We start from the raw sequence: 98,679 nt of genomic DNA, 5'->3' as shown, positions 1-98,679 counted from the left end.
TCGTCGAGTCGAGTTGGTAGCTCTCTCGAAGAATCACGCGGTGACCGTCTTTCGTCCGGTTACGACACGCCGGTCATCGGATCCGATCCGGCTCGTACACCATCCTGATGGACGCAACCGCGTGTTCTGGCTCTGATCAAGGCGTTTGTCGAAGGCGGGCATCATGTCCGGCGACGGAACGGTCAGAGGTTCCGAGGCCGGCACGCCTCAGGGCGGCATATTCTCACCGTTGCTCGCCAACATCGCTCTGACGGTGTTGGACGCACATTTCGGTGCGAAATGGGACGCCCACGGCAGTTCCTACGGGCGCGAGGTGCACCGCAAACGCGGCGGCGCCACCTATCGGATCGTGCGGTATGCGGACGGTTTCTTCGATCATGGTGGTCGGAACCAAAGCGCATGCGGATGCACTCTGGGACGAAGTGGCGGACGTGATAGCCCCTTTGGGGCTGCGGCTGTCCGCCGAGAAGACCCGGGTATGCCACCTGGACGAGGGGGTCGACTTTCTGGGGTTCCGCATCCAGCGGCGTCGCAGGAAGGGCACGAACAAGATGAGTGTCTACACCTATCCGTCGAAGAAGGCGTTGCTTTCGATCATGCCCAAGGCGCGGGCGCTGACGAAGAAGCACGTCATCATGGTTTGGCTGATCTGCTCGGGCGTCTCAATCCGGTGCTTCGAGGATGGTGTGCGTATTTCCACCCGCGGTGTGTCGAAAGCAACCTTCGCCTATCTCGATGCCTTCGCCTGGCATCGGGTCACCCGATGGCTGCTCAAACGGCACAAACGGATCACGTGGGCGGATCTCTACCGACGGTTCCTGACCGGCAGGCCAGGTAATCGTCCGCAGGAGAACGGGATCGTCATGTTCGACACCACCACCGTTGCGGTTACTCGGTATCGGTGGCGAGCGAGCAACATCCCCACACCATGGTCCAACTCGGGAACGTCGGTTCCCGCCTGAGGGTGGCAGTCCGTGGAGCGCCGGATGCGATGAGAGTCGCACGTCCGGTGCGGAGGGCGGGCCGGGGAAACGGACCGGGGGTAATCCCGACACCGCGCCCCGGTCCCACCCCTACATCACCGGGGAGCAGAACAAGTCCGCGATCGTCACGCTCGTCGAACGCACGACCCGTTACGTGATGCTCGGGCACCTGCCCGACGGGGACCACCCTGCCGAGACGGTCCGTGATGTCCTTGTGACGCTGGTCGGCACGCTGCCGGTCCGTGTCGACGAGCGAATCGCCGGGTGGCCCTATCCGTTCTCGGGTAGGTCGCACGGCACCGCGTGGGCCGCAGCGTATCCGGGGTCGAGCGCCGACTTCACGAGGTGGAGCGATTCGGGTCGTACGAGGATCGTGGAGTGGTCGGCGGGCGAATCCGGGCAGCCGTCCTGAACCCACACGTTGTGGACCTCGGCGTCCGGTCCCGGGCGCAGGAACGAGCTCTCGGGCGGTGTGACGATCTGATCGTGGCGCGTCGCGATCGAGGTGTAGGTCACGCCGGGAAGCGTGTCGCCACCCTCGTTGAGATTGCTGAGCATGCGCGACCCGATCAGCTGCTGCTGCCCGGCCGCGCCGAGATTGCTCCCGCGGAACAGCAACTCGGCCAAGGCATCGTTGCCGTTCGTCACGCCGAGCACCGCGAGCACCGTGTACAGCTGCTGCAGGCCGTTGAAGGTGGTGCCGTGATTCGTCGCGCCCAACATGACGAGGTTCCGGACCCGGTTGCGGGAGGGATCCGTCGCGTCCGTCCCACCCTCGAACTTGAGGTACTGACGGGAGACGACACCGCCCTGCGAGTGGCCGACCAGATCCACCTGCTCGGAGCCGGTGTGCTCGCGAACGGCATCGACGAACGTTCCGAGTTCCACGGCGGACCGTTCGATGTCCGAGACACCCCAGACCGTGCGCTCGGGATCGAAGTATCCCTGCGCAGCGCCGTAGTTCAACGCGTACACGCAGTAGCCGAGCCGTGCGAGTTCGGGAGCGACGTAGACCCATGTGGGGTACATGCCCGTCCCGGTGCCGTGCACGAGGACGACCGGCCGGGGATGGTCCGGCGACGGGACGCAGCCGAGGTCGTTGGCTCCCTCGACCCCCTCACCCATCGTGCTCAGCAGGGTCGCGAGGGGGCTCCCCGGAGCGTCTGCCGAGGTGGGCAGGGGAGCCGGATCGGGCACGGTGATGGTAGGCGCCGGCGCGGCAGGGGCAGGATCGGCCGCCGATACCGCCGGGGTGGCGAACATCGACGACGCAAGGGCGAGGGCAGCAGTGGCTGTGGCTACGACGCTGCGACGCGCACGGATCATCGGTACTCCTCGACGAACATGGGGATCGTATGTTCGTGCTGGTTGGGGGATCGCCGAGTAGGATAGCAGCCCGTCGGGGGACGTTCCGGGCAGCGGAAGATCAATTCTGTTCGGCCGAGCGCCGGTAACCGACGACGGCGGGGACCACGAAGACCGCCACCATCCCCACCGACCACGCGACCGTCTTCAGGAAGGGCTCGGCGACAGGCCCTCCCATCGCCAGCGCGCGCATCGTGTCGATCGCGCAGGACATCGGCTGGTTCGCCACGACGGGTTGCAACCAGCTCGGATACGCCATGACCGGCACGAACCCCGAGTTGAAGAACATGAGCAGGGTGCACAAAATCGAGACGGTCTCGACCAGGGGCGTGCGCCCCGGCAGAGTCGCCAGAGCGGTCACCATCATCGCGAAGCCCAGACCGAAGATCAGTGGGACCACGAGGATGAGCAGGGTGGGACCGAGGCCCTGGGTGAACCGGAAGCCAAGCGCCATGCCGGCGGCGAAGATCACGAGAGAGGTGACGAACACGCGCACCATCTCGGCCATCAACCGGCCCACGAGCCCCGCCGAACGATGAACGGGCAGCGTGTGGAAGCGGCTCAGCAGGCCGGAATCACGTTCGGTGCGCAATCCCACCGCGCTGACCACCGAGCCGAACATTGCGCCGACGAGCACGATCATGGGGACGGTGCCGAAGATCGACGAATAGCCGGTCGCGGCGGTGATGCTGTCGCCGAGCACGATGCGGAACATCACCAGGGTGAGCGCCGGATAGATGAGCGCCTGGATCATCGTGGCGGGATCACGGGCCCATCTGAGCAGCAGTCGACCGCACTGCAGGCGGCTGTGCTCCCACAACGCACCGAGGGAACTCTCGCTGCGGATGCGATCCGGTTCGGGATAGGCGAAGGCGCGGCCCGGCGTCCCTGCCCGCTCTCGCGATCGGGCCCGCGCCCGCTGTGTCTCGACGGTCTCGCTCATCGATTCACTCCCGCCTCGTCGCGGCCCACACGGCGCCCGGGATGCAGATCACGGCCAGCCCGATCATCCAGAACAGGCTCGGCCGGAAGACTTCCCAGGTCACCCCGTCCTGGGCCATATCGCGCATCGCGAAGGAGAACTGCGAGATCGGCTGGTTGCGGACGAACGGTCTGATCCACTCGGGAAATCCCTCCTCGGGCACGAAACCGCACGAGAGCATCCCGAGGATCAGCTGCGGCAGGGTCAGCGCCTGCGCTGTCGCCTCGGGGCTCCGGGACAGACATCCGATCGCGTCGGCGCCCAGGCACAACAACAGGCTGATGATCAGTGCGGTCGCGCAGAACAACACTGCCTGCCCGGGGCCGGCGGAGAAACGGAAACCGATGAAATAACCGAATCCGATCGCGGCGGCCAAGGAGATGACCGACCGCACCATGCTCGCCGTCATCCGTGAGGCCAGGGGCGCCGCCGGGGCGACGGGCAGCGTCTGCAGACGCGAGGTCACGCCGGTCGTGCCCTCCTGCGCTGCCAGCTGCGCCGCCGAGATGGCGGTGAAGGCCATCGACTGCAGCACGATGATGGGCATCAGGAATTGCGCGTAGTCGATGCCCTGCAACTGCATGACGAATTTGAGCGGCAGATAGAAACCGAGACCGAAGACGAACGGTGCCAGGACCGCGAGGACCAGCTCGCCGTACCGCGCCATCGTGCGCAACGACCGGAGCGTCAGCACCCACCACTGCTCGACCCCCGACGGCGTGATCCGGCGGTGGACGCCTCCCCGGCGTGCGGGAAGGGTGGACGAGGAGTCGGTGAACGAGACCGTGGGGGTCTCCGTCCCGCGGACCGTCTCGTCGGTGCGGGCCGTCACGGCCGCTCACCTGCCGACGCAGGCTCCGCCCGCTCCGGGTCGGGAAGTGCTGCCGGGCCGCCGTCCGTGAGGCCACCGTCCGCCGGGTCGCTGCCGTCGGGAGCGGATGCGGAGTGCCTGGTGAGGCGGAGGAAGACGTCGTCGAGCGAAGGACGTCGCAGGCCGATGTCGGCGAGTTCGATGCCCAGGGGTTCGATGCGCCGCAGCACCTCGGTGAGGGTCGCGGCGCCGTCGGGCGCCGGGACGGACACCCGATCCGTGTCGGGGACCGTGCCCACGAGCACGTCCTGGGGGAGGAGACCGTCCAGGACGTGCAGGATCTCGGGGATCGCCCGCGGGTCCACCGGAACGATCTCGCAGTGGGTGCCACCGGCGGAGGACTTCAGCTGGTTCGCGCTGCCCTCCGCGATCACGGTGCCCTTGTCGATGACGATGATGTTGTCGCTCAGCACGTCGGCCTCTTCGAGGTACTGCGTGGTCAGCAGCACCGTGATGCCCTGCTCCTTGAGCGCTGCCACCAGCGACCACACACCCTGCCGGCTGCGCGGGTCGAGACCGGTGGTCGGCTCGTCGAGGAAGACCACCTTGGGCCGGACCACGAGGCCGCACGCGATGTCGACCCGTCGACGCATACCGCCGGAGTAGCCCTTCACTGGACGGCGACCGGCGTCGACGAGATCGAACTCCCGGAGCAGCTCGTCGGCGCGTCGGGTAGCGGACTTCTTGTCCAGGCCCATCAGGCGCCCGAACAGGATCAGGTTCTCCCGGCCGGTGAGAGTGTCGTCGAGTGCTGCGAACTGGCCGGTCATCATGATCGAACGCCGGACCGCCGCGGCGTCGGCGACCACGTCGTGCCCGGCGACCACGGCGCGACCCGAGGTGGGGCGCAACAGCGTCGACAGCACCTTGACCATCGTGGTCTTGCCGGCGCCGTTGGGGCCGAGGATGCCGAGGACACGGCCCGGCGGTGCAGAGAAGCTGATCCCGTCGAGTGCGTGGACGTCGCCGAACGACTTGTGGACGTCCTCCACGAGAACTGCCTGGTCGTGATCGCTCACATCACACCCCGCCGTAGATCTCGGTCCCCGTCGGGGACGGGTCGGTCCGTCACCGTCGGAATCGTACCGGGGCGAACGGTCCCGGGAGGGGCGGACGGACATGCGCGTCGGCGCCGACGCCCTGCCCCTTGGGGTGTCCACGCCGGCCGGTCAGGACCAGACGCCGAGATCGTCGAGGTGTTCGACGAGTCGATGGGCCCCGTCGGTGAAGTGTTCGCGCGTCTCGCGTCCGGCGGCCTCGACGTCACCGGTGCGCAACGCCTGCAGCAACCGTTCGTGCGAGGCGACCGCATCCGTCCCCCAGCTGCGCGCCTTCTCCTAGTACATGATCCGCCTTGTCACTTCACGGTCTCGGTAGCATCACAGCCGGAGGTGACATGTGGCACACCTACCGTGCCCTAACCTGGCTCGCAACGCACTGGATGGTTTGGTTGGCGGGTGAGCACCGGAGTATCACGCCGACGGTTACTGGGAGGGGCCGCCGGCGGATTGTTCGCGTGGGGTGCGACCGCGGGGAGCGGTCGTGCGGCTCCGCCACGCAGGCTTCCTCCACCCGACACCGTCACCGATCCCGCGAGGATGAGTGCGGTCGAGGCGGCAGCGCTGCTGCACGCCGGCGAACTGCACCCGCGCGAACTGCTCGATGCCTGTCTGGACCGCACGCGCTCGTACGACGGAGCGATCGGTGCGTGGATCCGGCTCTACCCCGAAGTGGCCTACGCGGCGGCCGAGGCGGCGGGGGAGCGGCTCGCCCGTGCGCGCCGCGATCGGACCCCGGCGCCGCTCGTGTGCGGGCTCCCGATCGCTCTCAAGGACATCTTCGCGGTGTCCGGACTTCCGCTCACCGCGTCGAGTCGCGTCCTCGAGGGCAACATCGCGGCCGGCCACTCGGGTGTGTGGCGTCGACTCGAGGACGCCGGTGCGGTGCTCATGGGGCACGCGCACACCGACGAGTTCGCGATCGGTGTCGCCACCCCTCAGGTGGGCAATCCGTGGAACACCGAGATGTCGCCCGGCGGATCGTCCGGCGGCAGCGCGGCCGTGCTCGCCGCGCGGTTCGCGCCCCTCGCGATCGGTAGCGACACCGGCGGTTCGGTCCGGTTCCCGGCGAGCGCCTGCGGTGTCTCGTCGATCAAGCCGACCTACGGGCGCATCACCTCGCACGGCATGATCCCGCTGACCTGGACCCGCGACCACGTGGGTCCGATGGGCCGCAGCGTCGCCGACGCGTCCCTGATGATGACCGTGCTCGCGGGCGCGGATCCGGCCGACCCGATCACGGCACTCGGCCCCGACGTTCCCGAGGGCGGTTATCCCGTGACGGCCGTCGGGGGAGCGAGTCCCCTCGCCGGCGTGCGGATCGGACTGCCCGTGAACACGAATCCCGCACCCCCCGAGGCGGTGCAGCGCGTCGTCGACGACGCGGCACGGGTGGCGGAATCGCTCGGTGCGGTCACGGTCCCGGTGACGATGCCGTCCCTGCCGGAATCCCTCGCGACCGGCGACCAGGTCGAGATGGGTGCCTACCACCAGCAGTTCACCGACCGGCTCGGCCTGTATCGCCCCGAGAACGCGGTGGCCGCAGGCACGGCAGTGGCCTCGCTGGCCGTGCCGGTAGGCGACTACCTCACCTTCGAACGCGACCGCCTGCGCTACCAGAGCGACTACAACCGGATGTTCGTCGACCAGGATCTCGACGCGATCATGCTGCCCGGCGCCTCCGTCGACGGCGCACGGCGCCAGGAGTTCCTCGGCATCAGCGTCACGGCCGGAGTGACGGGTCCCGTGCGCTGGGCGAACTACTCCGGTGCCCCCGTGGTGACGCTGCCCGCCGGGTACTCCACCGCGACAGGGATGCCGGTCGGTGTGCAGCTCGGCGCGCGGCCGTGGCAGGACGAACGTCTCATCGGCATCGGGCTCGAACTGCAGGAGGCGCTGCCGGTCTGGCGTGACGAGCCGCAACTCGTCGCCGCCGGCGCGCGGGTCCCCGAGGTGGCGCAGGTGCCGCCGGGTCCCGGCCCCGACCCGACGAATACGATCGGGGCGGCCGCTCCGGTTCGGACCCTGCCGATGAACCCCATCGGCTAGGCTCGACCACGCGGACCCCACCGCGCGGCGTATCGCCGAGGTGCAGATCACGCACCGTCGTGAGTTGAACTCTCGGCCGTGCTCCTGCATACTGGTCGGGTTGCCTTGACCGGGCCATGGATGTTTCGCGGCTCGGAACGGGAAAGACGTGACAGTCGCGGATCGAGCCTCACGGCCTGGTCGCGGCCACATGCAAGACGGAAGCAGTACCCCTGTGTGCTCCTGCGGAGCGCAGCCGGTTCCGTTCCTTGCGGTGTCGAAGCCTTCGAGTATCGACGCCGGGGAATGAGCGGCGGGCCGACACGCCCGACCGCGTGGACCGGAGAACAATGACAGATGAACAGCGGCAAGCGGATCGGATACGTCCGGCTCGCACTGTGTTTCGAGTGCTGTTCTCGGTCGCCGTTCCCTGGGGAACTGTGCAGACGAGGTGGTTTCCGGCTCCGCCGGGGATCACGAAACGCGGCAAGAAAAGGACACTAAGCGTGGCGGGACAGAAGATCCGCATCAGGCTCAAGGCCTATGACCACGAGGCGATCGACGCATCTGCGCGCAAGATCGTCGAGACGGTGACCCGTACGGGTGCCCGCGTGGTCGGCCCGGTGCCGTTGCCCACTGAAAAGAACGTGTACTGCGTCATCCGCTCGCCGCACAAGTACAAGGACTCGCGCGAGCACTTCGAGATGCGGACGCACAAGCGGCTCATCGACATCCTCGACCCGACGCCGAAGACCGTCGACGCGCTCATGCGCATCGATCTCCCGGCGAGTGTCGACGTCAACATTCAGTGACATTCGATTACAGCGAGCTTGTGAAAGACGCAGCGGAGACAACACATGACTAACCAGATCAAGGGAATCCTGGGCACCAAGCTCGGCATGACCCAGGTCTTCGACGAGAACAACCGGGTCGTCCCGGTCACCGTCGTCAAGGCCGGACCGAACGTGGTCACGCAGATCCGCACCGAGGAGCGCGACGGCTACAACGCCGTGCAGCTCGCCTACGGTGCCATCGCGCCGCGCAAGGTCAACAAGCCGGTTCGCGGCCAGTTCGAGAAGGCCGGCGTCACGCCGCGCCGTCACCTGGTCGAGCTCCGGATCGAGGACGCCTCCGAGTACGAGGTCGGCCAGGAACTCACCGCAGAGGTGTTCGAGGACGGCGCCTACGTCGACGTCACCGGCACCTCGAAGGGCAAGGGCTTCGCCGGCACCATGAAGCGTCACGGCTTCGCCGGCCAGGGTGCGTCGCACGGTACGCAGGCCGTGCACCGTCGTCCGGGCTCCATCGGTGGTTGCGCCACCCCGGGCCGCGTGTTCAAGGGCACGCGCATGTCCGGCCGTATGGGCTCCGACCGCATCACGACGCAGAACCTCTCGGTCCACAAGGTGGACGCCGAGAACGGTCTGCTGCTGATCAAGGGCGCGATCCCGGGTCGCAAGGGCGGCCTCGTGATCGTCAAGACCGCAGTGAAGGGTGGTGCACGGGCATGACCAGCACCGAGACCGCAACCAAGCTGACCCTGGACGTCAAGGCCCCCGGTGGCCAGACCTCCGGCTCCGTCGATCTCCCCGCCGAGATCTTCGACGCTCCCGCGAACATCGCGCTGCTGCACCAGGTCGTCACCGCGCAGCTCGCCGCGGCCCGCCAGGGAACGCACGCCACCAAGACCCGCGGCGACGTCCGCGGCGGTGGCAAGAAGCCGTACCGCCAGAAGGGCACCGGCCGCGCACGTCAGGGCTCGACCCGTGCGCCGCAGTTCGCCGGCGGTGGCACCGTCCACGGCCCGCAGCCGCGCGACTACAGCCAGCGCACCCCCAAGAAGATGAAGGCCGCCGCCCTGCGCGGAGCCCTCTCCGACCGGGCGCGCAACGAGCGCATCCACGTGATCACCGAACTCGTCGCGGGTCAGACCCCGTCGACGAAGAGTGCTCGCACGTTCCTGGGCGAGATCAGCGACCGCAAGAAGGTCCTGCTCGTCGTCGGCCGTGAAGACGTGGCGGCGTGGAAGTCGGTTCAGAACCTTCCCAACGTTCACGCGCTCGCCCCGGATCAGCTGAACACCTACGACGTGCTCTACAGCGATGACGTCGTGTTCAGCGTCGAGGCGCTCAACACGTTCATCCACGGGCCGGCCGAGTCCGGCCAGGAAGTGAAGGAGGAGAGCAAGTGAGCACGATCGCCGATCCTCGCGACATCCTGCTGGCTCCCGTCGTCTCCGAGAAGTCCTACGGGCTGATGGAAGAGGGCACCTACACCTTTCTGGTCCACCCGGACTCGAACAAGACGCAGATCAAGATTGCCGTCGAGAAGGTCTTCGGCGTCAAGGTGAGCAGCGTCAACACCGCCAACCGTCAGGGCAAGCGCAAGCGGACCCGGTTCGGTTACGGCAAGCGCAAGAACACCAAGCGCGCGCTCGTGACCCTCACGGCCGACAGCAAGCCCATCGAGATCTTCGGAGGCCCGGTCGCCTAGCGATCGGAACTCTCGAGAGATAGAGGACGAGAAGACTCATGGCAATCCGTAAGTACAAGCCGACTACGCCGGGCCGTCGTGGCGCCAGCGTGGCGGACTTCGCCGAGATCACTCGGTCGACGCCCGAGAAGTCGCTGGTGCGCCCGCTGCACGGTCGCGGTGGACGTAACGCGCACGGCCGCATCACCACCCGTCACAAGGGTGGCGGACACAAGCGCGCCTACCGCCTGATCGATTTCCGTCGCAACGACAAGGACGGCGTGCCGGCCAAGGTCGCTCACATCGAGTACGACCCCAACCGCACCGCGCGCATCGCGCTGCTCCACTACGTGGACGGCGAGAAGCGCTACATCATCGCCCCCAAGGGCCTCGTGCAGGGTGCTCCGGTCGAGTCGGGCCCCAACGCCGACATCAAGCCCGGCAACAACCTGCCGCTGCGCAACATCCCGACGGGTACGACCATCCACGCGGTCGAGCTGCGTCCGGGTGGCGGCGCCAAGATGGCCCGCTCCGCCGGTGCGAGCATTCAGCTCCTCGGTAAGGAAGGCACCTACGCCACGCTGCGTATGCCCTCCGGCGAGATCCGCCGCGTCGACGTGCGCTGCCGCGCCACCGTCGGCGAGGTCGGCAACGCCGAGCAGTCGAACATCAACTGGGGCAAGGCCGGCCGTATGCGCTGGAAGGGCAAGCGCCCGACCGTCCGTGGTGTCGTGATGAACCCGGTCGACCACCCGCACGGTGGTGGCGAGGGCAAGACCTCGGGTGGTCGCCACCCGGTCAGCCCGTGGGGCAAGCCCGAGGGCCGCACCCGCAAGAACAAGGCGTCCGACAAGCTCATCGTCCGTCGTCGCCGTACCGGCAAGAAGCGCTAGTCAAGGAGGGAGTTAGAGAATGCCACGCAGCCTCAAGAAGGGCCCGTTCGTCGACGACCACCTCCTGGCGAAGGTGGACACGCAGAACGAGAAGGGCACCAAGCAGGTCATCAAGACCTGGTCGCGCCGTTCCACGATTCTGCCCGACTTCATCGGTCATACGTTCGCTGTCCACGATGGACGCAAGCACGTGCCGGTGTTCGTCTCGGAGTCCATGGTCGGTCACAAGCTCGGTGAGTTCGCGCCGACCCGTACGTTCAAGGGCCACATCAAGGACGACCGGAAGAGCAAGCGTCGATGAGCACTGAAACCACCACCAACAGCGCTCGGGCTGTTGCGCGCCACGTGCGCGTGACCCCGATGAAGGCGCGCCGCGTCGTCGACATCGTTCGCGGTAAGTCCGTCGAGGAGGCCCTGGCCATCCTCAAGTTCGCGCCGCAGGCCGCGGCCGAGCCGGTCGCCAAGGTGATCGCGTCGGCCGCTGCGAACGCGCAGAACAACTACAACCTCGACCCCAGCACGCTCGTCGTCGCGACTGCGTACGTGGACGAGGGTGCGACCCTGAAGCGGTTCCAGCCGCGTGCCCAGGGCCGTGCGTTCCGCATCCGCAAGCGGTCGAGCCACATCACCGTGATCGTGGAAAGCGTCGGGTCGGCCTCGACTCGTAACCGCCGGAAGGGAGCTCAGTAGTGGGCCAGAAGATCAACCCGCACGGCTTCCGTCTGGGCGTCACCACCGACTGGAAGTCTCGTTGGTACGCGGACAAGCAGTACGCGGACTACGTCAAGGAAGATGTCGCGATCCGCAAGTTCCTGGCCTCCGGCCTCGAGCGCGCCGGCATCGCGAAGGTCGAGATCGAGCGCACCCGCGACCGTGTGCGTGTGGACATCCACACCGCTCGTCCGGGCATCGTCATCGGACGCCGCGGCGCCGAGGCCGATCGCATCCGCGCCGAGCTCGAGAAGCTGACCGGTAAGCAGGTCCAGCTGAACATCCTCGAGGTCAAGAACTCGGAGTCCGAGGCTCAGCTCGTGGCGCAGGGCGTCGCCGAGCAGCTCTCGAACCGTGTTGCCTTCCGTCGTGCGATGCGCAAGGCCATCCAGTCGGCCATGCGTCAGCCGAACGTCAAGGGCATCCGCGTGCAGTGCTCGGGCCGCCTCGGTGGCGCCGAGATGTCGCGTTCGGAGTTCTACCGCGAAGGTCGCGTCCCGCTGCACACGCTGCGCGCGGACATCGACTACGGCCTCTACGAGGCACGGACCACCTTCGGCCGCATCGGCGTGAAGGTCTGGATCTACAAGGGCGACATCGTCGGTGGCCGTCGTGAGCTCGCTGCTGCTGCAGCTGCTCCCGCCGACCGGCCGCGTCGTGAGCGTCCGAGCCGCCCGCGTCGTTCCGGCGCGTCGGGCACCACCGCGACGAGCACCGAGGCCGGCCGCGCCGCATCGAGCGACGCCCCTGCCTCGACCGAGAACAAGGAGGGCTGACGCAATGTTGATCCCCCGGCGGGTCAAACACCGCAAGCAGCACCATCCGAGCCGTACGGGTGCCGCCAAGGGCGGAACCCAGGTGGCCTTCGGTGACTACGGCATCCAGGCTCTCGAGCCGGCCTACATCACCAACCGGCAGATCGAGTCCGCTCGTATCGCCATGACCCGGCACATCAAGCGTGGCGGCAAGATCTGGATCAACATCTTCCCGGATCGCCCCCTCACCAAGAAGCCTGCCGAGACCCGCATGGGTTCCGGTAAGGGTTCGCCGGAGTGGTGGGTCGCGAACGTCAAGCCCGGTCGCGTGCTGTTCGAGATGAGCTACCCCAACGAGGAGATTGCGCGCGAGGCCCTGCGTCGCGCGATGCACAAGCTCCCCTGCAAGTGCCGCATCGTGACGAGGGAGGAGCAGTTCTGATGGCTACCGGTACCCCCGCCGCGGAACTCCGCGAGCTGAGCGACGAAGAGCTGACCGACAAGCTCCGCGAAGCCAAGGAAGAGCTGTTCAACCTCCGCTTCCAGATGGCCACCGGTCAGCTGGACAACAACCGTCGGCTCCGCGTCGTGCGCAACGAGATCGCCCGTATCTACACGGTGCTGCGCGAGCGCGAGCTCGGACTGGCCACCGGCCCGAATGCGGGTGACGTGGCATGAGTGAGGAAAAGGCAGTGAGCAACCAGGAACAGCGCGCGAGCCGCAAGGTCCGCATCGGTTACGTCGTCTCGGACAAGATGGAGAAGACCATCGTCGTCGAGCTCGAGGACCGTGTGAAGCACCCGCTGTACGGCAAGATCATCCGCCGTACGACCAAGGTGAAGGCGCACGACGAGAACGGTCTGGCCGGCATCGGCGACCGCGTGCAGCTGATGGAGACCCGTCCGCTGTCCGCGTCGAAGCGCTGGCGTCTGGTCGAGGTGCTCGAGAAGGCCAAGTAAGGCCTCCTCGTCCTCGACAGGACCGAGAACATGCAGCACCCCACCACCCGCACCGCGGGTGGTGGGGTGCTGTGCGTCCGGTAGTAGGTGCAGCCCTCGCGTGGGGGACGGTGGACGTCGCTGCGACACGCCCGGTGCCGGGGTGGGGAGTGACATCACAATTCGCGAATTTGCCCTGCGTACGGTATATGGCCTACTCTGGACGGGTTGCTTACAGGACCCGTGTGTGATTCGCACGTGCGCTGCAAGCAGCCGACGACCGCGTACGTCCAGGTCGGAAATCTGACGTACACACCAATCCAGGTCAAGGAGAAGTCAGTGATCCAGCAGGAGTCGCGACTGCGCGTCGCCGACAACACGGGTGCCAAGGAGATCCTCTGCATCCGCGTTCTCGGTGGCTCGTCCCGTCGCTACGCCGGAATCGGTGACGTCATCGTCGCCACCGTCAAGGACGCGATCCCCGGCGGCAACGTCAAGCGTGGCGATGTCGTCAAGGCCGTGATCGTGCGCACCGCCAAGGAGCGCCGCCGTCCGGACGGTTCCTACATCAAGTTCGACGAGAACGCTGCCGTCATCATCAAGGGCGACAACGATCCTCGCGGCACCCGCATCTTCGGACCCGTCGGTCGCGAGCTCCGCGACAAGCGGTTCATGAAGATCGTCTCGCTCGCTCCGGAGGTGCTGTGATGAAGGTGCACAAGGGTGACACCGTGCTCGTCATCTCGGGCAAGGACAAGGGCGCCAAGGGCAAGGTCATCGCGGCCTACCCGGCGACCGGCAAGGTCCTCGTCGAGGGCGTGAACCGTATCAAGAAGCACACCGCCGTCTCTGCGAACGAGCGTGGCGCCTCCTCCGGCGGCATCGTGACGCAGGAGGCCCCGATCCACGTTTCCAACGTTGCGGTCGTCGACTCGGACGGAAACCCCACCCGCGTGGGCTACCGCACCGATGAGGAAACCGGCAAGCGCGTTCGGATTTCCCGGAAGAACGGGAAGGACCTCTGACATGACTTCCACCGAGAACAAGACCCAGCCGCGCCTGAAGGCCCGCTACCGCGCCGAGATCAAGGACGCGCTGAACGCGGAGTTCGACTACGCGAACGTCATGCAGATCCCCGGCGTCGTGAAGGTCGTCGTCAACATGGGTGTCGGCGACGCCGCCCGCGACGCGAAGCTCATCAACGGAGCCGTCAACGACCTCGCGCTCATCACCGGTCAGAAGCCGGAGATCCGTAAGGCCCGCAAGTCCATCGCACAGTTCAAGCTGCGCGAGGGCATGCCGATCGGTGCGCGCGTCACGCTGCGCGGCGACCGCATGTGGGAGTTCCTGGACCGTCTCGTGTCCATCGCGCTTCCCCGTATCCGGGACTTCCGTGGCCTCAACGGCAACCAGTTCGACGGCAACGGCAACTACACGTTCGGCCTGAACGAGCAGTCGATGTTCCACGAGATCGACGTGGACCGCATCGACCGCCCGCGCGGCATGGACATCACTGTCGTGACCACCGCTACCAACAACGAAGAAGGCCGTGCCCTGCTCAAGCACCTCGGCTTCCCGTTCAAGGAGAACTGAGCCCATGGCTAAGAAGGCACTGGTCAACAAGGCCAACAAGAAGCCGAAGTTCGCGGTGCGCGCCTACACCCGCTGCCAGCGCTGCGGGCGCCCGCACTCGGTCTTCCGCAAGTTCGGACTCTGCCGCATCTGCCTTCGCGAGATGGCACACCGCGGAGAACTTCCGGGAGTTCACAAGAGCTCCTGGTGACGTGAGCGGTGGGCGGAGGACCGAGTAGTTCTCCGCCCACTGTCACGCTGTCATGGGTTCGTCGCCGATCCGGCCGACGAATCCGCTATCGAACCGAGTTTCGATGTAGGCCCACGGCCGGCACGTTCCGGCGTTGCATGGGAACCGCATCGAGAAAGGTGAACAGGTCAGCCATGACCATGACCGACCCCATCGCAGACTTCTTGACGCGTCTGCGTAACGCCAACACGGCGTACCACGACGAGGTCAAGCTCCCGTCCTCGAAGATCAAGGTGAACATCGCCGAGATCCTCAAGCGCGAGGGCTACATCTCCGACTACCGCACCGAGGACGCCGAGGTGGGCAAGACCCTCATCGTCGACCTCAAGTACGGACCTTCCCGTGAGCGCAGCCTTGCCGGCGTGCGCCGCGTGTCGAAGCCCGGCCTGCGCGTGTACGCGAAATCCACCAACCTGCCCAAGGTCCTGGGCGGCCTCGGCGTGGCGATCATCTCCACGTCCTCCGGCCTGCTCACCGATCGCCAGGCGGCCAAGCAGGGAGTGGGCGGGGAAGTCCTCGCCTACGTCTGGTAAAGGGAGGCCACCACAATGTCGCGAATCGGAAAACTCCCCGTTGCAGTTCCTTCGGGCGTCGAGATCACCATCGACGGCCAGGATGTTGCAGTCAAGGGCCCCAAGGGCAACCTGTCCCTGACGATCGCCGAGCCGATCGCCGTCGCCAAGGGTGAGGACGGGGCAATCAACGTCACGCGCCCGAACGACGAGCGTCGCAGCCGCGCGCTGCACGGCCTGTCGCGGACGCTCGTGCAGAACCTCATCGTCGGTGTCACCGAGGGTTACACCACCAAGATGGAGATCCACGGCGTCGGCTACCGCGTGGCCCTCAAGGGCAAGGACCTCGAGTTCTCGCTCGGCTACAGCCACCCCGTGCTGATCGAGGCGCCCGAGGGCATCACGTTCGCCGTCGAGAACCCCACGCGCTTCTCGATCTCGGGCATCGACAAGCAGAAGGTCGGCCAGATCGCGGCCAACATCCGCCGGCTGCGCAAGTCCGACCCCTACAAGGGCAAGGGCATCCGCTACGAGGGTGAACAGGTCCGTCGCAAGGTCGGAAAGACGGGTAAGTGATCATGAGCCAGACCGAGAACCAGAAGGCCAAGCGCATCCCGCGCGGCAAGGACGCCTCCACCACGCGTCGCCTTTCGAAGACGCGTCGTCACTTCCGCCTCCGCAAGAAGATCTCCGGCACCGCCGAGCGTCCCCGCCTCGTCGTCAACCGGTCCTCGCGCCACCTGCACGTGCAGCTGGTCGACGACCTGACGGGCACCACTCTCGCCGCAGCGTCGTCCATCGAACCCGATGTGCGCGCTCTCGAGGGCGACAAGAAGGCTCGCGGCGCGAAGGTCGGTCAGCTGATCGCCGAGCGCGCGAAGGCTGCCGGCGTGGAAGCCGTGGTCTTCGACCGCGGTGGCCACACCTACAGCGGACGCATCGCGGCCCTCGCGGACGCGGCTCGCGAAAGCGGGTTGAAGTTCTGATGACCATTTTCTCGAACGGAAGGAACGCCTGATGCCGGGACGTCAGCGGCGTGACGGCGGCAACGGCCCCGCCGGACAGAACCCCAACAGCGGTGACAACCGTGGCGGTCGCGACCGCCGCGACCGCGACTCGCGCGGCGGCAACGCTGCCGAGAAGTCGAACTACATCGAGCGTGTCGTCTCGATCAACCGTGTGTCGAAGGTCGTCAAGGGCGGTCGTCGCTTCAGCTTCACCGCTCTGGTGATCGTGGGCGACGGCAACGGCCTGGTCGGCGTCGGCTACGGCAAGGCCAAGGAAGTTCCCGCGGCCATCCAGAAGGGTGTCGAGGAAGCTCGCAAGAACTTCTTCCGCGTCCCGCTCATCGGCGGAACCATCACCCACCCCGTCCAGGGAGAGGCTGCAGCCGGTGTCGTCCTGCTGCGTCCGGCTTCCCCCGGTACCGGTGTCATCGCCGGTGGCGCTGTGCGCGCGGTGCTGGAGTGTGCGGGTGTCCACGACATCCTGTCGAAGTCGCTCGGCTCCGACAACGCCATCAATGTGGTGCACGCGACGGTTGCGGCCCTCAAGGGTCTGCAGCGTCCCGAGGAAGTCGCGGCTCGCCGTGGCCTCACCCTCGAGGAAGTTGCCCCCGCCGGCATGCTGCGCGCACGTGCACAGGCTGCTGGGAGCGTGAAGTAATGGCAGAGCTGAAGATCACCCAGATCAAGAGCACCATCGGGGCCAAGTCGAATCAGCGCGACAGCCTCCGGACCCTCGGTCTGCGGAAGATCCGCCAGTCCGTCGTCCGCGAGGACAATGCGCAGAATCGTGGCCTCATCAACGTGGTGCGTCACCTCGTCACCGTTGAGGAGGTCTGAGAATGACCATCAAGCTGCATCACCTGCGCCCGGCTCCGGGTGCGAAGACGGACAAGACCCGCGTCGGACGCGGTGAGGGTTCGAAGGGCAAGACCGCCGGCCGCGGTACGAAGGGCACGAAGGCACGCAAGAACGTGTCGCCGGCCTTCGAGGGTGGCCAGATGCCCATCCACATGCGTCTGCCGAAGCTCAAGGGCTTCAAGAACGCATTTCGTACCGAGTACCAGATCGTCAACGTCGGGGACATCGCTCGCGTGTTCCCCGAGGGTGGACAGATCGGTGTCGCGGACCTCGTGGCGAAGGGTCTGGTTCGCAAGAACCAGCTCGTCAAGGTCCTCGGCGAGGGCGAGCTGACGGTGGCCGTGCAGGTCACCGCCGACAAGTTCTCGGCCTCCGCTCAGGAGAAGATCGCTGCAGCCGGTGGCAGCGCGACCGTCCAGGCCTGACCTGTACTTTCGCGTGTGAGTCACGGCTGTCGAACGGCCGCGGTGCAGATACCTGCACCGCGGCCGTTCGCGCGTTCACGCCGGTGTCCCAAGCTGCGTTCGCAGCGGTGACATAGGCTACCGGGCTACGCCTCTCATCGGGGCCCACTGTTAGAGTTTCAGAGTTGTCTACCGTCCGACGGATCCCTCTCGATCCGTCGTCCCCGATCGGCCCGCCAGGAGGATCTTTGCTTTCCGCCTTCGTCTCGGCCCTCAGGACACCGGACCTGAGGCGGAAGATTCTCATCGCCCTCGGGCTCGTGGCGCTGTACCGCCTCGGTGCTACCGTGCCATCCCCGGGCGTCGACTACGGCAACGTCCAGGCCTGTGTCGATCAGCTCGCCGGCAGCGAGCAGGCCGGCATCTACTCGCTGATCAATCTGTTCTCCGGCGGCGCGCTACTGCAGTTGTCGGTCTTCGCGATCGGCATCATGCCGTTCATCACCGCGAGCATCATCGTCCAGCTGCTCACCGTGGTCATTCCACGCTTCGAGGAACTGCGCAAGGAAGGCCAGTCCGGCCAGGCCAAGATGACGCAGTACACGCGTTATCTCGCCGTCGCGCTCGCCGTCCTGCAGGCCACCGGCATCGTCGCGCTCGCCGCCCGAGGGCAGCTGCTGCAGGGCTGCTCGGAGCCGATCCTCGCCGACGACAGCATCTTCGGGATGGTCGTCATCGTGCTGGTGATGACCGCCGGTGCCGCCGTCGTCATGTGGTTCGGTGAGCTCATCACCGAACGCGGTGTCGGCAACGGCATGTCGCTGCTGATCTTCGCCGGTATCGCGGCCGCGCTGCCGAGCGAGGGTCGCATGATCCTCGAATCCCGCGGCGGCCTCGTCTTCGCGATCGTCTGCGTCGTGGCCCTGGCCCTCATCACGGGTGTCGTGTTCATCGAGCAGGGTCAGCGCCGGATCCCGGTGCAGTACGCCAAGCGCATGGTCGGCCGTCGTATGTACGGCGGTTCGTCGACCTACCTGCCGCTGAAGGTCAACCAGGCGGGCATCATCCCCGTCATCTTCGCGTCGTCGCTGCTGTACCTGCCCAATCTCGTCGCGCAGCTCACCGGTGCCACGACGAACCCGGATCCGAGTTGGTGGCAGCGGATCATCAACGAGTACCTGGTCAATCCGAACAACCCGGTCTACATCGCGATCTACTTCGCCCTGATCGTGTTCTTCGTCTTCTTCTACGTCGCCATCACCTTCAATCCGGAGGAGCGGGCCGACGAGATGAAGAAATACGGCGGCTTCATCCCGGGCATCCGCCCCGGTCGCCCGACCGCCGAATATCTCAGTTTCGTGCTCAACCGCATCACGGTTCCGGGCTCGATCTACCTCGGTCTCATCGCGACGCTGCCGAACTTCTTCCTGTCCGGCAGCCAGACGGCCTCGAGCATCTTCGGTGGCGCCGCGGTTCTCATTCTCGTCAGTGTCGCGCTGGACACTGTCAAGCAGATCGAAAGTCAACTGATGCAGCGCAACTACGAAGGGTTCCTCAAGTGAGACTTGTACTGCTCGGTCCTCCCGGTGCCGGCAAGGGCACACAGGCCGCGATTCTGTCCGAGAAGCTCGGCATCCCCGCCATCTCGACGGGCGATCTTTTCCGCGCGAACATCGGGCAGGGCACCCCGCTCGGCGTCGAGGCCAAGAAGTACATCGACGCGGGGGAGCTCGTTCCCGCCGAGATCACCAACAACATGGTGCGTGAGCGTCTGGCCGAGCCCGACGCCGCCAACGGCTTCCTCCTCGACGGCTTCCCGCGCAGCGTGGAGCAGGCCAAGGAACTCGAGAACATCCTGAAGGATCTCGGTGTCGAGCTCGACGGCGTGCTGTCCTTCGTCATCGACGAGGACGTCGTGGTCGAGCGCATGCTCGCCCGCGGTCGCGCCGACGACACCGAAGACGTGATCCGCAACCGTCTCCGGGTCTACCGTGAGGAGACGGCCCCGCTGCTCGACTACTACGCCGACTCGATCATCACGGTCGACGCGATCGGTGAGGTCGAGGAGATCAATTCGCGGGCTCTGTCCGCACTTGGAAAGTAGACGGGTAGTTCGACATGGGTTTCGGGCGCAAGCGCTCAGTGGTTCCGTTCCGCACCTCGGGTGAACTCGACGCGATGGCGGCGGCGGGAGCCGTGGTCGGTGCCGCACTCGTCGCAGTGCGCGAGGCCGCCAAGCCGGGCGTGAGCACCCTGGAACTCGACCAGGTGGCGGAATCGGTCATCCGCGATGCGGGGGCCGTTCCGTCCTTCCTGGGCTACCACGGCTTCACCGGTTCGATCTGTTCGTCGGTCAACGAGGTCGTCGTCCACGGCATCCCGTCGGTGTCGGTGGTGCTCGCCGAGGGCGACCTCGTGTCGATCGACTGCGGTGCGATCCTCGACGGCTGGCACGGCGACTCGGCATGGACCTTCGGGATCGGGGAGCTGTCGCAGGCCGACATCGACCTGAGCGAGGCCACCCGTCTGTCGCTCGAGGCCGGTATTGCGGCGATGCTCCCGGGCAACCGCCTGACCGACGTCTCGCATGCGATCGAGCAAGGCACGCATGCCGCCGAGAAGGTGCACGGCCGCTTGTACGGCATCGTCGACGGCTACGGCGGTCACGGTATCGGGCGCGAGATGCACATGGATCCGTTCCTCCCCAACGAAGGCAAGCCGGGCAAGGGCCCGAAGCTCGTCGTCGGATCGGTGCTCGCCGTCGAGCCGATGCTCACCCTCGGTACCTACGAGACCGAGGTCCTCGACGACGAGTGGACGGTGGTGACCGTCGACGGCAGCCGGGCCGCGCACTGGGAGCACACGGTAGCGGTCACCGAGGACGGCCCCCGTATCCTCACCGTCCGGCCGGAGTGACGCGAGCGGTCGTACTCCGCGGCGTCATACGTCGACGAGGAGCGTGACCGGTCCGTCGTTGACGAGGCTCACCTCCATGTAGGCCCCGAACTTCCCGGTCTCCACCGTCGCGCCGAGATCTCGTAGAGCGTTCGCGAACGCATCGACGAGAGGTTCGGCGATCGGGCGGGGAGCGGCGGCCGACCACGACGGACGCCTGCTCTTCCTCGTGTCGGCCATGAGCGTGAACTGGCTGACCACCAGGATCGGGGCGTCGACGTCGGAGGCGGATCGCTCGTCCTCGAGGATGCGCATCGTCCACACCTTCCGGGCGAGCGTCGCGGCCTTGGTCTCGTCGTCGTCGTGCGTGACGCCGACCAGCACGAGCAGACCGTGACCGTCTTCGGCCGGCGTGATGCGAGCCACCTCGGCTCCGTCGACCGCCACCGCCGCCGTGGTCACCCGCTGGATCAACGCCCGCACGTGCGGTCCTCCTCCTGGTCGTGGGCACGAGTGTGCCGGAGCTCATTTGTCCTGGACGGTCAACTTCCCGTACCATTGATCGGTGGTGCGCGCTGCGCTCCGATCGGTCCCGTGTCGAATTCCTTCGAATCTCGGTTCGTGTCCGGTCCCGGAGTTGCCGAGCGTCACGGTAACGGATGCCGATGCAACCACAACGCCGAACAACGGATCGCGGAGGATATGGCTAAGAAAGACGGGGCAATCGAGGTCGAGGGCCGGGTAATCGAACCGCTGCCCAATGCGATGTTCCGCATCGAGCTGGAGAACGGGCACAAGGTTCTCGCCCACATCAGCGGAAAGATGCGTCAGCACTACATTCGTATCCTTCCCGAGGACCGCGTTGTCGTGGAGCTTTCTCCCTACGACCTCACGCGTGGACGCATCGTCTACCGCTACAAGTAACGAAGCTTCCCCGGCCACACGGTCGGGGAGAATCATGTCGCCGGGCCGGCTCTGCCGTGTCCGGCGGCGCACATACAGGAGATCGGACTTACGTGAAGGTTCAGCCTAGCGTCAAGAAGATCTGCGAGAAGTGCAAGGTGATCCGCCGTAACGGTCGGGTCATGGTGATCTGCGAGAACCTGCGTCACAAGCAGCGTCAGGGCTAGATCCACCTTCGTCTCGAAGATCTGCTTGGCAACAAGCACGAAGACCTTCCAGCACCAGTCGCGTGGTTACGATCCTCGATCCGTCGAGGAGCTGCGCGATCAACCCCCGGTACGGAGGCCGGGGCCCCACTGTGTTTTTGAATCACACAGTTCTTCGACGCAGGGGACGGGCTGGGAGCAGACCTCCGCACACCGAATAGGAATGCCACATGGCACGTCTCGCAGGTGTCGATCTTCCCCGCGAAAAGCGGATGGAGATCGCACTCACGTACATCTACGGCATCGGCCGTACCCGCTCCCAGGAGATCCTCGAGGCCACGGGTGTCAACCCGGACCTGCGCAGCAAGGATCTGACGGACGAGGACCTCGCCAAGCTCCGCGAGTACATCGAGGAGAGCTACAAGGTCGAGGGTGACCTCCGTCGCGAGGTTCAGGCGGACATCCGCCGCAAGATCGAGATCGGCTGCTACCAGGGCCTGCGACACCGTCGTGGTCTGCCCGTGCGTGGACAGCGCACCAAGACCAACGCCCGCACCCGCAAGGGTCCGAAGCGCACCGTCGCAGGAAAGAAGAAGTAATGCCTCCCAAGTCACGCAGCACCGGTCCGAAGAAGACCCAGAAGGCACGGCGCAGGGACAAGAAGAACGTTCCGCACGGTGCCGCTCACATCAAGAGCACGTTCAACAACACCATCGTGTCCATCACGGACCCGCAGGGCAACGTGATCTCCTGGGCGTCCTCCGGCCACGTCGGCTTCAAGGGTTCGCGCAAGTCGACCCCGTTCGCCGCACAGCTCGCCGCCGAGAACGCCGCCCGCAAGGCGCAGGAACACGGTGTCAAGAAGGTCGACGTCTTCGTCAAGGGCCCGGGCTCGGGCCGCGAGACGGCGATCCGTTCCCTCCAGGCCGCAGGCCTCGAGGTCGGCACCATCTCCGATGTCACCCCGCAGCCCCACAACGGTTGCCGTCCGCCCAAGCGGCGTCGCGTCTAACGGGAAAGGAAGGTAAAGAAAAATGGCTCGTTATACCGGTCCCGTTACCCGTAAGTCGCGTCGTCTCCGTGTCGACCTGGTCGGAGGCGATCAGGCCTTCGAGCGTCGCCCCTACCCGCCCGGCCAGCACGGCCGCGCGCGGATCAAGGAGAGCGAGTACCTGCTCCAGCTGCAGGAGAAGCAGAAGGCCCGCTTCTCGTACGGCGTCATGGAGAAGCAGTTCCGTCGCTACTACGAAGAGGCCGCAAGCCGCCCCGGCAAGACCGGTGAGGTTCTGCTGGTCATCCTCGAGTCGCGCCTGGACAACGTCGTCTACCGTGCCGGCCTCGCCCGCACGCGTCGTCAGGCCCGCCAGCTGGTGAGCCACGGCCACTTCCTGGTCAACGGCAAGAAGGTCGACATCCCCAGCTACCGCGTCTCGCAGTACGACATCATCGATGTCCGCGAGAAGTCGCTGAGCACGCTGCCCTTCCAGGTCGCCCGCGAGACCCAGGGCGAGCGCCCGGTTCCGGGTTGGCTGCAGGTCGTCGGCCCGCGTCTGCGAGTGCTGGTCCACCAGCTCCCCGAGCGCGCGCAGATCGACATCCCGCTGCAGGAACAGCTGATCGTCGAGTACTACTCGAAGTAAGACACCTCGGTGTCGTGGTGTCCTCCGGTCCGTCCGGGCGGGAGGACACCGCTCCATTCCACTAGGGCGTCATATGGCGGACGCCCACAAGGAGGCAACAGATGCTCATCTCTCAGCGACCCGCACTGACCGAAGAGGTCATCGCTGAAAACCGCTCGAAGTTCGTCATCGAGCCGCTCGAGCCTGGCTTCGGGTACACCCTCGGCAACTCGCTTCGTCGCACCCTGCTCTCGTCGATCCCGGGCGCCGCTGTCACCAGCATCCGCATCGACGGCGTTCTCCACGAGTTCACCACCGTTCCCGGGGTGAAGGAGGATGTCACCGACATCATCCTGAACCTCAAGGGTCTCGTGGTGAGCTCCGAAGAGGACGAGCCGGTCACCATGTACGTCCGCAAGCAGGGGCCGGGCACCGTCACGGCCGGCGACATCGTGCCCCCGGCCGGTGTCACCATCCACAACCCGGATCTGCACATCGCCACCCTGAACGACAAGGGCAAGCTGGAGATCGAGCTCGTCGTCGAGCGCGGTCGCGGCTACGTTCCTGCCGTGCAGAACAAGGCGTCCGGCGCCGAGATCGGCCGTATCCCGGTCGACTCGATCTACTCGCCGGTGCTCAAGGTGACGTACAAGGTGGAAGCGACCCGCGTCGAGCAGCGCACCGACTTCGATCGGCTCATTCTCGACGTGGAGACCAAGAACTCGATCAGCGCGCGGGACGCGCTCGCCTCGGCGGGCAAGACCCTCGTGGAGCTCTTCGGTCTGGCTCGTGAGCTGAACGTCGAAGCAGAAGGCATCGAGATCGGTCCCTCGCCCGCCGAGGCCGACCACATCGCCTCCTTCGGACTTCCGATCGAGGACCTCGACCTCACGGTCCGGTCCTACAACTGCCTCAAGCGCGAAGGTGTCCACACCGTCGGCGAGCTCGTGGCACGGACGGAATCCGACCTGCTCGACATCCGCAACTTCGGCCAGAAGTCCATCGACGAGGTCAAGGTCAAGCTGCACTCGCTCGGCCTGTCCCTCAAGGACAGCCCGGCATCGTTCGACCCCAGCACTGTCGCCGGCTACGACGCCGCGACCGGTACCTGGAGCGATACCGAGGCCGGCTCCTTCGGTGACAACGACGGCAACGAGGACTACGCCGAGACCGAGCAGCTGTAGCAGCTCACGGTCCGTTACTAGGAGAAAATCATGCCCAAGCCCAAGAAGGGCGCCCGCTTCGGCGGATCGGCCTCGCATCAGAAGGCGCTCATGGCCAACCTGGCCACCGCGCTCTTCGAGCACGGCCGCATCACCACCACCGAGGCCAAGGCCAAGGCCCTGCGCCCGTACGCCGAGAAGCTCGTCACGCACGCCAAGGCCGGCACGCTGGCCTCGCGTCGTGAGGTGCTGAAGGTCATCCGCAACAAGGACGTCGTCCACTCGCTGTTCGCGGAGATCGGTCCCTCCTTCGAGGACCGCAACGGCGGTTACACCCGCATCATCAAGACGATGCCGCGCAAGGGCGACAACGCCCCCATGGCCATCATCGAGCTGGTGCGCGAGAAGACCGTCACCTCCGAGGCCGACCGCGCTCGCCGCGTCGCCGCCTCGCAGGCACCCGCCGAGGACAACGCGGTCCAGGCCGTCGAGGCCGAGGCCACCGACGCCGAGGTCGCGAACGCCGACGCCGTCGTCGAGGGTGTCGAGGACACCAACGCCACGGCTGCCGACGCACCCGAGGCGGACGAGGCCAAGAAGGACTAATCCACTTGGTTTCGGCATCTGCTGAAGCTCACGAGCCCGCCGACCCTTCCGAGGGCGGCGGGCTCGTGGCTTCTCACGAGACAACCCGTCTGCGACTCGACATCGCGTACGACGGCACCGACTTCTCCGGCTGGGCACGGCAGCCCGGACGTCGCACGGTGTGCGGGGAGATCGAGGAAAAGCTCTCCGCGATCGTCCGCACCCCCGTGCTGCTCACCGTCGCTGGTCGCACCGACGCCGGCGTGCACGCTTCCGGGCAGGTCGCCCACGTCGACGTCCCCTCCGCGGTGCTGCCCGACGATCCGTCGCGCTGGGTCCGCCGTCTCGCACGGTTCCTGCCCCGCGACGTGCGGGTCACCGGGATCTCCGTCGCCCCCGAACATTTCGACGCGCGTTTCTCGGCGATCCGGCGCCACTACGAATACCGCCTCACCACAGCGGTGTACGGCGCCGAGCCGCTGCGTGCCCGCGACACCGTCGCGTGGCCGAAGGCCGTCGATCTCGATGCGATGCAACGCGCGTCGCAGTCGCTGCTCGGCCTGCACGACTTCGCCGCCTTCTGCAAGCGGCGGGAGGGTGCGACGACCGTACGTGAACTGCAGCGATACGACTGGACCCGCGAAGGTGACATCCTCACCGCCTATGTCAGCGCCGACGCCTTCTGCTGGTCGATGGTGCGCAGCCTCGTCGGCGCGGCCCTGGCCGTGGGGGAGGGGCGTCGCAGCGTCGAGTGGATGACGGCCCTGCTCGACGAACGCGAACGTGCGGCGTCCGTCGCGGTGGCACCGGCCCACGGCCTGTCACTGGTTCGCGTCGACTACCCTGCTGACGAGGAACTCGCCGCGCGCAACGCTGCGACGCGGGAGATGCGCGGGCCCATCACGCCCGGCTGTTGCGGATGAAGGGAACGAATGTGCGCGCACGACGGTTTGCGTTGATGGGGACGATCGGGGCGCTCGCCGTCTCGTCGCTGGTCCTGTCCGGTGCCGCGGTCGCCCACGCCGAGGATCTCCCGGCCGCCGCGACCGGCGAGACTCGGTCGCAGAGCGCGACTGTCGAACGCATCGAGAAGCACACCGACCGCGATTGGTCGCTGTTCGTGTACTCGCCGTCGATGGAACGCACCATCGAGCTGCAGGTGCTGCGACCGGCCGACACGAGCGCGCCGCGACCGGTCTTCTACCTGCTCAACGGTGCCGGCGGGGGACTGGACCGGGCGACCTGGCGCGAGCAGACCGACATCGTGGAGTTCTTCGGCGACAAGAACGTCAACGTCGTCACTCCGGTCGGTGGCGCGTTCAGCTACTACACCGACTGGCTCGAGGACGATCCCGTTCTCGGACGCAACAAGTGGACGACCTTCCTCACCGAGGAGATCCCGTCGGTGGTCGACGAGACGCTCGGTGCGAGCGGCCGCAACGCGATCGCCGGTGTGTCGATGTCGGCGACGTCGGCGCTGGCGCTCGCCCAGCAGGCGCCCGATCTCTACCAGGCGGTGGGTTCGTACAGTGGATGCGCCGAGACCGCGTCGGAGATCGGTTCGCGCTATGCGGAGATCGTCGTCGCGTTCGGCGGGGGCGAGGTCGAGAACATGTGGGGACCGGTCGCCGGTGAGCACTGGACCGAACAGGACATCGTGCTCAACGCCGAGAAGCTGCGCGGCAAGGCCGTGTACGTCTCCACGAGCAGCGGTGTCCCGGGTCCGTACGAATTGAAGGCATGGGAGCAGGACGGTGTCGCCGTCCTTCCCGATGTGGCTCTGCTCGGGCTCATCGAGGCCGGCGTGAACGATTGCACGACGCGACTGCGCGGTGCGCTGGACGCAGCCGGGGTCGAGGCGACCTACTCGGTCCGGCCCGACGGTACCCACACCTGGGGCTACTGGCAGGAGGCCCTGCACGAGTCGTGGCCCGTGCTCGGCGAGGCCATCGGCGCCTGAGCCGAGAGCGCTGCGCTCGAAAAGACACCCGGGGGGTGAGGTCCGCGACCTCACCCCCTCGGGCGTTCTCACATGCTCGTCGGATCAGCCAGTCCAGGAACTCGAGGACGTTGCTGATGAGCGCACCGAGCGAACCGGGAAGCGGCCGAGCGCCTCGGCGATCATGCGGTGGCCCTCGGCCTCGTAGCAGTCGTCGCCCACATGGAAGGCCCACACCGCGACCGCGACCGCCGCGCGGACACGTCGGCGGAACCAGGCGTCCTCCTCACGGGGATCCTCGCCGTAGCCACGCAGGAAGGCCTGCTCGGCACCGGGGACCCGGAGGAACTCGCGTACCGCGAGCCGCTCGAAGTCCTCACCCGCCGGGCGCATCCCGGCACGCCCGAAGTCGATCACCTTCACCACACCGATGTCGTCGGCGAGCCAGTTGCGGCTCTGCCAGTCGCCGTGGGTGGGCACCAGGGTGGCCGTCGGTGTCGGCCATCCCTCGACCATCGAGCGCAATCGGCCGGCGACGTCGGGACCGATACGGTGCGGCGCCGCGAGCCACCGCAGCGTCTTCGTGTTCGCCGATCGCTCGTACCCCTCGTCCACCACATGCTCCTGGCGATGGAACTGGGCGAGCAGCGCGCCGGCCTGTTCGTAGACGTCGAGACGGGACGACGCGGCGGTGCCCAGGACGAGCCGCCCCGGAAGGTATTCCGTCACGACGAGTTTCGTCGCGCGGTCTGCGAACACCATGCGGGCGGCCCGACCGCACCGTACCCACGGAGCGGTCCACCGCTCGTGCGCGCTGATCTCGCGGCCGATGTGCCGATCCGGAGTTCCGCCCGCCTTCACGACCAGCAGCCCGTCGTCGGTGTCGACCTCGAGGACAGTGGTCGACACCAGTCCCCAACTCATGTCGGAGACCACGACGATGCGGCCGAACCGCTGCGTCAGCAGGTGGCGTTGCTGTGGAGTGAGCCGCTCCAGGGCGTCCGGCATGAAGGCACTCTAGCGATCTTTCGCCGCGAAAACCCCTGTCGCTTCCGGCTTGTGATCGTTCACCCCGCGAGGGACCGCGCGATCACGAGTCGCTGAATCTGATTGGTGCCCTCGAAGATCTGCGTGATCTTCGCGTCGCGCATGAAGCGCTCGACCGGGAAGTCGCGGGTGTAGCCGTATCCACCGAGGACCTGCACAGCGTCGGTCGTGACCTTCATGGCGGCATCCGTCGCGACGAGCTTGGCCACCGACGCCTGCCGCGAGTAGGGCAGGCCGGCGTCCTTGCGCCGGGCAGCGTCGAGATAGGTGGCGCGGGCCGAGTCGACGGCGGCGGCCATGTCGGCGAGAACGAAGCCGAGGCCCTGGTGGTCGATGATGCGCTTGCCGAAGGCCTGCCGTTCCTTGGCGTAGGCCGTCGCCTCGTCGAGGGCGGCCTGGGCCAGACCCGTCGCGACGGCGGCGATCCCCAGGCGTCCGGAATCCAGTGCGCTGAACGCGATCGGCAGTCCCTGTCCCTCGGCGCCGATCCGGCGCTCGGCCGGGACGAAGGCGTCGTCGTAGTGGGCGGAGGTGGTGGGGATGGCGTGCAGGCCCATCTTCTCCTCGGGCTTGCCGAAGGACAGGCCCTCGGTGCCGGCGGGCACGAGGAAGCACGAGATGCCCTTGCTGCCGGTGTCGGCTGTGCGGGCGAACAGGGTGTAGAAGTCGGCCTTGCCGCCGTTGGTGATCCACGCCTTCGAGCCGGTGATGCGGTAGCCGCCGTCGACGGGCTTCGCACGGCACGCGAGGGCCGCGGCGTCGGATCCGGCCTGCGGCTCGGAGAGGCTGTACGCGCCGATGGTGTTGCCGCCCAGCATCTCCGGGAGCCACTTGTTCTTCTGCTCGTCGGTGCCGTGGGTGGCGAGCGCGAAGCACGACAGTCCGTGCACGCTCACCGCGACCGCCACGGCAGCCCAGCGGGCGCCGAGTTCCTCGAGGACCTGCAGGTAGACCTCGTAGGGTTGGTCGCCGCCGCCGAACTCCTCGGGGTACGGCAGGCTCAGCAGCCCTGCGGCGCCGAGTGCGGGGAAGACGCCCTCGGGGAAGGTCTCCTTGCGCTCGTGCTCGTCGACGCGCGGGGCGAGCACCTTGTCGGCGACGTCGCGGGTGAGGTCGATCAGGTCGTAGGCCTCGCGGGTGGGAAGCAGACGCTCGACGGGCACGGTGGTTCCTCCTGGAAGACTGGGGACCAAGAATAGTACTGAGGACGATACTGCAGTACTGTTCTCGGTATGGCAAGAGTCGGTAGCCGGCGGCCCACCGCCCGGCAGGCGCAACTGTTCGACGATCTGGTCGCGTTGTTCCTGGCAGAAGGCTTCGCGCACCTGACCCTCGACGACATCGCCGCGCGTCTGCGCTGCTCGAAATCGACGCTCTACGCACTCGCGGAGAACAAGGACCGGCTCGTCTACGCGGCGACCGTCCACTTCTTCAAGGGTGCTGCCGACCGGGTGGAGGCCGACGTCGCGCGGGCCGCGGACGCCCAGGCTCGCATCGGCGCCTATCTCGAGGCCGTGGGGCGCGAACTCGAACCCGCCTCCACGCGGTTCATGGAGGACATCGCCCACACGCCGGTCGCGCGCGAGGTCTACGAACGCAACACCCGGTTCGCCGCCGACCGCGTCCGCCAGCTCATCTCCGAGGGAGTTGCGGCCGGCGAACTGCGCGACGTCCACGCGGCCTTCGTCGCCGACGTCGTCGCCTCGGTCATGGTCCGCATCCAGCAACGACAGGTGGCCGAGGCGACCGGTCTCGAGGACGCACGTGCCTACCGGGAACTCGCCGCACTGCTCGCGCACGGGCTCTCGACCGCACCGCACCTACGATCGACCCTATGACCACGGCTGCACCGAACGATCCGATCCGCCTCGAGGTCGTCGTCGCGAGTGTCCGCGCCGGTCGCATCGCGCCGGTCGTCGCAGACTGGTTCGCGGCCACCGCACGGCGTCGGCCCGAGTTCGACGTCGGCGTTCTCGATCTCGCCGAGACTCCGCTCCCGCACGACCTCTCGGGCGGTCCCGACGCCGACGCCTTCACCGGTCGCATCGGTGCTGCGGACGCCTTCGTGGTGGTGACCTCCGAGTACAACCACGGCTATCCCGCCGCGCTGAAGACGGCCATCGACACCGTCAAGCACGAATGGCGCACCAAGCCGGTCGGATTCGTCTCCTACGGTGGCCTGTCCGGCGGATTGCGCGCGGTCGAGCAGTTGCGGCAGGTCGTCGTCGAGGTCCACATGGTGCCGGTGCGGCAGTCGGTGAGCTTCCACCGCGTCAAGCACGCCTTCGCGGCCGACGGCACCACCACGGACGAGGCCGCGATCGACGGCGCAGAACGCATGCTCGACCAGATCGCCTGGTGGGTCCGCACCGTCCGCGCCGGAACCGCCCTCGACCGCTATCCCGGCTGAGGCGCCGGATCCGGCATGCGCGACCGGCCGAGATGGGTGCTCTCCGCCGCGATCGTCACGAGGGTGAGAGGCGTGCGTTCGCCGCCTACCGTGAGCACCACACGGTCCCCGGCCGCTCCGGGTTGGAGCAACGACACCGTGGGGCGCTCGCGCGGCCATCCGTCCGGGTGGATGTGCACGTGGATCGCGGTCGCGTGCGGCATGGACGAGGTGGGCGGGACGCCGTCGTAGACGACCGTGTCGAAATCGTGGTCGCCCGCGTACTCGCCCGCCAGACGCAGCCGGTCGGGTCCGGCCGCGGATCCGACCAGGCCGCGCCACGCACCGGACCGGTCGGTGTGGACGACGACCCTCGCCCCCACCGCGACGGCGCGGAAGACCACCTGCTGGGCGAGATACAACTCGCCCGCGATGTGGACCGAGCGGACTCCGGGACCGGTGAGACGCGCGGTGACGGCGCGACCGGCGTCGTCCGATCCGATGAGCTGCCCACACCCACCGGCCGGAAGAGCGAGGGCGTCGAGTTCCCCGCTACGCGATTCGCGCAAGGGAACCCGGTCTTCCAGTTGCGGAACCCCGAGGGGCAATGCCGCTGTGAGGAGTTCGGCGTGACGTCCGTACGCCGGGAACAGTCCGGCCACCGAGGGGACGTCCGCCTCGCGCGTGGTGAACCGTGCCAGCGCCCCGACCCGAACCGACCCGTCATCACCCGGTCGCAACCGGAGGACCAGTGTCGACGCCAAAGTTGGATGCGACCAGATCGCCGCCGTGTGGCGGCGGTCGATCCGACGTGGGTCGAAGGCGCCGCCCGAGTCGAAGGCGGAGGCCAGGGCGACGTGCCGGCGCGTCGGGGCCCACTCCGTCGCCGGGACCCCGTGGGAGATGCGCAGCGCGGCCTGTTCGATCTCGCTCGCGGTGAGCAGTCGCGCACCGTACCCGGCGTCGCCGAGCGCGCGGATCACGCGCCGCGCCGCCGCGACGACGGTCCGGGCGGCACCCTCGGAGCCTCCGCCCCGACGGGCGGCAGCGGCCGCGCAGGACGTGACGTCGAGTCGGAGCACCACCCGCACCGTGCGTTCGGCCGCTGCGGGAAGCGGGCCCAGCAACTGTGCGTAGGCCTGCCCCGCGGGGGTCGAGTCGCGAACCCGGCGCCCCTGCACCACGACATCGATCCCGTCCAGGACGACGTCGTGCCGGTACAGGCAGGCGGCGATCGCGTCGAGGGGGAGCGTTCGCCCCGTCTCCTCGCTGTCGCGCCCGAGTCGGGTGATCGCACCGGCCGGTGAGAACGGTTCGAGAACCACGGTCGCGTACGGGCCGTCCCATAGCACCCCCACCGGGACTGCCGACCCGACGTGGAAGTCGCGGAGGACACCCGAGACGGAGACGTCGTCCGGGCGTCGGCGCAGAACGGTCGCGATCCATTCGGCTGTGCCGCGTCCGCCGATCCGCACGAGGCACAGCGCGGCCGGTGGCACGGCGATCGCGCAGGCCACCCACACGGACGCCCCCGACACCACCGCCAGCGTCCATACGAGGGCGGCGACGCACTGGGCACCCACGAGCCGCACGGCGACACGGCTTCTCGCATCACCTGCTGCTGTGCTGATCCGTGCACCGGTGGGCGCTGTGCTGACCCGTGCACCGGTGGGCGCTGTGCTGACCCGTGAATCCCCCGACTCGAAGACGGTTCGTTGCATCGATCCCCCCCGAACGACGGCCGGCAATGATTCCGGCGCGGTGCCGACCTTCCCCCTGACCGCGCGGAGCGCCTGTGGTGGACGCCCGACTGGACTGTACTGTGTTGCGCCAGAGAGCGTGCCGTACGGGGGGAGATCGATGGCAGCGCAACCGACCACGCGATGGCAGGTCAGTGGATACCGTTTCCTGGCACGACGCATGGATCATGCGTTGGTGCGGGGCGACGTACGAATGATCCACGATCCCATGCGTTCCCAGTTCCGGGCGTTCGTCGTCGGAGTCGTCGTCGCGTGTGTCGTGCTGGGAGGCTGTGCCGCCCTTGCCCTGTTCCGCCCCCAGGACCGGATCGGTGATGCTTCCGTCGTCGTCGGACGCGACTCCGGTGCGCTCTACGTCGCGATCGGCACGACCTTCCATCCCGTCCTGAATCTCGCGTCGGCCCGGCTGATCCTCGGATCGCCCACCGAACCGGCGGTCGTAGCCGACGAGGAACTGACGACACGGCCACGCGGACCGCTGGTGGGGATCCCGGGTGCGCCGTCCTCCCTGGTCCATGATGCAGAGGAGGTGCCGTGGACGGTGTGCGACGTCGCCGACCCGAACGGTCTGCAGTCCTCGACCACCGCCGTGCTCGCCGGCACACCCGACCACCGGGCAGGCTCGGTGCTCGCCGACGACGAAGCGCTCCTCGTGGCCGCGGACGGCAGATACCACTTGCTCTACGAGGGCAGACGCGCCGAAATCGACCCGAACGACCGGTCGCTCGTGCGCCTGCTGGGCATCGACGTCTCCCGTGCGCGCCCCGCGAGTCCCGGACTGCTCGCCGCCGTGCCGGAATCGCCGAAGCTGGCGGCACCCCACATCACCGGCGCCGGAGGTGTCCCGGGCATGTCGATCCCGGGTGTGCGAGTCGGGTCGGTCGTCGCGGTGTCCGAACCGGACGGGCAGAGTTTCCACGTAGTGCTCGAGAACGGTGTGCAGGAGGTCTCGCGGGCCACCGCACATCTCATCCACTTCTCGGATTCGCAAGGAGCACCCGAGATTCCGGTGATTCCACCCGACGTCCTCGCAGCCGCGCCGGTCGTGCACGAACTGCCGGTCGACACCTTTCCCGAGGTCGTCCCGCGCATCGTCGATCCGGGGGAGAGGCCTGTGGCGTGCTCCACCTGGCAGCCCGGCACAGGCGAGAACGACCGGCACCGCTCGACTCTGCGGTTGTCCGCGGGGACGGCCCTGCCCACCGGCAAGGACGCCGTGCCGGTGGTCCCGGCCCAGGCGGACGATGCCGGACCGCAGGTCGACGCGATCCACATCCCGCCGGGCCGCGGCAGATACGTGCAGATTACCTCGCTGACCTCGGACACCGACCGTCTCGGTTCGTTGTTCTACGTCGCCGACACCGGCGTGCGGTACGGCATCACCGATGCGGACGCCGCTGCGGCACTCGGCTTCACGGATCCACCCGCCCGGGTCCCGTGGCCCATCCTGCAGTTGCTCGCTCCGGGACCCGCGCTCGGCCGGGAACAGGCGCTGCTCGCACACGACGGTGTCGCCGCCGACCCGGAGGCGGTCCCCGTCGGGGCGGGCAACTGATTCAGGTCCGTGATCGGGCGAGTCGTCGTGCCGGTGCAGTGAGGACGAGAACGAGGGCGGTCGCGGCGATCACGGCCGCAGCCGAGATCAGTGCGATGGTGCGCGGCCGGTGATCCGGTACCGGGGGAGGAGTCGGCTCGGCGACGGCAACCGCCGGCATCGGCTCCGCGCGCCCGGCCGGCAGCGGCGCGGTGACGGCGGCGAGCGGGTCGACGACCCCGTGGCCCACCTGAGGATTCCATCCTTCCGCGGGGGAGTGGGCGGTGCTCTCGATGCGCGTCATCACCTCTCGGGCGGACAACTGCGGGTACCGCGAGCGCACCAGCGCGACCGTCGCCGCGACGAGCGGCGCCGCGAAACTCGTCCCGGACACCGGTCTGCCGCCCTGGGGGCCGGGGATCAGGTCGGCCAGACCGTCGGTGCCGGGATTGAGTGAGACGAGCCCGCTCCCGGGAGCGGCGACGTCGACCCACGGCCCGGGCAGGCTGTACCCGGCCGGTGTGCCGTCGTCCTCGACCGCGCCGACGGTGAGGACGTACTCGTCGTACCAGGCCGGTGATGCCAGGGTGACGACCGAATCCCACGGATCCGCACCGGGATCGGCCGGATCCGCCGAGCGCGGATTGCCTTCGCGGCAGGTGTCGGTGTTGCCGGCCGCCGCGACGACGACCGCGTCGTGTACATCCGTCGCGTACTGCACTGCCGCTCCCAGCGGACCGTCGACGAGGCCTTCGGCGACCGTCCGGCAGGCGACCTCGGAGATGTTGACGACGGTGGCGCCGAGATCCACCGCCTGCCGGACGGCCGCCGCGAGGGTCCGTACGTCGCCGTATCCGGAGGCGTTGCGCGCGGCATCGTCGTCCGATCGGGAGCGGTCGGAGAAATGGCCGCTCGACTGGCGGATGGCGATGATCCCCACGTCGGGTGCGCCACCGGCGAAACCCGATCCGGGTGTCGGCCGCGCCGCGATCAGGCCGGCGACGAGGGTGCCGTGCGCGTCGCAGTCCTCGGTGCCGTCACCCGTGGACACGTAGTCGCCACCCGGCCTCGGGGCCGGCAACCGCGGATGCGGATGGACCCCGGTGTCGATGACGGCGACCACCTGCCCCGCTCCCCGGGTGATCGGCCACACGGACGCGAAGTCGAGGATGCGTTGTGCCCGAGGGATCTGCGGTCCGTCGGGAGCATCCGGCAGTTCTGCGCACAGCACCCGCATCTCGGTGGCCTCGGGAGGCGCAGGCGTCGCGCCGGCGGGCAGTTGCGCCGGATCGGGTACCGGGGGCGCGGCGGTCGCGAGACCCGGAGTAGTGGTCGCTATCAGGGCGGCGAGGGCCAGGACCGCGAACCGGTGTGACAGCCGCACCGTCACAGTCCGCGGATCGCTGCGTACACACCGGCGACCCAGCAGGCCAACGGCACGACGGTGGCGATGGTCGCGTACTCCGCGATCTCGGCGATCCGGCGTTGTACCGGGGTGAACGTCCGTCGCGGCGCGACCACACCGAAGAGGAAACCGGCACACGCGAGACCCGTAGCGGATGCGAACACCGCCCACGGCGGCAACGCTCCGCTCGCTGCCGCACCGACGAGCAGCCCGAGCAGCATTACCGCGCCACCGGCCACGAGGGGAGCCGCCTGCGCGGTCGCGGTGTAGGTGCGGCCTCGGAAGACCAGGACCACGGCCGACGCCACGGCCAGTGCTACCGCGGGCACGGACACGTCTCCGTCCAACGGGAACGCGGCGCACCACGCTCCGCCCGCCGTGAGTAGGACGACGGCGTGGACGATTCCGGTGAGCGCGCTCCGTGCTCGATTCGCACGGTGCTCGAGCTCCGCCTGTGACGGCAACCCGGACACGCTGCTCTCGGGGGTCTCCGGTTCGAGCGGAGCGCCCGGAGCAGGGACCGGGGGGATGGGGAGTTTCGCGAGCATCGCCGCGAGGCGTGGTGCCGTGCCGGCGAGCAGCAGCGCCACCACCACCGTTCCGGCTCCGAGGGCGCGCGCCTCGAGCTCGGTGGTCGACGCGAGGGTGGCCGTCACGACGACGCCCGCGGCGGTCGCGGCGACCGCCGTGCACGGTGCGAGGCCGATGCGGGTGGCACGCACGGCGAGCACTGCGACCGCACCGGTCAGTGCCGCGGCGAGGACGAGACGCGGCGCCGGCGATTCGCCGGGAACGAGCAGCGCCCCGGCCGTCGCTGCGAGCGGGAAGGCGCACCACAGCAGCGCGGTCGCGGTCCGTCGATCGTCGTGGAGCCGGGCGAGGATGCCTGCGGCGAGCAGCACCAGGAGAGGCAGCGCGGCGCACACGGCTCCGAGGGCGAGACGGCTCGCGCCGTCGGGCAGGAACAGCAACGGTACGCAGCCCGCGGCGAGGGCGACCGGACCCAGGACGGCCGCGATGAGACCCGACGGGCCCGCACCCCACGGCGTCGTGGTCCGGTCCGAGGCCGCGACGCTGTACATGACGTCGTCGAACAACGGTGGAGGAGCGGGGGATCCGGCGTCCTCCAGGACGAGGATCTCCCCGTCGCGGACGCCGTGCTCGTCGAGACTCAGCGCACCGGACAGCGGGGCCCGACCGATCCGGGCGAGCGCCCAGCCGTCGGGTTCCGTGCGTTCGGGTGTCGCGTCGAAGTCGTTGTCGGGCCGGTGGCCGGCGACGAGATTCACGATCCCCGGGAGCAGCAGCGCCACCGGAACGTCGAGGGGCAGTGCGAGATCGACCTCGGTGTGGCGGGCGAGCACGGTGATCCGGCACAGATCCGGGGCGCCCACCTGCCCCGGGGTCTCGGATCGCGCACGCACAGATGTCATCGGCCTCGGTTCCCCCCGTCACTGCAGTCCGAACGACGCAGACCATACGACATCGTCCCGACCGGTGTCGTGCCCGAGTTGTCCGTCGAGGGGCCGAGGGGCGAACAGGAGCACGGAAGGTCGCAGCCATGGGTTAGTCTTCCACGACCGTGGGGCCGTAGGGGGCGGCCGACGGCGTTCCGGGGGGTGACGAACGTGAGTACCGTGCGTTTCGTACGCAGAGCACGGCGGGAGGCACCGCGCGCTCCCAGCGGCGAGGTGAGTGTCCAACCGCCACCGGACATTCCCCGGGCCACGCCCGGCAATCTGGTGACCAGACTGCTCCCGCTCGTGATGGTCGCGGCGATGATCGGGATGGTCGCGCTGATGTTCACCACCGGCGCCGCACGCAGCCCCATGGCGATGATCTTCCCGCTCATGATGGTCGTGTCCCTGGTGGGCATGCTCGCCAACGGTGGTCGCAGCGGGGGAGCGAAGACCGCCGAGGCGAACGAGGACCGCAAGGACTATCTGCGCTATCTCGACCAGCTCCGGCGCGAGGTCACCGAGACGGCGCACGAACAACGTCGGGCGCTCGAATGGTCGCATCCCGACCCGGCCCTGCTGTGGACCCTCGCCGGCACCGTCCGGATGTGGGAGCGGCGCAGCACCGATCCCGACTTCGGTCACCTCAGGGTGGGGCGCGGCGGGCAGCGACTCGCGACCCGACTCGTGCCTCCGGACACCGGGCCGGTCGAGGATCTCGAACCCGTCGCCGCCCTGTCGCTGCGCAGGTTCGTGCGCGCGCACTCGGTGGTGCAGGCGCTGCCCACGGCTGTGTCGCTGCGGGGTTTCGCGGCGATCGGCCTCGAGGGCGATCGCCGCGCGGCGCGCTCGCTCGCTCGGGGGATGCTCGCGCAGGCGTGCACCTTCCACGGTCCCGACACACTGCAGGTCGCCGTCGTGTGCGGGCCCGACACCGCTGCGGAATGGGAATGGATCAAGTGGCTGCCGCATGCGCAGAACCCGGTCCTGCGCGACGGTGCGGGCAGTGCACGCACGGTGTTCGGTTCGCTGTTCGAACTCGAGACCGATCTCGCGGCGGTCCTCGCCGGTCGCAGCAGATTCGTCCGGAACGCCCCGGCCACCGAGGGTGCCGTGCACCTCGTCGTGGTCGTCGACGGCGGGGTCACGGGATCGGGTTCGGGGGTGCTCGACGACGGTCTCGACGCAGTGACCGTGCTCGACCTCTCCGGTTACGCCACGCGGCTCAGCGCGACGCGCGGCCTGCGCCTGGTGGTCGAGGAAGGACGGGTCGGGGTCGCCACCGGCACCGACGTCGACATCTTCGCCGATGCCGACGGCATCGGGACTCCGCAGGCACAGACGTTGGCCAGACTGCTCGCGCCGTACCGGGTGACGAGCGGAGCGGTGGACGAGAGCGCCGGCGACGACCGGCCGTCGAGCTGGCAGGAGCTGCTGGGCCTCGGGGACGTGGCCCGCTTCGACCCCGCGCAGGTATGGGTGCCACGCCGCGGGCGCGACCGCCTGCGGGTACCGATCGGTGTCGGCATCGACGGTGCGCCTGTCGAACTCGACCTCAAGGAGGCCGCCGAGAACGGGATGGGACCGCACGGACTGTGCATCGGCGCAACCGGATCGGGAAAGAGCGAGTTCCTGCGGACGCTGGTCCTCGGTCTCGTGGCGACGCACCCGCCGGAGGCACTCAACCTGGTCCTCGTGGACTTCAAGGGCGGCGCGACCTTCCTCGGTCTGGACCGGATCTCGCACGTCGCGGCGGTGATCACCAACCTCGCCGACGAGATCGCGATGGTCGACCGCATGAAGGACGCCCTCGAAGGCGAGATGAACCGCCGCCAGGAACTGCTCCGGACCGCAGGCAACTTCGCCAACGTCGGCGACTACGAGAAGGCCAGGGCGGCAGGTGCACCGCTCGACCCGCTGCCCGCGCTGTTCATCGTGGTCGACGAGTTCTCCGAACTGCTCTCTCAACAGCCCGAATTCGCCGACCTCTTCGCGGCGATCGGACGCCTGGGCCGGTCGCTGCACATGCACCTGCTGCTCGCCAGCCAACGACTCGACGAGGGTCGCCTCCGCGGTCTCGACAGCCACTTGTCGTACCGCATCGGCCTGAAGACCTTCTCCGCAAACGAATCGCGGAGCGTTCTCGGCGTTCCCGACGCCTACCACCTGCCGTCGACACCCGGCGCCGGATATCTGCGGACCGATTCCGCCGACATCCAGCGGTTCTCCGCGGCGTACGTCTCGGGGCCGTACGAGCCCGGCCGCCCCACCCGGCGCACCCGATCGGCGGTGCCGGCCGGCACGTCCCGGCCCCGGCTCTTCACCGCGCGGGCGGTGCCGGTCGACGCCGGTCCGCCCGCCCCGGTCACGGAGCCGCTCCCGGTTCTTCCCGCGGGCGACGGCCGGAGCGTGCTCGAGGTGGTCGTCGACCGGATGCGGGGGCACGGAACACCGGCGCACGAGGTGTGGCTTCCTCCGCTCGACGACTCCCCGTCGCTCGACATGCTGCTGCCCAGGTCGGTGCTCACCGGCGACGTGCCGCGTCACGCAACCTTGCGCACCGTCGTCGGTGTCGTCGACCGGCCGTTCGAGCAACGCCGCGACCCGCTGGTGGTCGACCTGTCCGGGTCGGCCGGCAACGTCGTGGTGGTCGGCGGCCCGCAGTCCGGGAAGTCCACACTGCTGCGCAGCCTCGTCCTGTCGATGGCCCTCACGCACAACGCCGAGCAGGTGCAGTTCTACGGTCTCGATTTCGGTGGTGGCACGTTGTCCGGTCTGGCCGGCCTGCCGCACGTCGGTTCCGTCGCGGGGCGGCACGACACCGACCGGGTGCGCCGCACGGTCGCGGAGATGATGTCGCTGCTGCGTCGTCGCGAACGGTCCTTCGCCGAGAACGGCATCGAGTCCATAGCTCAGCTGCGGCGGATGCGCGCCGACGCGGTCGCACCGGCCACCGGCGATCCGTTCGGCGACGTCTTTCTCGTCGTCGACGGTTGGCCGAGCATCCGGCAGGACTTCGAGGCACTGGAACAGACGATCGGGATCCTCGCCGCCCAGGGTCTGTCCTACGGCATCCACGTGGTGCTCAGCGCCCCACGCTGGGGTGACGTGAGGCCCGCCATGCGCGACCTGCTGGGTACGCGGCTCGAACTCCGCCTCGGCGACCCGTCCGACTCCGAGTACGGCCGAAAGAGAGCGGCGATGGTGCCGGAAGGGCGGCCGGGACGCGGTATCGACCGCGATGGCCTGCACATCCTGGGGGCGCTGCCGCGGGTGGACGGAAGCTCCGATCCGGCCGATCTCGCGGTCGGCGTCGCAGCGGCGGTCGAGGCCGTCCGTGCTGCCACGCCGGGGCGTTCGGCGCCACCGGTGCGCATGCTGCCCGAACGCATCGACCGGCCCGACCTTCTCACAGCTCTGCCCTCAGGGTGGCCGCCACCGGCCGACGCGTCCCCGGCGGCCCGGCTCTCCGTCCCGATCGGCATCGACGAATCCGAACTCGCGCCCGTATCGGTGGATTTCACCGACCATCCGCACCTGCTGATCTTCGGCGACTCGGAGTGCGGCAAGACCAATCTGCTGCGAGGGCTGTGCCGCGGACTGGTCGAAGCCGGCAGCGGTGCGCAGACCAGGATCATCGTCGGCGACTACCGCCGCACGCTGCTCGGTGTCGTGGGCGGCGACCATCTCGGGGGATACGCTGCGTCGGCAACGGTCCTCGCAGCCATGGTCCGCGAACTCGCCGGCATCTTCGAGCGCCGGCTGCCGGGCCCCGGCACGACGCAACAACAGCTGCGCGATCGATCGTGGTGGACCGGACCCGAAGTGTTCGTGGTGATCGACGACTACGACATGGTCGCCACCTCTGGCCAGAATCCGCTGCTGCCGTTGCTCGACTATCTCCCGCAGGGACGTGACATCGGCCTGCACCTGGTGGTCGCACGTCGCTCGGGTGGTGCCGGACGCGCGATGTACGAACCGATTCTCGGGCGTCTGCGGGAGTTGTCGACTCCGGGTCTGATCATGAGCGGTAGCCGCGACGAGGGAGCGCTCGTCGGCGCGGTCCGTCCGTCGCCGGTGCCGCCGGGCCGCGGCACACTCGTACGACGCGACGGCACGGCGCTCGTCCAGACCGCGTGGGCGCCGGAGGTGTGATGGCGCTCCGGGACGAGACGGTCGTCGCGGTCGCGTTCACGCTGACACCCGGATCCGTCCACATCGGATGGCCCGGAACCACGCGCAGCGTGCCCGCTCTCGCCGCGGATCTCGGCGACCGACGGGTCTACGGAGCGGCAGCGGAGCAACCGTCGGAGCCGGCCGGCGTCGCAGGACTCATGGATGTCACGGAACTCGTGGATGCGGCCGCGGTCGAAGGGGAAACCGAACTCGGAGAACTGCTGAGCGGGCTCGTCTCCTACGCCGCAGCGACCGTGGGTGCACCGGACATCGGCGGGGTGGCGTGCGCGATACACCCGACCTGGTGGAACGAGCGGCGCCGCGATCTCTTCCGGACCGCCGTGCGGCAGGTCGCAGGCGATACGATCCTGCTTCCGGCCGCGGTGGCCGCCGCGCGCGCCGCCGATCCTGCGCCGCACGAGCGGTGTGCGGTGCTCGAATTCGCCGCCGGGGGAGTCACCGCCGTGAGCATCGCTCCGCCGGGGCCCGACGGGCCGACCGTCGAACGACTCGCACGCGATCCGGGTCTGTCGGTGCACTCCCCGGACGCCGCGATGCGACTCGAGAACCTGTTGACCTCGGTGTGCGGCGGGGCTGGGCCGGAGGTCGTGGTGGTGACCGGCGGCCCGGGCGAACCGTCCGGTGTCGAATCCTTTTCTCTCGCAGTTGATCTCGTGGATTCGGGTCGGCGGGTCCTGCCCGTCGCGGCCTCGGAGATGCTCAGCGCCGTGACCGGCCCTCCGGCGCCACCGGCCGGAACCGGAGGGACCGCGAGAGCCGCGGCCATCGCTCCGACGACCGACGGACCCGACAGGACACTGCCGTGGCTCAGCGAGGTGCGCGCACGCCCGGATCCCCCTCGTGGCGGGCGGGCCGGCACGGTGCCCGCGCTGGTCGTCGCCGGGGCGGTGATTCCGTTCCTGCTCGCCGCTGCGATCTTCCTGTGGCCGCTTCTCACCGGAGAAGGTGGAGACGCGGAGGTCCCGGCTCCGCCGGAAGTCGTTGCTGCAGAGGAGCCGCCGACCGACGCTCGTGAGCCCGAGTCGGCCGCCGACGCCGGTCCCTCCCCGTCGACGCGGATCGACGCCGGTCCGCTGCACCTCGACCTGCCGGAGGGCTGGCGCGTCCGCGACCCCGCGACCGTGCCCGAGGGGCGCGCGGAACTGATACCGGTCGGCGGAACCGATCGCCGGATCCTGGTCGTGTACCGCGATCTTCCCGACGGGATCGACGAGCGCTCGGTCGCCTCCGCGTTGGCGGAGCGGGCCGCCGAACGTGCACCTGTTATCCGCGACCTCGACACCGACACGACCTTCGCCGACCGCAAGGTCGTGGCGTACACCGAAGTTCCCGACGACTACTCGGTGGTGCGGTGGTCGGTCCTGGTCTTCCCCGGACTTCAGGTCTCCGTGGGATGCCAGTACCTCGAGGGGGAATGGACCCGTATCCGGAGTGAATGCGAGCAGGCCGTCCACACCCTCCGGGGCGGGTGAGAAAAGTAGGTCCACGAATTTCGGAAGGCGCGGAACCGATACCGGATCGGGTGCGTCCAACCAGATGTAGGAGCCAGGACCGGCTCGACACCGAGCCGGATGATCCACGCACGAGCGAAGGAGTACGCCGTTGACCCAACCGACCGGCAATTCGAATCACCTCACCACCGATGTAGCGACGATGGAGGTCGTCGCGGGACAACTCCAGGACTCCCGCGCCGAACTCGACGCGATCCTCGGTCGTCTGACGGGCGTGGTGCAGTCCGCGCCGTCGGTCTGGCGGAGCCGCTCGGCGGAACAGTTCGCTGGAATCATGGAGCGCTGGAACGTCAACCACACCAAGCTGTCGAACGCCCTGGACGAACTGGCAGAAGCCGTGCGCACCAGTGGACGGTCGTACGCCGCTGCCGAGGACCAGCAGGCCCAGTCCTTGTCGGCGATCGACCCCGATGGCGGTTCGGTGCTCAACGGGTCGTTCAACTGATCGCCGGTCGCTCCGGCACACAGCCCTCCGGCACACATTCGAGAACAAGGAGAACGATCCGTGTCCGAGATCTATCAGAACTTCGCCGGCGTCGCCGACCTGCACGCCCAGCTCGTGTCCGGTCAGAAGGCGATCGAGGCGACGCTCGACCGCATCGAGGGGCAGGTGGCGCCCCTCATCGCCACCTGGGACAGTGGGGCGCAGGAGCGCTACGCCGCCACGCAGGCGCGCTGGAACGAGGCCGAGGCCGGCCTCATCCAGGTGCTGCACGACATCGGTCGGGTGGTCTCGACCGGTAACGACAACATGCAGGAGGTCGAGCGACTGAACCAGCAGCGCTTCCCGGGCTGATCCGGGTCTGCCGGATCCGGACCGATCCGGCGCTGTCACGTCCCGGTGGTGGAGAGGCCGCCGGGACGTGCTGCTGCTTCCGGGGTGCTCCAGCGGAGGGTGCGCAAGGGTAGGGCTGCTGCGGCGCTTTGACCGGCCCGGCGTCCGCCCGGTAGAGTGTCCCCTCGGCGTGTCGCACGTCGTCGTGCCCTGTGGTGCGACGAACACCTCTCCCGGGTCCCAACTGGCCGCCGGGCGTGGCAACCGTCGGCATGCAGGCCAGCAGCGAAACGATAGACGAGGAAGATCTGTGTCTACGTACACACCGAAGGCCGGCGACGTGACCCATCAGTGGCACGTCATCGACGCCACCGACGTGGTGCTCGGCCGCCTCGCGGTGCAGGCGGCAAACCTGCTCCGCGGCAAGCACAAGCCCACATTCGCGCCGCACGTCGACGGTGGTGACTTCGTCGTCATCATCAACGCCGACAAGGTTGCCGTCTCCGGCAACAAGCGGACCGACAAGTTCCTCTACAGCCACTCCGGTCACCCGGGCGGTCTGCGGGCTCGTTCCGTCGGCGAGGTTCTCGAGAAGAACCCCGACCGCCTCGTGGAGAAGGCCGTCACCGGCATGCTCCCGAAGAACAAGCTCGGTCGCGCCATCGCGAAGAAGCTGAAGGTCTACGCGGGCCCGAACCACCCCCACGCCGCGCAGCAGCCGGTGCCGTTCGAGATCAAGCAGGTGGCACAGTGACGACGCCCGAGGAACAGAACGTGAACCCCGAAGAGTACGTCGAGAACGTCGAGGTCGCTGCAGACGAGTACGTCGAGGACGTCGTCGAGGCACCTGCTGCCCCGATCGTGTTCGACCGTCCGGTCCAGACCGTCGGTCGCCGTAAGGAGGCTGTCGTCCGCGTCCGCCTCGTGCCCGGCACCGGCAACTTCACCCTCAACGGCCGCACCATCGAGGACTACTTCCCGAACAAGGTGCACCAGCAGCTCGTGAAATCGCCCCTGGTGACGGTCGAGCGCACCGAGTCGTTCGACATCCACGCGCGCCTGCACGGCGGCGGTCCGTCCGGCCAGGCCGGCGCGCTGCGTCTCGCCATCGCGCGTGCACTCACCGAGGTCACCCCCGAGGATCGCCCCGCGCTCAAGCGTGCCGGCTTCCTCACGCGTGACCCGCGTGCCGTCGAGCGCAAGAAGTACGGCCTGAAGAAGGCCCGTAAGGCATCGCAGTACTCCAAGCGCTGATGTGCCGCCGACGCTGATTTCGTCAGAGTCGGCACCTGTTCCATCACGAGAGCAGGCGTCGGTAGACATCTCCTACCGGCGCCTGCTTTCGTGCATTCTGTCCTCTATCGACACCCGCGGCGGGGGCCGCACACGACTGGGAGGCTGTGTACATGGGTCGGTTGTTCGGCACCGACGGAGTCCGGGGCTTGGCCAACGCCGAGCTCACATTGGAGCTGGCAGTACGCCTGGCAGGCGCTGCGGCAGCGGTCCTGGCCCCGCAGGGTGCCGAGCGGCGACCGGTCGCGGTCGTGGGTCGAGATCCACGCGCGAGCGGGGAGATGCTCGAGGCGGCCGTCACGGCCGGACTCACCGCAGCCGGAGTCGACGTGGTGTCGGTGGGCGTACTGCCCACCCCAGCGGTCGCGTACCTCACGGGTGACTACGGCGCCGACCTCGGCGTGATGATCTCCGCGTCGCACAATCCGATGCCCGACAACGGCATCAAGATCTTCGCAGCCGGCGGGCACAAGCTCGACGACGGGGTCGAGGACCGGATCGAAGCGGTGCTGCACGGCGACGCCGAGAGCGCCGCACGCCCCACCGGCTCCGGTATCGGCCGGGTGCGCGTCGTGTCCGACGCCCTCGACCGCTATCTCGCGCATCTCGCGACGGCCGTGCACAAGCCGCTCACCGGTACGACCGTAGTGGTCGACTGCGCGCACGGCGCCGCCTCGCAGGCCGGCCCGGCCGCCTACGCGGCCGCAGGTGCCACGGTCATCGCGATCAACGCCGAACCCGACGGACTGAACATCAACGACGGCTGCGGATCCACGCACCTATCCGTGCTGCAGCAGGCCGTGCTCGAGCACGGCGCCGACCTCGGTCTCGCGCACGACGGCGACGCCGACCGCTGCCTCGCCGTCGATGCGACCGGCACGGTGGTCGACGGTGACGCGATCATGGCGATCCTCGCTCTCGGCATGCACGAAGCCGGTGAACTTCCCGACGACACCCTCGTCGCCACGGTGATGAGCAATCTCGGTCTGCATCTCGCGATGCGCGCGGCGGGGATCCAGGTGCGCACCGTCGGCGTGGGCGACCGCTACGTGCTCGAGGAGCTTCGCCGCGGTGGCTACGGCCTCGGCGGTGAGCAGTCCGGCCACATCGTCCTGCCCGCGCACGCTACGACCGGCGACGGCGTGCTCACGGGCCTGCGCCTGATGGAGCGGATCGCCACGACGGGTCTGCCGCTCGCGAAGCTCGCCTCGGTGATGACATCGCTTCCGCAGGTCCTCGTGAACGTGCGGGTCCACGACAAGGTCGCCGTCGCGAGCGATCCTGCGGTGGCGGACGCGGTCGCGGAGGCCGAGCGCGAACTCGGTGAGACCGGCCGGGTGCTGCTGCGTCCGTCGGGCACCGAGCAGCTCGTACGCGTCATGGTCGAAGCCGCCGACGACGATCACGCCCGGGCGGTCGCCGACCGTCTCGCGGGAGTCGTCGCCGCCGTCTGACCTGCGCGGTCCCTGCCCTTCGCTGCCGGTTTCCGCTCGCAGTCACGCTGCGGTGGAACCGGATCGTCCTGCGCTGCGTCCTAACCCTTCGAGAGGGTTCGGTGGGTGAAGGGCGGACATGGACACACAGCACAGCACGATCCAGGTCGACGGCGACGCGGTGCGAGCCGTCGCGGCACGACTCGAGGAGGTCGCCGAGGACGCCGACGACGAGATCCGTCGTGGCTTCGGCGGTCTCGTCTTCGACGGCTCCGGTGCCGGATCGACGCACCGGTCGGCCGGCGTTCGCGTCGAGACCGGATATCGCAGGATGCGTGCGACGTGTGAGAGCTGGGCGGCGACCCTACAGGCGCAGGCCGACGCATTGCGCGCGGCGGCGGACAGATACCGGCACCAGGACGACGCGACCGGCATCGCCCTCACCGCTGTGACCGGTGCCGAACTCGACAGCGTCGGGTTCGGCGACGCAGGGACCCGGCAGCCGTGAGGACCCCTCCCGAGAGCGCAGGCGACATCCTCGACGCGGGAGCGCCCGGCCTGGCCCGTCTGACCGACCTCGTGCAGTCCCTGCACACTCTCGGGCTCGAGTCCGGCTGTTGCGTCGCGGACGTCCGGGCACGCTACGACGAGGAACGAACCCTCTCGTTGCCCGCCCTCGCCGACGACGCCGCCACGACGCGCTCGCTCGCGACCTCGCTCGGTCGTCGGACCGACGAACAGCGTCGCCTCTTGCAGCAACTCGACGAGTCGTGGGACGGATCCGCCGCCGACCGGGCTCGCGCCGAGCTGACGGCCACCGTCCGTTCCGGAGTGGCGCTGTGTGCGTCGCTGACCGATCTCGCGGTCGCGCTGGAATCGGCGGCCACCGCGATCGCCGCAGCGTTGCGTGAGAAGGCCCGCGTCGTCGGGGAACTCGCGGAAGGCACCGTCGACGGTCGCACGAGGGACGAGATCGACACGATCGTCGCCGGAGCGAGCGGTGGCCCGCACGGACCGAGCCCGGAGGAGCATGCCCGCTGGTTCGGCAACCCGCCCGGTGGCAACCTGGGCGACCCGCCCGGTGGCGACGTGGCCGACCCTGCCGCCGAGTGCCGGCGATGGATGGAGGAACGTCTGGTCCCGGCGGTCCGGGACGCCGTCGACGTGGTGCTCGGGGCATGTGAGGAGGCCGGCCGCCGGATCGCCGGCAGCGTCACCGACCTGGCGACGACCACCGAACGCGTCGCCGATGATGCCGGGGCGGCGGCCGCGGGCGTATCGGGTGCCGGGACGGTGGCTCCCGTCGTCGACGACGGGTCGACGCAGCACGGACCGAGCGACCCGCCGAATCAAGGTGCACTGCTGACGGTTCCCGGGATCCGCCCGGGCGAACGCAGACGCGAACACACCCCAGGACCGGTCGAGGCCGACCGCCGGCAGGACGAGAACGACGAGGGCGGTGCAGGAGTCGTGCTCGCGGAAGCCGGACCGCTGTGACGCGAACGACGGAACGTCAGCGCCCGAGGAGCAGGTTGACCTGCGTGCCGAGATCGCGATCGACGACGTCGGGGTCGGAGATCACCGTGGAGCCGGGCAGCTCGGTGGTGAGTTCGGAGAAGATCGCGTACGTCTTGTCGCCCGTGAGACGGTGCAGCAGGAAGCCGGTGAGCAGCGCACGAGTGCGTTCCTGGGTGCGACGCTCGGCACCACCGACGCCGAGCGCTCCGAGCAGGCGGCGTCCCTCGACGAGTCCTTCGTCGTTCGCCTTCTCGACGACCCGCAGCTGCACGTCGTCGCTGCCCCAGCCCCGGGCGACCGCGACGGCGTCGCTGGTCATCGACCCGATGCTCTTCTCGCCGACGAGGACGAGGCCCGGTGCCCGCACGCGGCCCGCGGCTTCGGAGGCAGCGGGGGAGACGGGCGAGGGGTAGAGCGCGGCGACGGCCGCGACCTCACGCCTCGCAGCGGCGAGCACTGCCGCCCCGGCACCCGAGCCGTGGCCCACCAGCGCGAGCTTCGACGGATGGACACTGATCCGCCCGGTACCGAGACGCACGCCGGTGCAGATGTCGAGGGTGGTGAGCAGGTCGGTCGACAAGCCGATCGCCGACGGCACCGGTCCGCGCTCGGTGTTGGGCGCGCCCACCACGATTCCCCAGGACGCGAGGTGCTCGAAGAGCTTCGTGTACTTCGTGACCCCGGTGAGCCAGCCGTGCCCGAACGCGATCGCGGGCAGGTCGAAGCCTTCCGCGGGGGTGTACACGACACCCGGCTGACCGGCGAGCGCCAGGTCGCCGCGCAGCACCGAGTGCGGGCCGCGCCGGGAGAGTTCCTGAGCCAGTTTCTTGGGGTTCGCCGCCACGGCCTGAACGTTAGCGGATGGTGATGCCCGCCGGGGTCGGTGCGTACCGGACGGCGTGCCCCGATGCAGGTGTACGGGCTCACCGGTGTGTTGTTCCCGGGCGGGGGTCGACCAGTACCCTGCTAGGCATGTGCGGAATCGTGGGCTATGTCGGGCACCGTCGTGCTCTCGACGTCGTGGTGGAAGCGCTGCGGCGGATGGAGTACCGGGGTTACGACTCGGCGGGAATCGCCATCCTCGACGGCAAGGGTGGTCTGGCCGTCGAGCGGAAGGCGGGGCGGCTGGTCAATCTGGAGGCCGAGCTCGCCGAGATCGGCGAGGAGCACTTCGCCGGTACCGCGGGGATGGGGCATACCCGGTGGGCCACCCATGGTCGTCCCACCGACCGCAATGCGCATCCGCATCGCGACGCGACCGGCAAGGTCGCGGTGGTGCACAACGGCATCATCGAGAACTTCGCGCCGCTGCGTGAGGAGCTCGAGAAGTCGGGTGTGGAGCTGGCCAGCGACACCGACACCGAGGTCGCGGTGCATCTGGTGGCCCGCGCCTACGCCGAGGGTCCGACGGCGGGCAACTTCGTCGACAGCGCTCGCAGTGTGCTGCGCCGCTTGCAGGGTGCGTTCACACTGGTCTTCGCCCACGCCGATCATCCGGGCACGATCGTCGCGGCGCGCCGGTCGACGCCGCTGGTCGTCGGGGTCGGCGACGGTGAGATGTTCATCGCCTCGGACGTCGCGGCGTTCATCGAGTTCACCCGGGAGGCGGTCGAGCTCGGTCAGGACCAGGTCGTGGTGATCACGAACAACTCCTACGAGGTCACCGACTTCGACGGCAACACCGACGTGGCGACGCGGCCGTTCACCATCGACTGGGATCTTGCCGCCGCCGAGAAGGGCGGCCACGACTACTTCATGCTCAAGGAGATCGAGGAGCAGCCGGCCGCGGTCGCCGACACCCTGCGCGGTCACTTCGTCGACGGGTGCATCGTGCTCGACGAGCAGCGCCTGTCCGATCAGGAACTGCGCGACATCGACAAGGTGTTCGTCGTCGCCTGCGGCAGCTCGTACCACTCGGGCCTGGTCGCCAAGTACGCGATCGAGCACTGGACCCGCCTGCCCGTCGAGGTCGAGCTGGCCTCGGAGTTCCGCTACCGCGATCCGGTGCTCGACCGGTCCACGCTGGTCGTGGCGATCTCGCAGTCCGGGGAGACCGCCGACACCCTCGAAGCGGTCCGGCACGCCAAGGATCAGAAGGCGCGGGTGCTGGCGGTGTGCAACACCAACGGCGCGCAGATCCCGCGGGAGGCCGACGCGGTGCTCTACACCCGCACCGGCCCGGAGATCGGTGTGGCCTCGACGAAGGCGTTCCTGGCGCAGATGGCCGCGAACTACCTCGTGGGTCTGGCGCTGGCGCAGGCGCGCGGCACGAAGTATCCCGACGAGGTGGCCCGCGAGTACCAGGACCTGGCGGCGATGCCGGAGAAGATCGCCGAGCTGCTGACCGGCATGGAGCCGGTGCGGGCGCTGGCGCGGGAGCTGTCTGCCTCGCCGGCCGTGCTGTTTCTGGGTCGGCACGTGGGCTACCCGGTCGCGCTCGAGGGTGCGCTCAAGCTCAAGGAGCTGGCGTACATGCACGCCGAGGGTTTTGCGGCCGGTGAGCTCAAGCACGGCCCGATCGCGCTGATCGAGGACGGGCTGCCCGTCATCGTCGTGATGCCGTCGCCGAAGGGCCGCGCCGTGCTGCACAGCAAGCTGCTCAGCAACATCCGCGAGATCCAGGCCCGCGGGGCCGTCACCGTCGTCATCGCCGAGGAGGGCGACGAGACGGTCCGGCCGTTCGCCGATCACCTCGTCGAGATCCCGTCGTCGGCGTCGCTGCTGCAGCCGTTGTTGTCGACGGTGCCGTTGCAGGTCTTCGCCGCGGAGGTCGCGCAGGCCCGTGGTTACGACGTCGATAAGCCCCGCAACCTCGCCAAGTCGGTCACCGTCGAATAGCGACCCACCCGCCGGTGCAGGAGGGACGATGCGCAGTTTTCACCCGTCCGACGTGGTCCGCGCGGCGGAGGCGCCGCTGCTGGAGTCTCTCCCCGAGGGAACCCTCATGCGGCGCGCGGCCTACGGACTCGCGCGGGTCGTGGCTTCCGAACTGCGTGAACGCACCGGTGGGATCGCCGGTCGGCGGGTGAGCCTGCTCGTCGGGTCCGGCGACAACGGCGGCGACGCGCTGTGGGCGGGAACCTTCCTGCGCCGGCGGGGCGTGTCCGTCACTGCACTGCTGCTCGACCCCGACCGGGCGCACCCCGCGGGTCTGCGGGCACTGCGGAAGGCCGGCGGGCGGATCGTCCCGGCGACTCCAGAGCACCTCGGCGACCCGGACCTCGTGCTCGACGGCATCGTCGGCATCTCCGGGCGCGGCCCGCTGCGACCGGCGGCGGCCGCGCTCGTGGACGAGATCACCGCGCCGATCATCGCCGTCGACATCCCGAGCGGTGTCGACCCCGATACCGGTGCCGTCGACGGACCGGCGATCACGGCCGCGGTGACCGTCACCTTCGGCGCCTACAAGCCGGTCCATGCACTCGGCGCCACGCGCTGCGGTCGCGTCGAACTCGTCGACATCGGACTCACACTCCCGGAGGCCGGGCTGGTCGCGGCGGAACCGTCCGAGATCGGCGCGATCTGGCCGGTGCCCGGCGCCGAGGACGACAAGTACTCCCAGGGTGTGGTGGGTGTCCGTGCCGGCAGCGCCCGGTATCCGGGGGCGGGTGTGCTGTGCACGGGAGCGGCCGTCGCCGCGACCTCCGGCATGGTGCGCTACGCCGGGTCGGGTGCCTCCGAGGTGCTCGCGCGGTTCCCCGAGGTCGTCGTGTCGCCCTCGGTGGCCGAGACCGGGCGGGTGCAGGCCTGGGTCGTGGGGCCGGGTGCCGGTACCGACGATGAGGCCTGCGCGAACCTGCGCGACATCCTCGCCACCGACCTGCCGGTGCTCGTCGACGCCGACGGACTCACGCTCCTCGCCCGCGAACCCGGTCTCGTGCGGGGCCGGTCCGCGCACACCCTGCTCACCCCGCACGCCGGCGAGTTCGCACGCCTGACCGGGAACCGCCCCGAACCGGACCGGGTCGCGGCGGTACGTTCCCTCGCCGCCGACTGGGGAGTGCACGTGCTGCTCAAGGGGCGCGCGACGCTCGTGGCACGGCCCGACGGGCACGTCTTCGTCAACGATGCGGGCGGTTCGTGGGCGTCGACCGCGGGTGCCGGGGACGTGTTGGCCGGTGTCATCGGGTCGTTGCTCTCGTCGGGCATGCCGGTGGACCTGGCCGCGGCGGCCGGTGCTCGGGCCCACGCCCTCGCCGCGAACCTGGCCGCGCAGGACCCCGAGTCCCCTGGAGCGGCGCCGACCTCGGCGAGCGCGATCCTCTCGCGACTCGGCGACTCGATTCGTCTGCTGCGCACCCACATTGCCGAATCGTGACGTGGTACACGGGGACACGACGTCGGCGTCCGACGGCACAGTGGCAGGATCGACAGACGTGACCACGACCCAACGCACCCCGCGACCTGCACGTACCGTCCTTCCCCAAGCCGAAGCCCTCATCGATCTCGATGCCGTGGCGGAGAACGTACGAGCGCTCCGGGAGTACGCGGGTCCCGCTGCGGTCATGGCCGTCGTCAAAGCCGACGCCTACAACCACGGGGCCGTTCCGGTCGCGCGTGCCGCGCTCGCCGCAGGCGCCCGCGAACTGGGTGTGACGACGCTCGGCGAGGCCCTCGAACTCCGCGCCGCGGGTATCGAGGCTCCGATCCTGTCGTGGCTGCACACCGCCGACTCCGATTTCGCTCCCGCCGTCGAGGCCGGGATCGAACTGGGCGTGTCCTCGCCGCGGAATCTAGCGGCCGTCGTCGAGGCGGCGCGGCAGGTCGGGGTCACCGCGACCGTCACGGTCAAGGTCGACACCGGCCTCAACCGCAACGGTGTCGCCGTCGACGAGTGGGACGACATGGTGCGCGACCTGGGCCGGGCACAGGCCGAAGGTGTCGTGCGGCTGCGTGGAGCCTTTTCGCACCTCGCCCACGGCGACGAACCCGAGCATCCGGGCAACGCCGAGCAGCGCGACCGGCTGAGCGAGGCCGTCGCGGATCTGCGGCGGCACCATCTGGCTCCCGAAGTGGTGCACCTGTCGAATTCCGCGGCCACCGTCACCCGTCCCGACCTGCGATTCGACATGGTTCGGCCCGGAATTGCGATGTACGGGTTGACACCGATCCCGGAACTCGGCGACCTGGGCTTCCGGCCGGTGATGACCGTGCGGGCGAGGGTGGTGCTGGTGAAGAAGGTGAAGGCGGGAGACGGGGTGTCCTACGGGCACACCTGGACTGCTCCCGCGGATACGACGGTGGCGCTGCTGCCCATGGGATATGCGGACGGGATCCGCCGCAATCTCAGCGGGCGCATCGAGGTGCAGCTCGGCGGGCGCCGGTGCCCGCAGATCGGGCGCGTGTGCATGGATCAGGTCGTCGTCGACCTCGGCCCCGATGGGGCAGGAGTAAGCGAGGGCGACGAGGTGTTGTTCTTCGGTGACGGGCGTCACGGAGAGCCGAACGCCCAGGACTGGGCGGACAAGCTGGGCACGATCAACTACGAGATCGTGACCGGCATCGGCGGACGGACCGTCCGGACCTATGTCGGAGCGAAGGGAGCGTGACGTCATGTCCCTCGTGAACAGGATGGGACTCCTCGGTGCGAGCCTTGCGACGCTCGCATCGTCGGCGGGACTGTACGCGGTCAAGACCGCGGGCGCGCCCGCCCATGAGATCTATCAGAACGAGGACTTCGACGAGATCCTCCGGCTCCCGCGCCGCATCGTGACCACCGAGGACGGTGTCCCGCTCGTGGTCCGCGAGAGCGGCTCGGCCCTGGCTCGGCTCACCGTCGTGTTCGTCCACGGCTACTGCCTGCGCATGCAGGCCTGGCATATGCAGTACCGCCACCTGCGCGAACAGTGGGGGCGTGACGTGCGTGCCGTCTTCTACGACCAGCGTGGTCACGGCGAATCCGGTTTCTCCGGTGCCGCGACGTGCACCATCGCGCAGCTCGGCCGCGACCTGGGCCGGGTGATCGACGAAGTCGCGCCCACCGGTCCGGTGGTGGTGGTGGGCCACTCGATGGGCGGCATGACCGCGATCGCGCTCGCCTCCCAGCGGCCCGACCTGTTCGGTGAACGCATCGTGGGCGTCGGTCTGCTGGCGACCACCGCGGCAGGGCTCAGCAAGACCGGTATCGGACGCAATCTCGAGAACCCGGTGATCGACGCGTTCCGGTACGCGGCGCGTACCGCACCGGGATTCGTGCAGTTCGCGCGCGGCGCGGCCCGTGCCGTCGTGACGCCGATCCTGCGTGCGGCGTCCTACGGCACGGTCGTGAGCCCCCGCCTGGTGAAGTTGTCCGACCGGATGCTCGACGAGACGTCGGTGCTCACCATCGTCAACTTCCTCCGCACCCTCGAACTGCACGACGAGTCCGCGGCGCTTCCGGTCCTGGGCACCGTGCCCGTGCTGGTGCTGTCCGGCGACGCCGACATGGTCATCCCGTACGCGAGTTCCGAGGCGCTGGCGGAGCAACTGCCCGATGTCGAACTCAAGCGGGTACGTGGTGCCGGGCACCTCGTGCAGCTGGAGTTCCCCGAGGTGGTCGACCGTGCCCTCGATCGTCTGATCCAGCGGAGTTTCACGCAGGGAGTGAACGGAAGGCAGATCGCAATTGGGTGATTCGCAATCGAGTGGGCCGCAGGTGGGGGAGCAGACCATCGAACTGCCGACCGTGGAGGACACCGAGGCGTTCGGGCGCAGGCTTGCAGCCGGGCTGCGGGCCGGCGACCTCGTCGTGCTCGACGGGCCGCTCGGCGCGGGAAAGACGGCGCTGACCCGCGGACTCGCCGCCGGCCTCGGGGTGGAGGGACGCGTGACCTCCCCGACCTTCGTCATCGCCCGCGAACACCGTCCCGGTAGTCCGGAGGGACGCGAACCGGTCGGGCTCGTCCACGTCGACGCCTACCGTCTCGGCGACGGACCGAACGCCCTCGACGAACTCGACGCGCTCGACCTCGACACCGACCTGACCGACACCGTCGTGGTGGTCGAATGGGGCGGTGGCTTGGTCGAACAGCTCGCCGAACGGCATCTGAGGGTCCGGCTCCGGCGCGACCCGGGCACCGACGTCCGTCGTGCCTCGTGGGAATGGATCGGCTGAGCCACCGGCAGTCCGCATGCCGGTGGCTTCCGTCACTGCACACCGACCGGGCAGGTCGCGCGGGGTAGGCTGGTACATCGTGCTCGTGCTCGCTGTCGATACCGCCACCCCCGCCGTGACCTCGGGAGTTGTCCGTCTCGACCGCGGTCGGGACGATGCCCGACCCGAGACGGTCGCTGCGCGCGTGCTCGACAATCCGCGAGCGCACGCCGAAGTCCTCACCCCGCAGATCCTCGAATGCCTCGCCGAGGCCGGCGCTGCCCCCACCGATCTCGACGCGATCGTCGTCGGCATCGGACCCGGCCCGTTCACGGGTCTCCGCGTCGGCATGGCCACTGCTGCGGCCTTCGGTGATGCGCTCGGCATCCCCGTGCACGGGGTGTGCAGCCTCGACGCGATCGCCGCGGACGTCCACCGGGAACACGGTACGGACGACGATCTGCTCGTCGTCACCGACGCCCGTCGTCGCGAGATCTACTGGGCACGCTATTCCGGCGGCCGCCGCGTCGAAGGGCCCGAGGTGCGCAAGCCCGCCGACGTGCCCGCCGAGCCGTCGGTGCGGGTGGCGGGCTCGTCGTCGCACGTCGCGCTGTTCGACCTTCCGGCGGTGGACGTGCAGACGCCGTCCCCGGCGGGCCTGGTGACAGTCGCGGCCGACGCCCTGCGCGCGGGCGCCGAACCGGAGCCGCTCGTGCCCCTGTACCTGCGCCGCCCCGACGCGGTGGAGACCGCGAATCGCCGAGCATGAACGCCACACCCGAGGAGAATACGGCCGCAGAGAACGCGGTCGTCATCGACGCACTGCGCCCCGAGGATGCACCCCGCTGCGCCGAACTCGAACAGATCCTGTTCCCCGGCGACGACCCGTGGAGCGCCGACGCCTTCCGTTCGGAGCTGGCCTCGCCCCACAACCGCTACTTCGCGGCCCGCGACCCGCAGGGCCGGCTGATCGGTTACGCGGGACTCGCGCGACTCGGTACGGCCATCGAACCCGAATCCGAGGTGCACACCATCGGTGTGGACCCCGTGGCGCGCCGCCGGGGGATCGGCGGAGCCCTCCTGGGGGAGTTGCTGGCCGTCGCCGACCGCTGGGGAGGGCCGGTCTTCCTCGAGGTGCGCACCGACAACGACGCGGCGATCGCCCTGTACCGGCGCGAGGGCTTCGAGATCGTCGGAACCAGGAAGCGTTACTACCAGCCGAGCGGCGCGGACGCGTACACGATGCGTCGTCCGGATCCGCGAGAGGAGTCACCGGCGTGAGCACCACCAGCCCCCGATTCGAGCTGCCCGAGCGCCCCGTCGTGATGGGCATCGAGAGTTCGTGCGACGAGACCGGTGTCGGCATCGTCCGCTGGGTGGGTGACGGCACCCTCGAGCTGATGGCCGACGCCGTGGCGTCGAGCGTGGACGAGCACGCCCGCTTCGGTGGTGTGGTGCCGGAGATCGCATCCCGCGCCCACCTCGAAGCCATGGTGCCGACGATGCGGCGCGCCCTCGACGAGGCCGGGATCGAGAAGCCGGACGCGGTGTGCGTAACCATCGGGCCGGGTCTCGCGGGAGCACTTCTCGTCGGTGTCGCCGCCGCCAAGGCCTACGCGGCAGCGTGGAACGTGCCGTTCTTCGCGATCAACCACCTCGCGGGCCACGTCGCGGTCGACACCCTCGAGCACGGACCGATGCCGCCCTGCGTGGCGCTGCTCGTCTCCGGTGGTCACACCCACCTGCTGCACGTCGAACATCTCGGCAAACCCATCGTCGAACTCGGCACCACCGTCGACGACGCCGCCGGGGAGGCCTTCGACAAGGTCGCGCGACTGCTGGGGCTCGGTTATCCGGGCGGTCCCGAGGTCGACAGGCTGGCCCGCCAGGGCGACCCCTCCGCGGTCGTCTTTCCGCGGGGTATGACCGGTCCGCGCGACGCGCGTCACGACTTCTCGTTCTCCGGTCTCAAGACCGCGGTGGCCCGCTTCGTCGAAGCGAAGGAACGTGAGGGCGAGCCGGTGCCGGTCGCCGATGTCGCCGCGGGCTTCCAGGAGGCGGTGGCGGACGTGCTCACCATGAAAGCTGTGCGGGCCGCCCAGGATCTCGGTGTCGACACGCTCGTCCTCGGTGGTGGAGCGACCGCCAACAGCCGGTTGCGCGCACTCGCCGAGGAACGGTGCACTGCTGCGGGTATTACCCTGCGCGTGCCGCGGCCGAAGCTGTGCACCGACAACGGCGTCATGATCGCGTCGCTGGGCGCGCATCTCATCGCCGCGGGGGCGCAGCCGTCCTCGCTGGGCGCTGCGACGGATCCGGGCCTGTCGGTGTCGGTGTCGCAGGTCGTGGCCTGACCTTTCCCGACCGACCCCCACCCGAGGAGGGCGCGCTGCCTAGGTGGGGGCGATCTCCGAGGTCCCGGATCCGGTGGTGGTCTCCCCGGTGGTCGTTTCCCCCGTCGTGGTCTGACCGGTGGACGGCACGGTCGTGCCCTCCTCCGTGACGGACGCGATCGTGGAGGACAGGTCGTTCGGATATGCGCCGGTGGACGACGCGGACGGCGTCTCGGTCGGCGAGGTGGTCGACGGGGGTGTCGGGCTCACACCGGTGCTCGGTTCGGTCGTCTCCGGATCGGTGGGCGCAGGGCTCGTCGTCTCCGGCGGTGTGGTCGGCTCGGTTGTGTCGGGAGCCGTCGTGTCGGGAGCCGTGGTGTCCGGAGCGGTCGTGTCCGGAGCCGTGGAGTCCGGAGCCGTGGAGTCGGGATCGGGCCTCGGTGCGGTCTCGGAATCCGGCGACGTGAACGGTCGGTCCGGGTCGGACTCTTCCTCCGCTGTCGACCCGGGGGTCGGCACCTGATCGATCGGCGTGGGCGTCACGGTGGTGCTCGACGACTCGGGCACAGTGGGCCACGGATCTTGGGTCGACGGAACGGTGTGCTCGACGGTCGGCAACGGCCAGGGAACCGTCGTCGGCGCGGGTGCGTCCCGGGTGCTCCGGGACGTCACGGGTTCGGGCGGCGGGTCGTGGGACGGGACGGCCGACTCGCCGGGACCGGCCTCCTGCGTGGGGACGTCGCCGCTCGTGAAACGCGGCGACACCTGGGCGTCGCTGCTGTCGCGTTCGGTGAAGTGCTGGGTGGCGAAGCCGGCCATGATCGCACTGAGCACCAGGAGCCCGGCGACCGCACCGGAGACACGACCCGAGGACCGGTTGCCGGTGCGCGACAGGGCGCCGACCACGGTGTATCCGACCGAGGACGGGGAATCGGCCGACAGTGCCGCACCGATCGCGGCAGCCGCTCCCGGTTCGGGGACGGTGACGATCTCGCCGTCGAATTCCGCCGAGATCGCCGCGGCGAGGACGGGGGACGCGGCCGCGCCCCCGATGAGGGCCATGGTCTCGGGGACCGGATCGGTGCTCGAGCAGATGCGCCGCGTGAACGCCGCCGCTTCGTCGGCGAGATCGGTCGTCAGTTCGTCCAGTTGCGCTCGGGTGAGGGTGACCGTCGCGTCGGGACCGGCCTCGGCGATGTCGATGCGGGTCGTCGTCGCCGAGGAGAGTGCCTCCTGGGCGCCCTGGCACCGGGCCGCCAGCAGGCCGGGGTCGATCTGCCTCCGGGTGCGCATCCGCTCGGTGGCGTTGCGGACATGATCGAGCACACGTGCGGTCAGGGCGTCGCCGCCGACGGTCTCGGTACGTGCGGACCGCAACAGGGTGCCGGTCTCGCGGTCGAGGACGGAGACGGTCGTGCCGGTGGCTCCGATGTCCACGAGCGCGATCGCGCCGGGTTCGCGACGGACCCCCACTGTGTAGAGATACTCGAGGGCGGCGGTGGTCTCCGGAACGAGGCGGACCATGTGGCCCGTCCGCTCGGCGGCCGTGCGGATCTCGTGCGCCTGCTCCTCGGTGCGGTATGCGACCGTGATGATGGCGGGACTGTCGGCTCCGCGGGCGGTTCCGCGAGGAGACGTGAGCGAGACGGCGTCGAAGACGAGATCTCCGAGATCGCGCCCGGGCTGCGACTCGGAGGCGAGTCTGCGGAATTCCGTTGTGGGCGCGTGTGCAGCATCGACGCGCAGGGCCGAGCCGGCGCCGGAGGCGCCGACGGAGATGCCGAGCGACGTGGGCATTGTTCACCTTCCGTGCGTGATCGACGACCAGGCGTCCAGGGCCTACCTCGGCTGAGGTCACCGAACGATCACGCTCATGGGTTTCCGTTATTCAACCGTAACATGACGTCGGGTTCCACGCAGGTCGGCGTGTTTGCACCCGTTGCCCTTGAGCGCTGGCACTCTCGTGTATAGAGTGCTAGTGACACCGAGCGCCGGCCCGGCACCCGCGACGACGGGACGCGTGCGGAGTCACCGTGATGACTGAACACACCCGTGTCCGAGAACACCGGTTCTCGGACCCCATTACCCCTGAAAGTGGAGGGCTCATCGTGGCGAGCGTGAACATCAAGCCGCTCGAGGACAAGATCCTCGTCCAGGCCAACGAGGCCGAGACGACGACTGCCTCCGGCCTGGTCATCCCGGACACGGCGAAGGAGAAGCCCCAGGAGGGCACCGTCGTCGCCGTCGGCCCCGGCCGCTGGGACGAAGATGGCGACAAGCGCATCCCGCTGGACGTCAAGGAAGGCGACGTCGTCATCTACAGCAAGTACGGCGGAACCGAGATCAAGTACGCCGGCGAGGAGTACCTGATCCTGTCTGCGCGCGACGTCCTGGCTGTCGTCGCCAAGTAGGCCGCTTGCATTCCGCCCCGGTGTCCCGTTTCGGACCCGGGGCGGAATACGTTGGGGAACATCCGAGTCCAGGAGTAGTCGCAGAACATGTCCAAGCAAATCGAGTTCAACGAGACCGCGCGGCGGGCTCTCGAGCGCGGTGTCGACCAGCTGGCCGACGCCGTCAAGGTGACGCTCGGCCCGCGTGGCCGGCACGTCGTGCTCGCCAAGGCCTTCGGTGGTCCCACCGTCACGAACGACGGTGTGAGCATCGCCCGTGAGATCGAGCTGGAGGATCCGTTCGAGAACCTCGGCGCCCAGCTCGTCAAGAGTGTCGCGACCAAGACCAACGATGTCGCGGGTGACGGCACCACCACCGCGACCGTTCTCGCCCAGGCGCTCGTCAAGGCCGGCCTGAAGAACGTTGCCGCAGGCGCCAATCCGATCGCGCTCGGTGCCGGTATCGCCCAGGGTGCGGACAAGGTGAGCGAGGCTCTGCTCGCTGCCGCCACTCCCGTCGAGGGCAAGACCGCCATCGCGCAGGTCGCTACCGTGTCCTCGCGCGACGAGGAGATCGGTGAGATGGTCGGCGAGGCGCTGACCCGCGTCGGGAAGAACGGTGTCGTCACCGTCGAGGAATCCTCCACGCTGAGCACCGAACTGGTCGTCACCGAGGGCGTGCAGTTCGACAAGGGCTTCCTGTCACCCTACTTCATCACGGACATCGACGCGCAGGAAGCCGTCCTCGAGGACGCGCTCGTCCTGCTGTACCGCGAGAAGATCAGCTCGCTTCCTGACTTCCTCCCGCTCCTCGAGAAGATCGCAGAGTCCGGCAAGCCGGTCCTGATCATCGCCGAGGACATCGAGGGCGAGCCGCTGTCGACCCTGGTGGTCAACGCGATCCGCAAGACCCTCAAGGCCGTTGCCGTCAAGGCTCCGTACTTCGGTGATCGCCGGAAGGCCTTCCTCGAAGACCTCGCCGTTGTCACCGCGGGTACGGTCATCAACTCCGATCTGGGTCTGTCCCTCAAGGAGGCCGGACTCGACCTGCTCGGCTCGGCCCGCCGCGTCGTCGTCACGAAGGACAGCACCACGATCGTCGACGGTGCCGGTACCGCCGAGGACATCGAGGCGCGCGCCGCTCAGCTGCGTCGTGAGATCGAGGCCACCGAGTCCGACTGGGACCGCGAAAAGCTCGAAGAGCGCCTCGCGAAGCTCGCCGGTGGCGTCGCCGTCATCCGTGTGGGTGCGGCGACCGAAACGGACCTCAAGGAGCGCAAGTTCCGCGTCGAGGACGCAGTCAACGCCGCGAAGGCGGCCATCGAGGAGGGCATCGTCCCCGGTGGCGGGTCGGCTCTCGTACAGGCCGCACGCTCGCTCGAAGAGCTCCAGGCGTCCCTCTCCGGCGACGCCGCCACGGGCGTCGCCGCGCTGCGCACCGCGCTCACCGCGCCGCTGTACTGGATCGCCACGAACGCCGGCATCGACGGTGCGGTGGTCGTGAGCAAGGTCGAGGAGACGGGTAAGGGCTTCAACGCCGCGACCCTCTCCTACGGCGACCTCGTCGCCGAGGGCGTCGTCGACCCGGTGAAGGTGACGCGTTCCGCCGTCGTCAACGCCGCGTCGGTCGCACGCATGGTGCTCACCACCGAGAGCGCCGTCGTCGACAAGCCGGAGGAAGAGGCCGAGGCCGGGCACGGCCACGGTCACGCGCACTGAGCGACCGGTCAGGGCCGCGGACCCGCCGCCCGGCGGGTCCGTAGGTCGAGCCGGACGTGAAAGTCGTTCCGGACGGCACGAATACAGCGAGGCCCCGCAAGGAATGTTCGCATTCCCTGCGGGGCCTTCGTCGTATCGACGCAACTCCTCCAACCGGCCTCCCGGTCGTACCGTCACGGTCGTGTCGACATGATCACGACCGTGACGGTGTTGACATGGTCACGACCGTGACGGTGTTGACATGGTCACGACCGTGACGGTGTCGTCACGGGGCGGGTGACCGCCTCACACAGCGACCTTCCGCCGTCGTTGCCTCGTGTACATCTCCCGCTCGGTCTCCGACATGCCGCCCCAGATGCCGTACGGCTCGGCGACGGCGAGGGCGTGGTCGCGGCAACGGGCCAGCACGGGGCAGGTGCGGCACAGCTCCTTCGCGCGGTTCTCCCGCTGGGCGCGGGCACGACCGCGCTCTCCGTCGGGGTGGAAGAACACCGAGGAGTCCACACCACGACACTTACCGTGCATCTGCCAATCCCAGAGGTCCGCGTTGGGGCCGGGCAGTGTGTGTGGTGCGGGCATGTGGCACTCCTTTGCAGCAAGCTCGCGTGAATCGTGCGAGCGGACCGTGGACACATCGGGATTCCCGCTGTGATCCGAATCAAACAAACTCACCGTAGGATCTGTATCGATTCGTCGTCAATGTTTTCGATGAGTGGGATAGTCCATAACCGAACAGCCAAGATTTAACCGCGGAAATATTTACTTTCGTGAGGAGTCGTGCCTGTGCGCTGCGGGCGGGGGTGATCCGGGGTATCTTATGCTCCCGATGTGGGTAAAAAGCCCCTTACTCCCTGGTAACCCGGCCTTTCGGCGGCTGGATGCGGACTCCGACTCGGCCTCGGAGGTCGGGGCGGCACCATACATGCACCACGCATGTTTTAACTCGATGTTTAACAAAATGTTCGGAAATGTCTTCTGTGCATCCCTGCGTTCCAATCATCGAGACTATTTGCGCTCGCGGTGATAATTTCTCTCCGACAAATGCCCGGCGTCGGCCCGGAGCCCCGCGTATCGTCGGTATCCGCTGGTGCGATGATTCCGCGATGGCACATTCCGACGCCCGCCGGTACACGGCACCGACACCGTCCGACCGCCATGCGATCCTGGTCGCCGCGGCCTTCGGCTCGTCCCCGGGGGCACATCCGCTCCCTGAGGCGCACGGACCCGAACAGAACTGGTTGCGGGCCGTCGCGCTCGGTGGACAGGGACGTTACGCCGCCGCGCGGGCCGAGCTGGCCCGAGTGCGTGGAACCGGAGGAGTGTGGTCGTCGTTCGGAGCGAGCACCGAGGCCTCCCTTCTCCGTCAGTTGGGCGGACATCGCGCGGCCGCCGTCCTGGACGGACGTGCTCTCGCGGAGGCGGGGTCGCTGCGAACCAGCTCCGGGAGCACTATCGCCGCACGGCGCGACGTCGGCACTGTCGCCGCACGGCGCGACGTCGATGTTGTCGCTGCATGGTGTGACGCTGCCACGGGGTTGGCGGCCGATGCGCTCGGGCGGGGCCGTCTCGCGGTGTGCGGGTCGCTGCTCGACCGATGCGCAGCCGCTCTCGACGCTGCCGAATCGGAAGCGGGGGAGAAGGCCTTCGTGCGACAGCGGATCCGTCTCGCATGGGTCGGGGCCGAATCCGCTCTCGCGGCAGGCGACTTCACCCGTGCGCGCAGCCGGGCGGACCGCGCGGTGGAACTTGCGGACGGATTCGGATCGATCCGGCACTCCGTGAAGTCGGACCTCGTTCGGTCGGCCTCTTTGACCGGACTGCCCGACCATGGTCCGGCTATGGATCTGGCCGCCGACGTCCTCGCGCGCGCGGAGGAACACGAACTCATTCCGTTGCAATGGGCCGCGGCGATGCTCCTCGACGGGCTGGGGGCAGGGAGAGATGCGGGTCGCGTCCGTGATCTCGATGCGGGTCGCGTCCGTGACTTCTGCGCGACCGTGATCAAGGGGCGTGGGGGTCGCTTCGTGACCTTGTCTGCCTGCTGAGTTCCATTCGCGCGCGGGGGGTGACCGGACCGGTCGGTCGTTGTAGTTACTCTGGGGGTGTTCCACGGTCAGGTGGAAGCCCGCCCGGGGGGTGGTGCCGTCTGTAACGCCAGGACTTGCGCAATCGATGACTGTTATGGGTGAGGAGTTGGACTCCGCGGTTGCTGCGGCTGCGCAAGGCGACCGGGCGGCTCTCGCTCAGGTTCTTGCAAGTGTCCGGCCCCTCGTCGTGCGGTACTGCCGCGCACGGGTCGGATCTGCAGAGCGCGGCCAGCTCTCTGCAGACGACGTTGCACAGGAGGTGTGCCTGGCCGTGATGACCGCTTTGCCGAGATATCAGGACCAAGGCCGCCCCTTCATGGCGTTCGTGTACGGGATCGCTGCTCACAAGGTCGCCGACGCGCACCGCAGTGCGGCGCGCAACCGCGCGGAACCCGTGGCGGATGTGCCGGAGGTGATGTCGCTCGACGACAGCCCCGAGGAATACGCGATCAACTCCGAGGCGGGCCGGCAGATGAAGCAGCTGCTGGGCATCCTCCCGGAGAAGCAGCGCGAGATCCTCATCCTCCGTCTCGTCATGGGATTGTCGGCCGAGGAGACGGCCGCAGCAGTGGGTAGTACTGCAGGAGCGATCAGGGTGGCCCAGCACCGGGCCATCGCGAGACTCAAGAAGGAAGTCACGAGAGCAGGTGAGCGGAATGGGTAGGGGGCGTTTCTCGGGCGACGGCTTCGACGACGAGTTTCCCGACGACGAAACCTCCGTGGACCTCGCCGCCGTGCGTCGTGACGACGCGCTGATCGATGCGATCTCCGGTAACGGGCTCGTCGAGACGAAGGACAACGAGGAGTACGAACTCGCCACTCTGCTCGCCGACTGGCGTGCAGAGATCCTCGCCGAACCGATGCCCGCCGGCCCCGACCTCGACGAAGTGGTCGCCGCCGTCCACCGGGAACTGGGAACACGGGAAACGCTCGCTCGGGCCCCGGAGGTCACCCCTCTGCGCCCGCGATCGAAGGGGCAACTCCGGTTGCTCCGTCCGCTCGCAGGTGCAGCAGCGCTCGTCGCTATCGCCGTCGGCAGCGCGACCGCCGTGTCCTACGGCGCCGAGCCCGGCGACCCGTTGTGGGGCGTCAAGCAGGTCGTGTTCAGTGAGCAGGCGCAATCCACCGAGGCCCGGATCGACACCACATCGACCCTGGAGCGTGCCGAACAACTCATCGCCGAGGGCAACACGGAGGAAGCACGCGAGTTGCTGACGTCCGCGGAGTCCCGTTCGGGCGACGTCCGGGACGCGGAGGAGCGCGATGCGCTCGGCGACTGGGTGCAACGCCTCGCCGAGGAACTCGGCCGGTTGGTGCCGCAGGTGCCTCCGCCGCCGGCAGCGCCGGTGGCACCCGAGGTGCCGGTGGTTCCCGGTGCCGTCGTGCCCCCGCCGGTCACGACGCCCGGCACGGATGGGCAGCAGCCTGCCCCGACGACCGGTGCGGAAACCGGCACGACCGTGCCGCCCACTTCCACGACGGTGGATCCGACCATCCTGCAAGCGCCGCCTCCGGTTTCGAACACCACGACGCCGTCGCAGACCGCGCCACCGCCCCCGTCGAGCACGCCGGGTCCGTCGGTGCCCAGCGAGGCTCCTCCGTCGACCTCGGCTTCTTCCCCGACTCCCGCTCCGACGACGACGGCATCGTCGCCGCGGTCGACGCAGGACGGACCGGGAGCAGATTTCGCTCCGGGGTCCGTGACCACTTCGGAAGGCGGCTAGAAGTACAGAACGACCCGGGCCCGGCAGCATGTGCTGTCGGGCCCGGGTCGTTCGTGGAAGTGACGTGATGCGTGGTCCGCGTGGGGAACAGTCGGTCAGGAATCCAGACCGTAGGGGTCGACGGGAAGAGCCTCGTTCATGGACGCGTCCGCGTAGCCGCGGCAGTAGTCCCAGGTGACGTAGGCGTCGGGGGACGGATCGAAGGCGGGCTCGTGCGGTCTGACGGTGCCGTCGACGAGCAGCTGCAGCAGGTTCGCCCGCAGCATGTCCCAGTCGTGGTAGTGGTCCTGGTGGCAGTCCTCGCAGCACACCACGAGTCCGCGGACGCCGCGGGGAGCCAACAGCGCCTCGTAGACGGCCAGGTCTGCGAGGTCCTCTTCCACCGCGAGCCGCTCCGCAGGATCCAGGGGCTGGCCCGGCTCGATCGCGTCCAGTGCTGCGGACGGATCGTCGGGGTCTCCTGCGAACGGGTCCGGTGGGAGTCCGGGAGGCAACTGATCACGCACGACTCCACGGTACGCAGACCGAGGGGGTCTGCGCCAGCGGTCGCCAGGGGACACGCCGTGAAATCACACGGGGTGATGTGACGAACATCGGGGAACAGGGTGGGAGCCGAGCTTGTTCCCCGAACAGATAACATGAAGGGGTGCGTGCCGCTCTCCAACCGCCCGTCGGTGCGACGAGCGCGCACAGCCTTCATTCATTCCTGCTGTCGGACGGTTCTGCCGTCCGCTCCCATCGACTGTCACGGAGGGTCCGAACCGCATGAGTAGTACCGGAGGGCGCGTGCACACCGGCGGTGACGACCCGAACAAGGTCGCAATGCTGGGTCTGACCTTCGACGACGTGCTGCTGCTTCCCGCGGCTTCCGACGTCGTCCCGAGTCAGGTCGACACGTCGAGTCAGCTCACCCGCGAGATCCGCCTGCGGATCCCGCTGGTCAGCTCCGCGATGGACACCGTCACCGAGTCCCGCATGGCCATCGCGATGGCCCGGGCCGGTGGTATGGGCGTGCTGCACCGCAACATGCCCACCGAGGTGCAGGCCGCGCAGGTCGAGACCGTCAAGCGGTCGGAGGCCGGCATGGTCACCGATCCCGTCACCTGCAAGCCGACCGACACGCTGGCCGAGGTCGACGCGAAGTGCGCGCGATTCCGCATCTCGGGTCTGCCGGTCACCGACGACGAGGGTCAGCTCGTCGGCATCATCACCAACCGCGACATGCGCTTCGAGGTCGACCAGAACCGCCCGGTCGCCGAGGTCATGACAAAGGCTCCGCTGGTCACGGCCCGCGAAGGCGTCACCGCTGAGGCCGCCCTCGGTCTCCTGCGTCGCCACAAGATCGAGAAGCTGCCGATCGTCGACGGTCAGGGCAAGCTCACCGGCCTGATCACCGTCAAGGACTTCGTCAAGACCGAGCAGCACCCCAACGCCACGAAGGACCGCGACGGCCGTCTGCTCGTCGGTGCCGCCGTGGGCGTCGGCGACGACTCCTGGACCCGCGCCATGACGCTGGTCGATGCCGGAGCCGACGTTCTCGTCGTCGACAGCGCCCACGGCCACTCGGCCAACGTGCTGTCGATGATCTCGAAGCTCAAGAGCGAGGTCGGCGACCGCGTGCAGATCATCGGCGGCAACGTCGCGACCCGCGAGGGCACCGAGGCGCTCATCAACGCCGGCGTCGACGCGGTCAAGGTCGGTATCGGCCCCGGCTCGATCTGCACCACGCGTGTCGTCGCGGGTGTCGGCGCGCCGCAGATCACGGCGATCCTCGAGGCGTCCACGGTGGCGCGCGCCCACGGCGTGCCGGTCATCGCCGACGGCGGTATGCAGTTCTCCGGCGACGTCGCCAAGGCTCTGGCAGCCGGTGCGTCCACCGCGATGCTCGGTTCGCTGCTCGCCGGCACCACGGAGTCCCCGGGTGAGCTGATCCTGGTGAACGGCAAGCAGTTCAAGAGCTACCGCGGCATGGGCTCGCTGGGCGCGATGCAGAGCCGCGGCGAGGCCAAGTCGTACTCGAAGGACCGCTACTTCCAGGACGACGTGCTCTCCGAGGACAAGCTCGTGCCCGAGGGCATCGAGGGACGCGTGCCGTTCCGCGGCCCGCTGCAGCAGGTCACGCACCAGCTCATCGGTGGCCTGCGCGCAGCGATGGGTTACGCCGGCGCGACGACGATCGAGCAACTGCAGGAGGCGCAGTTCGTGCAGATCACCGCCGCCGGCCTCAAGGAGAGCCACCCGCACGACATCACGATCACTGCCGAGGCACCGAACTACGTGGTCCGGTAGTTTTCGCGTTCGCAGCAGGGTCCCGTTCCGAATAGGACGGGAGCATCGTCCAAGAGGAGAAAGGGGCGCGCGTGCGCGACCTCGTTGAAATCGGCATGGGTCGCACGGCCCGACGTACGTACGAGCTGGGCGACGTCGACATCGTCCCGTCGCGCCGGACGCGGTCGTCGAAGGAGGTGTCGACGGCCTGGCAGATCGACGCCTACCGTTTCGACATCCCGGTGCTGGCGCACCCCACCGACGCGCTGGTGTCGCCCACCTTCGCGATCGAGCTGGGCAAGGCCGGCGGTCTCGGTGTCATCAACGGCGAGGGCCTGTGGGGTCGTCATGCCGATGTCGACGCCGTCGTCACCCGTCTCGCGGAGATCGCGAGCACGGATCCGCGCGCAGCCGTCCGTTACCTGCAGGAACTGCACATGGCTCCGCTGCAGGGCGATCTGCTGGCCGCGGCCGTCGCGCAGGTGCGGGATGCCGGGGTGACCACCGCGGTCCGCGTCAGCCCGCAGAATGCGCGCGCCCTCACGCCCGAGCTCGTGAAGGCGGGCATCGATCTCCTCGTCGTCCAGGGCACCATCATCTCGGCCGAGCATGTGGCCCACGGTGAGGACGAGCCGCTGAACCTCAAGACGTTCATCTCGGAGCTCGACGTGCCGGTCATCGCCGGTGGTGTCAGCGACCACCGCACCGCGCTGCATCTGATGCGCACGGGTGCGGCCGGTGTCATCGTCGGCTTCGGCTCCACGAAGCAGGCGACCACCACGTCCTCCTCGCTCGGTATCGGCATCCCGATGGCCACGGCCATCGCCGACGCCGCTGCGGCCCGGCGCGACTACCTCGACGAGACCGGGGGCCGTTACGTCCACGTGCTCGCCGACGGCGACATCGAGAACGCCGGCGACCTCGCGAAGGCGATCGCGTGCGGCGCCGACGCGGTGGTGCTCGGCGCGCCCCTGGCTCTCGCCGAGGAGGCCGCGGGTAAGGGCTGGTACTGGCCGTCCGTGGCCGGGCATCCGTCGATGCCGCGCGGCGCTGCGGTCCGGGTCGCCGAGGACGGGCGACCGGGCCTCGGTCGGGTGCTGTTCGGCCCGTCCGATGACCCCTCCGGTTCGCTCAATCTTGTGGGCGGCCTGCGTCGATCGATGGCGAAGGCCGGATACTCCGATCTGAAGGAATTCCAGAAGGTCGGTCTGTCGGTCCGCGGATAAGGATCTTCCCGGTACATCCCGATGGCCGGTCACAGCGTCGCAGGACGCGGTGACCGGCCATCGATTTTTCTCACACTTCGTTTTCGTGCAACTCCACGTAACGGGTAGAGTTGGGACTGTGCCTGTAGTCACACCGCCGAAGTGCATACTTGCCGGTAACAACTCTCGCCGCTGGAGGTTCCATGGGTAAGCAACGGGTCACGGACTACGACGTCCTGATCATCGGATCGGGTTTCGGTGGGAGCGTCACGGCGTTGCGCCTCGTGGAGAAGGGCTACAAGGTCGGCGTGCTCGAGGCCGGTCGCCGCTACGCCGACGCCGACTTCGCGAAGACCAGCTGGGACCTGCGCCGCTTCCTCTGGGCGCCCAAGCTCGGCTGCTTCGGCATTCAGCGCGTGCACCTGCTGCGCGACTGCCTGATCCTCGCCGGTGCCGGCGTGGGCGGCGGGTCGCTGAACTACGCGAACACCCTGTACAAGCCTCCGGCGCCGTTCTTCGAGGACCGCCAGTGGGCGCACATCACCGACTGGCAGGACGAACTGAGCCCGTACTACGACCAGGCGAAGCGGATGCTCGGCGTGGTGCAGTACGGCCGGATGACCGACGCCGACAAGGTGATCAAGTCGGTGGCCGACGACATGGGCGTCGGCGAGACCTTCATCCAGACGCCCGTGGGCGTGTTCTTCGGCGAACCCGGCCGCACGGTCGCCGATCCCTACTTCGGTGGCGTGGGTCCCGACCGCACCGGCTGCATCGAGTGCGGTGAGTGCATGACGGGATGCCGCCACGGTGCCAAGAACACCCTCGTGAAGAACTATCTGGGTCTCGCCGAGCGGGCGGGAGCCGAGATCGTCCCGCTGACCACCGTCACCGATCTCCGTCAGGCCGCCGACGGCACCTGGGACGTGATCACCGAACGCACCGGCGCGTGGGTCCGCAAGCGGCGGCGCACCTACACGGCCGCGCACGTCGTCCTTGCCGCCGGAACGTGGGGTACGCAGCACCTGCTGCACCACCTCAAGGACACCGGTGCGCTGCCCGAACTGTCCGACAAGGTCGGCGAACTGACCCGCACCAACTCCGAATCGATCGTCGGCGCCGGGAAGATGCGGATCGATCCCGATCTGAAGCTCACCGAGGGCGTCGCGATCACGTCGTCGTTCCACCCCACCCCCGACACGCACATCGAACCCGTGCGGTACGGCAAGGGATCGAACGCGATGGGCTTGCTGCAGACCCTCATGACCGACGGCGACGGACGCACCCCGCGCTGGGTGAAGTTCCTCGGGCAGGTCGTGCGGAACCCCGTGAAGATGCTGCGGATGCTCTCGGTGCACCGGTGGAGCGAGCGCACCATCATCGCGCTGGTGATGCAGAACCTCGACAACTCCATTACCACCTACACGACCAAGGGTGTGTTCGGCCGCCGCAAGGTCACGAGCAAACAGGGCCACGGGCAGCCGAATCCCACCTGGATCCCGGCCGGCAACGAGGCCACGCGCCGCATCGCCGAGAAGATCGACGGTGTCGCGGGCGGCACGTGGGGTGAGATCTTCAACATTCCGCTCACCGCACACTTCCTCGGTGGCGCCGTGATCGGATCCGATCGCGACCACGGGGTCATCGATCCGTACCACCGCGTCCACGGCTACCCGACGCTGAGCGTCGTCGACGGCGCCGCGGTCTCCGCGAACCTCGGTGTGAACCCCTCGCTCACCATCGCGGCGCAGGCCGAACGCGCTGCGTCGTTGTGGCCCAACAAGGGTGAGGACGACCAGCGTCCCGAGCAGGGACAGCCCTACCGTCGTATCGCGCCGATCGAACCGAAGAACCCCGTGGTGCCCGTCGACGCACCCGGTGCGTTGCGACTGCCGGTCGTCGAGGTCAAGCACAGCGGCGTCGCGTAGCGACCCGGAAGTGATCGGATGAGCGGCCGCGTCGGGAACACCCGGCGCGGCCGCTTAGACTGTTCGGGTGTCGTCGCAAAGCCAGCAGTCCAGACCGGTCGTCGTCGTCGATTTCGGAGCTCAGTACGCGCAGCTGATCGCGCGGCGCGTTCGTGAGGCCAACGTCTACTCGGAGGTCGTGCCCCACACGGCCGGTGTCGAGGAGATCGCGGCGAAGAACCCGCGCGCGGTGGTGCTGTCCGGTGGCCCCGCCAGCGTGTACGAGGAGGGCGCACCGCGTCTCGATCCCACGCTGTTCGATCTCGACGTCCCCGTCTTCGGCATCTGCTACGGCTTCCAGGCGATGGCGCAGGCGCTCGGCGGCACGGTCGCGCACACCGGCTCGCGCGAGTACGGCCGCACCGAGCTGTCGGTCTCCGGAGGTGTGCTGCACGACGGTCTGCCCGAGACGCAGCCCGTCTGGATGAGCCACGGCGACGGCGTCACCGAGGCCCCCGAGGGCTTCGAGGTCACGGCGACCAGCGCCGGTGCCCCGGTCGCGGCGTTCGAGGACCGCGCCCGTCGCCTCGCCGGTGTCCAGTACCACCCCGAGGTGCTGCACTCGCCCCACGGCCAGCAGGTGCTGAGCCGGTTCCTGCACGACATCGCCGGAATCCCGGGCGACTGGACTGCAGCGAACATCGCCGACGCGCTCGTCGAGCAGGTCCGCGAGCAGATCGGCGACGGTCGTGCCATCTGCGGCCTGTCCGGCGGCGTCGACTCCGCCGTGGCGGCCGCGCTTGTGCAGCGCGCCATCGGCGACCGCCTGACCTGTGTGTTCGTCGACCACGGCCTCATGCGCGAGGGTGAACGGCAGCAGGTCGAGAAGGACTTCGTCGCCGCGACGGGTGCCCGTCTGGTCACCGTCGACGCGTCCGAGACCTTCCTGCGCGAGCTCGCCGGCGTCACCGACCCCGAGACCAAGCGCAAGATCATCGGCCGCGAGTTCATCCGTTCCTTCGAGGGCGCGGTCTCCGAGGTGCTCGGAGAGGGTGCCGACAAGGGCGAGACCGTGAAGTTCCTCGTGCAGGGCACCCTGTACCCGGACGTCGTGGAGTCCGGCGGCGGTTCCGGCACCGCGAACATCAAGAGCCACCACAACGTCGGTGGACTTCCCGAGGACCTCGAGTTCGAGCTCGTCGAGCCGCTGCGTCTGCTGTTCAAGGACGAGGTGCGCGCGGTCGGACGTCAGCTCGGTCTGCCCGAGGAGATCGTCGGCCGCCAGCCGTTCCCCGGCCCCGGCCTCGGCATCCGCATCATCGGTGAGGTCACCCGCGAACGCCTCGAGATCCTGCGCCGCGCCGACTCGATCGCCCGCGAGGAACTCACCTCCGCCGGCCTCGACGGACAGATCTGGCAGTGCCCGGTCGTGCTGCTCGCCGACGTCCGCAGCGTGGGCGTGCAGGGCGACGGCCGCACCTACGGACACCCGATCGTGCTGCGTCCGGTCTCCAGCGAGGACGCGATGACCGCCGACTGGACGCGCCTGCCCTACGAGACCCTCGAGCGGATCTCCACTCGTATCACCAACGAGGTGGCGGAGGTCAACCGAGTGGTGCTCGACGTGACGAGCAAGCCCCCGGGAACGATCGAGTGGGAGTGATTTCCGCTCGCCGTAAGCGGTGAGACGACGTCCCCCGGACCGGTCAGGTCCGGGGGACGTCGCGTAGGTGGGGGTGGTTATCTCCGGCGGTTGGGGAGGAAGACCAGCACCGCTCCGATCAGCAGGGCCGCGCCCACCAGGACCCATCCGAGGTCGACGGCGGCGAGGAACTCGACGGAGAACGGCCCGATCATGGCCCATCCGCTCACGACCAGCGCTGCCAGTGCGGCGAGCAGGAGCAGGAGCGACGGTCCCTTGCGGGTGCGCTCGGTCCGATCCTCGGTGTGTGTTCCGGTTTCGTGATCAGCCACGACGCACCTCCAGAGATCCGAATTCCATGTTCGCGTTCAGGTCCAGGACCGGCCCGTCGTCGACTCCGTCGGCACCACCGTCGATGCCGGGGGCGGGGCATCCCCTGATCTCACCGGGACCGACCGTGCAGTCGGCGCGGACGTCCAGGTTCTCCGGCAACAGCACCTCGACGCTGCCGAACCGGCCGTCGACCTGCACCGTGCGGTCCTCGGTGAGTTCGAGTCCCCGCAGATCGAGGGTCATCGCCCCGAACTGGAAGCTGTATTCGGACTCGAGCTGATCGGTACTGGTCGGAGCCCAGGTCCGGTCGCCCCAGTTGGAGGTGTCGACCGGGCCGGCGATCGAGGCGAGGACGACGAATCCGAGGAGGGGGCCGGTGACGACGAGCAGTCCGTGCCCGCGGTGCAGGAACGCGCCGATCAGCAGGCCCAGACCGATGACTGCGAGGGCCACGGCACCTACGCGGGCCGGGGTCACCCAGGCCAGGTCGGCGGCGGCACCGAGGGCGCCGGTCACGGCAGCGGCGATGACGGCCAGACCGAGGACCGTGGTGGTCAGGCGCGAACGGCGGTTCGTGACGACCGCAGGTTGGTGTGTCGGTGTGGGTTCGGGCAGGTCCCACGCGAACGGGGCGACCCCGAGGGGATCCCATGCCGGCGGTGACGGCCGTCGGGGCGAGAGCGCGTCGGCACCCGGAAGCGGAGCGTCGGTGTCCTTGCGTAGGTCGGGCATCGGGGACGTCTTCCTCTCCGTGGTGTCCGCGGTGTCGGTTGCGCCGGTGGTGTTCACGGCCTCCGTCGCGTCGGTGGTCTGCGAAGGCGTGGCCGTCTCTGTGCCGCTCGTCTCCGAGCGGGTTGTTTCACCGGCCGGTGTCTCCGTGGCCGCCGGGCCCGCGTGCATGTTCCATGCACCGGTGTGTGCGCTCCACGGGGAGTGGTACGGGTTCGTCACCGGAGGCTGAGGAAAGGCCGGTTGGTTCGAGAAGGACGATCCGTCCGTTGCAGGCAACAGGGGCGGCTCGGGACGCCGCTGGTAGAGCAGCCACCATCCGCCGAGCATGAGCAGTGTTCCGATGAACCCGGAACCACCCGAGCCCGCGCCCACCGGTCCGATGGCCCCTGCCGCGATGGCCAGGGCCACGAGGAGTACGACGACCTTGGTGGTCGAGTCCGAGCTCGCACCCCGCCCGACGAGCGATTCGAGCGAGGAGACCTGGTCGCCGTGACGGGGGAACATCAGCCAGGCGGCCAGATAGAGGACGAGACCGCCACCGCCGAACAGCGCCGACGCGACGAAGACGACACGGATCAGCACGGGATCGACGCCGTAGCGCACTCCGATACCCGAGCACACACCCGCGATGTGCCCCTCCTTCGGCAGACGCACGGGGCGGGTCCGCCACATGTCCGCCACCTGGTCCTGAAAGCTCCTCGTGTCCATGGCACCCATCCTGCTGGGCTTCCGCGCGCGGCACATCAGGGACCAACCCTGATTTCCGAGGGCCCGATCGGAACCCGGACATCAGGGTTCGTCCCCGATGCCGGGCCGGCGATCTCCGTGCCAGTATCGAGGTGTGCAACCGGTACCTGGATTACCCGTGACCGTTCCCCGCCTCGAACGACGGGTGGGCGGTCGCATCGTGGGCGGTGTGGCCGGCGGTGTCGCCGACCATCTCGGCATCGACGCCACCAAGGTGCGGGTCGCGTTCACAGTGCTCGCCGCCCTCGGCGGGGCCGGGATCGCGGCCTACGGCTTGCTGTGGATGTTCGTGCCCCCGGGCTCCGACACCGATCGCCCCACCGGCCCCGAACGGCGCCGAGCCATCGGCCTCGCCTTCATGGGTATCGGCCTGGCGGTGGGTCTTTCGTGGCTGTTCAGTGGTGGTGCCGCCGGGGTGGTGCTGCCGATCGTCGTGGTGGTCGTCGGTGCGGCGCTCGTATGGCGTGAATTCGACGTCGAAGGCCCCCGATCGGTACTCGGTCTGCCCGCACATCCGACGGTCCTCACATGGGCCCGCGTACTCGGCGGCCTGACCCTCGTCGTCACCGGACTCGGAGTGATGGTCATCGCGCAGGTCGACGTCGCGGCGCTGCGCTCGTCGCTGGTCGCCGTGGTGGTCACGCTGGTTGGTGCCGCCCTGCTGTCGGTGCCGCTGTGGATCAGGATGTGGCGTGCCCTCGAGACCGAGCGTGCCGCCCGGGTGCGCAACGAGGAGCGCGAGGAGATCGCGTCGCACCTGCACGACTCGGTACTCCAGACCCTCGCGCTCATCCAGAAGCAGGCCGGCGACCAGCAAGAGGTCGTGCGACTGGCGCGCAGCCAGGAACGCGAACTGCGCCGCTGGCTGTTCGGTGGGGACGAGACGCCGAGCACCTCGCTCGCCGAGACGCTGCGCACCATCGCCGGTGAGGTGGAGGACCAGTACGGTCTGTCCGTTCAACCCGTCATCGTCGGTGACGTCGCGCCGGATGACAGCGATCTGACCCCCGAGGTCGCGACCGCCGTGCTCGGCGCGACCCGCGAGGCTCTCGTCAACGCCGCCAAGCACGCCGGGGTGGACAGCGTCGACCTCTTCGCGGAGGTGGAACCGCATCAGGTGAGCGTGTTCGTGCGCGATCGCGGCGTCGGATTCGATCCCGACGAGGTGCCGGCCGATCGGCAGGGTCTGGCCAAGTCGATCCGGGCGCGCATCGAACGTCGCGGCGGCCGGACGGTCGTGAAGTCGAGTCCCGGAAAGGGAACCGAGGTGCGCATCCATGCACCGCGCGCCGGCCGGACGGAGACCGAACGCGAACAGGACACCGAGTCGACCTTAGAGTGGGGGGTGAACGACCCCCACCCCGAGGAGCAGACACAGTGACTTCGATTCCGGCGACATCGTCCGATGCCACCGAGAACAACCGTCCCTATCGTGTCTTCCTGGTGGACGACCATGCGGTCTTCCGCTCCGGAGTGCGCGCCGAACTGGGGCGCGAGGCCGACATGGAGATCGTCGGCGAGGCCGGGGGAGTCGCCGAGGCCGTCGCCGGGATCGAGGCGACCAAGCCGGATGTCGTGCTCCTCGACGTCCACATGCCCGACGGCGGCGGCGTCGCCGTCCTCCAGCGGATCCCGGACGGGCCGGTCTGCCTGGCGCTCAGCGTGTCCGACGCGGCCGAGGACGTCATTGCCGTCATCCGCGCCGGCGCCCGCGGGTACGTGACGAAGACGATTTCCGGTCCGGATCTGGCCGACGCCGTCCGGCGGGTCGCAGGGGGAGACGCCGTGTTCAGTCCGCGTCTGGCCGGTTTCGTGCTCGACTCGTTCACCGGCCGGTCGGCCGCGCCGGAACCGCCCCTCGATCCCGAGCTCGACTCGCTGACGCCGCGGGAACTCGAGGTGCTGCGCCTGCTCGCTCGCGGCTACACCTACCGTGAGATCGCCGAGGAACTCGTGATCTCGGTGAAGACCGTCGAGACGCACGCGTCGAACGTGTTGCGCAAGACGCAGCAGTCGAACCGCAACGCGCTGACCCGTTGGGCACACCGCCGCCGCATCGACTGAGCGTGACCGGTGCTCGTCGTGCCGATGCCGGCGGCGTGCAGTTCTCGTCGCTCGCGAGCGAAATCATCGGCGAGGACTGCGCAGCCGGCGCGGATCAGACGACCAGCGCGATGATGACGGCGACGAGCAACGCCACCAGGATCACCGCGATCATCGCCGCCATCGCCAGGGGTGCATAGGCGACGATGCGGTCCTGCGGGTTGTCGGGCACGGGGCCCTTCGGGAGCAGGCGGTCGAGCAGATCCGCCGGGGCGAAACCCTTCGCCGACTTCTTCGGACCACCGGTGGCCTGCGTCGCGGCACCGAGGGGGCGGTCGACGAAGGAACCACGGGGGCGTGCGGGTTCGGCGAAGTGCGCGGAACGCTGTGCCCACGACGGGATCGTGCCGTCCTCGTTCTGGATGGGACGGCCGCGCAGGGCCGCCGCCGATCCGCTCGGTCCGAGGACCACGCGGGCGAGGAGATCGCGCGCCTGCGCCATCGTCGGGCGTCGCGCCGGATCGGGCTGGAGCATCTCGAGCAGGGGCTCGGTGAGCGGACCGGTGTGCGTGGGCATGATGATCTCCGCCCGCGCGACCCGGTGCAGCAACGCGATCGAGTCGGTCTCGAAGCCGAAGGGCGGTTGCCCCTCCACCGCGGTGTAGAGGGTGGCGCCGAGCGAGAAGACGTCGCTGGCCTCGGTGGGATCGTTGCCGCGCGCGACCTCGGGTGCGAAATAGGCGGGGGTGCCGATGATCACGCCGTCGGGGTCGTTGTCGCCCTTCGCGCGAGCGATGCCGAAGTCGCTGATCTTCACGATGCCGGCGTCGCGGCCGCGTTCAGCGATGAGGATGTTGCCGGGCTTGACGTCGCGGTGGACGATCCCGGCGGCGTGCGCGGCGGTGAGGGCGTCGGCGACGTTCGCGCCGATCTGCGCCACCACGTACGGCGGGAGAGTGTCGACGACGTTCATCACCTGCGCCAGGCTGCGGGACGGCAAGTGCTCCATGACGAGCCACGGTTCGCCGTAGTGCAGAGCCATGTCGTACATCGAGATGGCGTGCTCGTGGGCGAGTTGGGCGGCGGCCCGGCCCTCTCGGAGCGCGCGGCGGCGAAGATCCTCGGCCTCGTCGGGATCGAGGTCTGCGGTGGAGATCACCTGCTTGACGGCGACGTCGCGGCCCAGACGGTTGTCGCGGGCGAGCCAGACGGCACCCATGCCGCCACCGCCGAGCTTGGAGTCGAGCCGATATCGACCGGCCACCAAGTGATCCGGTCCTACGGCCCGTCCTGCCCATGCCTGCTCCGCCACTCGATCGAGAGTAGTCGATCGGAGGTGTTCGCCCCGGCCGAAAAACGTGTGAGCTGCACTGTAGTCACCGTCGGGGGCGGTGCTCCCGGCTTGACGGGAAGGATTCGGGTCGGTTCTACTTGATGGGGATCGAAAGTATGTTCGAATAGAGTGCGAGCCGGGCCACGACTTCCCCGTGGTCGGCCGGTCGTGTGTGTCAGGCGGCAGGCGGATGACAGGGGTGACAGTGGGCGAGGTGGCCGAATTTCCGGTGGACGACGAGGAAGCGGGTCGCGCGGAGCGGATCGAAGCGTTGCGACGTCGGATCGCGGCAGTGCCGGCGCGGGGCGAGGTCCAGTCCGTCGCGCGAGGCCGGGTCGAGGCCCCCTCCGACCGCATCCTGCCCGTCCCGGCTCCGCTCGCGGAACTGTTGCCCCAGGGCGGATTGGTGCGTGGCAGCGTCGTCTCGGTCTCGGGGGCCACCTCCCTTCTCCTCGGGATGCTCGCGTCCGTGACTGCCTCGGGCGGATACGCCGCCGTGATCGGTCAGCGCCGGCTGGGTCTGCTCGCCGCCGCGGAGATGGGAGCCCGTCTGCACCGGTTGGCTGTGATCCCCGATCCCGGACCGGATCCCGTGGAGATCGCCGCGGTGCTGCTCGACGGGATCGACCTGGTGGTGTTGGGGCTCGGTGGGGCATCGGTGCCGCCGTCCCGCGCTCGTGCGGTCGCCGCCCGGGCGCGGAGCAAGCAGTCCGTCCTCGTGGTCACGGACGGTCGCTGGGAGGGTGCACACGTGCGACTGGAGGCGCGGGTCGACGGTTATCGGGGTGTGGACGGTCCCGGCCGGGACCGGCTGTGCGCGACCCGCTTGTCGGTCCGGGCGCACGGGCGTGCGTTTCCTCCGCGCGCCACCCGCGTGGAGGTGTGCGCCGGCCGCAGTGCCGTCGAATGGGTGAGTGAGGAGCGAAATCGGCTGGAGGACGGGCATTTCCGTAAAGCGGTCCGGTGAACGACTCGTCCTCTCGACGGGCGCCCGCGCGGGTCGTGGCCCTCTGGTGCCCCGACTGGCCCGCCGTCGCCGCCGCCACCGCCGCGGAGTTGCCCGCGACCGTCCCGGTGGCGGTGGTCTCGGCGAATCGTGTCGTCGCCTGCTCGGCCTCGGCGCGGGCCGCGGGTGTCCGGCGCGGCCTGAGACGACGTGAGGCGCAGGCACGCTGCCCGGAACTGCATGTGGCCCGCTCGGATCCCGACCTGGAAGCGCGGACGTTCGAGGCGGTGGTGGCCGCAATCGATGCGGTGGCCCCGGGCGTGGAGGTGCTGCGCCCGGGGCTGGTGGTCCTCGCCGCGCGCGGTGCAGTCCGGTGGTTCGGTTCGGAGGAGGCCGCCGCGGAGGCCCTGATCGACGCGGTCGCGGCGACCGGCGTGGAATGCCAGGTCGGTGTCGCCGACGAGTTGTCCACAGCGGTCCTCGCCGCGCGCCGGAACGCGCTGGTCCCGACGGGGAGGGGCGCCGAGTTCCTGGCGCCGCTGCCGGTCTCGTATCTCGCGGTGGAACCGGCGCTGGCGGCTCCTCGGCGGGCCGACACGGTGGATCTGTTGCGCCGTCTCGGTATCCGCACCATCGGAGCGTTCGCCGCGTTGTCCCCGATCGATGTTGCGTCACGCTTCGACGCGGACGTCGTCGCTGCGCACCGGAGCGCACGGGGCCTGCCGGAACGTCCCCCGTCGGGGCGGCCGATCCCTCCGGACCTGACGGTCGAGCAGCCCTGCGACCCGCCGGTGGAGCGGGTCGACGCCGCGGCCTTCGCCGGTCGCGCACTGGCCGAACTGCTCCACACCAGGCTCGCGGCAGCGGGAGTCGCATGCACGCGACTGCTCGTGACGGCACGCACCGGGGCCGGGGAGGAACTCGCGCGCACCTGGCGCTGCGCCGAGCCGCTCACCCCCGAGGGTACGGCCGATCGTGTGCGATGGCAGCTCGACGGATGGCTCACCGGCCGCAACACGAACCGGCCCACGGCGGGAATCGTGCTGCTACGTCTCGAACCGGTCGAGGTCGTGGCCGCCGGCGCGCTGCAGCTCGGGCTCTGGGGCGGTGTCGGCGACGAGGACGAACGCGCACGTCGGGCGCTCGTCCGAGTGCAGGGCCTGCTCGGTGGGGACGCCGTCCGGATCGGAGTGCTCGGCGGCGGCCGGGGACCCACCGAACGGATCGTCCTCGTGCCCGTCGGCGACGAGGCGATACCGCACTCCGACCCGGACGCACCGTGGCCGGGCCGGCTCCCGCCCCCGGCTCCCGCGCTGGTGTTGCACACACCTCCCGCGATCCGGCTGGACGACGACGTGGGGAATCCGGTCTCGGTGACCGAGCGCGGACTGCTCAGCGGGTCACCTGCTCGGCTGCGATGGGGAAGTCGCAGCTGGACGGTGATCGGATGGGCCGGTCCGTGGCCGGTGGACGAGTACTGGTGGGATCCGGCCGCCGCCCGGTGCGCCGCCCGTCTGCAGGTGCTGCTCGAGGAATCACGGGCCCTGCTGGTGTTCTTCGGCGCCGACGGCTGGCGGGTGGAGGGCGTCTACGACTGAGTAGGCTCGAGCATCATGAGATCTCCGGTCCTCACCGTCGCGCCGAACGGGGTCGCCCTGGCGTATCGCGAATACGCTGCGTCCCGCGAATCCGCGGGGTCCGCCGCCCGTTCCGTGCCCGTACTGCTGGTGCACGGGATGGGGGGTGACGGGCGCACATGGACCCGGTTCGCCGGAAACCTGGTGAAGGCGGGCCGACGGGTGATCACCGTCGACCTGCGCGGGCACGGACGCAGCGGCCGGGCCCCCTCGTACCGTTTCGACGAGTTCGCCGCCGACGTCGCCGGCCTGTGCGCCCACCTCGGTGTCGAGGCCGTCGATCTCGTCGGGCACTCGCTCGGCGGTCATGTGGGATCGCTGGTCGCGCAACAGAATCCCGGCCTCGTCCGGCGACTTGTCCTCGAGGAGACACCTCTGCCGTTGCGGGAGGGGGATCCGGTTCCGGAGGTGCCGGCCCACCGCCCGACTCCCGCGGAGTTATGGCACGCCGCGACCAGCATGGCGCTCAACCCGCGCGCGGTCACCGCCTTCGACCGCTCGATGACGCCGTCGGTCGTCGCCCAGTTCCACACGCCGAATCCGGTGTGGTGGAAGCATCTTCCGTCCCTCGACGCTCCGACCCTGCTGTTGCGCGGAGCGCGCCGCGGCAGCATGGTCGACCCGCGCCTGCTGACGGCGGCAGTCGACGCGCTGCCTTCGGCCTCAGTGCGGGAGATCGGCTGCGGGCACAGCATCCACCGCGACCGTGCCCGCGATTTCGCAGCGGCCGTCGTCCCGTTCCTCACGGATCGAACGGTTGCCTAGACTGGACGATCGTGCGCATCGCGACCTTCAACATCAACGGAATCCGCGCCGCACAGCGCCGCGGATTCGAGGACTGGTTGCGTGAGCGCAACCCCGACGTGGTGGCCCTGCAGGAGGTACGCGCCCCGGCGGCTGCGATCCCGCAGGGAGTCTTCGGCAAGTACCACCTCGCCTACGACGAGGGCACCCTTCCCGGCCGCAACGGCGTCGGAATCCTGACCCTGCACGAACCTGCCGCCGTGCGCACCTGGAGCGGCACCGCACTGCTGCGACTTCCCGGTGAGGAACACGTCGACCGGATCGAGTTCGATCGGGGAGCGCTGGCACGCGGACTGTCCGAATTCGCCCACGAGGGGCGGTACGTCGAGGTGGATCTCGCCGACGCACCGATCACCGTGGCGTCGCTGTACCTGCCGAAGGGCGGGCTCCCGGCGCACCTCCAGAAGCCCGGGCGCATGCGCGACGAACCGGACGGTGGGATGCGCTACCAACGCAAGATGCGGTTCCTGTCGGCCTTCGCCCGGCAGCTGACCCGTAGCCGACTCGCGGCGCGCGCCCAGGGGCGGGAGTTCCTGATCATGGGTGATTTCAACGTCGCCCACACGCGCTACGACGTGCGCAACTGGCGGCGTCGCGGGCAGGCCGAGGGCTTCCTGCCCGAGGAACGCGCCTGGTTCGATTCACTGTTGTCGCCGCGCACGCTCGTCGACGTCGTCCGCCGGCATCATCCCGAGGTCGACGGTCCCTACTCGTGGTGGTCGTGGCTGGGGGAGTCGTTCGCCTCCGATTCCGGGTGGCGGATCGACTACCACCTCGCCACGCCGCGACTGGCCCGGACCGCGATCTCCGCAGGGACCGACCGCGATCCGGCGCCGGACCGGAGGATCAGCGATCACGCGCCGGTCGTCGTGGACTACGACATCTGAGTGACTGTCGTGGACTACGACATCTGAGCTTGATATGTAGGGCTCGTGGTCAGTCCATGGTGAGGATCTGACGGAGGGCGGTTCCGTCGGCCAGGGCGTCCATCGCCTCGTTGATCCGACCCAGCGGCAGACGGTCGGTGACGAGTCGCTCGACCGGCAGTCGCCCCTCGCGCCACATGTCCACGAAGCGGGGGATGTCGCGGGCCGGGACGGCGGATCCGAGGTAGCTGCCCACCAGTGAGCGGCCCTCGCCGACGAGAGCGGTGGGCGAGATCTCGAGCCGGGCGTCGGGGGCGGGCAGGCCGACAGTGATCGTAGTGCCTCCCGGTCCGGTGAGCGCGACCGCCGTGGCGAGCGCGGGCACGCTCCCCGCGGCCTCGATGACCAGCCGCGCCTTCACGCCCTGTTCGACGGCCTCGTCCGGTGAGAGGACGCGTTCGGCTCCCAGCGACCGGGCCGTATCGCGCTTGTCCGGGGAGGTGTCGACGGCGATCACGGTGACGTCGTCGTGGGCCAGCGCCACGAGCAGCGCGGCCATCCCCACTCCGCCGAGACCGACGACGACCAGCGTGTCCCCGGCCTGAGGACGAGCAGTATTGACGACCGCACCGCCACCGGTCAGCACGGCGCAACCCATCAGCGCGGCGACCTCGGCGGGGACGTCGTCGCCGACACCGACGAGCGACCGCGTGTCGACGACGGCGTGGGTCGCGAAGGCCGATGCTCCCAGATGGTGGTGGACGTCGTTCCCGTCGCGGTGCAGCCGCCGGGCGCCCGACAGCAGGGTTCCCGCCGCGTTCGCGGCCGATCCCGGGATGCAGGGGCGGATGCCGTTGCTCGCGCAGCCCTCGCACTCACCGCAGCGGGGCATGAAGGTCATGACGACCCGCTCGCCGACGGAGAATCCGGTGGTGTCGTCACCGAGTTCGACGATGCGTCCGGCCGCTTCGTGCCCGAGCAGCATGGGAACCGGACGAGGCCGGTTGCCGTCGACCACGGACAGATCGGAGTGGCACACACCGGCGCATTCGATCTCGACCAGCGCCTCACCCGGGCCCGGTGGGTCGAGTTCGAGAAGGTCCACGCTGAGCGGGGTGGACTCCTCGTACCTCCGTCGACGTCCGATCTCCTCCAGGACTGCTCCGGTGATCTGCACGAGTCTCCCTTCCGTAGAGTCGCGGATTCTCTGCCTCTAGCATCACGAGCATGACACTCACCCGGGCCGACCGCTTCCTCATCGGTGCTACCGCAGTCTTCCTCGTGTCCCAGGCGAACATCGGTCGGGTTCTCGGCTCCATGGCCCCGACGGTGGGCACCCTCCAGACCACCTTCTCGGCCGCGAAGTACCGAAAGATCCTCGACAATCTCGGTCCTGAGGAGATCGAGCGCTACCGGCAGCACTACTACTGGGACATGGTCCATCCGGCGACCTTCGCGATCGCATTGCGGGCCGGTGCACGATCGCTCGACGAACACCGCCCGCTGTCGCCGAGCACGCGTCGGATCCTGATGGCGGCGCCCGTCGTCGCCGCGGCGGGGGACTACGTCGAGAACGCCGTCGGCCTGTACCTGCTGGATCACCGCACCCGGATCGACGATCGGACGGTCCGGGCTGCCTCGACCGTCAGCCTCACCAAGTGGGTGCTGGCGCTGGGCAGTTTCGCGTACCTGTCGCAGGGATTCCTGCGGATGTGGGGCGGTGCGGCACAGCGGGTTCTTCGCCGCGGCTGACCGGTCACCGCGGGGTGCCGGGCCGTCACGAGGGTGTCCGGGCCACAATGTCCGCGTGACCACCATCTCCGCCCCCACCTGTTCCGCACTGTCCGCACTCGACGAGCCGCTGCCCGGTACGGCGGCCACCGCGCCCGGCTACGTGTGCCTCGAGGTGCCGACGGGCTGGGGCCGCGACGTGCTCGACGGCACCGCCCTCGGCGCCGAGTTGTCGGACGAATTGTCAGCCCGGGCGAAGGCCGCGGACGTGCGGATCCTGTTCATCCGGAGACCCGGCCGCGACGTGGTGCGGGAGACCCGGACCGTCCTGCTGGCCCGCACCGAACCGGAGAACACCTGGTGCGAGCGGCTCGAGATCACCGAGCCGGCGGAGCTGCTCGACATCGTCCCCCGTGTGGTCGCAGGTCCGGCCCCCGGTTTCGGCACGGCCGTGCAGGACCCGATCGCCCTGGTGTGCGCTCACGGAAAGCGGGACCGGTGCTGCGCTGTGCTGGGGCGCCCGATCGCGGCCGCTCTGACCGCCGCGTTCGGGCAGGACGTGTGGGAGTGCTCGCACACCGGCGGACACCGTTTCGCGCCGTCGATGATCATGCTGCCCACCGGTTACACCTACGGGCGGCTCGACGAGGACGACAGTCTCGCCGCCGTCCGCGACGCCGGGAAGGGCAAGGTCCACGCGGCCGGTCTGCGGGGTCGCAGCACCTGGAGTGCGGCCGGGCAGGCCGCCGAGATCGCGGTGCGCGAGGCGATCGACGAGTTCGCGATCGACGCCGTGACGGTCGAGGACGGGGACGAGCCGATCGTGCGTCATCGCGACGGCCGGGCATGGCAGGTCGGGGTGGAGACCTCGGAACTACCGGCCCGGCCGGCGAGCTGCGGTGCCGCGGCCAAGCCGGCGCGTCCCGTCGTCGCGACGACGATCACGCCGCTGTAGCGACACCCCGACCACCCGGCCGCTCTGCGGTTCAGTGACCCGGCCGCTCTGCGGTCTAGTGATCCCGCCGCTCTGCGGTCTAGTGACCCAGTCCGACCTTCGCGTGCACGCGCTTCATCCACGCCGGTGCCCACCAGTTGGCCTCGCCCATGAGCTTGACCAGTGACGGCACGAGCAGCATGCGCACGATCGTTGCGTCGATGATCAGCGCGACGATCATGCCGACGCCGAGGAACCGCATGATCGACAGGCCGGAGATGGTGAAGGCCCCGGTGACCACGATCAGCAGCAGTGCAGCGGCGGTGACGACACGTCCGGTGCGGGCAATGCCGTACTCGACGGCTTCTACCGTCGTCGCTCCGGCCGCGCGGGCCTCCATCATGCGCGACATGAGGAACACCTCGTAGTCGGTCGACAGGCCGAACACCACGGCGAGGATGAGGACGACGAAGGTCGGCTCCATCGCCGCGGGAACGACGTGCAGCCACGAAGCACCGTGGCCCAGCTGGAACACCCAGGTCAGCACGCCGAAGGTCGCGGCGAGACTCAGTGCCGCCATGAGCACCGCCTTGATCGGCAGTGCCACCGACCCGAATGCCAGGAACAGCAGCACCAGGGTCGAGAGCACCATGATCGTGATCATCCAGGGGAGCGAATCCGAGACGGCCTGGTTGGCGTCGTCGACGAGAGCCCGGCCGCCGCCGACGAGCAGGTCGGTGCCGTCCGGCACGTCCAGGGCGCGCAGTTCGCCGGTGATCTCGCTCGCCCGTGCGGTGCCGTCCACGCCCTGAGCGTAGAGGCCTTGCAGGACCACCACGTCGGACTCCTGCCCGACGATGACGGTCTGCGAGATGCCGTCGACCTTGGCGACCTCGGTGGACACCGTGCGCACGGCAGTGCTGTCCGGGGCCTGTCCGTTCTCACCACGCAGGACGAGCGTGGCGCCGTTGCCGGTGCTCGGGAACTCGTCGAGCAAGGTCTGGGTGGCTGCGCGGGCCTGGCTGTCCTCGGGCAGGGCGGTGTATTCGATCTCCCCGAACCGTGCTTCGAACAGGGGCGACGCGAGTACGAGGAGACCGCCGGTGATCACCACCGCGATCAGGGCGGGACGGCGCACGACCTTGCGGACGACCCCACCCCAGAAACGACGTGCCCGCGCTTCGGCGCGGGTGGAGGTCTCACGGTCCCAGGTCCACGCGTTGATGCGGTGGCCGAGCATCGTCAGCAGGGCGGGAACCGCGGTCAGCGACAGGACGGCGGCACCGAGGACGGCGGCCATGGCACCGAGGCCGAGCGACCGCAGCACCGTCTGCGGGAAGACGAGCATGCCCGCGAACGCGCAGATCAGCAGGGCAGCGGAGAACATCACGGTGTGACCGGCGGTGGACATCGTCCGCTTGACCGCCGAGGTGACGTCCGAACCGGCCGCGAGTTCCTCGCGGTAGCGGCTGACGATGAACAGGCCGTAGTCGATCGCCAGGCCCAGACCGATCAGCGACGTGATGTTCAGCGCGTACGACGACACCTCGGTGAAATTCGACAGCAGGCGCAGGGTGGCGAGGGACGAGAAGATCGCGAGCACACCCACGAAGACCGGGACCGCGGCGGCGATCACCCCGCCGAAGATGAACACCAGCAGCACCAGCGTGATGGGCACCGCGATGAGCTCGGACCGGACGAGATCGCTCTCCAGGGTGTCGGTGAACTCGATCGCGACCACGGTGTTGCCGGCGAACTGCGATTCCACGCCGGGCACCTCGAGCAGGTCGAGGGCTTCGGGGAAGCTCGCGGCCGTGAGCCCGGAGTTCGCGCCGAGCGTGATCGAGGCAGCCACGCTGCGTTGGTCGGTCGACAGCAGCAGTTGGTTCATCGGCGGCGGAGCGGTCCAGTAGGTCTGGATCGACTCGGCGGGGACGGCGTCCTGGAACTCGGCGAGGGTTCTTTCGATGTCGGGACGGATGTCGTCGACCGTGCGTCCCTCGGGTGCGGTGTAGAGCGCGATGATGTCCGCGGCCTGCGACCCGAAGTTCTCGTAGATGATCTGCTCGACCTCGACGGCCTCGCTGTTCGGGTCGTAGTAGCCCGTGCCGGTCAGCTTGCCGAAGATCCCGACGCCCCAGGCGCCGGCGAAGAGCACGACGAGCAGCACGATCGCCAGTACCCATCGGCTCCTGGTGACGACGATCTCGGCCCAGCGACTCATGCCCACTCCCGGTTCCGCTGACGATTGTGACGATCGGCAACTGTACTGGCGTGGAGTGGGAGGGCTTTACCCTGCTCGGCCGGAACGGGCACGAGATCAGGGGAGGAAGAAGGTGGACCGACGCGCCGGATGCCTCACGGCACGTTGCGCAACGTGGCTCCAGCCGGACGGTATTCCACGAAGGCGGTTTCTCATTGGCTCCGGGGCGTACGCGACGCGCCGATCCACACTCCTCAACAGGGGTGGGCAAGGATCCATTCCCGGCCCTGCCGGACGTGACCGGGTTCACCCGCCGTCGTGGGCATGGTGGGCGGTGCCGGCCGCCTGCGTCACGTCGTGCACCTCGTCGGCGCCCACCACCACGAACTGTCCCATCATGCCGCTGTCCTCGTGCTCGAGCAGGTGACAGTGGTACATGTACGGCATCGCCGGATCGGTGTGGCTACCGAACGGAACGAGCAGCCGCACGGTCGCCGCCGGCGGGACGAAGACGGTGTCCTTGCGACCGGCCAGGGACGGGTGGTCGGGACTCACCCCGGTCATGCCGAGGACCTCGAACTGCACGTCGTGGATGTGGAAGTTGTGGATCGTGCCGCTGACATTGCGCACCTCCCACAGTTCGGTGGTGCCGGCGACGACCACCTCGTCGATCCGGCCCATGTCCATCTCGCGATCGTTGATGGTCGTCGACGAGGTCAGGTCGATGCGGCGGGTGCTGCTCGGTTCCCCGAGCTCCGGAAGGGTGGTCAGCCTCTCCGGGATCGCGGCCGACGACCCGAGGACGGGTGCCGCCCGCAGCTCGAGGACGTCCATGCGGTCGTCGCCACCGGAGAAGCGGTCCTGCCAGAAGCCGGCCTTCAGCTCGGGCGGGGTGCTGCGCAGCACATGCCTCGAACCTGCTTCCGGCCGGACGACGATCTCGGCGCGCTCGCCCGGCGACAGCTGGAGACTGCGGACGGCCCGCGGCTCCTCGAGCAGACCACCGTCGCTGCCGACGAGGAGGAACGGCATCCCGGTGTCGAACGAGAAGTTGTAGACGCGCGCGTTCGACGCGTTGAGCACCCGGAGCCGGACCGTCTCGGTGCCGACGTCCAGGAACGGCCGCGGTGTGCCGTTGACGAGGATCTCGTCGCCGAGCGTGCCGACGTCGGCGAAGATCGCGTTGCTGTCGTCGAGCTGGTCGCCGTCGAACTTCCGGTCCTGAACGATGAGGGGGATGTCGTCGACCCCGTAGTCGTGGGGGAGCGGCGACGTGCCGGGCTCGTCGATCAGGAACATGCCCGCGACGCCCCGGTACACGTGCGCGGCGGTGGAACCGTGCAGGTGCGGGTGGTACCAGAGGGTCGCGGCCGGCTGATCGACGGTCCAGTACGGCGACCATGTCGTTCCCGGCTCGATCGGCTGGTGCGGTCCGCCGTCCATCGCCGCGGGCAGGTGCATGCCGTGCCAGTGCATCGTGCTCGTCTCGCCGAGTTCGTTCGTGACGTTCACGCGCACGTTCTCGCCGCGCACGGCGCGGAGAGTGGGTCCGAGATAGCTGCCGTTCACGCCCCACGTCCGGGTGTCGGGGCCGTGCCCGAGGTCGGTCGTGCCGCGCTGCATGGTCAGGTCGAACACGCGCGTGCCGTCGGCGTCGACGGTGCCCGACTCGACGGGAGGGATGCGCAGGGCGGTGTCGAAGTCGACGCGTCCGGTGGTGTCGAGTGCGCGCGTGGTCCACGCGTGGACGGCCAGGCCACCGATGACCGCCACGAACCCGATGAAGAGCACGAAGGGTATGGCGAGCAGACGCACCAGGATTTTCACGACATCCATGCTCGTTCTCCCACACCCTCGGCACATCCGGCGTGGCACCGGATTTCGTAATGGGGGAGAACCCTGACGGAACCTCAGGAAGCGCTGTGCAGTCGTGCTGCCTGCCGCACGAGATGGTCGCGTTCGGGCACGCTGGTCGCCAGGTGCGCGGCCTCCGCATAGAGCCGGGCCGCCGTCGCGGTGTCGCCGGCGCGTTCGTGGAGATACGCCGCGGCCGCCGTGTACCGGGGCAGGCTGGGGTCGAGCTCGGCCAGCGCTGCGAGACCGGCGTGGGGTCCGTCCGCCTCACCGACCGCGACGGCACGGTTGAGGCGGACCACTGGGTTGTCGGTGAACTGCAGGAGCTCGTCGTACCACTCGACGATCTGCACCCAGTCGGTCTCCTCCGCGGTGCGTGCGTCGGCGTGCAGGGCGGCGACGGCGGCCTGCGCCTGGAACTCGCCGAGCCGGTCGCGGGCGAGTGCGGCCTGCAGGATCTCCACGCCCTCCCAGATCATGCGCGTGTCCCACAGGCTGCGGTCCTGTTCGGCGAGGGGGACGAGACTGCCGTCCGACCGGATGCGCGCCGCTCGCCGGGCGTGGTGGAGCAGCATCAGCGCGAGCAGACCCGACACCTCGGGGTGGTCGATCACCGCTGCCAGCCGGCGCGTGAGCCGGACGGCCTCGGTGGCCAGGTCGACGTCACCCGAATAGCCCTCGTTGAACACGAGATAGAGCACCCGCAGCACCGTCGCGACGTCGCCCGGCCGATCCAGCCGGACGTCCGCGATCGTGCGCTTGGCCCGGCTGATGCGTTGGGCCATCGTCGCCTCCGGGACGAGATAGGCCTGCGCGATCTGCCGGGTGGTCAACCCGCCGACGGCACGCAGCGTGAGCGCGACCGCCGACCCGGGCGTGAGCGACGGGTGGGCACACAGGAAGTACAACGCGAGCGTGTCGTCCACCGGTGTGCCCGGACCCGGCCGGGGCTCGGCGTCGACGAGGATCTCGCGGCGTCGACGAGACGCGTCGGCGCGCACGGCGTCGAGGAATCTGCGCCACGCCACCGCGACCAGCCAGCCCTTCGGGTCGCGCGGCGGATCCTCCGGCCACACCCGCAGGGCTTCGACGAGCGCGTCCTGCACGGGATCCTCGGCCGACGCGAAATCCGCTCCGCGGCGGACGAGGATGCCGATCACGGTGGGGACGAGTGTGCGCAGTAGAGCCTCGTCCACGTCTACTCCGTGACGGTGTCCACGGCGTCACTCCGTGACGGTCGGCGGCTCGGACATGAACGGGCGCACCTCCAGCCATTCGTAGATCGGCTTCCCGCCGGCTCCCGGCGCGGCCGACAGTTCGCCGGCCAGTTCCAGTGCCCGGTCGTAGCTGTCGACGTCGATCACCATCCACCCGGCGATGAGATCCTTCGTCTCCGGGAACGGCCCGTCGGTGACCGGGGGACGTCCCTCGCCGTCGTAGCGGACGAAGGCGCCTTCCGGGGAGAGCGCCTGCGCGTCCACGAACTCACCCGTGCTCTCGAGACGGGCGGCGAAATCCTGCATGAAGCGGACGTGGGCCGACACCTCCTCCGGTTCCCACTGATCCATGGGTACGTCGTTCACCGCTGCCGGGGCGCCGCGGTAGTGCTTGAGCAGCAGGTACTTGGCCATGATGTTCTCCTCCGTGCGGTACGGCCCATTGTGGCCGCGTTCATGGAGGAGACGGAACCGCTTCACGATTCTCGACATCCCGTCCCCGCCCGTTCGCGGTTAGGGTCACGGTATGCGTGTTCATCTCGGCCCCGGCCACGACGACCACCTCGCCGCAGCGATCGTCTCCGGCGGCGGAACCCTCTCCGAACTGCACGACGCCGATGCCCTGGTGTGGGACGGCAGCGCCGAGGAGTTCCCCGACCTGCCCGACACCGTGCGGTGGGTGCAGCTCACCTATGCCGGCATCGAACCGTTCTTCCGGGCCGGTCTGATCGACGACCGGCGGGTGTGGGCGAACGCGTCCGGTGTGTACGCCGACAACGTGGCCGAGTACGCGGTGGGAGCACTGCTCGTGGGGTTGCGCCAGTTCCACGCCTCGGTCGCCGCGAAGCGGTGGACCAAGGACGTTCTCGACCCGCGGGTGCAGACCCTCCACGGCTCGACCGTGGCCATCGTCGGATGCGGCGGTATCGGCCGGGCGATGATCCCGCGCCTGCACGCCCTCGGCGCGGACGTCGTCGCGGTCAATCGTTCGGGCCGTCCCGTCGACGGCGCGAAGGTCACGCTGCCGGCCGACCGCACGCCGGAGGTGTGGTCGATGGCCGATCACTTCGTCGTCGCCGCACCCGCGACCGCCGAGACCGATCATCTCGTCGACGCTGCCGCGCTCGCGGCGATGCCCGGGTCGGCGTGGCTCGTGAACGTCGCGCGGGGCAACCTCGTCGACACCGACGCGCTGGTGAAGGCGCTCGGGGACGGTACGATCGCCGGGGCGGTTCTCGACGTGACCGATCCCGAACCGTTGCCCGAGGGTCATCCGCTGTGGGATCTCGACAACGCCGTGATCACACCGCACATCGCCAATACACGCAGCCGGCTGACGCAGACGTTCGCGCCGACCCTCGAGGAGAACGTGCGCCGGTTCGTCGCGGGCGAGGAGTTGATCGCCCGGGTCGATCCGAACGCGGGTTACTGAGGCCGTTCGGCCGCCTTCTTGATCGCGGACAGGCGACGGTCCCAGCCTGTCCCCACGGCGTCGATCGCACGCCCGACCGCGCTCAGCCGCGATCCGACGGCGGAGAAGCGGATCTCCCGTCCGGCGCGCTCGGAGGTCACGAGACCGCACCGTTCGAGCACCGCCAGATGCTTGGCGATGGCCTGACGGGAGACCGTGAACTCGGCCGCGAGTCCGGACGCCGACGCCGGAGACCGGCCCAGTCGCTGCAGGATGCGCCATCGGGTGTCGTCGGCCAGGGCCGCGAAAACGGGATGCAGATCGGCGGAGAACTCAGCGTCGGGCAACGCTTCCGTCCTTCTCGAGATGGTGCTTGGCGATTTCCAGTTCGGCCGTCCAGCCGCGGGAGTTCTCCTCGAAGCGGGTGCGGCGTTCGCTCGCGTCGCCGGGCAGGGAGTCGAATCCGCTTTCCGTGACTCGTAATTCGGTCGTGCCGGTGTCGAGGGCGGTGAGCCGGAACTCGACGAGGGTCGACGGACTGTCGGGATCGGTGTGGTCGGCGAGCCAGCGGAAGGCCGCGTAATGCGGTTCGTCGAGGGTCACGGTGCGGAAGACGAAGGCGCCGTGGACCGGATCGTGCACGGTGGTGAGATCTCCGTCGTGTTCGATGCGGTGCTCGGTCCACTCGTTGTCGTTGATGTACCAGCCGGGTTCGGCCACGAGTGTCCATACCCGGTCCACAGGGGCGTCGATGGTGATGTCGCGTTCGATGCGGTCGAGTTCGTCGGTCATGACTGTCTCCTCCGATGGGAATGCAACTCCAGGGTTGCACCCCTATCGCCCATGGTGCAACCCCCTGGTTGCAGTCGATTGTGCAGTTCTCGTCGACATGCCTGGATGCATCGACGAGATCTGCACGCGTTCGAGCATCGAACTCGAACACATGTGCGATACTGAACCGGTCGAGGAGGTGCCGGAGTGGGATGGGGAAACGGTCCGCCGACCTGGTCGGAGATGGAGCGCGTGCTCTCGGGACGACCCGGCACTTCCCGTCGCGATACCGAACATCCCGGCGACGGGAGCGACAGCCCGGCGTGGTCGCGCACCCGCGCCGAGTACGAGGCGCGGGTCCGACGTCCCGAGGGGCCGGTCGTGCCCTACGCCGAACTGCACACCCACTCCGCGTTCAGCTTCCTCGACGGTGCCTCCACGCCGGAGGAACTCGCCGAGGAGGCGGCACGACTCGGACTCGAGGCCCTCGCGGTGACCGACCACGACGGACTGTACGGAGCAGTGCGATTCGCCGAAGCCGCACGCGAACTCGACATCCGCACCGTCTTCGGAGCCGAGCTGGGCCTCGACGATGCGCACCTGCTCGTCCTCGCCCGCGGTCAGGAGGGCTATCGACGCCTGTCGCGGCAGATCGCCGACGCCCACCTCGCAGGAGGGGAGAAGAACAACCCGACGTACGACTACGACGCGCTCACCGACGCCGCCTGTGGGCACTGGCAGATCCTCACCGGCTGCCGTCGGGGGCACCTGCGACAAGCATTCGCCACGGGCGGGATCCCCGCCGCCGAAGCGGCATTGCTCGATCTCGTCGACCGGTTCGGTGCCGACCGCGTGACCGTCGAACTCACCCGTCACGGATATCCCGACGACCACGAACGCAACGCAGCCCTCTTCGAACTTGCCGGGCGACACGGAATTCCGTGCATCGCGAGCACGGCAGCGCACTTCGCGCACCCCCGTCGGCGACGCCTGGCAATGGCCGTGGCGGCGATCTCCGACCGGCAGAGCCTCGACGACGCCGTCGGCCGGATCCCGCCGACCGGAGGCGGACACCTGCGGTCGGGGGAGGAGATGGCGTGGCTGTTCGAGGCCTTTCCGGGTGTCGTGCACCGTGCCGCCGAACTCGGCCGTGAATGCGCCTTCGACCTGCGTCTCGTCGCCCCGAAACTGCCGCCCTTCGATGTTCCCGACGGGCACACCGAGTTCACCTGGCTGCGCGAACTCACCTACGACGGGGCGCATCGCCGCTACGGTCCGGTCGAGCGCCGCCCCGACGCCTATCGGCAGATCGAACACGAACTCGATGTCGTCGGCCGGCTGGGATTTCCGGGATACTTCCTCGTCGTCCACGACATCGTCGACTTCTGCAAGCGAAACGACATCCTGTGCCAGGGAAGAGGATCAGCCGCCAACTCGGCGGTCTGCTACGCGATCGGCATCACCAACGTCGATCCCGTCGGCAACAAGCTGCTGTTCGAACGCTTCCTGTCGCCCGAACGCGACGGCCCACCCGACATCGACCTCGACATCGAATCCGACCGGCGCGAGGAGGCGATCCAGTACGTCTACCGCAAGTACGGGCGGATCAATGCCGCGCAGGTCGCGAACGTCATCACCTACCGCGGTCGCTCCGCCGTCCGCGACATGGCCCGTGCCCTCGGATACTCGCAGGGACAGCAGGACGCGTGGAGCAAGCTCATCGGCCGGTGGGGTGGGGTGCGGGTCGAGACCGACGAACGGATCCCGGAGACGGTTCTCGATCTCGCCGAACAGATCGAAGGTCTCCCACGGCATCTCGGCATCCACTCGGGCGGAATGGTGATCTGCGACCGGGCCGTCGCCGACGTGTGCCCCGTCGAATGGGCGCGGATGGAAGGGCGCACCGTCCTGCAGTGGGACAAGGACGACTGTGCTGCAGCGGGTCTCGTGAAGTTCGATCTGCTCGGCCTCGGCATGCTCTCCGCGTTGCATTACATGATCGACCTCGTCGACGAACACGAAGGCGTCCGAGTCGACCTCGCACACCTCGATCTCTCCGAGCCGGGGGTCTACGAGATGTTGTGCCGCGCCGACTCGGTGGGGGTCTTCCAGGTGGAGTCGCGGGCGCAGATGGCCACTCTGCCGCGGTTGAAGCCGCGATGCTTCTACGATCTGGTCATCGAGGTGGCCATCATCCGGCCCGGCCCCATCCAGGGCGGTTCGGTGCACCCCTACATCCGGCGGCGCAACGGTCTCGAACCCGTCACCTACGACCATCCCTGCCTCGAGAAGGCCCTCGAACGCACCCTCGGCGTTCCGCTCTTCCAGGAGCAACTCATGCAGATGGCCGTCGACGCCGCGGGATTCACCGCGGCGGAGGCCGATCGATTACGTCGCGCCATGGGATCGAAACGCTCGACGGAGAAGATGGAACGTCTGCGCGGACGCCTCTATCAGGGCATGCGGGACCTGCACGGCATCACGGGGGACGTCGCCGACCGCATCTACGAGAAGCTCTACGCCTTCGCGAATTTCGGTTTTCCCGAGAGTCATTCGCAGAGCTTCGCCTCGCTGGTGTTCTATTCGGCATGGTTCAAACTGCACCATCCCGCAGCGTTCTGTGCGGGCCTGCTGCGTGCTCAGCCGATGGGTTTCTACTCGCCGCAATCGCTGGTCGCCGATGCCCGCCGTCATGGTGTGGTCGTCCACGGCCCCGACATCGCGGCGAGTCTCGCGCACGCCACCCTCGAGAACGAAGGGAAGGAGGTCCGGCTCGGCCTGGCCACGGTGCGGCACATCGGCGACGACCTCGCCGAACGCATCGTGACCGAACGCAGTGCCCACGGCCCGTACACCTCGCCCGCCGACCTCGCCGCCCGCGTCGGTCTCACCACCACGCAGGTCGAGGCGCTGGCCACCGCAGGAGCTTTCTCCTCGTTCGGCGTCACCCGCCGCGAAGCCCTCTGGGGTGCGGCCCCGGCCGCGGCACAACGCCCCGGGCGGCTCCCCGGGATCGGGACGGTGCCGACTCCGGCCCTGCCGGGGATGAGCGCTCTCGAACTTGCCGCCGCCGACGTCTGGGCCACGGGAATCTCGCCCGACAGCTATCCGACGCAGTTTCTGCGCGAGCGGCTCGACGAACTCGGGGTGATCCCGGCCGCGGAGTTGTGGCAGGTCCCCGACGGGACGCGCATCCTCGTCGGCGGGGCCGTGACACACCGGCAGCGACCTGCAACAGCCGCCGGTGTCACCTTCCTCAACCTCGAGGACGAGACCGGAATGGTGAACGTGGTGTGCTCGGTCGGTCTGTGGGCGCGCTACCGGACCGTGGCCCACACGGCTCCCGCCCTGCTCGTCCGCGGCCGGCTCCAGAACGCCGAGGGCGTGGTCACGCTCCTCGCCGACCATCTCGAAGCCATGGATCTGCGAATGCCGAGCAGATCACGCGACTTTCGCTAACATCGCCGAGTGTGAAACGCCTGTGGCCGGTCTCGTTGGCTCTGTTCGCTCTGGTCGTCACCGGCTGCGACGAGGGTGGTGGAGGCGAGGGCTCCTCGGCGTCCGCGCCTGCGATCTCGGCACCGGCGATCGTCGACGGCGGTCTCCGCGAGTCGCAACCCGAAGAGGCCGACCGCAAGGAGGTTGTCACCGGCTACCTCGAGATGGATGCCGGCGATCCCGTCACGACGGGCCGCCGGGTCGTGACGGTCGTCGAGGAAGCCGGTGGACGCGTCGACTCGCTCACCGAACAACCCGAGGCGAGCAGCGTGCTCACGGTGCGGGTGCCCGCCGACCGGCTCGACGAGGTCGTCGACGAGATCCGCACACTCGGCCGTGTCACCAGCCTGAGCACCACCCGCGACGACGTGACGATGCAGTACACCGACCTCGAAGCCCGGGTGGGTGCGTTGCGGGCCTCGGTGGACCGCCTGCGGGCACTGCTCGAGTCGTCGGCCGACGTCGAGGCGCTGATCGCTGCAGAGACCGCGCTGGCCGAACGACAGGCCGAACTCGACAGCCTCGAGGCGCAGCGACGGCAGCTGGGCGACCGGATCGAACTGTCCACGCTCACCGTCGACATCACCACCGACCGCCTTCCCTCCGAACAGGACAGTTTCTGGGACGGGCTGGTCGCAGGATGGAACAGCCTGTGGGCCGCGCTGGGGGCAGCGGTGGTCGGTATCGGCGCCGCGCTACCGTGGGTGGCGTTCCTGTTCGTGTGTGCAGGTGTCCTCTACCTGGTCATCCGGCTCATCACCCGACGGGGACGTTCGTCCGGAACCACCGGGACGCCCGATACCGAGAGGACCGACAGCGATGCGTGAGGTCGACCTGGCCGCACTCGAATCCGCGCTCACCGACGGGGCGACCGTCATCGACGTGCGTGAACGCGACGAATACGCCCAGGTGCGCGTACCCGGCGTCACGAACATCCCGCTCAGCGAGTTCGTCGCGCGGATCGACGAGATCCCCACCGAGGGCACCGTCTACGTCGTCTGCGCCGTGGGTGGCCGCAGCCTGCAGGCCGCGCAGTATCTCGCCGGTCGCGGTGTCGACGCCGTGTCCGTCGCGGGTGGCACCGACGGATGGGCCCGCTCGGGTCGTCCGGTGGAGAGCGGCGCCTAAACCCCTCCGGGGAAACCGTGCTGCCGCCACGCCTCGTAGCAGGCGACGGCTGCGGCGTTCGACAGATTCAGCGAACGCCGCCCGGGCAGCATGGGGATACGGATCTGCTCGGTGATGTGCGGGTCGGAGAGCACCTCTGGCGACAGCCCTGTCGGTTCGGGTCCGAACAGCAGCACGTCGCCGGCCCGGTACTCGATCTCCGCATAACTCGACGTGCCGTGCGCGGTGAACGCGAGCACCCGCTCGGGGACCAGCGCCACCCACGCCGCCTCGAGGCTGCTGTGCACGGTGACCGACGCGAGATCGTGGTAGTCCAGGCCTGCGCGGCGCAGCTTCGGCTCGGACAGGTCGAAACCGAGGGGTTCCACCAGGTGCAGTTCCGCGCCGGTCGCGGCGACCATGCGTATGGCATTGCCGGTGTTGGGGGGAATGCGCGGCTCGTGGAACATCACTCTGAACACGATGCAGGTTAACAAGTCGGCACTGTGTGTCCCGGCTCGCACACCTCTCCGAGCAGCCATCCGGGGTTCGCAAGAGCCACGCGACGTCCTGCAAACGAAGGTGCATTGTGCGCAGCCTGAGCGGAACCGGTGACAGTCCGGAAGTGCCCGTGATCGAGTGGCGTGGACCCGAATTCCGCTGGAACCGAAAGGCGAATCCCGCCCGATGTCGCACAGCACCGTCGAAACCCCGTACACCGCATCCGAGAACCGTTACGAGACGATTCCCTACCGTCGCTCGGGGCGGTCCGGGCTCGATCTTCCCGCCTTCTCGTTCGGGCTGTGGCAGAAATTCGGCACCGACTACCCCTTCGAGGCACAGCGGGAGATCATCCTCCACGCCTTCGACCTCGGAATCACCCACTTCGACAACGCCGACCGGTACGGTCCGCCGCACCGCGCCGCGCAGAAGAACTTCGGCCGGATCCTCGGCAGGGACCTCGCGCCCTACCGGGACGAAATCATCCTGTCGACGAAGGCCGGCAACCCGATCGGTCCCGGTCCCTACCAGAAGGGCGGGTCGCGCAAGTCGCTGCTGGGCTCGCTCGAGCACAGCCTGCGTGACCTCGGCACCGACTACGTCGACATCTTCTACAGTCACAGTCCCGACCTGACGGCCCCGCTCGAGGAGACCGTCGGGGCACTCGTCTCCGCCGTCGAGTAGGGGAAGGCGCTCTACGTCGGCATCTCGAACTACCAACCGGATCGTGCGCATGAGGCCGCGACACTTCTGCGGGAAGCCGGTGTCCCACGGCTCGTCCACCAGCCGCGCTACTCGATCTTCGACCGCAGCGTCGAGCAGAACGGTCTGCTCGACGCGGCCGAGCAGGACGGCTTCGGACTCGTCGTGTATTCGCCGCTCGCACAGGGACTTCTGACGGACAAGTATCTCGAGACCATCCCGGACGGTGCGCGAGCGGTAAACAGTGCGTTCCTGTCTCCGGACGTGATCGACGAGACCTACCGGCAGCGCGTCACCGAACTCGACAAGCTCGCCCGGTCGCGTGGGCAGTCGCTGGCCCAGCTGGCACTGCCGTGGGTGCTCCGGCAGCCCGCCGCGACCTCGGCGCTCGTCGGCGCGAGCTCGACCTGGCAGCTCGACCACAACGTCGAGACACTGAGCTTCCCGCCGCTCACCGACGACGAGCTCGCGGTCATCGACGAGTACGGTGTCCACGGCACCGGCCTCGGTCTCTGACATGACCGCCATCCGGCTCTACGAGAAGCTGGGATTCACGTTGCGCGAGCGATCCGTGCCGACCCGCGTGCGCACACCGACGGTGTAGCCGGGAGACGCGTGCTTTCATTCTCGTGTCGGGTTCGATCCGGTCGGCCGCGGGAGATGTCATGGAATCGCCGGTAGCGACGTATGTCTCGGCGGTACGCAGCTTCGCGGAGTTGGTCCGTGCCGTGCCGGAGGGCCGCTGGGACGGTCCGGGCCTGGGTGAGTGGGACCTCCGAGCACTGATCGGACACACCTCACGCTCGTTGACGACCGTCATGACCTATCTGGACAGTCCCGCCGACACCGAGGACCTCGCGAGCGCGGAGCAGTACTACGTCCACGTCAAGGAACTCACCTCGGTTCTCGGCGCGGAGGACATCGTCGAACGCGGACGTCGTGCCGGTGCCGACCTCGGCGACGATCCGGTGGCCACGATCGATGCTCTGTCGACCGCGGTGATCGACCGGCTCGGTGCCGGCGAGGACCGTCTGATCCGGGTGATCGGAGACAAGGGGATCCGTCTGCACTCCTATCTGCCGACGCGCACCTTCGAGCTCGCCGTCCACGGTCTCGACATCGCAGCTGCGGCGGACGTCCCCTTCACGCCTCCGGCCGACGTCCTCGAAGAAGCAACCCTGCTGGCCACGAGGATCGCGCTGGCACTCGGCGACGGTACGACCGTGCTGCGGGCATTGACCGGGAGGACGTCGCTACCGGACGGTTACTCCGTCGTGTGAGCGGAGACGTTCAGCGCAGCCGGGATCGGAACATCCGATCCTCCAGCAGCGCAAGCACGGATGCCGGGGGAGGCAATCGTGCGATCTCTTCGCGCAATCGCTCGGCACCGCGGCGGAGAGAGCCCGAGGACAGCGCGTCGAGGGTGATCCCTCCGATCTCCGCCGAGGTTACGGTGACGGGATCGACCGTGGTCCCTGCGCCCAGCGCGACCAGCCGTCGGGCGTTGAGTTCCTGGTCCGCGCCCATCGGAAGCGCGACGACCGGAACGCCGTGGGTGAGCGCACCGATGACGCTGCCCGATCCGCCGTGGTTTACGACGACATCGACGTGCGGGAGCACGGCCGACTGGGGCACGAACCGCACGATGCGGACGTTGCCGCCCGGTGACGGCAG

The 98,679-nt window shown here is 68.8% G+C and carries 103 protein-coding genes and 3 pseudogenes (1 of these 106 cut by a window edge); 79 read left to right on the top strand and 27 right to left on the bottom strand.

Annotated elements, in window-relative coordinates:
- Positions 1–163: 163 nt before the first annotated feature.
- Together K3M35_RS19505 and K3M35_RS19500 are read left to right on the top strand one after the other, a co-directional pair.
- Entirely contained in the window at positions 164–838 is a 675-nt protein-coding gene (locus K3M35_RS19505) for a group II intron maturase-specific domain-containing protein (RefSeq protein WP_374107777.1), read from the top strand.
- 254 nt (positions 839–1,092) lie between these two features.
- Positions 1,093–1,221 (top strand): annotated as a pseudogene (locus K3M35_RS19500) (IS30 family transposase); the annotation flags it as partial.
- Positions 1,222–1,253: 32 nt separating this feature from the next.
- Here the strand turns inward: K3M35_RS19500 and K3M35_RS19495 are convergent.
- The 5 genes and pseudogenes from K3M35_RS19495 to K3M35_RS19475 form a co-directional block, all read right to left on the bottom strand.
- Entirely contained in the window at positions 1,254–2,309 is a 1,056-nt protein-coding gene (locus tag K3M35_RS19495; RefSeq protein WP_019288606.1) for a triacylglycerol lipase, read from the bottom strand.
- 100 nt (positions 2,310–2,409) lie between these two features.
- Positions 2,410–3,291 carry an ABC transporter permease gene (locus K3M35_RS19490; RefSeq protein ID WP_064060447.1) on the bottom strand — a complete coding sequence of 294 codons (882 nt, stop codon included), beginning with the start codon at positions 3,289–3,291 and terminating at the stop codon, positions 2,410–2,412.
- 4 nt (positions 3,292–3,295) lie between these two features.
- Positions 3,296–4,162 carry an ABC transporter permease gene (locus K3M35_RS19485; RefSeq protein ID WP_019288604.1) on the bottom strand — a complete coding sequence of 289 codons (867 nt, stop codon included), beginning with the start codon at positions 4,160–4,162 and terminating at the stop codon, positions 3,296–3,298.
- A complete protein-coding gene (locus K3M35_RS19480) occupies positions 4,159–5,220 on the bottom strand; it encodes an ATP-binding cassette domain-containing protein (RefSeq protein WP_220666895.1) in 1,062 nt (353 codons plus the stop codon). Before K3M35_RS19480 ends, K3M35_RS19485 begins: the two co-directional genes overlap by 4 nt.
- Before the next feature lie 150 nt (positions 5,221–5,370).
- Positions 5,371–5,517 (bottom strand): annotated as a pseudogene (locus K3M35_RS19475) (GntR family transcriptional regulator); the annotation flags it as partial.
- A gap of 282 nt (positions 5,518–5,799) precedes the next feature.
- On the opposite strand from K3M35_RS19475, the gene K3M35_RS19470 reads away from it, so the two are divergent.
- From K3M35_RS19470 to map, 25 genes are all read left to right on the top strand, one after another.
- Positions 5,800–7,308, top strand: a complete 1,509-nt coding sequence (locus tag K3M35_RS19470) for an amidase (protein WP_220666894.1) — start codon at positions 5,800–5,802, stop codon at positions 7,306–7,308.
- Positions 7,309–7,793: 485 nt separating this feature from the next.
- Positions 7,794–8,099: a 30S ribosomal protein S10 gene (rpsJ, locus tag K3M35_RS19465; protein WP_003938093.1), complete on the top strand. Its 306-nt coding sequence runs from the start codon at positions 7,794–7,796 to the stop codon at positions 8,097–8,099.
- 45 nt (positions 8,100–8,144) lie between these two features.
- A complete protein-coding gene (rplC, locus tag K3M35_RS19460; RefSeq protein WP_006554610.1) occupies positions 8,145–8,798 on the top strand; it encodes a 50S ribosomal protein L3 in 654 nt (217 codons plus the stop codon).
- Positions 8,795–9,478: a 50S ribosomal protein L4 gene (gene rplD / locus K3M35_RS19455; protein WP_016694619.1), complete on the top strand. Its 684-nt coding sequence runs from the start codon at positions 8,795–8,797 to the stop codon at positions 9,476–9,478. Before rplC ends, rplD begins: the two co-directional genes overlap by 4 nt.
- Entirely contained in the window at positions 9,475–9,780 is a 306-nt protein-coding gene (rplW, locus tag K3M35_RS19450) for a 50S ribosomal protein L23 (protein WP_006554608.1), read from the top strand. Before rplD ends, rplW begins: the two co-directional genes overlap by 4 nt.
- Positions 9,781–9,818: 38 nt before the next feature.
- On the top strand, positions 9,819–10,652 hold the full coding sequence (gene rplB / locus K3M35_RS19445) for a 50S ribosomal protein L2 (protein WP_024101620.1): 834 nt from the start codon (positions 9,819–9,821) through the stop codon (positions 10,650–10,652).
- A gap of 19 nt (positions 10,653–10,671) precedes the next feature.
- The gene (rpsS, locus tag K3M35_RS19440; RefSeq protein WP_003938088.1) at positions 10,672–10,953 is read left to right on the top strand and encodes a 30S ribosomal protein S19; all 282 of its coding nucleotides are present in this window, start codon (positions 10,672–10,674) and stop codon (positions 10,951–10,953) included.
- Positions 10,950–11,342, top strand: coding sequence for a 50S ribosomal protein L22 (gene rplV, locus K3M35_RS19435; protein WP_006554606.1), 393 nt, complete (start codon positions 10,950–10,952; stop codon positions 11,340–11,342). The genes rpsS and rplV overlap by 4 nt, the downstream gene beginning before the upstream one ends.
- Complete coding sequence (rpsC, locus tag K3M35_RS19430) at positions 11,342–12,139, top strand: 30S ribosomal protein S3 (protein WP_006554605.1); 798 nt, start codon at positions 11,342–11,344, stop codon at positions 12,137–12,139. Before rplV ends, rpsC begins: the two co-directional genes overlap by 1 nt.
- A gap of 4 nt (positions 12,140–12,143) precedes the next feature.
- Positions 12,144–12,560 (top strand): 50S ribosomal protein L16, encoded by a 417-nt coding sequence (gene rplP, locus K3M35_RS19425; RefSeq protein WP_006554604.1) that lies wholly within the window; start codon positions 12,144–12,146, stop codon positions 12,558–12,560.
- Entirely contained in the window at positions 12,560–12,796 is a 237-nt protein-coding gene (gene rpmC / locus K3M35_RS19420; RefSeq protein ID WP_006554603.1) for a 50S ribosomal protein L29, read from the top strand. Before rplP ends, rpmC begins: the two co-directional genes overlap by 1 nt.
- Positions 12,793–13,077 carry a 30S ribosomal protein S17 gene (rpsQ, locus tag K3M35_RS19415; protein WP_024101619.1) on the top strand — a complete coding sequence of 95 codons (285 nt, stop codon included), beginning with the start codon at positions 12,793–12,795 and terminating at the stop codon, positions 13,075–13,077. Before rpmC ends, rpsQ begins: the two co-directional genes overlap by 4 nt.
- Before the next feature lie 318 nt (positions 13,078–13,395).
- On the top strand, positions 13,396–13,764 hold the full coding sequence (gene rplN / locus K3M35_RS19410; RefSeq protein ID WP_006554601.1) for a 50S ribosomal protein L14: 369 nt from the start codon (positions 13,396–13,398) through the stop codon (positions 13,762–13,764).
- A complete protein-coding gene (gene rplX / locus K3M35_RS19405) occupies positions 13,764–14,081 on the top strand; it encodes a 50S ribosomal protein L24 (RefSeq protein ID WP_006554600.1) in 318 nt (105 codons plus the stop codon). The genes rplN and rplX overlap by 1 nt, the downstream gene beginning before the upstream one ends.
- A gap of 1 nt (position 14,082) precedes the next feature.
- Positions 14,083–14,649, top strand: coding sequence for a 50S ribosomal protein L5 (gene rplE / locus K3M35_RS19400; protein ID WP_120279963.1), 567 nt, complete (start codon positions 14,083–14,085; stop codon positions 14,647–14,649).
- A gap of 4 nt (positions 14,650–14,653) precedes the next feature.
- Positions 14,654–14,839 (top strand): type Z 30S ribosomal protein S14, encoded by a 186-nt coding sequence (locus K3M35_RS19395; protein WP_006554598.1) that lies wholly within the window; start codon positions 14,654–14,656, stop codon positions 14,837–14,839.
- Between the two features lie 173 nt (positions 14,840–15,012).
- The gene (gene rpsH / locus K3M35_RS19390; protein ID WP_006554597.1) at positions 15,013–15,411 is read left to right on the top strand and encodes a 30S ribosomal protein S8; all 399 of its coding nucleotides are present in this window, start codon (positions 15,013–15,015) and stop codon (positions 15,409–15,411) included.
- A 15-nt stretch (positions 15,412–15,426) separates the two neighbouring features.
- Positions 15,427–15,966, top strand: a complete 540-nt coding sequence (gene rplF / locus K3M35_RS19385) for a 50S ribosomal protein L6 (protein WP_006554596.1) — start codon at positions 15,427–15,429, stop codon at positions 15,964–15,966.
- A gap of 2 nt (positions 15,967–15,968) precedes the next feature.
- The gene (rplR, locus tag K3M35_RS19380) at positions 15,969–16,376 is read left to right on the top strand and encodes a 50S ribosomal protein L18 (protein WP_006554595.1); all 408 of its coding nucleotides are present in this window, start codon (positions 15,969–15,971) and stop codon (positions 16,374–16,376) included.
- A gap of 31 nt (positions 16,377–16,407) precedes the next feature.
- Positions 16,408–17,055, top strand: a complete 648-nt coding sequence (gene rpsE, locus K3M35_RS19375) for a 30S ribosomal protein S5 (RefSeq protein ID WP_006554594.1) — start codon at positions 16,408–16,410, stop codon at positions 17,053–17,055.
- Positions 17,055–17,234 carry a 50S ribosomal protein L30 gene (gene rpmD, locus K3M35_RS19370; RefSeq protein ID WP_006554593.1) on the top strand — a complete coding sequence of 60 codons (180 nt, stop codon included), beginning with the start codon at positions 17,055–17,057 and terminating at the stop codon, positions 17,232–17,234. The genes rpsE and rpmD overlap by 1 nt, the downstream gene beginning before the upstream one ends.
- Before the next feature lie 2 nt (positions 17,235–17,236).
- Entirely contained in the window at positions 17,237–17,680 is a 444-nt protein-coding gene (gene rplO / locus K3M35_RS19365; RefSeq protein WP_006554592.1) for a 50S ribosomal protein L15, read from the top strand.
- 227 nt (positions 17,681–17,907) lie between these two features.
- Positions 17,908–19,221, top strand: a complete 1,314-nt coding sequence (gene secY / locus K3M35_RS19360) for a preprotein translocase subunit SecY (protein WP_006554591.1) — start codon at positions 17,908–17,910, stop codon at positions 19,219–19,221.
- Positions 19,218–19,763 (top strand): adenylate kinase, encoded by a 546-nt coding sequence (locus tag K3M35_RS19355; protein WP_220666893.1) that lies wholly within the window; start codon positions 19,218–19,220, stop codon positions 19,761–19,763. Before secY ends, K3M35_RS19355 begins: the two co-directional genes overlap by 4 nt.
- A gap of 14 nt (positions 19,764–19,777) precedes the next feature.
- Complete coding sequence (map, locus tag K3M35_RS19350) at positions 19,778–20,575, top strand: type I methionyl aminopeptidase (protein ID WP_006554589.1); 798 nt, start codon at positions 19,778–19,780, stop codon at positions 20,573–20,575.
- 24 nt (positions 20,576–20,599) lie between these two features.
- On the opposite strand, the gene dtd is transcribed toward map, so the two are convergent.
- A complete protein-coding gene (dtd, locus tag K3M35_RS19345; protein WP_220666892.1) occupies positions 20,600–21,037 on the bottom strand; it encodes a D-aminoacyl-tRNA deacylase in 438 nt (145 codons plus the stop codon).
- 219 nt (positions 21,038–21,256) lie between these two features.
- Here dtd and infA point away from each other — a divergent pair, with 219 nt between their 5' ends.
- From infA to K3M35_RS19300, 9 genes are all read left to right on the top strand, one after another.
- The gene (gene infA, locus K3M35_RS19340; protein WP_006554587.1) at positions 21,257–21,478 is read left to right on the top strand and encodes a translation initiation factor IF-1; all 222 of its coding nucleotides are present in this window, start codon (positions 21,257–21,259) and stop codon (positions 21,476–21,478) included.
- Between the two features lie 92 nt (positions 21,479–21,570).
- Entirely contained in the window at positions 21,571–21,684 is a 114-nt protein-coding gene (rpmJ, locus tag K3M35_RS19335) for a 50S ribosomal protein L36 (RefSeq protein WP_003938068.1), read from the top strand.
- A gap of 209 nt (positions 21,685–21,893) precedes the next feature.
- On the top strand, positions 21,894–22,262 hold the full coding sequence (gene rpsM, locus K3M35_RS19330) for a 30S ribosomal protein S13 (protein WP_006554586.1): 369 nt from the start codon (positions 21,894–21,896) through the stop codon (positions 22,260–22,262).
- Entirely contained in the window at positions 22,262–22,675 is a 414-nt protein-coding gene (rpsK, locus tag K3M35_RS19325; RefSeq protein ID WP_006554585.1) for a 30S ribosomal protein S11, read from the top strand. The genes rpsM and rpsK overlap by 1 nt, the downstream gene beginning before the upstream one ends.
- A gap of 22 nt (positions 22,676–22,697) precedes the next feature.
- The gene (gene rpsD / locus K3M35_RS19320; RefSeq protein WP_006554584.1) at positions 22,698–23,303 is read left to right on the top strand and encodes a 30S ribosomal protein S4; all 606 of its coding nucleotides are present in this window, start codon (positions 22,698–22,700) and stop codon (positions 23,301–23,303) included.
- 101 nt (positions 23,304–23,404) lie between these two features.
- Positions 23,405–24,466 carry a DNA-directed RNA polymerase subunit alpha gene (locus K3M35_RS19315; protein ID WP_006554583.1) on the top strand — a complete coding sequence of 354 codons (1,062 nt, stop codon included), beginning with the start codon at positions 23,405–23,407 and terminating at the stop codon, positions 24,464–24,466.
- A gap of 30 nt (positions 24,467–24,496) precedes the next feature.
- Complete coding sequence (gene rplQ, locus K3M35_RS19310) at positions 24,497–25,051, top strand: 50S ribosomal protein L17 (protein ID WP_006554582.1); 555 nt, start codon at positions 24,497–24,499, stop codon at positions 25,049–25,051.
- A gap of 65 nt (positions 25,052–25,116) precedes the next feature.
- Complete coding sequence (gene truA / locus K3M35_RS19305; RefSeq protein WP_231913194.1) at positions 25,117–25,953, top strand: tRNA pseudouridine(38-40) synthase TruA; 837 nt, start codon at positions 25,117–25,119, stop codon at positions 25,951–25,953.
- Between the two features lie 35 nt (positions 25,954–25,988).
- Complete coding sequence (locus K3M35_RS19300; RefSeq protein WP_220666891.1) at positions 25,989–26,990, top strand: alpha/beta hydrolase family protein; 1,002 nt, start codon at positions 25,989–25,991, stop codon at positions 26,988–26,990.
- Between the two features lie 84 nt (positions 26,991–27,074).
- On the opposite strand, the gene K3M35_RS19295 is transcribed toward K3M35_RS19300, so the two are convergent.
- Together K3M35_RS19295 and K3M35_RS19290 are read right to left on the bottom strand one after the other, a co-directional pair.
- Complete coding sequence (locus tag K3M35_RS19295; protein WP_220666890.1) at positions 27,075–27,977, bottom strand: phosphotransferase family protein; 903 nt, start codon at positions 27,975–27,977, stop codon at positions 27,075–27,077.
- A gap of 59 nt (positions 27,978–28,036) precedes the next feature.
- On the bottom strand, positions 28,037–29,179 hold the full coding sequence (locus K3M35_RS19290) for an acyl-CoA dehydrogenase family protein (RefSeq protein WP_033096996.1): 1,143 nt from the start codon (positions 29,177–29,179) through the stop codon (positions 28,037–28,039).
- A 69-nt stretch (positions 29,180–29,248) separates the two neighbouring features.
- On the opposite strand from K3M35_RS19290, the gene K3M35_RS19285 reads away from it, so the two are divergent.
- Together K3M35_RS19285 and K3M35_RS19280 are read left to right on the top strand one after the other, a co-directional pair.
- Positions 29,249–29,854, top strand: a complete 606-nt coding sequence (locus K3M35_RS19285; RefSeq protein WP_006550047.1) for a TetR/AcrR family transcriptional regulator — start codon at positions 29,249–29,251, stop codon at positions 29,852–29,854.
- The gene (locus tag K3M35_RS19280) at positions 29,851–30,426 is read left to right on the top strand and encodes an NADPH-dependent FMN reductase (RefSeq protein ID WP_220666889.1); all 576 of its coding nucleotides are present in this window, start codon (positions 29,851–29,853) and stop codon (positions 30,424–30,426) included. Before K3M35_RS19285 ends, K3M35_RS19280 begins: the two co-directional genes overlap by 4 nt.
- Here K3M35_RS19280 and eccE read toward each other — a convergent pair.
- Positions 30,414–31,997: a type VII secretion protein EccE gene (gene eccE / locus K3M35_RS19275; protein WP_242411740.1), complete on the bottom strand. Its 1,584-nt coding sequence runs from the start codon at positions 31,995–31,997 to the stop codon at positions 30,414–30,416. The genes K3M35_RS19280 and eccE overlap by 13 nt on opposite strands.
- 268 nt (positions 31,998–32,265) lie before the next feature.
- Between eccE and eccB the strand changes: the two genes are divergently transcribed.
- Positions 32,266–33,720, top strand: a complete 1,455-nt coding sequence (gene eccB, locus K3M35_RS19270) for a type VII secretion protein EccB (RefSeq protein ID WP_220666887.1) — start codon at positions 32,266–32,268, stop codon at positions 33,718–33,720.
- 1 nt (position 33,721) lies between these two features.
- On the opposite strand, the gene mycP is transcribed toward eccB, so the two are convergent.
- Both mycP and eccD read right to left on the bottom strand, forming a co-directional pair.
- Complete coding sequence (gene mycP / locus K3M35_RS19265; RefSeq protein ID WP_033096999.1) at positions 33,722–35,089, bottom strand: type VII secretion-associated serine protease mycosin; 1,368 nt, start codon at positions 35,087–35,089, stop codon at positions 33,722–33,724.
- A complete protein-coding gene (gene eccD / locus K3M35_RS19260; RefSeq protein ID WP_259444246.1) occupies positions 35,086–36,537 on the bottom strand; it encodes a type VII secretion integral membrane protein EccD in 1,452 nt (483 codons plus the stop codon). Before eccD ends, mycP begins: the two co-directional genes overlap by 4 nt.
- A 195-nt stretch (positions 36,538–36,732) precedes the next feature.
- Between eccD and eccCa the strand changes: the two genes are divergently transcribed.
- The 9 genes from eccCa to K3M35_RS19215 all read left to right on the top strand — a co-directional run bounded on the left by eccCa (position 36,733) and on the right by K3M35_RS19215 (position 47,267).
- Complete coding sequence (gene eccCa / locus K3M35_RS19255) at positions 36,733–40,716, top strand: type VII secretion protein EccCa (RefSeq protein ID WP_220666886.1); 3,984 nt, start codon at positions 36,733–36,735, stop codon at positions 40,714–40,716.
- Entirely contained in the window at positions 40,716–42,230 is a 1,515-nt protein-coding gene (locus K3M35_RS19250) for a type VII secretion-associated protein (RefSeq protein WP_259444245.1), read from the top strand. Before eccCa ends, K3M35_RS19250 begins: the two co-directional genes overlap by 1 nt.
- Positions 42,231–42,360: 130 nt before the next feature.
- Positions 42,361–42,714, top strand: a complete 354-nt coding sequence (locus K3M35_RS19245) for a WXG100 family type VII secretion target (protein ID WP_019288588.1) — start codon at positions 42,361–42,363, stop codon at positions 42,712–42,714.
- A gap of 60 nt (positions 42,715–42,774) precedes the next feature.
- Entirely contained in the window at positions 42,775–43,065 is a 291-nt protein-coding gene (locus K3M35_RS19240; RefSeq protein WP_016690931.1) for a WXG100 family type VII secretion target, read from the top strand.
- A gap of 289 nt (positions 43,066–43,354) precedes the next feature.
- Positions 43,355–43,798 (top strand): 50S ribosomal protein L13, encoded by a 444-nt coding sequence (rplM, locus tag K3M35_RS19235; protein ID WP_006550055.1) that lies wholly within the window; start codon positions 43,355–43,357, stop codon positions 43,796–43,798.
- Positions 43,795–44,298, top strand: a complete 504-nt coding sequence (gene rpsI / locus K3M35_RS19230; RefSeq protein ID WP_006550056.1) for a 30S ribosomal protein S9 — start codon at positions 43,795–43,797, stop codon at positions 44,296–44,298. The genes rplM and rpsI overlap by 4 nt, the downstream gene beginning before the upstream one ends.
- A 152-nt stretch (positions 44,299–44,450) precedes the next feature.
- Complete coding sequence (gene glmM / locus K3M35_RS19225; protein WP_220666884.1) at positions 44,451–45,791, top strand: phosphoglucosamine mutase; 1,341 nt, start codon at positions 44,451–44,453, stop codon at positions 45,789–45,791.
- A 118-nt stretch (positions 45,792–45,909) separates the two neighbouring features.
- Positions 45,910–46,278, top strand: coding sequence for a hypothetical protein (locus K3M35_RS19220; protein ID WP_220666883.1), 369 nt, complete (start codon positions 45,910–45,912; stop codon positions 46,276–46,278).
- Positions 46,275–47,267 carry a WXG100 family type VII secretion target gene (locus K3M35_RS19215; RefSeq protein ID WP_220666882.1) on the top strand — a complete coding sequence of 331 codons (993 nt, stop codon included), beginning with the start codon at positions 46,275–46,277 and terminating at the stop codon, positions 47,265–47,267. Before K3M35_RS19220 ends, K3M35_RS19215 begins: the two co-directional genes overlap by 4 nt.
- Before the next feature lie 16 nt (positions 47,268–47,283).
- Here the strand turns inward: K3M35_RS19215 and K3M35_RS19210 are convergent, their stop codons facing one another.
- A complete protein-coding gene (locus K3M35_RS19210) occupies positions 47,284–48,132 on the bottom strand; it encodes a hypothetical protein (RefSeq protein ID WP_220666881.1) in 849 nt (282 codons plus the stop codon).
- A gap of 128 nt (positions 48,133–48,260) precedes the next feature.
- On the opposite strand from K3M35_RS19210, the gene glmS reads away from it, so the two are divergent.
- The 8 genes from glmS (at position 48,261) to tsaD (ending at position 56,714) form a co-directional block, all read left to right on the top strand.
- On the top strand, positions 48,261–50,126 hold the full coding sequence (glmS, locus tag K3M35_RS19205; RefSeq protein WP_006550061.1) for a glutamine--fructose-6-phosphate transaminase (isomerizing): 1,866 nt from the start codon (positions 48,261–48,263) through the stop codon (positions 50,124–50,126).
- Positions 50,127–50,154: 28 nt separating this feature from the next.
- Positions 50,155–51,606, top strand: coding sequence for a bifunctional ADP-dependent NAD(P)H-hydrate dehydratase/NAD(P)H-hydrate epimerase (locus K3M35_RS19200; protein WP_006550062.1), 1,452 nt, complete (start codon positions 50,155–50,157; stop codon positions 51,604–51,606).
- 58 nt (positions 51,607–51,664) lie between these two features.
- Entirely contained in the window at positions 51,665–52,837 is a 1,173-nt protein-coding gene (gene alr / locus K3M35_RS19195) for an alanine racemase (protein WP_220666880.1), read from the top strand.
- Positions 52,838–52,841: 4 nt separating this feature from the next.
- The gene (locus tag K3M35_RS19190; RefSeq protein ID WP_006550064.1) at positions 52,842–53,900 is read left to right on the top strand and encodes an alpha/beta fold hydrolase; all 1,059 of its coding nucleotides are present in this window, start codon (positions 52,842–52,844) and stop codon (positions 53,898–53,900) included.
- A 22-nt stretch (positions 53,901–53,922) separates the two neighbouring features.
- Positions 53,923–54,381: a tRNA (adenosine(37)-N6)-threonylcarbamoyltransferase complex ATPase subunit type 1 TsaE gene (gene tsaE, locus K3M35_RS19185; RefSeq protein WP_220666879.1), complete on the top strand. Its 459-nt coding sequence runs from the start codon at positions 53,923–53,925 to the stop codon at positions 54,379–54,381.
- Between the two features lie 79 nt (positions 54,382–54,460).
- Complete coding sequence (gene tsaB, locus K3M35_RS19180) at positions 54,461–55,129, top strand: tRNA (adenosine(37)-N6)-threonylcarbamoyltransferase complex dimerization subunit type 1 TsaB (protein ID WP_006550066.1); 669 nt, start codon at positions 54,461–54,463, stop codon at positions 55,127–55,129.
- On the top strand, positions 55,126–55,641 hold the full coding sequence (rimI, locus tag K3M35_RS19175) for a ribosomal protein S18-alanine N-acetyltransferase (protein WP_006550067.1): 516 nt from the start codon (positions 55,126–55,128) through the stop codon (positions 55,639–55,641). Before tsaB ends, rimI begins: the two co-directional genes overlap by 4 nt.
- Positions 55,642–55,685: 44 nt before the next feature.
- Positions 55,686–56,714 (top strand): tRNA (adenosine(37)-N6)-threonylcarbamoyltransferase complex transferase subunit TsaD, encoded by a 1,029-nt coding sequence (gene tsaD / locus K3M35_RS19170; protein WP_033097166.1) that lies wholly within the window; start codon positions 55,686–55,688, stop codon positions 56,712–56,714.
- Between the two features lie 39 nt (positions 56,715–56,753).
- Here tsaD and K3M35_RS19165 read toward each other — a convergent pair whose 3' ends face one another.
- Positions 56,754–58,490: an Hsp70 family protein gene (locus K3M35_RS19165; RefSeq protein WP_220666878.1), complete on the bottom strand. Its 1,737-nt coding sequence runs from the start codon at positions 58,488–58,490 to the stop codon at positions 56,754–56,756.
- A gap of 311 nt (positions 58,491–58,801) precedes the next feature.
- Between K3M35_RS19165 and groES the strand changes: the two genes are divergently transcribed.
- Positions 58,802–59,104: a co-chaperone GroES gene (groES, locus tag K3M35_RS19160; protein WP_006550071.1), complete on the top strand. Its 303-nt coding sequence runs from the start codon at positions 58,802–58,804 to the stop codon at positions 59,102–59,104.
- Positions 59,105–59,191: 87 nt separating this feature from the next.
- The gene (gene groL, locus K3M35_RS19155) at positions 59,192–60,802 is read left to right on the top strand and encodes a chaperonin GroEL (protein ID WP_006550072.1); all 1,611 of its coding nucleotides are present in this window, start codon (positions 59,192–59,194) and stop codon (positions 60,800–60,802) included.
- A gap of 285 nt (positions 60,803–61,087) precedes the next feature.
- Here the strand turns inward: groL and K3M35_RS19150 are convergent, their stop codons facing one another.
- Complete coding sequence (locus tag K3M35_RS19150) at positions 61,088–61,381, bottom strand: WhiB family transcriptional regulator (RefSeq protein WP_006550073.1); 294 nt, start codon at positions 61,379–61,381, stop codon at positions 61,088–61,090.
- A 524-nt stretch (positions 61,382–61,905) separates the two neighbouring features.
- On the opposite strand from K3M35_RS19150, the gene K3M35_RS19145 reads away from it, so the two are divergent.
- The 3 genes from K3M35_RS19145 (at position 61,906) to K3M35_RS19135 (ending at position 64,613) form a co-directional block, all read left to right on the top strand.
- On the top strand, positions 61,906–62,847 hold the full coding sequence (locus K3M35_RS19145; protein WP_220666877.1) for a hypothetical protein: 942 nt from the start codon (positions 61,906–61,908) through the stop codon (positions 62,845–62,847).
- A gap of 127 nt (positions 62,848–62,974) precedes the next feature.
- Positions 62,975–63,553 (top strand): sigma-70 family RNA polymerase sigma factor, encoded by a 579-nt coding sequence (locus K3M35_RS19140; protein WP_019288580.1) that lies wholly within the window; start codon positions 62,975–62,977, stop codon positions 63,551–63,553.
- Positions 63,546–64,613: an anti-sigma-D factor RsdA gene (locus tag K3M35_RS19135; protein ID WP_033097049.1), complete on the top strand. Its 1,068-nt coding sequence runs from the start codon at positions 63,546–63,548 to the stop codon at positions 64,611–64,613. Before K3M35_RS19140 ends, K3M35_RS19135 begins: the two co-directional genes overlap by 8 nt.
- Positions 64,614–64,708: 95 nt before the next feature.
- Here K3M35_RS19135 and K3M35_RS19130 read toward each other — a convergent pair whose 3' ends face one another.
- Complete coding sequence (locus K3M35_RS19130) at positions 64,709–65,119, bottom strand: DUF5319 domain-containing protein (protein WP_006550077.1); 411 nt, start codon at positions 65,117–65,119, stop codon at positions 64,709–64,711.
- A gap of 259 nt (positions 65,120–65,378) precedes the next feature.
- Here K3M35_RS19130 and guaB point away from each other — a divergent pair, with 259 nt between their 5' ends.
- From guaB to guaA, 4 genes are all read left to right on the top strand, one after another.
- Entirely contained in the window at positions 65,379–66,902 is a 1,524-nt protein-coding gene (gene guaB, locus K3M35_RS19125) for an IMP dehydrogenase (protein WP_033097050.1), read from the top strand.
- A 71-nt stretch (positions 66,903–66,973) separates the two neighbouring features.
- Positions 66,974–68,107, top strand: a complete 1,134-nt coding sequence (locus K3M35_RS19120) for a GuaB3 family IMP dehydrogenase-related protein (protein WP_006550079.1) — start codon at positions 66,974–66,976, stop codon at positions 68,105–68,107.
- Positions 68,108–68,289: 182 nt separating this feature from the next.
- A complete protein-coding gene (locus K3M35_RS19115) occupies positions 68,290–70,014 on the top strand; it encodes a GMC oxidoreductase (RefSeq protein WP_019288577.1) in 1,725 nt (574 codons plus the stop codon).
- Between the two features lie 67 nt (positions 70,015–70,081).
- Positions 70,082–71,656 (top strand): glutamine-hydrolyzing GMP synthase, encoded by a 1,575-nt coding sequence (gene guaA, locus K3M35_RS19110; protein ID WP_024101587.1) that lies wholly within the window; start codon positions 70,082–70,084, stop codon positions 71,654–71,656.
- A 77-nt stretch (positions 71,657–71,733) separates the two neighbouring features.
- Here guaA and K3M35_RS19105 read toward each other — a convergent pair whose 3' ends face one another.
- Both K3M35_RS19105 and K3M35_RS19100 read right to left on the bottom strand, forming a co-directional pair.
- On the bottom strand, positions 71,734–71,967 hold the full coding sequence (locus K3M35_RS19105) for a hypothetical protein (protein WP_006550082.1): 234 nt from the start codon (positions 71,965–71,967) through the stop codon (positions 71,734–71,736).
- Positions 71,960–73,408, bottom strand: coding sequence for a PspC domain-containing protein (locus tag K3M35_RS19100; protein WP_220666876.1), 1,449 nt, complete (start codon positions 73,406–73,408; stop codon positions 71,960–71,962). The genes K3M35_RS19105 and K3M35_RS19100 overlap by 8 nt, the downstream gene beginning before the upstream one ends.
- 97 nt (positions 73,409–73,505) lie before the next feature.
- Between K3M35_RS19100 and K3M35_RS19095 the strand changes: the two genes are divergently transcribed.
- Positions 73,506–74,828, top strand: a complete 1,323-nt coding sequence (locus tag K3M35_RS19095; RefSeq protein ID WP_259444241.1) for an ATP-binding protein — start codon at positions 73,506–73,508, stop codon at positions 74,826–74,828.
- Positions 74,825–75,511, top strand: coding sequence for a response regulator transcription factor (locus K3M35_RS19090; RefSeq protein ID WP_006550085.1), 687 nt, complete (start codon positions 74,825–74,827; stop codon positions 75,509–75,511). Before K3M35_RS19095 ends, K3M35_RS19090 begins: the two co-directional genes overlap by 4 nt.
- A 94-nt stretch (positions 75,512–75,605) precedes the next feature.
- Here the strand turns inward: K3M35_RS19090 and K3M35_RS19085 are convergent, their stop codons facing one another.
- Entirely contained in the window at positions 75,606–76,754 is a 1,149-nt protein-coding gene (locus K3M35_RS19085; RefSeq protein WP_019288573.1) for a serine/threonine-protein kinase, read from the bottom strand.
- 274 nt (positions 76,755–77,028) lie between these two features.
- On the opposite strand from K3M35_RS19085, the gene K3M35_RS19080 reads away from it, so the two are divergent.
- From K3M35_RS19080 to K3M35_RS19065, 4 genes are read left to right on the top strand one after another with little or no spacing between them, the layout of a single operon-like run.
- The gene (locus tag K3M35_RS19080; protein WP_033097055.1) at positions 77,029–77,790 is read left to right on the top strand and encodes a hypothetical protein; all 762 of its coding nucleotides are present in this window, start codon (positions 77,029–77,031) and stop codon (positions 77,788–77,790) included.
- Positions 77,787–79,367: a DNA polymerase Y family protein gene (locus K3M35_RS19075; RefSeq protein WP_033097056.1), complete on the top strand. Its 1,581-nt coding sequence runs from the start codon at positions 77,787–77,789 to the stop codon at positions 79,365–79,367. The genes K3M35_RS19080 and K3M35_RS19075 overlap by 4 nt, the downstream gene beginning before the upstream one ends.
- A 15-nt stretch (positions 79,368–79,382) precedes the next feature.
- Positions 79,383–80,171: an alpha/beta fold hydrolase gene (locus K3M35_RS19070; protein WP_006550089.1), complete on the top strand. Its 789-nt coding sequence runs from the start codon at positions 79,383–79,385 to the stop codon at positions 80,169–80,171.
- Positions 80,172–80,182: 11 nt separating this feature from the next.
- The gene (locus K3M35_RS19065) at positions 80,183–81,097 is read left to right on the top strand and encodes an exodeoxyribonuclease III (protein ID WP_006550090.1); all 915 of its coding nucleotides are present in this window, start codon (positions 80,183–80,185) and stop codon (positions 81,095–81,097) included.
- Positions 81,098–81,146: 49 nt separating this feature from the next.
- Here K3M35_RS19065 and K3M35_RS19060 read toward each other — a convergent pair whose 3' ends face one another.
- Positions 81,147–82,253: an alcohol dehydrogenase catalytic domain-containing protein gene (locus K3M35_RS19060; RefSeq protein WP_019288569.1), complete on the bottom strand. Its 1,107-nt coding sequence runs from the start codon at positions 82,251–82,253 to the stop codon at positions 81,147–81,149.
- A gap of 50 nt (positions 82,254–82,303) precedes the next feature.
- Between K3M35_RS19060 and K3M35_RS19055 the strand changes: the two genes are divergently transcribed.
- Positions 82,304–82,828, top strand: a complete 525-nt coding sequence (locus tag K3M35_RS19055; RefSeq protein WP_006550092.1) for a hypothetical protein — start codon at positions 82,304–82,306, stop codon at positions 82,826–82,828.
- 55 nt (positions 82,829–82,883) lie between these two features.
- A complete protein-coding gene (locus K3M35_RS19050; RefSeq protein WP_217579602.1) occupies positions 82,884–83,762 on the top strand; it encodes a sucrase ferredoxin in 879 nt (292 codons plus the stop codon).
- A 79-nt stretch (positions 83,763–83,841) separates the two neighbouring features.
- On the opposite strand, the gene K3M35_RS19045 is transcribed toward K3M35_RS19050, so the two are convergent.
- From K3M35_RS19045 to K3M35_RS19030, 4 genes are all read right to left on the bottom strand, one after another.
- Positions 83,842–85,965: an MMPL family transporter gene (locus tag K3M35_RS19045; RefSeq protein ID WP_006550094.1), complete on the bottom strand. Its 2,124-nt coding sequence runs from the start codon at positions 85,963–85,965 to the stop codon at positions 83,842–83,844.
- A gap of 285 nt (positions 85,966–86,250) precedes the next feature.
- Complete coding sequence (locus K3M35_RS19040) at positions 86,251–87,780, bottom strand: multicopper oxidase family protein (RefSeq protein WP_217579603.1); 1,530 nt, start codon at positions 87,778–87,780, stop codon at positions 86,251–86,253.
- 74 nt (positions 87,781–87,854) lie between these two features.
- Positions 87,855–88,994 (bottom strand): RNA polymerase sigma factor, encoded by a 1,140-nt coding sequence (locus K3M35_RS19035; RefSeq protein ID WP_220666875.1) that lies wholly within the window; start codon positions 88,992–88,994, stop codon positions 87,855–87,857.
- Between the two features lie 27 nt (positions 88,995–89,021).
- Entirely contained in the window at positions 89,022–89,429 is a 408-nt protein-coding gene (locus tag K3M35_RS19030; protein WP_121209272.1) for a YciI family protein, read from the bottom strand.
- A 112-nt stretch (positions 89,430–89,541) separates the two neighbouring features.
- On the opposite strand from K3M35_RS19030, the gene K3M35_RS19025 reads away from it, so the two are divergent.
- Positions 89,542–90,447 (top strand): D-isomer specific 2-hydroxyacid dehydrogenase family protein, encoded by a 906-nt coding sequence (locus K3M35_RS19025; RefSeq protein ID WP_121208939.1) that lies wholly within the window; start codon positions 89,542–89,544, stop codon positions 90,445–90,447.
- Here K3M35_RS19025 and K3M35_RS19020 read toward each other — a convergent pair.
- Both K3M35_RS19020 and K3M35_RS19015 read right to left on the bottom strand, forming a co-directional pair.
- Positions 90,441–90,773: a helix-turn-helix transcriptional regulator gene (locus tag K3M35_RS19020; RefSeq protein WP_024101573.1), complete on the bottom strand. Its 333-nt coding sequence runs from the start codon at positions 90,771–90,773 to the stop codon at positions 90,441–90,443. The two genes, K3M35_RS19025 and K3M35_RS19020, sit on opposite strands and share 7 nt — an antisense overlap.
- The gene (locus K3M35_RS19015; protein WP_121208940.1) at positions 90,760–91,218 is read right to left on the bottom strand and encodes an SRPBCC domain-containing protein; all 459 of its coding nucleotides are present in this window, start codon (positions 91,216–91,218) and stop codon (positions 90,760–90,762) included. The genes K3M35_RS19020 and K3M35_RS19015 overlap by 14 nt, the downstream gene beginning before the upstream one ends.
- A gap of 186 nt (positions 91,219–91,404) precedes the next feature.
- Between K3M35_RS19015 and K3M35_RS19010 the strand changes: the two genes are divergently transcribed.
- From K3M35_RS19010 to K3M35_RS19000, 3 genes are read left to right on the top strand one after another with little or no spacing between them, the layout of a single operon-like run.
- Positions 91,405–94,656: an error-prone DNA polymerase gene (locus K3M35_RS19010; protein WP_193902363.1), complete on the top strand. Its 3,252-nt coding sequence runs from the start codon at positions 91,405–91,407 to the stop codon at positions 94,654–94,656.
- 11 nt (positions 94,657–94,667) lie between these two features.
- On the top strand, positions 94,668–95,522 hold the full coding sequence (locus K3M35_RS19005; protein WP_064060903.1) for a DUF4349 domain-containing protein: 855 nt from the start codon (positions 94,668–94,670) through the stop codon (positions 95,520–95,522).
- A complete protein-coding gene (locus tag K3M35_RS19000) occupies positions 95,515–95,823 on the top strand; it encodes a rhodanese-like domain-containing protein (protein WP_016692855.1) in 309 nt (102 codons plus the stop codon). The genes K3M35_RS19005 and K3M35_RS19000 overlap by 8 nt, the downstream gene beginning before the upstream one ends.
- Here K3M35_RS19000 and K3M35_RS18995 read toward each other — a convergent pair.
- Complete coding sequence (locus tag K3M35_RS18995) at positions 95,820–96,284, bottom strand: tRNA (cytidine(34)-2'-O)-methyltransferase (protein WP_072740417.1); 465 nt, start codon at positions 96,282–96,284, stop codon at positions 95,820–95,822. The two genes, K3M35_RS19000 and K3M35_RS18995, sit on opposite strands and share 4 nt — an antisense overlap.
- 205 nt (positions 96,285–96,489) lie before the next feature.
- On the opposite strand from K3M35_RS18995, the pseudogene K3M35_RS18990 reads away from it, so the two are divergent.
- Together K3M35_RS18990 and K3M35_RS18985 are read left to right on the top strand one after the other, a co-directional pair.
- A pseudogene (locus tag K3M35_RS18990) lies at positions 96,490–97,521 on the top strand (aldo/keto reductase).
- A gap of 149 nt (positions 97,522–97,670) precedes the next feature.
- The gene (locus K3M35_RS18985) at positions 97,671–98,285 is read left to right on the top strand and encodes a maleylpyruvate isomerase N-terminal domain-containing protein (protein WP_220666874.1); all 615 of its coding nucleotides are present in this window, start codon (positions 97,671–97,673) and stop codon (positions 98,283–98,285) included.
- 10 nt (positions 98,286–98,295) lie between these two features.
- On the opposite strand, the gene K3M35_RS18980 is transcribed toward K3M35_RS18985, so the two are convergent.
- A protein-coding gene (locus K3M35_RS18980; protein WP_220666873.1) for a glycosyltransferase crosses the window boundary here: on the bottom strand, positions 98,296–98,679 show its final stretch. 831 nt of this gene lie beyond the right edge of the window; the window shows 384 of its 1,215 coding nt (coding positions 832–1,215); its start codon lies off the right edge, out of view; its stop codon occupies positions 98,296–98,298.

This window comes from Rhodococcus sp. DMU2021, assembly GCF_019641445.1.
GTDB classification, from domain to species: domain Bacteria; phylum Actinomycetota; class Actinomycetes; order Mycobacteriales; family Mycobacteriaceae; genus Rhodococcus; species Rhodococcus pyridinivorans.
The sequence above is the reverse complement of the archived record's forward strand: the minus strand, read 5'-3'. Positions and strand labels throughout refer to the sequence as shown.

Coding starts and splice junctions, on each gene's coding strand:
- groL (WP_006550072.1), top strand. CDS start 59,192: ATGTCCAAGCAAATCGAGTTCAACGAGACCGCGCGGCGGGCTCTCGAG.
- rplV (WP_006554606.1), top strand. CDS start 10,950: ATGAGCACTGAAACCACCACCAACAGCGCTCGGGCTGTTGCGCGCCAC.
- K3M35_RS19495 (WP_019288606.1), bottom strand. CDS start 2,309: ATGATCCGTGCGCGTCGCAGCGTCGTAGCCACAGCCACTGCTGCCCTC.
- K3M35_RS19300 (WP_220666891.1), top strand. CDS start 25,989: ATGGGGACGATCGGGGCGCTCGCCGTCTCGTCGCTGGTCCTGTCCGGT.
- rpmD (WP_006554593.1), top strand. CDS start 17,055: ATGGCAGAGCTGAAGATCACCCAGATCAAGAGCACCATCGGGGCCAAG.
- rpsH (WP_006554597.1), top strand. CDS start 15,013: ATGACCATGACCGACCCCATCGCAGACTTCTTGACGCGTCTGCGTAAC.
- rpsE (WP_006554594.1), top strand. CDS start 16,408: ATGCCGGGACGTCAGCGGCGTGACGGCGGCAACGGCCCCGCCGGACAG.
- K3M35_RS19145 (WP_220666877.1), top strand. CDS start 61,906: ATGGCACATTCCGACGCCCGCCGGTACACGGCACCGACACCGTCCGAC.
- K3M35_RS19200 (WP_006550062.1), top strand. CDS start 50,155: ATGCGCAGTTTTCACCCGTCCGACGTGGTCCGCGCGGCGGAGGCGCCG.
- tsaD (WP_033097166.1), top strand. CDS start 55,686: ATGGGCATCGAGAGTTCGTGCGACGAGACCGGTGTCGGCATCGTCCGC.
- rplR (WP_006554595.1), top strand. CDS start 15,969: ATGAGCCAGACCGAGAACCAGAAGGCCAAGCGCATCCCGCGCGGCAAG.
- rplE (WP_120279963.1), top strand. CDS start 14,083: ATGACTTCCACCGAGAACAAGACCCAGCCGCGCCTGAAGGCCCGCTAC.
- rplF (WP_006554596.1), top strand. CDS start 15,427: ATGTCGCGAATCGGAAAACTCCCCGTTGCAGTTCCTTCGGGCGTCGAG.
- rpsD (WP_006554584.1), top strand. CDS start 22,698: ATGGCTCGTTATACCGGTCCCGTTACCCGTAAGTCGCGTCGTCTCCGT.
- K3M35_RS19280 (WP_220666889.1), top strand. CDS start 29,851: ATGACCACGGCTGCACCGAACGATCCGATCCGCCTCGAGGTCGTCGTC.
- rpsQ (WP_024101619.1), top strand. CDS start 12,793: ATGAGTGAGGAAAAGGCAGTGAGCAACCAGGAACAGCGCGCGAGCCGC.
- K3M35_RS18985 (WP_220666874.1), top strand. CDS start 97,671: ATGGAATCGCCGGTAGCGACGTATGTCTCGGCGGTACGCAGCTTCGCG.
- rpsS (WP_003938088.1), top strand. CDS start 10,672: ATGCCACGCAGCCTCAAGAAGGGCCCGTTCGTCGACGACCACCTCCTG.
- K3M35_RS19220 (WP_220666883.1), top strand. CDS start 45,910: ATGGACACACAGCACAGCACGATCCAGGTCGACGGCGACGCGGTGCGA.
- K3M35_RS19150 (WP_006550073.1), bottom strand. CDS start 61,381: ATGCCCGCACCACACACACTGCCCGGCCCCAACGCGGACCTCTGGGAT.
- K3M35_RS19045 (WP_006550094.1), bottom strand. CDS start 85,965: ATGAGTCGCTGGGCCGAGATCGTCGTCACCAGGAGCCGATGGGTACTG.
- rplD (WP_016694619.1), top strand. CDS start 8,795: ATGACCAGCACCGAGACCGCAACCAAGCTGACCCTGGACGTCAAGGCC.
- guaB (WP_033097050.1), top strand. CDS start 65,379: ATGAGTAGTACCGGAGGGCGCGTGCACACCGGCGGTGACGACCCGAAC.
- K3M35_RS19025 (WP_121208939.1), top strand. CDS start 89,542: ATGCGTGTTCATCTCGGCCCCGGCCACGACGACCACCTCGCCGCAGCG.
- K3M35_RS19470 (WP_220666894.1), top strand. CDS start 5,800: ATGAGTGCGGTCGAGGCGGCAGCGCTGCTGCACGCCGGCGAACTGCAC.
- glmM (WP_220666884.1), top strand. CDS start 44,451: ATGGGTCGGTTGTTCGGCACCGACGGAGTCCGGGGCTTGGCCAACGCC.
- K3M35_RS19015 (WP_121208940.1), bottom strand. CDS start 91,218: ATGACCGACGAACTCGACCGCATCGAACGCGACATCACCATCGACGCC.
- K3M35_RS19030 (WP_121209272.1), bottom strand. CDS start 89,429: ATGGCCAAGTACCTGCTGCTCAAGCACTACCGCGGCGCCCCGGCAGCG.
- K3M35_RS19285 (WP_006550047.1), top strand. CDS start 29,249: ATGGCAAGAGTCGGTAGCCGGCGGCCCACCGCCCGGCAGGCGCAACTG.
- K3M35_RS19295 (WP_220666890.1), bottom strand. CDS start 27,977: ATGCCGGACGCCCTGGAGCGGCTCACTCCACAGCAACGCCACCTGCTG.
- K3M35_RS19140 (WP_019288580.1), top strand. CDS start 62,975: ATGACTGTTATGGGTGAGGAGTTGGACTCCGCGGTTGCTGCGGCTGCG.
- K3M35_RS19505 (WP_374107777.1), top strand. CDS start 164: ATGTCCGGCGACGGAACGGTCAGAGGTTCCGAGGCCGGCACGCCTCAG.
- rplP (WP_006554604.1), top strand. CDS start 12,144: ATGTTGATCCCCCGGCGGGTCAAACACCGCAAGCAGCACCATCCGAGC.
- K3M35_RS19040 (WP_217579603.1), bottom strand. CDS start 87,780: ATGGATGTCGTGAAAATCCTGGTGCGTCTGCTCGCCATACCCTTCGTG.
- rplQ (WP_006554582.1), top strand. CDS start 24,497: ATGCCCAAGCCCAAGAAGGGCGCCCGCTTCGGCGGATCGGCCTCGCAT.
- rimI (WP_006550067.1), top strand. CDS start 55,126: ATGAACGCCACACCCGAGGAGAATACGGCCGCAGAGAACGCGGTCGTC.
- K3M35_RS19000 (WP_016692855.1), top strand. CDS start 95,515: ATGCGTGAGGTCGACCTGGCCGCACTCGAATCCGCGCTCACCGACGGG.
- rpmC (WP_006554603.1), top strand. CDS start 12,560: ATGGCTACCGGTACCCCCGCCGCGGAACTCCGCGAGCTGAGCGACGAA.
- K3M35_RS19315 (WP_006554583.1), top strand. CDS start 23,405: ATGCTCATCTCTCAGCGACCCGCACTGACCGAAGAGGTCATCGCTGAA.
- K3M35_RS19395 (WP_006554598.1), top strand. CDS start 14,654: ATGGCTAAGAAGGCACTGGTCAACAAGGCCAACAAGAAGCCGAAGTTC.
- K3M35_RS19100 (WP_220666876.1), bottom strand. CDS start 73,408: ATGGACACGAGGAGCTTTCAGGACCAGGTGGCGGACATGTGGCGGACC.
- map (WP_006554589.1), top strand. CDS start 19,778: ATGGGTTTCGGGCGCAAGCGCTCAGTGGTTCCGTTCCGCACCTCGGGT.
- glmS (WP_006550061.1), top strand. CDS start 48,261: ATGTGCGGAATCGTGGGCTATGTCGGGCACCGTCGTGCTCTCGACGTC.
- K3M35_RS19055 (WP_006550092.1), top strand. CDS start 82,304: ATGACACTCACCCGGGCCGACCGCTTCCTCATCGGTGCTACCGCAGTC.
- eccD (WP_259444246.1), bottom strand. CDS start 36,537: ATGACATCTGTGCGTGCGCGATCCGAGACCCCGGGGCAGGTGGGCGCC.
- rpsK (WP_006554585.1), top strand. CDS start 22,262: ATGCCTCCCAAGTCACGCAGCACCGGTCCGAAGAAGACCCAGAAGGCA.
- K3M35_RS19490 (WP_064060447.1), bottom strand. CDS start 3,291: ATGAGCGAGACCGTCGAGACACAGCGGGCGCGGGCCCGATCGCGAGAG.
- rplX (WP_006554600.1), top strand. CDS start 13,764: ATGAAGGTGCACAAGGGTGACACCGTGCTCGTCATCTCGGGCAAGGAC.
- K3M35_RS19165 (WP_220666878.1), bottom strand. CDS start 58,490: ATGCCCACGTCGCTCGGCATCTCCGTCGGCGCCTCCGGCGCCGGCTCG.
- K3M35_RS19115 (WP_019288577.1), top strand. CDS start 68,290: ATGGGTAAGCAACGGGTCACGGACTACGACGTCCTGATCATCGGATCG.
- K3M35_RS19070 (WP_006550089.1), top strand. CDS start 79,383: ATGAGATCTCCGGTCCTCACCGTCGCGCCGAACGGGGTCGCCCTGGCG.
- eccB (WP_220666887.1), top strand. CDS start 32,266: ATGGCAGCGCAACCGACCACGCGATGGCAGGTCAGTGGATACCGTTTC.
- rpsM (WP_006554586.1), top strand. CDS start 21,894: ATGGCACGTCTCGCAGGTGTCGATCTTCCCCGCGAAAAGCGGATGGAG.
- K3M35_RS19095 (WP_259444241.1), top strand. CDS start 73,506: ATGCCGGGCCGGCGATCTCCGTGCCAGTATCGAGGTGTGCAACCGGTA.
- K3M35_RS19190 (WP_006550064.1), top strand. CDS start 52,842: ATGTCCCTCGTGAACAGGATGGGACTCCTCGGTGCGAGCCTTGCGACG.
- rplB (WP_024101620.1), top strand. CDS start 9,819: ATGGCAATCCGTAAGTACAAGCCGACTACGCCGGGCCGTCGTGGCGCC.
- rplC (WP_006554610.1), top strand. CDS start 8,145: ATGACTAACCAGATCAAGGGAATCCTGGGCACCAAGCTCGGCATGACC.
- K3M35_RS19135 (WP_033097049.1), top strand. CDS start 63,546: ATGGGTAGGGGGCGTTTCTCGGGCGACGGCTTCGACGACGAGTTTCCC.
- infA (WP_006554587.1), top strand. CDS start 21,257: ATGGCTAAGAAAGACGGGGCAATCGAGGTCGAGGGCCGGGTAATCGAA.
- K3M35_RS19250 (WP_259444245.1), top strand. CDS start 40,716: ATGGCGCTCCGGGACGAGACGGTCGTCGCGGTCGCGTTCACGCTGACA.
- rplO (WP_006554592.1), top strand. CDS start 17,237: ATGACCATCAAGCTGCATCACCTGCGCCCGGCTCCGGGTGCGAAGACG.